Here is a 115,343-nt window from a genome sequence, read left to right on the forward strand (position 1 = left end):
TGACATCGTTGGTCATAAAGCGGATGAGTTTTCATCGATGAGGCAATCGATACCGGGCATGTCACAAACTGACAACGATAGCTTGGTTGATCAACTGATACAACGTGCTTTTGATGGTTTTTCGCAGCGCTTTGAATCGATCATAGAGAGAAACGGAGCTACCCTGTATACCGAAGTAACGCTCAGTCTGGTAGAGCTGAACGGCGAGCGGCTGTTGCTCTGCACCGAGCGGGATATCAGCGCCCAGAAATATTCAGAGCAATTGCTGGAAGCGCAGAATCACCTGCTGCAACTGATCGGAGCAAACGAGGATCCGCTGTTTATCCTGAGCTCGGTTTGTGATTTTGTCGAAAAATTGCGCCCGTTCTGGTGTGTAGGAATTCAATTACTGGCAGATGATCAGAGAACTTTTATTCAAAGTGTCGGACAGGGATTTCCGGATGTATTGTCCGATCAGATAGTCGATATGCCAGTTACTCATGGCAGTGGTATCTGGAGCGAAGCGGTACTCGTTGCCTGTCCTGTGCAGCTCAATAATTTTCAACAGGCACCGTCGATGCAGTTTGTCAATGGTCTGGAAACCCTGGGGAAACTGAACTCAGGCAGTGCCTGGCCACTGATGGATAAACATGGTCATATATTAGGCAGCTTCACAGTGTTGCTGTCGGATTCGCAAAAATTAAGCGATGACGACATGAGTCTGATTGGCATCATGATCGAGATCGCGACGATTGCCATTGAAGGCCGACGTTCCGAGAAAAAAATACTTCAGCTGGCACACTATGACGAGCTGACGGGCTTGCCCAACCGGTTTTTATACCATCAGCATCTGGCCAAGGCGCTGGCGCTGGCGGAGCGGAATAGTTGTCAGCTTGCGGTACTCTTTCTTGATCTGGACCGGTTTAAAAACATCAACGATACCTTTGGTCACGATGAAGGTGATCGTGTGTTGCGTAGTATCTCGCAGCGTTTCCGGCAGGCTTTGAGAGAGTCCGACATTATTGCCAGAGTTGGCGGTGATGAATTTATTCTGCTCGTCGATCAGTTCAGTGATCCGCGTGATCTGGGCGATATCGCAGACAAGCTGTTATTTGAGGCATCGCAACCATTTGAAATCCATGGTCAGGAATGTCAGCTGAGTGCAAGTATCGGCATTGCTACTTTCCCCGCCGACGGGCACGACGCTCAGACATTGCTAAAAAATGCGGATATCGCGATGTACAGGGCAAAAAACAAGGGTAAGGATAATTACCAGTTTTATGCGTCTGAAATGAATACACACACAATTGAGCAACTGGCATTTGAGGCTCGTTTGCGTAAGGCCCTGGAGAGACTGGAATTTGTTGTTTACTATCAACCGAAGATTTCACTGCAGACCGGGAAAATTGTTGGCGCTGAGGCATTGGTGCGCTGGGATCATCCGGAGCGCGGAATTCTGTATCCCGGTGACTTTATTGCGTTGGCAGAAGAAACCGGATTAATCAGTCGTCTGGGAATGCTGGTGCTCGATGTCGCCTGCCGTGATGTGTTGAGTTTCCGTCAGATTGATGCTGATTTTGGGCGGATTGCGATTAATTTATCAGGCTCTCAGTTTAACGATCCTCAACTGCTTGATGAAATCAAGGGGATCATCGATTTCTGGCGAGTACCCGCCGACGCTATTGAATTTGAGATCACTGAAAGCATGGTGATGCATAACCGCGAACAGGCAATAGTGCTGATGGATGGTTTCAGGTCAGCGGGCTTCAGCCTCTCGATTGATGACTTCGGTACCGGTTATTCTTCGCTTGCTTATCTGAAGCGCTTTCCAGTGGATAGTGTGAAGGTGGACCGATCGTTTATCAAAGATATTCCGGAAGATCCTAATGATACGGCGATCGTATTGGCGATCGTCGCGATGGCGCACACTCTAGGACTGAAAGTGATAGCAGAAGGAGTGGATGCTCACACTCAACTGGCAACGCTGCGTGACTTTAAGTGTGATGAGTACCAAGGCTTTTATTTCAGCAAGGCGGTTCCCGCAAAAGAATTTTTGCATCTGCTGCAAACGCAGACTGCTTAATTCCAGCTTTGCGTTTGTCGCAAACAGTGCCATTTTTCATTCCCGTCTATTTCTGTCGTAAGCAATGTCGTGAGATATCGGCAAACATGACGACAAGTTCCTCAAAATTAACTTAAAGCATGCACTTCTGCAGTTTTCTCTGGCCTTAATTCTGTCTCGTCTGACAAGCTACTTTCAATATCCTTCGTAACTCATTCATTTTATTCAGTTATTTGAATAAAACTACTTTTGCAATAGTTGCGCTAAGTCATTGACTTCATTAAAGAAAGTGCTGTTTTTATGAGTAATTTCACTTGACCACGTTGATAGCATCCTCTAAAGTGGGAAACAGTGTGAAAAAGTGTAATTTTGTGGGGTAAATTCCCATTTTTCATTTATCTTCACAAAATCAGTCATATCAATCCTTGTCCAGGTAAAGGTAAAAGCGTGTTCCAGGGTCCATCCGCACTCAATCTCGATGCGAAAGGCAGAATGTCAATTCCTGCCCGCTATCGTGATGCCCTGAGCGAGCAATTCGAGGGGCGTATCACGCTGACCCGCCATCCTGACGGATGTCTGTTGCTGTTTCCGCGCCCGACGTGGGAATCTCATCGTGAGCAGATTGCTGCCTGGCCGATACAGGCGCGTGACTGGAAACGTATCTTTCTGGGAAATGCTTCTGATGTCGATATGGATAGTGCCGGTCGTATTTTGCTGGCACCGGAACTGCGTAATGCGGTAGGTATTCAGCGCGACATCATGATGCTGGGTATGGGCAGCCATTTTGAAATATGGGATGCCGGTAAGCTCGCCGAAAATGAAGCTAACGCGAAAGCGGCTGGTGCGCCAGATGTCTTAAACAACTTTACATTCTGATCGCGGGCAATGACGACACAGCAGGCGACAGAATACACGCATACAACGGTACTCCTGAATGAGGCCGTGGATGCACTCGGCATATCCGGTGACCGCGCAAACGGAGTTTATGTTGATGGTACTTTCGGACGTGGCGGACACAGTCGTCTGATTCTGCAACAACTGGGCCCTCAGGGGCGTCTGATCGCTTTTGATAAAGATGTACAGGCGATTGCTTGTGCGGCACAGATCAATGATCCCCGCTTTCATATCGTGCATGACAGTTTTGCGGCAATGACAACTGCGCTAGAACAGCTAGGCGTCAGCAAAGTCGACGGTATTCTGATGGATCTGGGTATCTCTTCACCCCAAGTCGATGATGCTAGCCGGGGTTTTAGTTTCCGTTCAGATGGGCCGCTTGATATGCGTATGGATACCAGCCGCGGAATGTCCGCCGCTGAATGGCTGGCAATTGCAGAAGAAGAAAAAATCAGGGAGGTGATAAAAAATTATGGGGAAGAACGGTTTGCTTTTCAGATTGCAAAGGCGATTGTTGCTCGCAGGCAAACGGACTCCATTACTGGAACCCGACAACTTGCCGAACTTGTCGCGAACGCCGTCAAAACTCGCGAGAAGGGCAAGGACCCGGCAACTCGCACCTTTCAGGCTATACGGATTTTCGTCAATAAAGAGCTTGAAGATCTCGAGATAGGTCTTGATGCCGCTTACGTGGCTCTGGCGCCTTTCGGCCGTATGTCTGTCATCAGTTTTCATTCTCTGGAAGACCGGATAGTGAAGCAGTTTTTTGCCTCTAAAGTGAAGGTGGAGCAGCCGGATCGGCGCTTGCCTATCCGTCAGGTTGATTTGCCGCAGGCAAAAATGCGCTTGCTGGACCGGATCAAGCCTTCCGAAGCCGAGGTTGCCGTGAATCCCCGTGCACGTTCCGCGATCCTGCGTGTTGCCGAGCGTTTGCCGGAGGTGCTCAAATGATCACGCGTGTGAATGTTATTCTTGCGGTGGCGCTGATTACCTGTGCTTTGTCCCTGATCAATTCTCAGTATCAGGCACGGCGCCTGTTTATTGAGCTGGAGCGCGAGCAAAGCCTGAGCAAACAATATGAATTGCAATGGACGCAATTGAAACTGGATCAATCCACTTTCGGTAAACACTCGCGGATTGAGGAAACAGCGAGCAAGGAACTGAGCATGGTGCCGGTCACGCCGGCGCGCACCCAATATCTGAAAGCGGTGGAGCTGAAATGAGCCGCGCAGGGAACATGTCACGTACAGCTGCTTCGCGCGGCGTTTCATTTTCCTCCAATCCTGTGTTGGAAGTGAAATTGCCTATCTGGCGTTCCCGGCTGGTGTTGTTTTTATTATTCGGTGCTTTTTTTGCGCTGATCGCGAGGGCGTTGTGGTTGCAGGGAATGACGACGGATTTTCTGCAGAAGCAGGGAGCCAATCGTTATGCGCGCACTTTGGAATTACCTGCAACCCGCGGAAAAATTACTGACCGTAACGGTCAGGTTCTGGCATCGTCTGTGCCCGTGAAAGCGATATGGGCGATTCCCGATGATGTTCTGGAAGCACCTAAAGAAAAGATCCGGCAACTCGCAGCCTTACTCGATATGAGTGAGGCTGAGTTACGTAAGAAACTTGATTCCGATCGCCAGTTTGTGTATTTGAAGCGGCAGGTAGAACCACAGATATCCGACAAAATTCAGGCACTTGCTATTCCTGGTGTTGAAACCCGCAAAGAGTACAAGCGTTTTTATCCCGAAGGTGAAGTCATGGCGCACGTCGTCGGTTTTACCAATGTGGAAGATGTCGGGCAGGAAGGAATAGAGCTTGCCTCGGAAAAAAATCTCGCAGGTAAGACAGGTAGTCGTCGCGTTATCAAGGATCGACTTGGACGTATCGTCGAAGATATTCGCGCGGTTCGTGAGCCGCATGACGGTAAAGAGCTGACCTTGTCTCTCGATAGCAAAATTCAGTATATCGCTTATACCCACTTAAAAGATGCAGTGGAAAAACACAAGGCGAAAGCGGGAGGCGCCGTAGTACTGGACGTGCACACCGGAGAGGTCTTGGCTCTGGTGAACTTGCCCAGCTATAACCCGAATGACCGCTCGGTACTCACCGGCGCACAGTTGCGTAATCGTGTTATTACCGATACGTTCGAGCCGGGTTCGACCATGAAGCCCTTCACCGTTGCACTGGCGCTTGAGACCGGACGGGTTACTCCCGATACTGTATTTCAGACCGCCCCGGGATACATGACGATAGGCCCGGCTGTAATTCATGACGCCCATAAAGAATCGGTGCTGACCGTTGCTCAGATTATTCAAAAATCTTCGAATATCGGTGTCGCAAAAATGGCGTTGCAAATGCCACCGAAAGAAATGTGGGAATTGTTCACTACATTAGGGTTTGGTCAGCAGCCGAAAATTGGCTTTCCCGGCGCAGTTGCTGGTCGTTTGCGGAATTATAAAAATTGGCGGCCGATTGAGCAGGCGACGATGAGTTACGGCCATGGTCTCTCAGTGTCGCTATTACAGATGGCCCGTGCATACATGATCTTTGCTCGTAACGGTGACATGATACCGATCACCTTTCAAAAAACCAGCGAAGCGCCTGCAGGGCAGCGTGTTATTTCCGATAAAACGGCACAGCAATTACGCGCCATGATGGAATCGGTCACACAGCCGGGCGGTACCGCAACTCAGGCTCGCGTCCCTGGTTACCGCGTGGCCGGGAAAACTGGTACCGCACACAAGATAGAAGGCGGTCGCTACGTCAATAAATACGTCGGCGACTTCATCGGTTTTGCTCCTGTATCCAATCCACGCGTCATCGTTGCTGTGATGATTGATGAACCAAGCACTGGCGGTCATTTCGGCGGTATTGTCGCCGCTCCGGTTTTTGCTGCTATCACCGCGAATGTATTGCGCTCCATGAACGTACCGCCTGATTCATCTGTCACCAGCATCATTCCTGACAACAGCGTGCAGGAGAGCATGTAATGACCAATAAAAAAATATCCATTAACGAAATTGTTAACTGGCTGCGGCAAGTCGCACCAGATGCACAGTTGTGCTCAAATTCGGCAAAAATCATTACTGGCGATGTGTTTTTTGCTGCCCGTACGCATCATGGCGATGGCCGTCAATATATTGCAGATGCCGTTGCCCGCGGAGCCGTTGCGATCGTGTATGACGCAGCTGATGACGACACATTTGTGTGGGATGAGCAAATTTCAGTTCCTCATTTTTCCGTGCCGGATTTATCGCCGCAACTTGGTCTGATTGCGAACGAGTGGTATCACAATCCTGACCGGAGTATGTTCAGCGTGGCAGTTACCGGTACCAATGGCAAGACTTCTTGCAGTCAATGGCTGGCAAAAGCGCTCTCGATGGAAAAGTGTGACACCGCAGTAATAGGCACTCTGGGTACCGGTGTTTATCGCAATGGTGTATTGGGACAGTTATCGGAAACAGGCTTTACAACGCCGGATGCGATCAGTTTGCAGCGCACGCTTTCTGAGATGCAGAAAAATGGTGCGGAGGCGCTGGCGATAGAAGCGTCGTCCATCGGTCTCGATCAGGGACGGCTGAATGGCTTGCATATTGACATTGCTTTATTCACGAATCTGACCCGAGATCACCTTGATTACCACGGTGATATGGATGCCTATGCAGCAGCCAAACAAATTTTATTTGACTGGAATGGTCTGACGACCGCCGTCATCAATCTTGATGACGGTTTCGGGATGCATCTGTTAAGCCATTTACAGCAGACGCGGCCAGATATCAATCTGATGGCTTACAGCCTAGAAAAAACAGCTTACGAAGGTGCTTCTTTACTCAGTGCCAGTCATCTGAAGACCACGCATGCAGGAACCAGTTTTCATCTCGAGTCGCCGTTTGGCTCTGCTCTCGTGAAAACACAATTAATCGGGCGGTTTAATGTCAGCAATATTCTTGGTGTACTCGCCGTTCTTTTGAGTAAAGGAATTCCTTTACTCAAAGCGGTCGCACTGATAGAAAAATTGCCGCCGGTGCCCGGGCGCATGCAACTGGCCGGTACTGCCGGACATGTCATGGTCGTGATTGATTACGCCCACACACCGGATGCCCTTGAAAAGACTCTTGAAGCGTTGCGCCTCGTCGCGGATGAGCGCGGTGGACAGTTATGGTGTGTCTTTGGTTGTGGCGGTGATCGGGATCCGGGCAAGCGCCCACAGATGGGACGGATATCGGAGCAAGCGGATCACGTGATTGTCACCAGCGACAATCCGCGCAGCGAAGATCCTGCTCTCATCATCGGGCAGATTGTGGCTGGGATGAGCACAACTCCGCATGTCATTGAAGATCGTGCTAATGCAATCCTGTATGCGATCAAACACGCTGCCGACCAGGATGTGGTACTGCTGGCGGGTAAAGGGCATGAAGCCTATCAGGATATCAATGGTAAGAAATGGCCATTTTCAGATGAAGAGCATGCTGCGCTTGCGCTGGCAACCGTGGCAACCAGCGGCAACATGAAGAGAGGTAGCTGATGCATTTTACTCTTCAACAATTACAACCAGTGCTGACATCCGCGCTCATGACAGCGGACGCAGCGGTGACAGGTTTAACTACCGACAGCCGCAAAATTAAGGCGGGGGATTTGTTTGTTGCCTTGCGTGGTGAAAATTTTGATGCCCACGATTTTCTGGCGCAGGTTGCCAATTCAGGCGCAGTCGCCGTCGTGGCAGAACGGATCCCGGAACATTTTGCATTACCTGCACTCATCGTGCCGGATACCAAACTGGCATTAGCTGAGATCGGCCGATACTGGCGACAACAGTTTATGTTGCCGGTAATTGGTGTGACGGGTAGTAACGGTAAAACGACCGTTAAAGAAATGATTTCATCGATTCAGAGCGTGGCTTTTGGTGTCGAATGTCGTTTAGCGACCAGTGGCAATCTGAATAATGAAATCGGCGTACCGCTGACTATCCTTGGTCTCACCCCATCGCACCGGGCTGCAGTGATAGAAATGGGCATGAATCATCCCGGGGAAATTGCCTTGCTGGCCTCAGTTGCTTTACCGACAGTCGTCTTGGTTAATAACGCCCAGCGTGAACATCAGGAGTTTATGCAGACGGTCAAAGCTGTCGCTGAAGAAAATGGTGCAGCTATAAGAGCGCTGCCAGATGACGGTGTTGCTGTTGTTCCTGCAGAAGATGAATATTGTTCGTTGTGGCAGCAATATGCGGCAGAACGCGGACAACGTAAAGTTATTCGCTTTGGATTAAACAGCAATGCCGAAGTCCATGCCAGTTTTGTGGCGACCCCGTTCGGCAGTGAAGTCAACATGCATATAGCAGGCCGCCCATCTGAGGTTCATTTGCAGGCAGCCGGTCAGCACAATGTCTTGAATGCGCTCGCCGCCGCTGCGTGCTGCCACGCGATAGGAATTTCTGACGAATTCATCGTTGCTGGTCTGGAGAATTTCAGCCCGGTGAATGGTCGTTTGCAGCGTAAGCAAGCCAGTTGTGGCGCGATGGTGATTGACGATACCTACAATGCCAATCCGGATTCTGTCCGTGCCGCAATCGACGTGCTGACGCAGATCGGCGGCGCTACTGTTCTGGTACTGGGAGACATGGGTGAAGTGGGCGAAAACGGTGCTCAGTTTCATAAAGAGATCGGCGAATATGCCAAAGCTCAGGGTATTACAGAGCTTTATTTACTTGGTGATTTGGTCGCCCATACTGCAAAGGCTTATGCCGGGGCACACTATTTCACCGATATACAGGATTTATTCAAAGCCTTAGACAACAGTATTCATCAGGAAAAGACGGTATTGGTCAAAGGCTCACGTTTCATGAAAATGGAACGCGTTGTCAGCCATTTGTTGGCGGCGGATGACGGTACTTCAACACAACAAAAAATAACAGGAACTCATTAGCATGTTGCTCTGGTTGGCAGAAATTTTTAAACAGGATCTGGGGCTGCTACGCGTCTTCGGTTTTATCACGTTCCGCGCAGTATTTGCGACCATGACCGCACTGGCGATCGGCATTTTTGCCGGGCCGGCGGTGATTCGTATGCTGACTCGTATGAAAGTTGGTCAGGCTGTGCGCTCATATGGGATGGAAACCCATTTGGTGAAGTCCGGTACGCCAACGATGGGTGGTGTGCTCATTTTGATTTCGATCGCGGTTTCTACGCTGCTCTGGTCTGATCTCAGTAATCGCTTTATCTGGGTTGTGCTGATCGTGACGCTGGGCTACGGCGCCGTCGGCTGGGTTGATGATTATCGTAAGGTCGTCTACAAAGATCCGGAAGGCATGCGTTCGCGCGAAAAATATTTCTGGCAATCACTGATCGGTATTGCTGCTGCGTTTTATCTCGCGTTCTCGGTATCTGCACCAAGTAATTCCAAGATTCTTGAGCTGCTGTTTGCATGGGTGCAATCGGGGTTCAGTATGGATTTACCACCGAAGGCAGATTTGATTGTGCCATTTTTTAAATCGATCAGTTATCCACTCGGCGTCTGGGGTTTTATCGCACTCACGTATTGCGTGATCGTTGGCACCAGTAATGCAGTGAATTTCACGGATGGACTCGATGGCTTGGCCATTATGCCCGTGATTATGGTCGGTACAGCATTAGGTTTGTTTGCCTATCTGTCCGGTCATATCGGTTACTCGAAGTATTTGTTGATTCCGCATATCCCGGGAGCCGGCGAATTACTGATTTTCTGCGGCGCGATGACCGGTGCCGGTCTCGCATTCCTGTGGTTTAACGCTCACCCGGCTCAGGTGTTTATGGGCGACGTCGGTGCACTGGCTCTGGGGGGGGCGCTTGGCACGCTGGCGGTAATCGTCAGACAGGAAATCGTTCTGTTCATTATGGGCGGTATTTTTGTGGCGGAAACACTGTCGATTATTTTGCAAGTGTCTTACTTCAAATTTACAAAAAAGCGCTTTGGTGAAGGTCGCCGTTTATTTTTGATGGCACCGCTGCATCATCATTTCGAGAAAAAAGGCTGGAAGGAAACGCAGGTGGTTGTACGTTTCTGGATCATCACGATGTTGCTGGTACTGGTTGGCTTATCTTCACTGAAGTTACGCTGAAGTCTGATTTTTATTTTGTCTGGCAGAAGTAAGGGTTTATGAATTTTTCTGAAAAACACGTATTAGTCCTGGGACTGGGAGAATCCGGTCTCGCAATGGCTCGCTGGTTGTTGCGTGCCGGGGCTCGTTTGCGTGTAGCGGATACCCGCTCTGCACCGGAACGTTTAACGGCGTTACGCGCGCTGAACGATCAGATCGAATTCATTGCCGGTGAATTTTCAGCAGAGTTGCTGAACGATATCGATTTCGTCGCCGTCAGCCCAGGCCTCGCGCCCGCGCGTGAATTGCGGGACATCATTCCTGCGGCAAAGGCTAAGAATATCCCGTTGTGGGGAGAGATAGAGTTATTTGCTCAGGCCCTGTCCAGCCTGAAAGAAGAGCGGGCTTATCAGCCGAAAGTCATTGCGATTACGGGAACGAATGGCAAAACGACAGTGACCAGTCTGGTTGGCTTATTGTGTGAACGCGCTGGTTTTTCAACCCGTGTCGCAGGCAACATTAGCCCCGCTGTTCTCGACGTGTTGTGTGAGGTGATTGAGCAGGATGCATTACCTCAGGTATGGGTGCTGGAATTATCCAGTTTTCAGTTGCACACCACATTCAGTCTGAATGCGGATGTTGCTACCGTGCTCAATATCACTCAGGATCATCTCGACTGGCACGGCAGTATGCAAGCCTATTGTGCAGATAAAGCACGGATTTTCGGTGAGACGACGATACAGGTTCTGAATCGTGATGACGCTTTAGTGATGAGCATGCTGAAACCGCAATCAACAGCCATTAGTTTTGGTGTCGATGCGCCTGAGCATATCGGTGATCTTGGCCTCTTGAGTGAACATGGTATGGGGTGGCTGGCGGTATCGGTTCCGGCAGAAGATGTTCCTGTCGTTACCACTCGCCGCAAGAAAAAAGACGCAGAAGAAATCCCGGGCCTGATCACACGTCTGATGCCAACTGATGCATTGCAGATCCGCGGTCAGCACAATGCCGCGAACGCGCTTGCTGCACTGGCATTATGCCGTGGCATCGGCCTGTCATTTGCGCCTTTACTGCACGGCTTACGTGAGTATAAGGGTGAGCCTCATCGTGTCGAACTCATCAATACTGTTGGCGGTGTTGATTACATTGATGACAGTAAGGGAACGAATGTCGGCGCAACTGTCGCCGCCTTAAAAGGCTTGGGACAGCAGACAGACGGATTCGACAAACGCATCATTCTGATTGCCGGTGGTGAGGGAAAAGGACAAGACTTTTCTCCACTGGCAGATGTGGTCGGACGATATGCAAAGAGTCTGCTGCTGATTGGTAAAGCGAAGGACGAGATTCGTCAGGCAACTTCTACAGCGCAGGTAGCGACTCAGGAATTTAACAGCCTCGAACTTGCGGTGCAGGCAGCGGCAGATGTTGCAAAAGAGGGCGATATTGTTTTGCTGTCTCCAGCCTGTGCAAGTCTGGACATGTTCCGTAACTATGCGCACCGGTCCGAGGTTTTTGCTGCGGCGGTACGAGAAGTAGCATTATCTCGCGGGGAGATTTGCTGATGAAGCAATTGCTCCTGCCATTACAGAAGTGGCTTCCATTTTCGGCTCCGGGTCCGGAGACGCAACTGGTGAATCGCTCGAAAATGATGAACTATGATCAGCCATTGGTATGGGTGACCATGATACTGATGTTGTTCGGTATGGTTATGGTGTACTCGGCATCCATTTCTCTGCCGGATTCGCCTAAATATGCGAGCTATAAAAATTCGCACTTCCTTGTACGCCAGGCGATGTTTGTTCTGGTCTCGGTGATTGCGGCGGCACTGGTATTTCGTATGCCAGTGCTGACATGGCAAAAACTGGCACCGTATCTGTTTGTGTTTACCTTGATTCTGCTTGTTGCTGTTTTGATTCCCGGTCTCGGGAAGGGCGTGAACGGCGCGAAGCGCTGGCTGTCATTTAAGGTATTTAATTTGCAGCCGTCGGAATTCATGAAGTTATTTATGGTGCTGTATGCCGCTGACTATACGGTGCGCAAGCAGGAATACATGCACAAGCTGACCAAAGGCTTTGTTCCTATGCTGGCAGCAGTGGGCGTGGTCGGCTTGTTGTTACTGCTGGAGCCAGATCTTGGTGCCTTCGGTGTGATTGTCTGTATTGCGATGGGCATACTTTTTCTGGGCGGGATCAATGGTATCTGGTTCGGTGGTATCGCCGCTACGCTGGTCGGCATTTTTACGATGGTGATTCTGCTTTCGCCTTGGCGTCGCGAACGTATCTTTGCGTATCTAAGTCCGTTTGATGATGATCACGCGCTTGGCAAAGCTTATCAGCTGACGCATTCGCTGATTGCATTCGGGCGTGGTGAATTGTTTGGTGTCGGTTTGGGTGCGAGCGTTGAAAAATTACATTATCTTCCCGAGGCACATACGGATTTTCTGTTAGCTGTGATCGGTGAAGAACTGGGTTTTGTCGGCGTCACTGCAGTCGTTTTATTGTTTTATTGGATTATTAAACGCGCATTTGAAATTGGCCGGCAAGCGATTGCGCTGGATCAGACATTCGCCGGTCTGACCGCGAAGGGCATTGGCATCTGGATTGGCGTGCAGGCATTTATCAATATGGGTGTGAATCTTGGCTTATTGCCAACCAAAGGTCTGACGTTGCCGTTGATGAGCTACGGCGGTTCCGGAGTGTTAATTAATTGTGTGGGGCTGGCTATTTTGTTGCGGGTCGATTACGAAAATCGAGTTTTGATGCGTGGAGGCCGTTTATGACTTCAGCCTCTCCGAAAAAACTCATGATTATGGCCGCAGGTACTGGCGGTCATATTTTCCCAGGACTGGCGATTGCAGAATTGATGCAGCAACGCGGCTGGGAAGTCTCCTGGCTGGGAACCATGACTGGCATGGAGTGCCAGATTGTTCCTAAACATCATATTCCTATGGATAGTCTGGACTTCACCGGACTGCGAGGCAAAGGCTGGAAACACAGCGTAACAGGGGCTTTCAAACTGATCGCCAGCTTCTTTCATTGCGGACGTATTTTCAGTCAGCGTCGTCCTGATGTCGTGCTTGGCATGGGCGGCTATGTGACGGTACCCGGCGGTGTGGTCGCCGCCTTGCGCGGTACGCCGTTGGTACTGATGAATGCTGATGCTGCATTGTTATTGTCGAATAAAGCGCTGAAGCCCTTTGCCAGAAAACTGCTATTTGGTCTGCCGTCTGAGAATTTATCTGTCGATCAAAAAACTGCATTGACTGGTAATCCTGTGCGTCAGGAAATTACGGCATTACCTGCCCCCGTAACGCGTTATGTCCAGCGTACAGGTGCTTTACGTATTCTGGTTGTCGGCGGTAGCCTGGGTGCCAAAGTGTTGAATGATTGCCTGCCAAAAGCACTGGCATTGATGTCTGAAACGCAGCGCCCGATGGTTACTCATCAATCCGGTAAACAAAATATTGATGCTTTGCGTGAGAACTATGCAAAAGCCGGCGTGCAGGCCGAGATCCTCGATTTTATTGATGATATGCCGCGGCGTTATGCCGAGGCAGATCTGGTGATTTGCCGCGCCGGCGCGATTACCGTATCGGAGTTAACAGCCGCTGGTGTTGCCAGCATACTCGTGCCTTTTATGGCTTCCAGTACGTCGCATCAAAAAGAAAATGCTACCTGGATGGCACAGCAGCAGGCAGCAGTTTATCTGCCTCAGTCGGAGATGACGCCGGCGCTGTTGGCTGAAAAATTACAGGCGCTTGATCGCCATCAATGTTTGCAGATGGCAGAGAAGGCGTATGCACTCGGTCAGCGTGAGGCGAATGCCAACATTGCAAAAATTCTGGAAACATTAGCATGAAACATAAAGTTAAACATATTCACTTTGTCGGTATCGGCGGCTCGGGTATGAGCGGTATCGCTGAAGTATTGCTCAATCTCGGATACACCATTTCAGGTTCAGATCTGAGTAGTAACTCTGCATCACAGCGTCTCGCAAGTCTCGGTGCGGACGTGAAGATCGGGCATGCGGCGGAAAATATTGAAGGTGCTGATGCGGTTGTGACATCAACGGCAGTGAAAGCAGATAACCCGGAAGTGATCGCTGCAAGAGCAAAGCACATTCCTATCGTGCCACGTGCGCTGATGCTGGCTGAGCTGATGCGCCTGAAAAGTGGTATTGCGATCGCCGGCACACATGGAAAAACAACGACGACCAGCCTGGTGGCGAGCGTGCTGGCACAAGGTGGTTTCGATCCTACTTTTGTGATTGGCGGCAGACTCAACAGTGCTGGAGCAAACGCAAAATTAGGAAGTGGTGATTTTATTGTTGCTGAGGCGGACGAGTCAGATGCTTCGTTTCTGAATTTGTTACCGGTGATGGAAGTCATCACGAATATCGACGCAGATCATATGGAAACCTATGGACATGATTTTGCGCGACTGAAACAAGCCTTCATCGAATTCACACAGCGACTGCCATTTTACGGGGTTGCGGTGTTGTGTGTGGATGATTCGAATGTCCGTGAAATCATGCCGTTCATTTCCAAGCCGGTTGTTACCTACGGTTTCCGTGAAGACGCTGATGTCCGTGCGATAGACGCGATCGCTGCCGATGGCAAGATGCATTTCACGGTGGTGCAGGACGGTTATGCTGATATGCGAGTGAGTTTAAATCAGCCTGGTATGCATAACGTTCAGAACGCATGCGCTGCGATTGCGATCGCGCGTGAAGTCGGTGTTGCTGATGAAGCGACACAAAAAGCGTTGAGCGAATTTAATGGTGTGGGTCGTCGCTTTACCCGTTATGGCGAGATCGCGCTGACTGGTGGTGGCAGCTTCGCCCTGGTTGACGACTACGGACATCATCCCGTCGAAATGGCGGCTACTCTGGCGGCCGCACGCGGCGCTTATCCCGGACGCCGTTTAGTTCTGGCATTTCAACCGCACCGCTATACCCGGACGCGCGATTTGTTTGAAGATTTTGTCAAAGTCATTTCTACTGCCGACGTCGCCGTATTGGCGGAAGTGTATGCCGCTGGCGAAGCGCCGATACTCGCCGCTGACGGGCGCTCACTGGCACGCGCCTTACGGGTGATGGGAAAAATAGAACCGGTATTCGTTGAGGAAATTCAAGAGATGCCCGATAGCTTGTTGCACGTCCTGAAAGATGGAGACGTGTTGATTGTGATGGGTGCAGGATCGATCAGTGCAGTGCCGGCAAAACTGGCACAGGCAAAATAAATAAAGTGATACAAAATCATGAGCGAATTTGATTACAAATCTTTGGGTAAAGTCGGCGTGTTGTTTGGCGGGCGTTCTGCCGAACACGATGTCTCCATTATGTCCGGTAACGGAGTGCTGGCAGCGCTGAAAACTAAAGGCATTGATGCATACGCCTTCGATCCTTCGCAACGTAGTATTGCAGAATTAGCGGCCGAAAAATTTGACCGTGTGTTTATCGCTTTGCATGGCCGGTATGGCGAAGACGGCAGTATGCAGGGCGTACTGGAACAATTAAATATTCCTTATACCGGCAGTGGCGTAATGGCATCGGCGATTGCCATGGATAAAATTTTTACCAAACGTATCTGGCAAACGCACGGCATCAGTACGCCGGGCTATGCCGTGTTGAATAGTCAGTCTGACCTGACCAAGATTGCGCAAAACCTCGGACTGCCACTGATCATGAAGCCGCCACACGAGGGCTCGACGATAGGGATTACTAAAGTCAGTACTGCGACGGAAATGCAGCAGGCGTACACACTTGCCGCACAGTTTGATGAAGTGGTGCTGGCAGAGGAGTTTATTGAAGGACGTGAATTCACCGTTGCCGTGCTCGGAAGAGGAGAACAGGCCTATGCACTGCCCATCATTGAAATCGTTGCGCCGGACGGTAACTACGATTATCAGAATAAATATTTCACTGACGATACGCAATACTTGTGCCCGGCTCCGCTGGATGCTGCACTGACGGCATCGATCCAGCAAATGGCAGTTGAAGCATATCGTGCGCTGGATTGTGAAGGCTGGGCAAGGATAGACGTGCTGGTGCGCAATTCGGATCAGCGTCCGTTTTTGCTGGAGATTAATACCTCACCAGGCATGACAGGACATTCATTGGTACCGATGGCAGCCAAAGCGACCGGGATGAGTTACGAAGATCTGTGCGTTGAAATTTTAAAGACAGCGCGCTTGAAAATCCGTACTGAAACGAAGTAAAGAAGGAATAACTGATGTGGCACGACGTCAAACTGATGAACAACACGGCGAATGCCTTATTTGGCATGGTGCTGTTCATTCTGATGATGTCCGGTGTCTGGTGGGTGATACAGCGTCCCATGTTCACCCTGACGTCAATCCGGGTCGAAAGCATGAGTCCGCAAGCCTTGAAGCATGTGAACGCGCTGACGATCAGGAATTCGGCAGTACCACGCATCAGGGGAAATTTTTTTACGGCGAATCTGGACGCTGTACGCGGTGCTTTTGAAAGTGTTCCATGGGTAAGAAAAGCGAGTATCCAGAGAGAGTGGCCGAATAAGCTGATTGTCAGACTGGAAGAGCACGTCGTGTTAGGTACCTGGGGCAATGACGGACGTTTGATTTCGGTTAATGGTGATGTGTTCACCGCCAATCTGGCGGAAGCAGAAGAGGATGCGGATCTGATTAATCTGAGTGGTCCCGATGGCAGTGAGAAAGAAGTGCTGACGCAGTATCAGGAATTTAAAAAATGGTTCTCCAGAATTAATCTCGAACCGGATGAAGTGAAATATTCGAGTCGCTATGCGTGGAGCGTCAAATTAAATAACGGCATGCAGGTAGAGTTAGGCCGGGTGCAGGACAGTAAGACGTTGCAGAACAGGGTAGAAAAGTTGATGACGGTGTATCCGCAATTGATATCGAGTCTGGAAGACAGTATTCAAAGTGTAGACATGCGTTATCCGAATGGATTGGCACTGAAGTCCAGCCACAGTTCCATAGGATTGAAAAAGCAAACAAAAGCAAGTGGGAAGACATGACAAAAGACGCAAAAAATCTGATCGTTGGTCTCGATATCGGTACCTCCAAAGTGGTGGCGGTTGTCGCTGAAGTCATGCCTGATGGCAGACATGAAGTGATCGGTCTGGGACAGCACGAATCGAAAGGCCTGAAAAAAGGCGTAGTCGTGAATATTGAAGCGACGGTCGAATCGATACAGCGTGCACTGGAAGAAGCCGAGCTGATGGCGGATTGCAAGATCAGTCGTGTCTATACAGGTATTGCCGGCAGTCATATCCGTAGTTTTAATTCCAGCGGCATGGTGGCGATTAAAGATAAGGAAGTGACTGCAGCCGACGTGTCACGCGTCATCGAAACGGCGAAAGCGGTGAACATCCCGACTGATCAGCAGCTGCTGCACACCTTGCCACAGGAATTCATCGTTGACAGTCAGGATGATGTGCGTGAACCGATAGGCATGAGCGGCATCCGTCTCGAAGTCAAAGTACATATCGTCACCGGTGCAGTTTCTGCCGTGCAGAACATTGTGAAGTGTGTTCGCCGTTGCGGGCTGGAAGTATCCGATCTGATTTTACAACCGATGGCATCAGCAGAAGCGGTGCTGACGAAAGATGAAAAAGAACTCGGTGTTGTTCTGATTGATATCGGTGGTGGCACGACAGATGTCGCGGTTTTTAGTGAAGGTGCGATTCGTCATACGGCAGTGATTCCGATCGCTGGCGATCAGATCACGAATGATATTGCGATGGCTTTACGCACACCGACTTCGGAAGCAGAAGAAATCAAAGTGCGTTTCGGTGTCGCCAAGCAAGTGCTTGCAGATCCTGCGGATACGCTCGATGTACCGGGTCTTGGTGATCGCGGTCCGCGTTCGCTTTCACGCCAGGCACTGGCTGCGGTGATCGAACCGCGTGTTGAAGAATTATTCGCGCTGGTGCATCAGGTGGTACGCGAATCCGGTTACGAAGATGTGCTCTCATCAGGCATCGTACTGACAGGCGGATCGTCAGCGATGCCTGGCATGGTTGAGATGGCGGAAGATATATTTTTGAAGCCAACGAGATTAGGAATGCCAGCATATAGCGGACAGCTTGCTGACGTTGTCAGAAGCCCGCGTTATGCCACTGTTTTAGGTTTGTTGTTGGAAGCGAAGAAGCAGTATTTGCGCGGTCATCTTGTGACAAGGCAGGAAGGTTCAGCAAAAGCAGTCTGGCAGCGCATGAAAGAGTGGTTTTTGGGGAATTTTTAAGTAGCTTTTTGTATCGTAATTGGTGTACTCATTTTATAATGGTTTGATCTACAGTTATTAGTCGCTAGTTGTCACATCTCGTGATCATTAGCGACTGGTAACTGCCTATCCGGAGGAGTCATGATGGAGTTCGATATGGTTGATAACGCCACACAAGGTACTGTAATCAAAGTGGTTGGCGTGGGTGGTGCAGGCGGCAATGCTGTTCAGCACATGATCAATAAAGGTGTTTCCGGCGTTGAGTTCATCGCCGCAAATACGGATGCGCAAGCGTTACTGCAATCCAAAGCGCATAACGTCATTCAAATCGGTGAAACTGGTCTGGGTGCGGGTATGAAGCCGGATGTCGGTCGCAAACTGGCAGAAGATTCACGTGCCCGCATCGAAGATGCATTGCGTGGTGCACACATGGTCTTTATCGCTGCCGGTATGGGGGGCGGTACTGGTACCGGCGCTGCACCGGTCGTTGCACAGGTGGCGAAAGAGCTCGGGGCGTTGACCGTGGCGGTTGTTTCCAAGCCATTCTCTTACGAAGGTAAGAAATGCATGGACATCGCCGATGAAGGTCTGGACGCTCTGACCCAGCACGTTGATTCGCTGATTATCATTCTCAACGAAAAACTCGAAGAGATTTATGAAGACGACAGCATGATCGAATGGCTGCAACATGCGGATGATGTGCTGAACAATGCCGTTGCCGGTATTGCAGAAATCATCAATGTCCCGGGCCATATCAACGTTGACTTTAATGACGTGAAAACGATCATGGGTGAGCAAGGTAAAGCAATGATGGGTACGGCGACAGCTTCCGGTGTTGACCGTGCACGTATCGCTGCTGAACAAGCTGTTGCATCACCTTTACTGGATGGTATCGATCTGTCCGGTGCACGTGGTGTGTTGGTGAATGTAACTGCCAGCCGCAGCCTCAAAGGTAAAGAAATTAAAGAAGTCATGGCAGCTGTGCGCGCATTTGCAGCGCCGGATGCATCGATTGCTCAAGGCATCGCCTACGACGACACTATGGGCGACGATATCCGTGTGACGGTCGTTGCAACTGGTCTGGGACGCGGTAAGAAAAATATTCAGCTGGTACAAACACCGATGCTGCGTACCGGTACTAATAACGAACCGATGATGGCTGCAGCGATGGCTACCACCTCAGTGTCTAATGGTATGGCAACTGCGGCACCGGCATTTGACGGATTAAGCAAGCCTGCAGTATGGCGTCGTGAGTCTGCTTCTGATACGGTACGTGCGCTTGAAAAAAATGGCATGGAAACCTACGATATTCCGGCATTTTTGCGTAAGCAGGCAGACTGATTCATCTGTCGCTTTGATAAAAAAAGCCCGCTGATCATGCGGGCTTTTTTATTTTCTGCGAAAGAGGATTGGTCGTCCCGATTGGATACCGGGAGTGCTGGCCTAACTCCCGCTGGCTGTTTTGACTGCTGCGGCAGCATCGACAATGCCAGCACCGCAGCCGGGACAGTTTGCTGGCGCGGGACGTGCAGTTCTGATCAGTATGCTGCGTATCTGTGCTGACGTCAGTTTAGGATTGGCCGCCATCATCAGCGCGATCACTCCTGCTACGTGCGGTGTTGCTTGTGAAGTGCCTGCCATCAAACCATAGGTGGTATCGTCAGTAGAAACGGTTTTTCCGGTTGGTAGTGTTGACAGGATTCTGTCTGCACTTGTCGTAAATCCTCCACCCGGGGCAGTGACACTGACGGTCGCACCGTAATTGGAATAGCTCGCGCGTCCACCTGCAATCGAGTTGGATGCGACGGTGATAACACCCGGGCAATTTGCCGGGCTCGAGAGTTTGGCATCCACAGATTCATTGCCAGCTGCAACGACAATGACTGCGCCATTTGCAATCGCGCTCTGATAGGCCGCGGCGGTTGTTTTACTGCAGGGGTGCGTACCACCCAGCGAGAGATTAATCACATTCGCTTTGTTGACATTATCCGGTAGTCCATCGATATGTAAGCCGGCAGCCCAGGCAACGGCGTCGGCGATATCAGAACTTTCGCCGCCACACTTGCCCAATACCCGTAGCGGCAATATTTTCGCATTGGGAGCAACGCCGGTAATACCGGTACCGTTTGCCGCTGCAGCAATCGTGCCGGCAACGTGCGTACCATGCCAGCTGCTGCTCTGGACTTGCGTTGGACAGTCCGTATCGGAACTGTCAACCCAGTCCCCGGAGTCGATCGCATCCGGACCACGTGCGGTCGTCACGCCATCCGGCAAGCTCAGGCGTGCGGTGACGGGGTTGCTGATAAAGTTGTAGCCATACTGTTTTGTCGCACCGCCCTGTGCCGGGATCAGATTGGGCAGCAGGTCTGGATGGGGCCGGTAGCCGGTATCGACGACAGCCACGACAATCTTATCTCCTTTGCTGATATCCCATGCTGCTGGCAGATTCAGTCCGCCTGCTTGTGCAGTGCTGTCCTGCATATCCCATTGCGATGAGAACAGTGGGTCTGTTGGTGTATAGGCCGGACGCAGAATGTAATCAGGTTCTGCGTATTCCACCGTCGCATCGGCTGCCTTGAGTTTCGCAGCGAGTGCCAGCATTTGCGAAGGCTTCAGACGGGTGGACGACTTATAAACCCAGCCACCGGTGACGATCTGACGTTTGACAGAAAATGTTGCACCATAATTTTTTGCCGCAGATTGCAGTGCTGAAATCCGTTGTGCCTGCAATTGCATCAGTCCCGTTTTATTGCCGCTGATACTGGCTGTTTCGGCGGCATTACTGCGCTCGTTGCGATATTTGACTATGATCTGAGTCAGGTTCTGAGCTTCTTTGTTTGGTGTGGCACGGGCTTGGCTGGCGTCTTTGACAAATGCCAGCGCCGGTGCGCAGAGCATCGTGCTGATGATGGAAACGAATGCGGATTTTGCTGTGAAAGCGAACAATGTCATATTATTTTCTCCACTTCTTCAAGTGTATTGATTCTGCAGATTGCATGATGATCAGCTGGTGTAAGGAATTTTGCTTAGGGTTGCCGGGACTGTTCCGCCGCCGGCCCACTGATCGCCCCAGGTAACAAAGCTGCCATCTTTATTGATCGCGAGGAAGGCACCATAAGCCGTTGCATAAATCGCGCGGACATTATTTAATCTAGGGGCGGCTGCGCTGCTGTCCCCGCCCTTGCTTTTCATACCCCAGGTCACGACAGTGCCATCTGATTTTAAGGCTGCAAATGCATATTTATTCGACGTCAGCGCGACCACTTTTGTCAGCTGCGGACTGACAGCGCTGCTGTCGCCACCCAGTTCAGGGTCACCCCAGCTGACAACGGTGCCATCGTTCTTTAAGGCAGCAAACGCATATTCGGTGGCATGTACAGATTTGACATTGGTTAGCGAGGACTGCACGGCATTGAGGCTGCTTCCCATTCGCGGCAAGTCGCCCCAACTGATGACAGTGCCATCTGTGCGCAGGGCAGCAAATGCCGTCTGCGTCGCGTAAATTTTACTGACGTTGGTTAATGAAGCTGTTACCGAGCTGGAGTCAGCTGAGTCTATCAATGCCGTGTAGCCAAAGGCAGACGCAGCGCCCTTATTGTCTATCGCTGCACCTGCATAGCCGTTCATATAAATTTTTGCGATATCCGTCAGCGTGGTGTTGATTTCGGCATCACCGGAATTGGCAGCATAACCGTAGCCCCAGGTCACGACTTTGCCATCTTTGCGTAAAGCCACGAAGTCAAAGTTACTGCCGGCCAGTTGCGTCACATTGGTCAGTAATGATTGGACCGAGGATGAATTACCCCCGGCATCCTGATCTCCGAACGTCACCACGGTTCCGTCGCTTTTCAGTAGCGCATATGCGCCTTCTGTGGATGCCATAGCTTTGATATCCGAGAGTAAGGCCAGTGTAATCGGACTCAGACCGATTTTGCTGTCACCGATGTAGCCGTCTTCACCATTAGTAATCCCACGGAAACTTCCCCATGCGGCAATTGATCCATCTTTTTTCGTCGCGAAATAAGCCACTCTGCCTGGTATGACCGAAGCGATATTGGTTAGAGCACTGGACGCAATCGCTCCTGTTGCCGGGTAGACTAAATTCGGATCGGTGATGGCGACGTAGCTGCTGCCCCAGGCTTTGATACTGTTGTCACTGAGCAGGGCCGCAAAACCGCGTTCAGACGCAAACAGCTGGGATATGCCAGTGATCGCTGCCGCAGTGTCGGTTTGTCCGCCCCAGACCGGATTGCCCCAGGCGACTGCGCTACCATTTTTTAGTACTGCGAAAGCAGACAGTGCCGTATGCACGGTATTGGCTGCCAGAGTCTGCGTTGCGCTTGCAGTCGAACAGGTCGCCGTCGCAATCAGCGCGGCATTCGCTTGCGTATCCTGAATAGTTGTGCCGGCCCCCATGGCCACGCCGGCAGAACTTTGCCAGGTGACGGTTGGGGTGGCTGAACAACCCGTCGCGCTGACAATTGCCGTCAGGGTGCCACCGCGGGCACCAAATACGTCAATCGACACCGTTGGTGGTGCCACCGGTTCTGATGCTGCTCCTGAACCGCCGCCACCGCAACCCGACAGAAGTGAAATAAAACCCAAGCCCATCAGTGCGCAGGTCATCCGTGCTTTTTGTATTTTGCCTGATGCTTTGTATTGCTTCATTTACCTGCGTCCTCCTGGTGACAAAAATCAGAAATAGAATTTGTTGGTATTTAAGTAATTAAGTCTGTGAGCTATCCTAGCACTGACTTTCATCGTCAGGGGCTTACTGTGGGGAAATTGCATATAAAAATGTAAAAAACTTTGCAGCAGCGTTTTGTCAGTGTGGACTCTGAGCTGCTCTCAGCAGCTTTTCTTCAGCTCAGGCATACTGCGAGCCTGAGCGCCGGATAATACGGCGCGAGCGGGCTATCGCAAGATAGTGAATGAATTGATTTAAACGAAAGGAATGATGATGAGCATACAAATTGGTGAACATTTACCGGCAGGCAGTCTGGCAGAATTCGTAGAGGTTGCCGGCGAAGGTTGCAGTATTGGTCCGAACACTTTTCAGGTTGCTGACCTGGTCAAAGGAAAAACGATTGCGATTTTTGGTCTGCCAGGTGCTTACACGCCAACTTGTTCGGCACAACATCTTCCCGGCTATATCGCGCACGCTGCAGAGTTGAAAGCCAAAGGCGTTGATGAAATCTGGTGTATCTCCGTCAACGACGCATTTGTCATGGGGGCGTGGGGGCGTGATCAGAAAGCCACCGGCATCGTGCGTATGATGGCCGACGGTAATGCGGCGTTCACGAAAGCCCTGGGTCTGGATGCCGATTTCAGTAAATTTGGTATGGGTGTGCGTTCCCAGCGTTATTCTCTGCTGGCAGTCGATGGCGTCGTCAAGCAACTGAACGTGGAAGCTGGCGGCAAATTCGAAGTATCCAATGCTGAAACTCTGTTAGCGCAACTCGCTTAATTGCAGTTTCCCCGGAGAGCAGCGCCGCCATTCTCTGACCGGCGCTGTTTTTTTAGACCAATGTTTTTTAGTGTCAGTTTGCGGTCTATCTGTTTTTGCAACAGCTAATGACGGCGCCGGCACATCGTCTTAGCGTACTCGTTATAATACGCGGATGTTAAAGCAAATCACTATCAAACAAGAAGTCAGAACCATAGGCGTGGGCCTGCATTCGGGCACCAAGGTCGAACTGGTTTTGCGTCCGGCACCGGTGGATACAGGCATTGTTTTTACCCGTAAGGATCTGACCCCGCCATTAGTTTTCCCAGCCACCGCAACCGGTGTCGGCGACACCCGCATGGCGTCAACTTTGTCCAACGGTGAGGAACGCGTTTCCACGGTCGAGCATCTGTTGTCGGCCTGCGCAGGACTGGGTATCGATAATTTGTATATCGATGTCAGCGCGGAAGAAATTCCGATTATGGATGGCTCTGCGTCGTCGTTCGTTTACTTGTTGCAGGAAGCCGGGTTGCAACAGCAAGACGCGCCCAAGAAATTTATCCGCGTATTGAAACCCGTGGAAATCCGCGAGGGCAAAGGGGCCGCTGAAAAATGGGCGAGACTGGAGCCATATAACGGTTTCAAACTGCATTTCTTCATTGAATTCAATCACCCCGCTGTGGATGGCACGGTGCAGACCGCCGAGGTCGATTTTGAAAAAGTCTCGTTTGTCAAAGACGTCGCCAGAGCGCGCACTTTCGGTTTCATGCAGGATGTGGAAATGTTGCGCGGCATAGGTCTTGCCCGTGGCGGTTCCATGGAAAATGCGATCGTGATGGATGAATACCGGATACTGAATGCAGATGGTCTGCGTTTCGATGATGAATTCGTGCGTCATAAAATACTTGATGCGATCGGTGATCTGTATCTGATCGGACATCCTTTCCTGGCCAGCTACACCGCACACAAATCCGGCCATGGACTGAATAATCAGCTGTTGCGTGCTTTGTTGGCACAACCGGATGCGTACGAAATTGTGAGCTTTGATGATGTGCAGAATGCGCCCGTCAGCTACGCCGGACAAGCCACGCGCGAATGGGTTGCCGCCTGATTTCAGGGGAGTATGTCGTAAAAAACGCTTATTCTCAGCGTAAATAAAGGGGATTAATAGATACTGGGGGGGAGTATATTTAGGCTCTCAGCGGCTTCGATTTTCCGGTATTGATGTCTTTGGCGCTCATCCACCGATCTCGATCAGACAAAAAAATGGCTACCGAACGGTAGCCATTTTTCATTGATCGCGCCGTTGCTGCTAATCAGGCTGCTTGCGCCGGTGTTGATGTGGCGCTGATATCAAAGCGTTCGCGTATCGCCTGAACGATGCCCTTGCTGTCCAGACCGCACTGGCTCAGTAACAATGCCGGATCGCCATGATCGATAAATTTGTCCGGCAAACCAAGGATCAGCAAAGGTTTGCAGATGCCAGCGTCGGCCAGCGCTTCGGCAACGGCCGATCCGGCACCACCCATCTTGCAGCCTTCTTCCACGGTTACCAGAACGTCATGCGAGGCAGCGAGTGTTTTCAGCAGCTCGACATCCAGTGGCTTGATAAAACGCATATTTGCCACGGTCGCATCCAGAATATCCGCGGCCTGCAGCGATGGTTGCAGCATAGAGCCAAAGGCCAGAATCGCGATCTTGTTACCCTCGCGTCTGACTTCGCCTTTACCAATAATCAGACTGCTTAATTCGGTCTCAGGTTTGACGCCGATACCGGCACCGCGCGGGTAGCGGATGGCGACAGGCCCGGGGTAGTTGTAGCCCGTCGTCAGCATCTGACGGCATTCATTTTCATCGGAGGCCGCCATCACGACCATGTTGGGAATGCAGCGCAGATAGGCGATGTCGTAATTGCCCGCGTGAGTCGCACCATCGGCACCAACCAGCCCGGCACGGTCCAGTGCAAAGGTCACATCCAGATTTTGCAGCGCGACGTCGTGGATCAACTGATCGTAAGCGCGTTGCAGGAAGGTCGAGTATATCGCCACAACCGGTTTCAGACCTTCGCAGGCAAGACCGGCGGCAAATGTGACGGCATGCTGCTCAGCAATGCCGACATCGTAATAACGTTTCGGAAATTGCTTTTCAAATTCCACCATGCCTGAACCTTCACGCATCGCAGGCGTGATCCCGACCAGTTTCTCGTCGTTGGCGGCCATATCGCACAACCATTGCCCGAAAACCTGGGTGTAGGTTTGTTTCGCGGACGTGCTTGGTTTGATCCCTTCGGCTGGATTAAATTTGCCGGGGCCGTGATACAACACAGGATCAGCTTCTGCCAGTTTATATCCCTGACCTTTTTTGGTAACCACATGCAGAAACTGCGGCCCTTTGAGTTGCCGGATATTTTGCAGTGTCGGAATCAGTGATTCGAGATCGTGGCCGTCAATCGGGCCGATGTAATTGAAACCGAATTCTTCAAACATCGTGGCTGGTACCAGCATGCCTTTCGCATGCTCTTCAAAGCGCTTGGCGAGTTCCAGCACGGGTGAAGGCAGTACAGATTTGCCGACGTTGCGCGCTGCTGCGTAAAACTTACCGGACATCAACCTTGCCAGATAACGGTTCAGTGCACCGACCGGAGGCGAGATCGACATGTCGTTGTCATTCAGCACCACCAGCAGGTTGATGTCTTCATGCACCCCGGCATTGTTCAGTGCTTCGAATGCCATCCCTGCCGTCATGGAACCATCACCGATAATGGCGACCGCATGCCGGTCTTCACCTTTCGTGCGGGCGGCCAGTGCCATACCTAATGCCGCAGAAATTGAAGTCGATGAATGCGCAGTGCCAAAGGTATCGTATTCACTTTCATCTCTGCGCGGGAAGCCAGAGATGCCTTCCCACTGACGCAAAGTGTGCATGCGATCACGCCGGCCGGTCAGAATTTTGTGCGGATAAGTCTGATGGCCAACATCCCAGATCAAACGGTCTTCAGGTGTATTAAATACGTAATGTAGCGCCAGTGTCAGCTCTACCGTACCAAGATTGGACGACAGATGCCCGCCGGTTTTGGAAACGGAATCAATCACGTACTGGCGCAATTCATCCGCCAGCGGCGCTAACTGATGGCGCGACAACAGGCGCAGATCGGCAGGGGAGTTAATTTTTTGCAGTAAATTCGTCATAGTAGATGCTTGTTATGCTTGTCGCTGCACGATCAGATCGGCCAGATCCCGGAGCAGTTGTGCTTTTTCACTAAAGGAATCCAGTGCGCTGTGAGCCTCGCGGCAGAGTTGCTGAGCTAATTCCTGCGATGCTGTCAGACCCAGCAGGCTGACATATGTTGGTTTATTGTCCGCGGCGTCTTTACCGGCTGTTTTGCCGAGTGTTGCAGAGTCAGCCGTCGCATCAAGCACGTCATCGACGACCTGGAATGCGAGGCCGATTGCCGCAGCATAGGTGTTGAGCGCAGCAGTTTCTTCCGGATTTAATGTTTTGCCGCAGGATGCACCCAGCAGTACCGAAGCCCGCAGCAAAGCGCCGGTTTTTAAGCGATGCATTTGCTCCAGTTGTTCGCGTGTCAGCGCCAGACCAACGCTGGCGAGATCAATGGCCTGACCACCACACATGCCGACCGAGCCTGAAGCGTGGGCAAGCAGGCGCACCAGTCCGAGTCTGGTTTCTGCACTGGTATTTCCTTCGGACAGAACCAGAAACGCCTGTGCTTGCAGCGCATCGCCGACCAGCAGGGCGGTTGCCTCGTCATATTTCACATGGACGGTTGGTTTGCCACGGCGCAGCGCGTCGTCATCCATGCAGGGCATGTCATCATGTACCAGCGAATAGGCGTGAATCATTTCGACTGCGGCGGCAGCGCGATCCAGCGCTTCCTGCGGCGCATCGAATAATTGCCCCGCAGCATAGACCAGTAAAGGGCGAACGCGCTTACCACCATCCAGCGCGGCATAGCGCATGGCTTCGTGCAAATGAGCGGGAACCACGCTGGGCTGAGGAATGAAATCCGACAGGGCCCGCTCGCATTGATCCTGTTTTTGTTGCATCCAGGCACGGAATTGTTGGCTCATGTGAGATCCTCATCTCCATTGTCTGCATGGAAAGATTTCAACATTCCGGCTTCCAATACTTTGACTTGTTGCTCCACTTTATCCAGCTGTGAAGTACAAAATTGAATTAATTCAGCGCCACGTTGATAAGCAATCACTGAGGCTTCCAGAGGCAGATCTCCTGCTTCCATTTTTGCTACCAACCCGGTCAACTCTGCCATTGCCGCTTCGAAAGAGACTGGCGCATTGGCAGGTTCAGGCTGGTTTGCACCAGCGTTTTTTTTAGGCATATCGATATTTAATGACTAGCAGTGCGTGAAATTACGCAAAAAATGAAACTTAACGTTCTATTTTAGAGCAAACAAGTCAAGTTGTAGGTGTTTCTGCTTTTTTGATCCGTTTGTTTGCTTACATTTTGAAATACTTGTTTCAGTTGGGAAACCGGTGTGGATATGTACGGGGATTTATACTGGGCACAGGCAAAAATTGCATTCAAAACATTTCCATGTGGAAAATATGCGTATATAGTGTGCTCCATAGTCTCAATATTGACGGCATATTGCATCCTAAGTTATTGATCTTATTGAAATAATCGAATTTCAACCGTGATGCGTATCATTCTTCGCCGTCTGTTACTGAGCGCTGTAAGCAGGAACTTCATTTTTTACCTGTGTTGCATCCAATAGGATTTTCTTTTCAATCATGAGCGGTCTTCATCCACTACACACAAAAACAGCGACGGGCTCAGCCTCCGCTGAGGATGTGTTGCGTGGACTGATTCCTCTGGCAACCCATCTGGTTGTATCGCAGCTGGATGCTTTTTCGTCCAGGCTTTCCAATGCTTTTCTGGCCTTGTCTGAGCAAAGCATGGATTCGCGGGAAGCCAATCTTAGCTTCAATGCCGGTCAGTTGCTGAAAAAAAATGCCTACGCTTTTTATCATTTATCGTCCGCCGACATAGAGAAGGCGTTCCGCCAGGAAGTCAACGCGCTGATCTCTCCCAAACCGTCCGGAAACAGAGGTAGTGCGGCAACTGATGCAGATCTGAGTCTGATCAGTTACGAGGAAATGGATAAAAAACTGGCTCTCAGCAGAGTCAGTCGCACAATAGAGCTCGACAGTGCAGAGCAATACGCAGCGTTGAACATGCGCTTGTCTCATCTTCTGGGGCGCGAAACATTAAGCATTGCGCAGAATCCTTTCCGTCCGGATATCGTATTGAATGCGTTGTACTCCGCATGGTGCCAGTTTGATCCTGAAGTTGGAACGCATGATCTGGTATTGCCTTTGTTGCGTGCAGATATTCTGTTCGACCTGGAGCCGATTCTGTACGAAATTAATTCTTCGCTTGTGAAGAAAGGAATCCTGCCCGATTTGCATGATTCTTACAAAATCCGCCGGAATAAAAACAAGACGACCAACCCTGCGAACGAACAGGAAACTGAGGTCGCCCGTCAGGACAGCAGTCCACAGGAAATAGCTCAAAAGCTGAAACGCTATTTTTCCGGAACGCAACATCAGCAGCAAGCGCCCAGGAATAACGGGAATTACGCGGATTACGCTGGCTTTGCCCCTAATCCGGCTGAGTCCCGTCTGTTTCAGCATCTGGCAGAATTTCAGCAAAATCTGAAGCTGAATCAGATGATGTCCGGCGCAGGCGATTTCATGCGCCTGTCGCAAATGCGTGAGCATGTCGCTGAGATGGCTACTACCGGCGTCGAAAAACACACGCTCGATCTGTTGTCACAGGTGTTTGATAATGTGTTCCGTAATCAGGCCATACCTGCGCCGGTAAAAGAACTGATTTCCGTTCTGCAGGTACCGGTCTTAAAAGCGGCATTAATCGATAAAGAATTTTTCTTCAAAGATCAGCATCCGGCTCGTCGCCTGATTGATCTGTTGTCCCGTTACAGTTTGTCTCTCGATCAGAATAAAGGCGCAGAGGATCCTCTGTTCCAGACGATGAAACGTAACGTCGAACGAGTATCGCAAGAGTTTGATCAGGAAATTGCCTTGTTTGACGAGGTCGTTACCGATCTTGAATCATTCATCGAAAAAGAAGAGCAGGCGCAGGCGCAGGCACTGGAAGCACCGATCAAGAGCGCGATCCGTAAAGAAAAAATCAAGCAGGCGAGCATACATGCGAATCAGGAAGTTGCGATCCGTGTTGGTTCTGGCGAGGTTGTGGCTTTTGTCGAGACTTTTCTTGAAAACCGCTGGATTAAGGTATTGACCCTTGCTTACAGCGTCAGAGATGAAAAGCCGCATGCGGTGCAGGATGCAATCAAAACGATGGATGACCTGATCTGGAGTGTGAAACCAAAATTCACCTTGCAAGACAGGCAGGAATTATTAAATCGTCTGCCGGCGATTCTCGCTCGCCTGAATAAATGGCTGAGCCTGATTAAATGGGAAGATGCTGATCGCGTACAGTTTTTTGCCGAGCTCTCAGAATGCCACGCGTCTATCGTGCGCGCACCGTTAGAATTGTCGCCGGATCGGCAACTCGAGCTGGCCGTTGAAGCAGCGCAGCAGGCGACCGAACGTCGTTTGGAAAAACGAGCTGAAGCGGATAAAAACGCGGCGCAGGAAGAGTCTGTCCCTGACGATGAGTTTGTTGATCTCGTTCAGCAGCTGGAACGCGGCATCTGGATAGAGTTTGCCGAGGAAAATGCCCGGATGCTGCGGGTCAGGCTTGCATGGGTCAGTCCTATGCGCAGTCTGTATATTTTTACTGCGAGTGAAAAAGAAAAAAGTTTTTCTGTTTCAGCAAAAAAACTGGAGCAGGCTTTCCGTGAAAAACGTGCCCAGATTTTGCAGTTAGATAAAGTCGTTGATCGGGCATTGCAAGAGGCACTCGATACTTTGCCTGCATCGCCTGACGCGCAGATAGAAAGCCGCGAAACCGCAGCCTGATTGATTTTTGGCTCAGATTGCGGTCAGACCAGTTTGACCGGGTTCACCGGACATTTTTATTCATATGCCGCCAGGCGATTTTGTTCCTGAATGCTGAAGTAGCGATCACGTAACTGTTGTAATGCCGTGATTTTTTCAGCCATATTTTTACCTTCATCCCGGCTTAGCAATTGTCTTTTTTGTTCAAGATAGTTTGCTATCCGGGTTTTCCATTCTGCCTCTTCTCTGTCGAGATCAGCCAGCCTGTTGGCTGCTTCGGGACTGACAGCAGCGGCCCGCATCCTGTAAATATCGTCTTCACTTGCGCCGCTGGCGCGTAATTGCTGTGCCTGTTCTTCGAGCCGTATGATCTGATAGGGGGCATTTTTCGCTTCGCGTAACTCAGGCGACATTGCGGCATCGAGAGCCTGTAGTTTTTCCTGCTTTTGTTTGTCACTGTAAGCGGTGTTCTGACTAATCTCTAACCGCGCCAGTGCATCCATATCATAAGCATCGTCAAATCCGAACAGTGCCTGACTGTCTTGGGCACTAAAAAATTGTAAACGTAACTTCTGCATACTCTGCCAGCGCTTTTGCATGGCTGAAATCATATTGTTGCTGGTGTTGATCGCAGGAGTCGTCGCTGATGCTCCGCTATTTTTTTCCACCTCCAGTAACGCCTGCTTGTATCCAAGATACCGGGTCAGTAATTCCTTTGCCTGTGTTGCTGCCTGTGGCTTAAGTTTTTGGTCCAGCGCTTTTTCAATTTCACGTTTGATTTCCGGGATACTTTTTTCGCCTACCGCCGCCAGATAATAATCAAACATCAGTCGCAATTCAGCGTTGACGACCAGATTGCCATCGTCGGACTGCTTTGCCTGCCCATCGACGCTGGTGCCTTCCATCGAGCGTACGAATGAAAACATACGGTCCTGTGGCGTCAGCCTGACGGCCGGTTCTTCACGGCCGCCTTGTTTCTGCAGAAGGGAAAAAGAGACGACGATCAGGCTGATCGTCGCTGCCAGAAAAGTCAGATTTTTTGTTTTCATAAAATCCCGATCCGGTAAATTCAGAAAATCCTCGGTGCCGTTGTTTCTGCTTACAAGCCGCTATTTTTCAGACGATTTGCATGCTGCCGGTATATCGTCACCGGATTCGTTTCAAAAATATTGACCAGGCCTATGGTCTGATTCACTTCGTCAAGATGATTCATCGCGTAGTCATCGCGAATAACCTTACCGAGATGGGAGGAACAACTGCTGACCAGTCCGTCGTTTTTGCTGCCGCCAAAGGCCAGCGAGGTCAGTGAGAGGGCCGGATCAACGACATCAAGAACATTGGTATATGGTTTTGCTCCACTCCACGAGTAGTAAGCAACGTTGTTGACGTTATATGCACCTTCACCGCAAGCAGTGGTCGGTACTCCTTGCGGATGTTTGCTGTTGAATTTGAGTGAACCAGCGGTGCTGAGGGAGTTTGCCGCTGCCAGCGCATCTTGCGATAAATTTGGCTGGCCCGATAGGAAACTGATGATTGTTGCCAGTCCGTTAGTTACCGAGACAAGCACGCTGTTGGTGATGGAACCCGGCGGCGCGATGCCCAGAATGATATCTGCCACCGCGGAGCCCCGGTTCACACCTCCGACTGAGGTGACCGAGGCAACCAGATCTGGCCTGACCGAGGCCACATAGCGTATCGTTGGTCCGCCGTGGCTGTGACCGATCAGATTCACTTTGCTGGCACCGGTGACTGCAAGAATCTGCTTAACCTGCGTCAGCAATTGTTCACCACGGACTTCTGTGCTGTTGGCCGCTGCAACTTGCGTGACATACACGCGTGCGCCGTCTGAGCGTAGTGCCGATGGAATACCGTACCAGTAGTCAACCGGGCCGATGTTGTCAAACCCGAATAAACCGTGGACTAACACAATGGGATATTTTGTCTCCGTATACCCTGCTGCCCATGTCTGGGCTGGCAGGGTGCAGATGGCAAACAGAATAGCCATCAGCTTTGTTATCAGTATTTTTTTCATGTTGATTCTTTCGAATAAGTTAATTCAAACGAAACCGGATGGGGGCATGTTTGCGCTGAACTTCTCCGAGTTCTGGTCAAATCAGCCAGATTCAGGCTAAGTGCAGGTAAGCATGAAGACAAGCTGCTATGCAGCATAAAAGTTGGCCTGAGTTCATAGAAATGAGAATTTCCACCAGATATTTGCACTTGCAGCAAATTTTCTTCAGAGTGGAATAACCCTGGCCGCAGCTTTCTTAACGAAATAAAACGATAAAATTAGACTATCGCATCTAAAAAACAGCAGTGTTGTTTGTTTGCTTATGTGGCTGGTCTGCAATCGAACCTGGGCCGGATAATTTAATTATTTGATTTTTCTCAGGAAATGACTGCTCAGGGGGCGAATCTGCGGCGATTCAGGTATAATCCGCGGTTCTGTCCAAAATTTCCTCTTCAAGTCGTTTGATCGTTTGAACTTTCGCCTGGATTGAAAACCCATGCGAAAACAGGTTTTTGTGGATTCTTTCTCTCTTAGGTTGGTGCAAATTAATTTGGGGGGTGGGGATGTCCGATCTGGCTTCTTTGTCTAAACTCGCGCGTTCTGACGCGCAACTTCCGGTGCATGTCTATTTTGATGAAACGCTGTTGCAGCGTGAAATCAAGGACTTGTTCCAGTCTGGTCCTCGTTATGTCGGTCACGAGTTGATGGTGCCGAATATCGGTGACTTTGCAACTTTAGCGTCCGAGAATGAAGGACGTATGCTGGTCCGCAGCGCTCAGGGTATCGAGCTGATGTCTAACGTCTGTCGTCATCGTCAGGCGCTGATGTTTAATGGGCGCGGCAATGCTAATAACATCGTTTGTCCGCTGCATCGCTGGACCTACGATCTTAAAGGTGAACTGATAGGTGCACCGCATTTTTCAGATACGCCTTGCATGAATCTGAAACGCACCCCATTGCAGAACTGGAATGGTTTGCTGTTTGAGCAAAATGGTTACAACGTCATGGAGCGCATGGCGCAGCTCAGCGTTACCAAAGATCTCGACTTTACCGGCTATATGCTGGATCACGTTGAGGTTCACGAATGCGATTACAACTGGAAGACGTTCATCGAAGTCTATCTGGAAGATTATCACGTTGAACCTTTCCATCCTGGTCTTGGCAGTTTCGTTACTTGTGACGATCTGCGCTGGGAATTCGGCGAAGATTACAGTGTGCAGACTGTCGGTGTGAACAGTGGTTTGCTGAAATCCGGTTCCGAGAAATACAAAGTCTGGCAAGAGCAGGTGCTGAAGTACCGCAACGGCGAACCGCCGAAGTACGGCGCAATCTGGCTGACCTTGTATCCGAATATCATGGTCGAATGGTATCCGCATGTGCTGGTCGTTTCCACGCTGTGGCCGACTGCCACCGGTAAGACCAGAAATGTTGTCGAGTTTTACTATCCGGAAGAAATCGTTTTATTCGAGCGTGAATTCATCGAAGCTGAACGCGCGGCATACATGGAGACATGTATTGAAGACGATGAGATCGGCGTGCGCATGGATGCCGGTCGTAAAATTTTACTGGATCGCGGCGAGAATGAAGTCGGACCTTACCAGTCACCGATGGAAGACGGTATGCAGCACTTTCATGAGTGGTACCGGAAAAAAATAGCAATCTGAGACAGCTCAGGGGTATGAAGAGGGGAGGCGCTTGCCTCCCCTGTTTTTTGGAGTCAGGTTTTTATGCAGTCTTTGTGGATGTTAGTTGCCAGCTTTTTGTTTTCCATCATGGGTGTTTGTGTGAAGCTGGCATCAAGCGATTATTCGACATCCGAACTCGTCGCGTATCGCGGCCTGATCGGTATGCTGATGATCGTAATATTGGTCAGACTGCAGGGCGGAACTTTAAAGACTCGCATGCCGTATGAGCATCTGATACGTGGTACGGTGGGTGTGCTGGCGCTGTGGTTATGGTTTTACTCTATCGGTCAGCTGCCATTGGCGATGGCGGTTACCCTGAATTACATGTCTCCGATATGGATAGCGGCGCTGATGCTGATCGGCGCCTGGTGGTACAGGCGACGTGGTCTTGCATGGCAGCCCGTCGCAGCGATCTTGCTGGGATTTATCGGGGTTGTCTTGTTGTTGCGTCCCAGTATGCATGCGGATCAGGTGATCGGTATCGTCGTCGGTTTAGTGTCCGGTATGCTGGCCGCATGGGCGTACATGCAAGTCAGAAAAATGGGTATGATGGGGGAGCCTGAGTACCGCGTGGTATTTTATTTTTCGATGACCTGTGCGGTGGCCGGCTTGCTTGGCACGTTGATTATGAAATCCGGACAAGCCGCCGCGCAAGAAATCGTCTGGCATCCTCCGGATAGCCGTGGCATGCTGCTGATCATGGCAATCGGTATTACCGCTGCGTCTGCACAGATGGCGATGACCCGTGCTTACCGCCTCGGTAACACGCTGGTGACTGCAAATCTGCAATATGCCGGCATCGTGTTTTCCAGTCTGTGGGACGTGCTTTTTTGGGATGAAAGCCTGGCATGGTTAAGCTGGACAGGCATAGGCGTGATTTTGTGCAGCGGCATCATTGCCACTTTTTATAATGCCAGAGCAAACCAGTCATCTGTCCGCAATGAAGCGATTGGCCAGGAATAAAATACAGATGAATAAACAGAACTCATACAAAACCCATCCCTGTTGATGACATGAGTTCTGATGATCCGCGATATATTTTTAGGAGAAGAAGATGTACACCACCTTGATCAGCACAGCAGACCTTGCCAGTCGGCTCAGCGGTGACGCAAACCGCAACTGGATTGTGCTGGATTGCCGCCATGATCTGATGAATCCGGATGCCGGGCAGGCAGCATATGACGCGGGGCATTTACCCGGTGCACAGTTTGTCCATCTCGATCAGCGTTTATCCGCACCTAAATTATCTGCCGATGGTGTGTTCCGCGGTCGTCACCCGCTGCCGGAAAAAGAGGTGTTTATTCAGACCTTACGGGATCTGGGCATTAATCATGACAGTCAGGTCATCGCTTACGACGCACAGGGCGGGATGTTTGCGGCACGTTTATGGTGGATGTTGCGCTGGGTCGGACACGCGGCAGTGGCGGTGCTCGATGGTGGCTTTCCGTTGTGGACAGCACAGCAATTGCCGGTGACAACAGCGCTGCCTGCTGTACGTCAGGGCAATATCCTCATTCAGCCTTCTTTAGTCGGGCAAGTGAATGTTGAGCAAGTATTGGCAAATATCGACACCCGGGAATGCACACTGGTTGATGCCCGTGCAGCCGATCGTTTCCGCGGTGAAAATGAAACCATAGACCCGGTCGGCGGACATATTCCCGGCGCGCTGAATCGCTTTTTCAAAGACAACTTACAAGCGGATGGTCGTTTTAAAACAGCCTCAGAGTTACATGCAGAATGGCGGGCGATACTGCCTGACCCCGCCAAAGCAATTATGCAGTGCGGTTCCGGTGTCACGGCTTGCCATAATCTGCTGGCGCTGGAAGTGGCAGGTTTGCCGGGCGCTGCATTGTATCCGGGCTCCTGGAGTGAATGGTGCGCTGATACTGCACGTCCGGTCACCCGCTAATATTTGTGCTGTTTTGTTGAAGCGATAAAAAGAGGAGTCCTTATAAGCTCCTTATTTAAGCGCCTTTTTTAAATGGCTGTTCGCTCAGTGATGGCGCGTGACAAACAGCACCAGTAAGATTCCTGCGGTCACCAGAATCACCTGGATAATCGTTTCCCGCAGCGTTGCGCGGCGCTGCATTTGCGGCATCAGATCGCTGACGGCAATATAAATGAAGCCGGACGAAGCCATCACCAGGACATACGGAATCAGGTTGCTGGCACTTTCGAGCGTGAAGTAACCGATCACCCCGCCCAGCACTCCCATCATGCTGCAGGCGAGGTTATACATATAAGCACGCATGCGGCTGAATCCGGCATTCAGCAGCACGATGAAGTCGCCGATTTCCTGCGGAATTTCATGCGCAATAATGGCAAATGCCGTGACGAAACCCAATTCAGGATTGGCCAAAAATGCTGCTGCGATCAGGATACCGTCAGTGAAATTATGCATGCCGTCGCCGACCAGTATCATCCAGCCGGCTTTGCCTGCTTCGTGCGCATCATGTCCGTGTTCATGATGATGACCATCGCCTTCATGATGATGTGAGTGGCGTAACACCGCAAATTTTTCCAGCAGAAAAAATCCCAGTAAGCCCGCCAGCAAACAGGCGAATAAAGAACGCGTATCGGCTTGTGATTCAAAGGCTTCCGGTAGTGCGTGTAGCAAGGATGTCGATAACATAATGCCGACAGACAGACTGACCATGCGCTCGACCATTTTGGTCAGCAGTGAAAATGAAAATATGGCAGCGGCAGAAATGCTCAATACCCCGGCGATTGCGGTGGTAAAGAGGATGGATAACAGCGTGGAGTGAATTTTGAGCCTCGGGGATAATTTGCAACCAGGTTGCAAATTAAAGCACAGGCGGACAATTTACGCAAATGGACGCTGGCTTTTACGGGTTGCATCCATGGCGATCAACACCATTGCAACCCGTCGTTTTTGCGGGAAATCAGGCGACGCCGTTCGCTTTCATCCAGGCGACGCAACGGTTCCAGCCGTCTTTCGCATCGGCTTCTACATAGCTGGCACGATAATCGGCATGGAAAGCGTGACCGGAATTTTCATAGATGTTGAATGCCGAGTGACTGTGACCTTGCGCCAGCGCCGCCTCCATTTTCCTGACTGATTCGACGCTGATGCCCGTGTCTTTCGCCCCGTACAAACCGAGTACCGGTGTTTTCAGGCTGGCAGCGATATCCATCGGGTGCTTGGGCGTGAGTGCGCTGGCGTCACCGCTCAGGCGACCATACCAGGCGACGCCCGCTTTGACGGCAGGGTTATGCGCCGCATACATCCAGGTGATGCGCCCGCCCCAGCAAAAACCGGTAATACCCAGGCGTTGCAAATCGCCGCCATTCTTGCCCGCCCACGCAACGACTGCATCCAGATCGCTCATGACTTGTGCATCCGGTACTTTGGAAATGACTTCCTTCATCAGTTCTGCAATCGATGCATATTTACTGGCATCACCCTGGCGGATAAAGAGTTCCGGTGCCAGTGCCAGATAACCCAGTTTCGCAAAGCGGCGCGCTACATCTGCAATATGCTCATGCACGCCGAATATTTCCGAGATCACCAGTATCACAGGCAGATTAGTTTTACCTTCCGGCTGTGCATAGTAGAGCGGTACTTTTTGCCCTTGTATATCGAGCGACATCACGCCTGCGTTCAAGCCTTTGGTATCGGTTTTAATCACGCTCTGCGCAAAGACGGGCAGTGTTGCCGCGGCGAAGCCGACGCCGACTGCTGTCTGAATAAAATTTCTGCGATTGATGCCTTTATCAATATCCGTATGCCCGATCATGCTGCGGCAATCTTTTTCAAGTTGCATAGTCTTCTCCGTAAGGTTAGGGGCGTGGCTGCCGCAAACGGGATGGCAGCACCCGAAAACATATTAACCTGAAAAGAAAAATTATTCTGACACTGCCCTGGCTGCACGCACATGGCCACATCTCAGGAAAAAAGAGACCTCTTTGCGGCAAAGAATGCAGTATGAATTGATCAGACTTTTAACTAAAGAGAAATTCTGTTTTAAGGAAAGCATCGAATTATTCAACAATAGTTGAAAATCATTTCATCTGTGCAATGCGAAAACTGCATGGCTTCCTGTCGTACTATCGCCGCTATAGCGGCAATTGTCCGCAAGCGCTTTTAAAACAATGGAGATAGAAATGGTCTGGAGTCAGGTTTATGACCCGCTAGGCAATATATGGTTATCCGCCCTCATGGCGGCGATACCTGTGGTTGTGATGCTGGGATGTATTGCATTTGGTCATATGAAGGCGCATTACGCTGCGGGTCTTGGTTTAGCGAGCGCGTTAGCAGTGTCGATTTTGGGTTTCGGCATGCCTGCCGGGCTGGCATGGAATGCGGCAGGTTTTGGTGCCGCATTTGGTCTGCTGCCCATTGGCTGGATCGTGTTGAATATTATTTTCCTGCACCAGCTGACCATAGAAAACGGTTCATTCTCTGTATTGCAGGACAGCCTGACCGGCATCACCGATGATCGCCGTATACAGTTATTGCTGATCGCCTTCTGTTTCGGCGCTTTCTTTGAAGGTGCTGCCGGCTTTGGTACACCAGTTGCTGTGACAGCAGCGATCATGATCGGTCTGGGATTTTCTCCTTTGGCGGCATCAGGTCTGTGTCTGATCGCGAATACTGCGCCAGTGGCGTATGGTGCGCTCGGCACGCCTGTGATTGCACTGGCGGCGGTGACTGGTATCGATCTGATGCAGTTGTCCGGCATGATCGGTCGCCAGTTACCCTTATTCTCTTTGTTGGTGCCGTTCTGGCTGATCTGGGCGTTTGCCGGTTTCCGCGGCATGCTGCAAATCTGGCCAGCGATACTGGTTGCCGGTCTGAGTTTCGCGATCCCGCAATATCTGGTGTCGAACTACCACGGTCCGTGGCTGGTCGATGTGGTCGCCGCGATTGTGTCTATGGTCAGCCTGATTCTGTTCCTGAAAGTCTGGAAACCGAAAAAAATCTGGACTTCCACCTCACTCAAAGGTCATGAAACCGATTCCGGCGAACCTGATCTGGAAAGTGAAAAACCGCATGGCCATGAAGCCGATGCCGCGGCAGCGATTTTCAAAAAGCACGATACCCGTGCACTGGTGCTGGCATGGATGCCGTGGGTGATCTTAACCACGCTGGTGTTTGTCTGGGGCGTTCCGGAATTCAAAAAATGGGTCGATGGCATTTCTGTATTCAAGATTCCATTTACCGGTTTGCATAACATGGTCGAGAAGGTCGCCCCTGTCGTCGCCAAGCCGCATAAAGAAGCCGCGGTATATACGCTGAACTGGCTGTCGGCCACGGGTTCAGGGATTTTCCTAGCCTCCATCATTAGCGGCTTGCTGATGAAATACAAACCGATTGATCTGGTCAAAATTTATTTTCGCACGATCTGGCTGGTACGTTATTCGCTGCTGACCATTGTGCTGATGCTGGCGCTGGGTTATCTGACACGCTATTCCGGCACCGATGCCACGCTGGGTCTGGTGTTTGCGCATACCGGTGCTTTCTATCCTATCTTCGGCACCTTGCTCGGCTGGCTGGGTGTGGCGCTGACAGGTTCGGATACGGCCGCCAATGTGCTGTTTGGCGGTTTGCAAAAAACCACCGCAGAGCAATTGGGTTTAAGCCCTGTGCTGATGGCTGCTGCCAATAGTTCGGGGGGGGGTGATGGGCAAGATGGTCGATGCGCAGAGTATCGTGGTCGCCAGTACTGCCACACGCTGGTATGGACATGAAGGCACGATTCTGCGCTTCGTGTTTTTCCATAGTCTGGCGCTGGCGGTGCTGGTCGGCTTCTTCGTGTTTATGCAAGCCTACGTTGCACCTTTCACCTCACTGGTACATTGATAGGACTCACGCAAAACCGCCCCAGCGGCGTTATGGCTCCTAGCCGTACTATTCGTACTGTCTTCGTCGCCATGGTGTAGCCAGGGTTTCAGGCAACATGTTGCCTGCTGGCGAAACGGACATCGCTTACCAGCGATGTTTCCCAAAGCAGAAAAAAGCCTTTTAGCCTTGCTGGGGCAACTTTGCGTAACTCCTGAGACGCAACAAAAAACACAGGGGCAACTTCCCCTGTCGTATCAAAAATCCCTGCCACAGCACGCTGTGTCGGGGATTTTTTTTCAGTGCTTCGCTGTTTTCTGCGGATGGCAATACGGCGTCAGATCAATGCTGTCGGCGGTTTCCGGCAGGCTGACCTGAGCGGTTGGCAGCAAGCGTGCAAAACTGCGCATGACTCCCTCTTCACCATGTACCAGAAACGTATGCTTGGCATGCGTATGTTGATGCCAGGCCAGTAATTCATCACGGTCGGCGTGCGCTGAAAAACCATTGATCGTATGGATACCTGCCCTGACCGCAATCTGCTCACCGAGCACACGCACTTCACGCGCGCCGTCGATGATTTCCCTTGCCAGCGTTCCCTGTGCGGCGAAACCGACGAACACGATACTCGCATTTTGTCGCCACAGATGATGCTTCAGATGATGACGGATACGTCCACCGGTACACATCCCCGCACCGGCCATGATGACCGCGCCGCCGGAAAAACGGTTGATCGCCATACTGTCTGTCACATCCCGTGTGAAATGCAGGCCCGGTAAATCAAACGGATCATGCTCATTGCTGAACATCGCTGCCGTTTCAGCGTCGTAACAACCGGTATGCTGACGGAAAATCTCGGTTGCCGAGATCGCCATCGGTGAATCCAGAAACACCTGCATGGAACGCGGTAAGATGTGCTGCTCCACGCCTTCACGCAGGTAATACAGCAGCTCTTGCGCTCGTTCCAGCGCGAAGGTCGGAATCACAACATTGCCGCCATGCCGGAAGGTTTCTGTAATCACCTGATACAGTTCTTCGATCGACAGATCCAGCGGCTTGTGCAGACGATCGCCATACGTGGTTTCCATCACCACCACATCGGCTTTCGGTGGTGTCGCCGGATTGCGCAGCAGCTTTCTGCCGTTGCTGCCGATATCGCCGGAAAAGACGACGCGGCATTGCTTTCCGTCTTCCGCCAGATTCAGCACGATAGAGGAGGACCCCAGAATATGGCCGGCGTCGATAAACGTCGCGGTGATGCCGGGTGCGATCAGCAGCTCCTGATCGTAATGCACCATCTGGTTAAAGTGATCCAGCGTATGCAACACATCATGCGTGTTGTACAGCGCTTCCATGTGCTTGTCGTTACCGCGCCGCGCATTTTTTTTGTTCTGATATTCGGCTTCCGCTTCCTGCAGATGCGCAGAATCGAGCAGCACGATGCGCGCCAGATCGCGGGTCGCCGCGGTGGCGATGATGTTGCCACGGAATCCGCGCCGCACCAGCAAGGGCAAACGGCCGCAATGATCCAGATGCGCATGCGTCAGCAACACGTAGTCGATGGAGGCAGCATCGAAGCCGAATGGACCGGCATTTTCTTCATTCAGATTATGACTGCCCTGATACATGCCGCAGTCAATCAGTATACGTACACCATTACATTCGAGCAGATGGCAGGAACCGGTCACACCAAGATCGGCGCCATGAAATGACAGTTTCAATTAAATTTCCTCACTGAATAATCTGGGCGCGGCGCTGATCGCCACTTTGCCCGAAGGATCAAGTATAGCCAGAGTGATGCCATACAGATAGCATTCGCCGCATCTTCCCCTGCGAATGCCGCAATGAATGCACGCATGCTGAGGCAGCGCAAACTTCACGCATTAGTTGCTCAGCTTTGGCGATGATGTTGCCTATTGAAGTAGCAGTCATCAGCCTTTTAAGAGAGTTGATGCAGTATTGTTTATTTTGCAAATGCATGTTAATTTTTGTTTTTAACTTTAAAGCAAATAAGGCATCTCTATGGCCTCAAATTCTTCGAAAGTAGCAACGCAACATCGCACGGACTACTCTAGATGCATTGTGCATTTGACTCGTGACGACCGTAAGTCGTTTACTAATGGTGCTACCGGAAGAGATAATCTTTTACAAATTTTGAGAAGTAAAGAAATTTGGGCGGTTAAGCCACATTGCATCTATAACGACAAAATTTCGAAGCTCCCCAAGGAGCAACAAGAAGGCTACCGGGTTGCTTGTTTTACTGAGGTCCCACTTAGTCAGCTCCATCTTCTTGTCCAAGAAATTCCAGGCAGACAAATAAAACTAGAAGCGTACGGTGTAGTCTTCACCAAAGATTTCATTGCCAAAAAAGGTGGACAGCCCGCCATTTATATCAATAGTTACGACGGAAACCTCCATATTCGAGAATCTGTCGATTATCTTTTTTCTGTAGCAACCCAGTCTGATGATCACAAGGTTTTACGACGCATCGTTCCGTTTATGAATGCTATGCACGAACAGTACGACTTCACTTGGGAACGCGAATGGCGAACACCAAAGTCTCTAAAGTTCAAACTAAGTGACCTTGTTTGCATCATTCTTCCAGAAAATGGCGAAGATGATATAAAGGAGAAAGCGCTATCCGCTGGTATCGCAGTAATTTCCCCAGGTTGGACATATGAGCAAATCATTACGGAACTGGCAGAGCAACAAAGAAAGACAAAAGATACTTTTGGTTCTACAAAATCCAACAACAATAAAGAAGAAAAATAAATGATTTACCTGCCTCAGTTCGACAACGTGATACCTTCAAAATTCATCTTGAGATAGCAACAGCGCAATACATCCCGCAAATAAAAATCCCCGACAAATCAAACGATGTGTCGGGGATTTTTTTATTAGGTTGAAATTTATTCCGGTTGCAGATAAAACGCGTCCGGTAATTGTGCGCCGGCGGTGGTGGTTTTGATGTCGCCTTTGGTGTTGGTCAGCACGACTTCGAGTTCGGGGCCGCCGAGTTCAATGATGACCTGGCGGCAGGCGCCGCAAGGAGCGATCGGGCCATCGGTGTCGCCGGTGACGGCGATTTGTTGAAAATCACCGGGGCGATAGCCAGCGGCGACGGCGCTGAATAAGGCGGTGCGCTCGGCGCAGTTGCACAGGCCGTACGACGCATTTTCCACATTGCAGCCGTGGAAAACCTTGCCGTCTTTGGTCAGCACGGCCGCGCCGACTTTGAATTTGGAATACGGTGCATACGCACGTTCGCGTGCCAGTTTGGCTTCAACGATCAGTTCTTGGGTGTTCATTCTTGTTCTCCATTTAAAAAGGCATGCCGGTCAGCATGCCTCTTTGTTGTTCACGTTTATCCCTTATATCTGCCGTGCCTTTCAGCGCATTTTTGTCCTGAAAGGCGCAGCAGTATTGGGCGATTATTTTTTCACGCCCAGTTCGCGCAAACGTTCTTGCAGATAGCTGCCGGACGTGTGACGTTCAGACAGCACGACGTCTGGACGCGGATGCAGGAACAGTGGCAGCGAAATGCGGGATTTTTTCGCTTCTTCGCCGGTCGGATTCAGCACGCGGTGAATGGTCGAAGGGTAATATCCTTGCGAGGCTTCATCGAGCATGTCACCGATGTTGACGATCAGCATGCCAAAGTCGCATGGCACATCGTGCCAGGCATTGTCTTTGCCCAATACCTGCAAACCGGCCTGGGTGGCGGCTGGCAACACGGTCAGCAGATTGATGTCGCCATGAGCCGCTGCCCGCACTGCATCTGGTTCTTCATCGCCCGTCAGCGGCGGATAGTGCAGCACGCGCAGCAGGGTCAGATCGCTGTCAGTGATCATGTCAGACAAGGGCATGGAATACTTGGCCTTGATCTCTGCCGGGGTATGGTCTTCGACCCATTGCAGCAATTCAGTCGCGAGTTTGTTGCCGTGTTCGTAGTATTCCAGCGCAGCCTTGGAGACTTCGGATGGATATTGTCCCCACGGGTAAACGTGGTAAAACTCTTTCAGATCGCGCTTGGCATAGCCTTTGGCGGTTTCGGAAATTTTCGGCGAAAAATAGCCGTCCATTTTTTCCGTAAACGCGTATTTGTTTTTCGCATCGGTCTGGAAAAACTCGTACCATTCCTGATAAATGGTGTTGAGCAGATTTTGCGATAAAGGATGATTGGTCAAAACGCCAAAGCCGGTGTTGTGCAGGCTTTCGGTGAATTTTCTTGCCGCATCCGGATCACGGTAATCAACTGGTTGTATCAGCATGATGGTTCCCCTTATTTTGCCAGAGCTGGTTTCAGCCAGTCGCTGGATAAGGTCTGGTCGATCAGCTTAGCGCAGGCTTCAGCATCCACTTTCATGCAGACGCGGGTTTCTGGTTTGCTGGCTTCCCAACCTGCTTGCGGGTAAGGAATCGCCAGTTTCGCCATCATGGTCTGACCATTGCCTATGCCTTCTTTGGCAACGCGCACGCGGCCGTTTTGTGTTTCAAAGATTTCCGGTGCGACCAGCCAGACAAACGCCAGTACATCGTGACCGTAGCAAGCATGGCCGAGGTCAGGGCGTATGCTTTGGTAGAAGTTCGCGTAGAAATTCACTGCGTGCGACAGCGTATCCATCGCGACGTGTTTGTGTTGTTCTGCCAGACGTGCAAAGAAGCTCGATGGCAAGACCACGCGATGCGTCACATCCAGACCAACCATGGTCAGATCCCAGCCTGCTGTAAAGACCAGATCGGCGGCATCCGGATCATTCCAGACATTCGCTTCTGCAACTGGCGAGACATTGCCCGGCTCGTCAACCGCACCGGCCATCAGCACGACTTTTTTCAGCAGCTTAGGCAGTTGTGGTTCCATTTTCAGTGCCAGACCCAGATTGCCCAGCGGGCCAACTGCAACCAGTGTGATTTCACCCGGATGCTGACGCGCCATCTTGACGATGAATTCCGCTGCGCTTTCCACTTCAGCCTGACCGCCGACTTCGATACGGGAAGGCAGATTGCCGAGGCCGTCTGCACCGTGGATAAAATCAGGCGGAGTACCGGCGGCTTTCGCGAATGGCACATTCACACCTTGCGCCACCGGAATAGTGCGGCCTGCGATGCGGGTCAGGTAGAGCGCATTGATAGTCGCCTGTTCGACATACACGTTGCCGAAAGTAGTGGTGATACCGACGACATCAATATCAGGATGGGCCAGCGCGAAATACAGCGCCATTGCGTCATCAACGCCAGGGTCCGTATCGAAAATGACTTTATGTTTTGCTTGCATGGAAATACTCCAGGAATTAACTTCAACTGGCCATTGAACAGAACCCAGTGTGAAGCAATTTGTTGTGTTTGACCTGGTTCAAGGAGGCCGTAACGTTGTCGATTTAAAAAATAAATCACCGGCAGCCAGTAAGGGGCAAGCCCATACGGACGACCGGCAGGTTTTATAGTCTTTTATCGTGACTTTACAAACGGCACGCCTATCGCCTTCGGCGCGACGGATTTCGCCATCAGGCCCGCAAGAACGACGACGGTGACTACATACGGAATCATCTGTATCAATGATCCCGGTACTTTTCCCAAGCCAGGGAAGACCACGCCTTCGATCTGGACTTGCAGAGCAGTGAAAAAACCGAACATCAGGCAACCGAGCGCCGTTTGCAGTGGCCGCCAGTTACCGAACACCAGCGCGGTGAGCGCCAGATAACCATTACCAGCGGACATATCGCGCAGGAAAAAACCACTTTGTACGATGGACAGATAAGCGCCGGAGAATGAACACAGCACACCGGCGCACAGCATCGCCATAAAACGGGTGCGCTCGACATTGATGCCAGCGGCATCGGCAGCATGCGGATTTTCACCGACAGCGCGCAGACGCAGACCGAAACGGCTGTGATACAAGACCCAGTGCACCAGCGGTATCAGGGCAAATGCCAGATACACCAGCGCGCTGTGACCACCGATCAGTTTGGTGTAAAACCAGCCCAGAAACGGAATGCCGCTGATTGCTTCCGAGCCCGGTAAAACAATATCAAACAGACGGGCAGAACCAAGATCAGGCGTACGCCCGCCTTGCATAAAGAAAAACTGAGCAAGCACAAAGGTCAGGCCGCTCAGGGCGATATTGAGGGCAATACCGGCCACCAGTTGATTACCTTTTTGCGTGATGCTGACAAAGCCCTGCAATAAAGCGATGACAGCAGAAATCCCGACACCGGCGAGTATGCCGAACCACGGGTTTTGCGTCGCAAAGGCGACTGCTGCTGACACAAACGCGGCTGCCAGCATTTTCCCTTCAAGTGCCAGATCGACCACGCCGCTGCGTTCAGCGAACAGACCTGCCATCGCTGCAAACATTAATACCGGTGCATTGCGGATGGTAGAAACCAGAATGCTGGAAAATTGAAAATCATCAAACATCATTTTTCCTTACGTTTGAGCAGGGCAGAAATGGCCGGGGCATACAGATTTTCCATCGCGCCGCAAAACAGAATGATCAGGCCCTGAATGAAAATAAAAGTTTCGGTCGGAATATTCGGTTTTTCCAGCGACAGATCAAAGCCACCCTGGATCAGCGCACCGAATAGTATCGACGACAGCAAAATACCGATCGGATGCTGACGTCCCATCAGTGCGACGGCGATACCGATAAAGCCTGCGCCTGCGGGGAAATTCAGGCCAAGATAATGCGTGGAGCCCATGACGGAATTGACGGACGCCAGGCCAGCCAGCGCGCCGGAAATCATCATCGCAACCATGATGGTTTTACTGATGGAAATGCCCGCATAGTGCGCTGCATGCTGGTTCAGACCCGTCGCGCGTAACTGATAACCCCAGGTTGTGCGCCACACTGCAACACCGTAAATGACTAAGGCCAGTAAGGCCATGATAAAGCTGATGTTCAGCGGGGTTTCACCAAGAACCGGCAGGATGCCATTCAGCTTAGGCAGCCATGCGCTATCGGCAAAGACGCGGCTGGCGGTGTTTTGTTCACCGGCAGGAATCAGAAAGCTGACGATGATGTAGTTCATCAGGCTGGCCGCAATGAAGTTGAACATGATGGTCGTCACGACCACATGACTGCCGCGTTTTGCCTGCAAATAACCGGGTAAAAAAGCCCATGCCGCGCCGAAGATCGCGCTACCGACAATCGCCAGCGGAATCAGCAGCCATGCCGGTAAGCTCGCATCAAAAGCCAGCAGCACCAGAGTCAGCCCGAGACCACCCAGATACATCTGACCTTCGCTGCCGATATTGAATAAACCCGCCTGCATCGCAATCGATACGGATAATCCGGTGAAGATAAATGTGGCGGCGTAGAACAGGGTGTAGCCCAGTCCTTCAGGATTGAAAACGGCAGCATTCAGCAGTATGCCCAGCGACTCCAGCGGGCTTTCACCCAGCAGATAAATCACACCCGCTGCCACCAGCAGGGCGGACAGCAAGTTCAGTAAAGGCAGGGCAAAGGCGGTGGCCCAGCGGGGAAGATCGGCTTGATTCATACGTGGTTCGTCGCTTGTTTGTTCGCTTATGTTTGCTTTGTATTCCGGCTGCTGTTTAGTGTTTGTGTAATCCACCCATCAGCAGGCCGATGCGGGTCGCATCAAATTCTTCTACTTTCAGCTCGCCAGTGATACAGCCGCCGGACATGACCAGAATGCGGTCAGCCAGGGCACGGACTTCTTCCAGTTCCACTGACACTAACAGGATGGCGACGCCAGCATCGCGCATCGCCAGCAGGCGTGCGTGCAGACTTTCTATCGTGCCGATATCGACACCGCGTGTTGGCTGACCTACCAGCATCAGTTTGGGTTCTGACGCCATCTCCCGCGCCATCACCACTTTTTGCTGATTACCGCCGGACAGCAGCGCAATGCGCAAATGTGGATCAGCCGGGCGTACATCAAACTTACTCAGCAGTTCGTTGCAGGTTTTCAGTATGGTTTTGTAGTCGAGCAGACCAAAAGCTTTGCCCAGCTTTTTCTGATAACCGAGAAAGCTGTTCATCATGACCGAGAAATTTTTTACAACGGCGTCACGCAGACGGTCTTCCGGTACGTGTGCGATGCCGAGTTCGCGGAACGTCGCAGGCAAACCATCCGCATCTTTGCGCCCAGCGAATGGTAGTGCCTTTCCTTGCATCGTCACTGCGCCGCTACTCGGTAAACGCATACCGCTCAGCACTTCCAGCAGCTCGCTTTGTCCATTGCCGGAGACGCCAGCGATGGCGACGATTTCTCCGGCGCGGATATTGAAATTCAGATCTTTGAGCAAGCTGACTTGCTGGGCGTTGATCAGATTGAGTCCCTGCACATCGAGCACTGTTTCACCCGGCGCATACGGCGCACGCGGCAGATGTGTTTCGATAGGGCGACCCACCATCAGTTCCGCCAGTTGTTCTTTATTGGTGTTCGCGGTTTGCACAGAACCGACAACAGTACCCGCGCGCATCACAGTTACTTCGTCGGTGATGTCGAGAATTTCCTGCAGCTTATGCGTAATCAGAATAATCGTTTTGCCCTGCTCTTTGAATAATCGCAAAACGGCAAACAGCGAAGCGGTTTCCTGTACCGTCAGCACTGCCGTTGGCTCATCCAGAATCAGAATGTTCGCGCTGCGGTATATCTGTTTCAGAATCTCAACGCGTTGCTGTATGCCGACCGATAAATCCTGAATTTTGGCAAGCGGATCAACGTCGAGCGAGTAACGCTGACAAATCTCACGCAGGTTCGCTTCAACCTGTTTGCGATGAGCAGCAAGGCGGAAGCCGCCTTCAGAGCCGAGCATGACGTTATCCAGCACCGTCATGTTTTCAACCAGCATGAAATGCTGGTGCACCATGCCGATGCCGAGATCGATAGCTTCCTGACTGTTACGGATTTGTTGTGGCGCGCCATTGATCAGCAACTGACCGCCGTCAGCACGGTAGTAGCCGTACAGGATGCTCATCAGGGTGGATTTACCTGCGCCATTTTCGCCGATGATGCCATGGATGGAACCGGGTGCAATGGAAAAACTCACATCGCGATTCGCCTGCACTGCGCCAAAGCGTTTGGATATGTGTTGAAATTCGACGGCAGCTTGCATACGTTCGGGATTCTCGGTGTGATTGAGTCAAGAATAGGGGTAAAAATTTCGGGGCGCCGATGTTGGCGCCCCGATCATGGTGAGTTTTATCTTAAACCGGGCATTTATTGGCGTCACGGAAATCGACGACTTTGATTTTTCCGTTAATGATGTCTTGTTTCGCCGCGTTGACACGCTTTTCAACTTCGGCACTGACAACGCTGCGATTGTCTTTGTCCAGCGCCCAGTCCACGCCGCCTTCTTTCAGGCCTTTGTAGATGGTACCACCTTGCCATTTGCCATTTTTCATTTGCATAAAGCTGTCATAAATCGCCTGATCAACGCGCTTGACCATCGATGTCAACATATTGCCCGGATGCATATAGTTCTGATTCGAGTCAACGCCGATACCGAGTTTGCCTTTTTCTTTGACTGCCTGCAGTGTGCCCATGCCGCTGCCACCTGCTGCTGCAAAGATCACATCGACGCCACGCTCAAACTGCGCGCGCGCGAGTTCGCCGCCTTTGGCAGGATCGTTCCATGCCGCAGTGGTGGTGCCAACCATATTCTGGATCACTTCGACTTTACTATCGGTGGCTTTTGCACCTTGTGTGTAGCCGCAGGAGAAATTACGGATCAGCGGAATATCCATGCCGCCGATGAAACCAATCTTTTTGGATTTGCTCGCGAGCGCTGCCGCCACGCCGACCAGATAAGAACCTTCCTGTTCTTTAAATAATACCGAGCTGACATTGTTGCCCGCAGCAACACCGTCAATCAACACGAATTTTGTTTTCGGAAATTCTTTAGCGATATTTTGTACTGCCTGCGCTTGTCCAAAGCCGATTGCGGCAATCAGATCAACGTTTTTACGAGCCAGATTACGCAGCACTTGCTCTGTTTGCGTGTCGCTGGCGACCTGTACTTCCATGAAGCCGATTTTGGTTTCTTTTTTGAAGCGTTCTGCACCTTCGGAAGCGGACTGATTGAAAGACTTATCAAACTTACCGCCCGCATCGTAGATAACGGCAAATTTCGGGTCTGCAGCATAAGCGCCGCCTGCAACGAGCAAGCCAGCCAGAGTCAGGCAGAGTTGTTTGAGTTTCATGAGAGCTTCCTTATTCGTATATCTTGTGTGATTGCGTTCGTGATCGCTATTCGCTGACGGCAAGTCGCAAGTGGCATCACTCATTATTTATCGGCACTTACTGACATCAGACTACCACGCGTCACCAGCGAGTCTGGCTGTAAGGTCAAAATTCTATCAAATCCTGCCATCTTGTATTCGTATTCAATCGCAATCAGGCGACTTTCCGCGCTTTCACGAAATCCAGAACTTCATGTCGATGGGGAATCGAAGTCTGTGCTCCCAATTTCGTCACGGTCAGCGCTGCAGTATATTGTGCTTCGCGACTGGCATCAGAAACGCTGAGCCCATTAGCGATACCGACTGCAAACGCGCCGACAAAAGTATCACCAGCTGCGGTGGTATCCACCACATCGACCTTAATCGCCGGAATAAATTCACTGCTGCCTGCTTGTGTGATCAATGCACCGTCGCCACCCATAGTCAGCAAAACGGTTCCGACGCCCAGTTCCAGCAAACGTTCCGATGCCTGTTGTGCACTCGCCTGGTTGCTTACACTGATGCCGCTGAGTTGTGATGCTTCTGTTTCGTTCACGATCAGGTAATCAACTTGCTTTAATAATGCAGAATCCAGTTGCTGTGCCGGAGCCGGATTTAACACCACTTTGACACCCTGAGCATGCGCGATGGCGATTGCACGGGTGACGGTATCGACCGGTGTCTCCAACTGGCACAGCAATAACTGTGCCGCACCGATGACACTGGTCGCTGCTTCGATTTGATCGACGCTCAGTGTTGCATTGGCACCTGCTGCCAGCACGATGCTATTGCTGCCATTGTCTTCCACCAATATACCGGCCACACCAGTGGCAACACCGGCAACACGCGCCAGATGCTGAATGTTGATGCCTTCTTTCGCCAGACACTGCTGCGAGAAATCACCAAAGCCGTCATCGCCGACTGCACCGATAAAGCTGACATCCGCACCCTGACGGGCAGCAGCCACCGCCTGATTGGCGCCTTTGCCGCCGGGAATCTGACGGAACTCATGCCCCAACAGGGTTTCTCCCACTGCGGGCATGCGCGGTGTGCGGAACACTAAATCCATATTGACGCTGCCGACTACGGTGATGCGTGGCTTCATGATACTTTTTTCTCAGTAAAAGGGTGCTGCGCAATCGTTTGCGCAATCGATTTCGTATTTAACTATGGCCTACTTCTGCCAGTCAAGCGCATTCTCAGGATTTGATGAAATTTTATGCAATATCCAGACGGGCAAAATGCAGCAGGCGGTGTTACAGCGTGTCTTATTATTTCGACCGGCAACTCAAGCGATATCACTTCAGTCGCGTCACTGCGCCATGTTGTATCAGGCATGTACTTTTGCTGTCGCGTCTTAGCGGAACAATCTTGCCGTGCCACTGTGATACCGATTCATGCAGGGCGAGATTGTGCTGCGGATAATAACTGCTGTCAAATCGGAATTGCAGACACGATATGACGATTTATCCGGTTGGTGCCGGCGGATGCTGGTATCCGGATGTGTTATTATTCACCTTAATAAACAAATGTTTTTACTTTAAACATTTGTCTTTTTTTGGGGCGAGTGCCGCCGCGGTAAAGTTTATTCGGGTTGGCGGCAGTGTGATCCCTGTTTATCTGATGCGGTATCTTGATTCTCGTCAGAAAGTTCCGTCAGGAAAAAATACTATGAGCGGCTCAGTATCAAAAAAAGAGCAATTATTTGCACTTGTCAGTGCGAATCCGTATGTGACCCAGCAAGAACTGGCAGATGCATTGCATTTATCCCGATCGGCGGTGGCAGGCCATATCGCCGGGCTGATTAGGGAAGGGCGTATTCTCGGCCGGGCATATATGTTTCCTGAAACGCGCGCCATCCTCTGTATCGGTGGTGCGAATATCGACCGTAAGTTGAGGACGGCAGCGCCTTTGCGTATGGGCACTTCCAACCCTGTCAGTCAGCATGAGTCTTACGGCGGCGTCGCCCGCAACATCGCTGAAAATCTTGCTCGGCTGGGTGTCTCCGCAGCGTTAATGTGTGCAATTGGTGACGATGCCAGCGGTAAAGGACTGATGAATCACGCGAAAAGTAGCGGAATCGATACCAGCGGCTCTTTACATGTTTCCGGCGCATGCAGCGGGACTTATACTGCAATCCTGGATCACTCTGGCGAACTGGTGCTGGCACTGGCGCACATGGAGTTATGTGAGTTACTTAACCGCGACTTTCTGATCAGTCGCCGGTCGCAACTGAACGCTGCTGCGATGATTGTCGCTGATATGAATCTGCCTCCCGACAGCATTCAGTTGCTGATGAATGAGGCGCTTGTGAATAATAAGCCGTTGATCATCGTGGCTGTTTCTCAGCCGAAAATGGCGCGTCTTCCTGCTGTATTAAACGGAGTGCGCCTGCTGATTCTGAATCAGGCGGAACTGGAACAGAGACTTGTTACCCGCTTCAGCAGCCATGAGGGAATTATCGGTGGCTGCTTGCAACTGCAGGCGCAGGGAGTCACCGATGTGATCGTCACACTTGGAGCGGAGGGCGTCATTTTTACTGATGCAAAACGAGGTTTGCCGGCGCAACACCTGGCAGCGCATCAGGCTGAGGTCGTGGACGTCACTGGTGCCGGAGATGCCTTTGCTGCTGCCGTGTGCTGGTCTTTGCATCAGACGCCGGATGATATGCAGCTTGCCTGTCAGCGCGGTTTGCAGCTGGCAGCACTGACGATAAAAACAGAGACCAGCGTGCTGCAAACGCTGGATGCAACCATTTTCAATGAGGGGTGATGATGCAATCCTATTTAGTTTTTTCTGAAGAAGTACGCGCCGCGAGAGTTGCCGGTAAACCTGTGGTGGCGCTGGAATCCACCATCATTTCGCATGGCATGCCTTATCCGCAAAACGTACAGACTGCGCGCGAGGTTGAGGCAATAATCCGCGAGCATGGTGCGGTTCCTGCTACGATTGCAATTATGAATGGCAAGATACACATAGGCTTGTCAGATGCAGAACTGGAATTGCTGGGACAATCTGCAGATGCACTGAAAGTCAGTCGGCGCGATTTGCCATATGTGATTTCGAGTAAAAAATTAGGTGCGACAACCGTGGCGGCGACCATGATTTGCGCCGAGCTGGCGGGCATTCCGGTTTTTGTGACCGGCGGGATTGGCGGCGTGCATCGTGGTGCAGAGACCAGTTTTGATATCTCTGCTGATTTGCAGGAGCTGGCGCGCACCTCGGTTGCGGTCGTTTGTGCCGGCGCGAAATCGATACTGGATCTGGGTCTGACGCTGGAATATCTGGAAACCCACGGCGTTCCTGTTATCAGCGTAGGTCAGGCTGAATTTCCGGCATTCTTCACTCGCGATAGCGGTTTCCGTGCTGATTTCCAGCTCGACAGTGCCACCGAACAGGCTGATTTTATAGCGACAAAGTGGACGCTGGGTTTGCGTGGCGGTGTCGTGATTGCCAATCCGATTCCGGAAGCAGATGCGATGCCGCGGGCAGAAATAGAAGGCATTACCCAGCAGGCTTTGCAGGAAGCGGCGCAGCAAGGCGTCAGCGGCAAAGCTGTAACGCCGTTTTTACTGGCGAGAATTAAGGAACTGACCGCTGGCCGTAGTCTGGTCAGTAATATCGCTTTAGTGAAAAATAATGCAAAGGCGGGGGCGCAACTCGCGCATGCGCTGGCGGCTCATAAGAAATCCTGATACGAAGCAGATGTCGCTGGCTGTCGTGATTACAATACGGTGATTGCGATCACGACACATCAGGGATAAAAAACGCTGACGTGATAGCCGGATGCTTTCAGTTTGGGCAGGTCAAAATACAACTTGATATTCTTTTCAGTACCGGGTGCGAAACCCTTTGCAATATCAGCCGGCTCGCTCAGATAGTCTTTAGGAGTAAAGGCTTTTTGTAAGACCGGCTTGTCTTTTGCGTCATTCAGCACCAGTTCAACAGCGGGCCAGGATTGCACCGTGTTGCTGCGGTTTTGTAATTGCATTACCAGCGAATATGTATTTTTTCCCGGTGACAGCGCCTGTAGCTCATTTGACTCTATGGTGATGTAGTCGATCTGGGCTGGCAGAGAAATCTGACAGTGAATAATGCGGCACACTTGTTCCAGTCCTGAACGTGTTTCCGGATAAGCAGCAGCAATCTGATTTCTGAAAATATATCCGGTCTGCGCGATCAGCGCAGGCAGCAAAATCAGGCTCAGCAGGATCATCAGGATACTGTACAGGCGACCACGCTTTTCTGCTTTTTCAGCCTGCAAGACAAATTCAGGTTTTTCTTCTTCATCCGCGCCAGTATCGCTGACGGAGTCTTCAGTCTCGGTTGCCAGGCGCTCCAGTGCAGCACCGGTCTGAGCGAGTGTTACTGCGTCCATCGTTTCCGGCAGATAGGGTTCCTGAGGCTCCTGAAGCTCGTCAGTGGCGATGGCGGTCATCGTCGCAGGCAATACTTCGCTGTCATCCGACGCCGTTATCCGCTGATCATCTTCTGCATTGACGTTGTCGGCAACCGACCAGTCTATGCTGGGTTCTTCCAGCATAGCGGCTTTGGTTTCCAGCTCTACCTGAGCTAATAGTGTTTCCGGAGGTGTGGCTGAAATTTCTGCAAAAGGATCTTCTTCACCAAGGAAAAAATCCAGTGAGGCAGCTGATTCCGGTACCGGTGTAGCGGGTACTTCCGGCGCTTCTGGTTCAGGTTTCGTCTTGGCAGCCAGAACCTGCTCAAGATCTTCCGGCAAGTCATTCGTTTTTTCGCGGATTTCTGCGTCGCCAATGACTGCCGCTGGTGTTGCTTCTGCTTTCGCTGCAGAAGGAAATATCGCTTTTTCTGTCGCTGTTTCGTCAATGACGATGGCTACCTGATCTGCAGCGGGTGGTGCAGTTTCAGATAGCGGGGTTGACTGAACGGCAACTTCGGGTTCCGTTGTTTCCGCTGGTGTTAATGCTGACCTTGCTACTGGCGAGGCCAGCGCTTGCGCTGTCGTTATATTGGACACCACGTCAGGCTTAGACTGATGCGACTTGTTCAATTCATGCGGCGGAACCAGATGTTCAACGCCATTAAACGTCTGCTGGCAGGAGCCGCAACGTACCAGCCCCGCGTGCAGCTTCAGCTGGTCATTCGCCACGCGGAAGATGGTCTGGCAGTGAGGGCAGCGTGTGGCGAGAGCCATGACAGATTAACCCGGCAATTGTCCTGAGAGCGCGACCCAGCCTTCGTGCTCTGCCCAGACGCTGAGTTGGATGAACGGAGCATAAGCTGCTGCCACTTCTTCTGCCTGACGTGCGAGTACGCCAGACAATACCAGCGAGCCGCCTGGCGCCACGCGTCCTGCCAGCATCGGTGCCATCAGTTTCAATGGGCTGGAGAGAATATTCGCGACGACGACATTGAATTTTTCAGAGGACGGATGGTCGGTGCCGAATTTTTCAGGCAGAGCAAATTCAATGTTGCAATGATTACGTTCAGCATTGAAATTCGCAGATTCTATCGCTTGCGGATCAATGTCCACACCGATCACTTTACCAGCGCCGAGTTTGCTCGCGACCATCGCCAGAATACCCGAGCCGCAGCCGTAATCAAGCACCGTCAGGTTTTGTGGTGCGTGTGCTTCCAGCCATTCCATGCACAGTCTCGTGGTCGGATGGCTGCCAGTACCGAATGCCAGTCCCGGATCGAGTTCCAGTATCAGCGCATCCGCATCCGGCGCATCATGCCAGCTTGGTACGACCCAGATATTTTTGCCGATGTGTATCGGTGCAAACTGGGACTGCGTCAGTCTTACCCAGTCTTGTTCTTCCACTGAGCGGGTGGTATAAGAAGGAGTTGACGGCAGTCCGATGGATTGTGCTGCCGCTGCGACTATCGCTGCATAATCGCTGTCGATATCGGTGAGTGCGACCACACGGCTGCGATCCCATGCTGTTTCCTCGGGTTCCATGCCCGGTTCGCCAAACAATGGTTTTTCGTCTGCAGTGCCTTCGTCCGCATCTTCGACAGAAACTGACAATGCGCCAGTATCCATCAATGCGTCTGATAATGCTTCCGCATGTTCACGTGCCACTTCGATAACGACTTCTATCCAACCCATAGTGCTCTTTCTAAAAGATCTTGCGCCATTCACATGACGCAAGATCCGTAGTGATGATTATTGATTTTTCTTTGCCAGATCCGGCATATCTGCCAGTTTATGTTCGAGGTAATGAATATTGGTGCCACCCTCGATAAAGCGTGCATCAATCATCAGTTCACGATGCAGGGCGATATTAGTCTGTATGCCTTCCACTACCATTTCTGACAGCGCAATCTGCATACGGCGGATCGCTTGTTCGCGTGTTTCGCCGTAAGAAATGACTTTGCCTATCATAGAATCATAATGCGGTGGGACGAAGTAGCCTGCGTAAGCGTGAGAATCAACACGGATGCCAGGACCACCCGGAGCGTGCCACGATGTGATGCGACCTGGCGACGGTGTGAACTTGAATGGATCTTCTGCATTGATACGGCATTCGATCGCGTGACCTTTGAGAGAAATATCGCTTTGTTTGAAGCGCAGTTTCTCATTGAAAGCAATGCGGATCTGTTCCTGCACGATATCAACACCGGTAATCATTTCGGTCACCGGATGTTCGACCTGAACGCGGGTATTCATTTCGATGAAATAAAACTCGCCGTTTTCGTACAGGAATTCAAATGTACCTGCGCCACGGTAGCCTATTTTGCGGCAGGCTGCAGCACAGCGGTCACCGATTTTCTCAATAATCTTACGTGGAATGCCGGGCGCCGGTGCTTCTTCTATCACTTTCTGATGGCGGCGCTGCATAGAGCAATCGCGCTCGCCGAGCCAGATCGCGTTACCATGCTGATCGGCCAGAACCTGAATTTCCACGTGGCGCGGATTTTCCAGGAATTTCTCCATATACACTTCAGGATTGCCGAAGGCTGCACCAGCTTCGGCTTTGGTCATTGCTACAGCATTGATCAGGGCCGCTTCTGTGTGCACGACACGCATACCGCGTCCACCACCACCGCCTGCCGCTTTAATAATGACCGGATAACCCACTTTACGGGCTGTCTGCACAACCGCTTTCGGATCATCCGGCAATGCGCCCTCGGAACCGGGAACGCAGGGAACGCCCGCTTCTATCATCGCGTGCTTGGCCGATACTTTATCGCCCATCAGACGGATGGATTCGGCACGTGGGCCGATGAAAACAAAACCGGATTGCTCGACGCGTTCCGCGAAATCGGCGTTTTCAGACAAAAAGCCATAACCCGGATGGATCGCCTGCGCATCAGTCACTTCGGCGGCACTGATGATCGCGGGCATACTGAGGTAACTTAAACTCGAGGCAGCAGGGCCGATGCAGACAGATTCATCGGCGAGCTTGACGTATTTAGCTTCGCGGTCGGCTTCTGAGTGCACGACTACGGTTTTAATGCCCATCTCGCGGCAGGCGCGCTGAATACGGAGCGCGATTTCACCACGGTTGGCGATAAGGATTTTTTCAAACATGATTTAACTTTACTGTGGCAATGGTTGCTGCGATGAGTGCAGTGACATCTGGCACGTTGCCGGCATTAGCCAATGACGAACAGAGGCTGGCCGAATTCAACTGGCTGACCGTTTTCCACCAGTATTTGTTTGATTGTGCCTTCGAAATCGCTCTCGATTTCGTTCAGCAATTTCATTGCTTCAATAATGCACAGCGTGTCTCCTTTGGAGACGCTTTTGCCGATGTCGACAAAAGGAGCAGCACCAGGAGCGGAGGAGCGGTAGAAAGTGCCGACCATTGGCGATTTGACGATATTGCCTTCCGGTGCAAGCGGTGCCGCTGCAACGACTGGCGCTGTAGCGACGGGTGCGGCGGCCGGCGCCATCTGCTGCTGTTGTGGCTGCTGCATCATGACCACTTGATTCTGAGGTAATGCCGAAGATTTAACGATACGGACTTTGCCTTCACCTTCTGTGACTTCGAGTTCGGCGATATCCGATTCTGCGACGAGGTCAATCAGGGTTTTGAGTTTTCTTAAATCCATGTGGAATCCCCTAGAAAAAAGTAGTTCTGGATTAATGAGAGCGCGCAATATAGAACGTTTCTGACGTTCCTGCAATGCCGGAAAAAATGAGATTGTACATTAAATTAAACGAAAATACTCGTTAAATGCACGAAGAAGAGCGAAATTAGATATTTTTTAGAGAAAAATCAATCGCCAGCCGGTAACCGTCAGTGCCAAGGCCGCAGATCACCCCTTTAGCGATGGCGGACAGAAAAGAATGGTGACGGAAGCTCTCGCGCTGATGAATATTGGAGATATGAATTTCGACAAAAGGGATGGCGACGCCTGCCAGTGCATCTCTCAACGCGACGCTGGTATGGGTCAGGCCGCCGGGATTAATCACGATCGCATCGACATTTTCAGCACGTGCCGCGTGAATTCTGTCGATCAGTGCACCCTCGTGATTGCTTTGAAAGCTGATCAGTTCTGCACCGGCAGCGGCGGCTTGCGCCTGTGCTGCGGCCTCAATGTCGGCAAGCGTGGTTGAGCCATAAACGGCTGGCTCACGGGTGCCGAGTAAATTCAGATTGGGGCCATTCAGCAGCAATAGTTTGCGCGCCATAGTCACATTCAATTTGACGAAGATGGCCGCATTTTGCCGCTAATGCACGGAAATTGGCAAGGAAAAATCAACTTACTTGGCCTTTTCCGCAGAAAATTTGGCGATATCAGCGCGCAGCTCATTCATCTTCAGACGGCCCAGATAGCTTTTTAACACCTTGCCGTCGGCAGAAATCAGTACTGTAAATGGCAGCCCGCCTGCCTTATTTCCGAGCTGGCGCGATAATTCGCTGCCATCGAGTCCTGCGACATATAACGGGTAGCTGACATTCAGTTTTTTTGCAAATTCGCTGATATTGGTGGGACTGTCTATACCCAGTCCGAGGATTTGTACTGGTTTACCTTTCAATTCCTGCTGCAACTCGGACAATTCCGGCATTTCCTGTACGCAGGGCGCGCACCAGGTCGCCCAGAAATTCACGACCAACAGCTTTTGATTCCATTGTGTTAAGGCTTGTTGCTTGCCATTGCTGTCTGGCAAAGTCTTTGCCATTAATTGTTTGACGGCATCGTTTTGCGGTGTTTCGGGCGCTGTCTTCAGATTTCCGGCGTAAATACCGAGTGCGCCGAATAAAGTGCCGCACAGCAGGGCGATGGAGATAAATCGTTTATTCATATCAGGTCTTTCGTTCCGGTATGTTGTTCTGCAGCTTCCTGCATGAGTGCTTTTAATGTCTGTAAATTAGCGCGCTCCAGACTTTTACCGCCACCGTTACGGATCGCGTCGTGGTCATGCAAGACGAGATGAACGCCCTCATTTTCGTGGATAAAACTCAGGGTTTCCACGCTTTCATTGCGATTATTGAAATGCTCTGAGACTTCAAACTGAATATCTCTGTTCAGCAGGTAAATGGCGACGTCTTTGGTATTGTCTGTAAACAAATGCAGATAGATATCGGTATGGTTGCCCGCCGTTCCATTCAGTACTGCGCCCACCAGATACGGATGAAAGCGCGCCAGCTCTTCCATCAGTCCGGCAGCCAGTTGTCTTAAATGGTGCAGCCTTTGCGGCTGCGTATCGCCGAAGAAGAGTTCATTGTATTCACGCACTTCCTGTTCTATTTGCGCATTGTCCGGCAGAACATCGCCCTTGATCTTGCGGTTACCCAACAATTGTTTGGCCGCCTTGCGCTTGGCGGTCGCATAGTCAGCGCCGTCTTCAGCGATCATGCGTGCCGCCAGCATAGCGATTTCAGCCCGCAGGGCCTCGGCTTCGTTGGGAGTGTGAATCATCATGGCGGCATCATAACCCAACATCTGCACCTTTGTGCATAGGGAAACACGGGCGCAGTCAGGTAGAATTGCGGGATTCTGAAATTTAGTTAAATTATGCACATTCATATCTTAGGTATTTGCGGCACGTTTATGGGCGGACTGGCTGTGCTGGCAAAGGAAGCCGGACATACCGTGACAGGCTGCGATGCCAACGTTTATCCTCCGATGAGCACACAGTTAGAAGCGCAGGGTATTACGCTCACGCAGGGCTTCGGCGCTGAGCAAATCGCGCTGGAGCCGGATCTGTACGTGGTCGGTAACGTCGTGTCGCGCGGCAATCCTTTGATGGAAGAAATCCTGAATCGCGGCTTGCCTTATGTTTCCGGCCCGCAATGGATGGGTGACCACATCCTGCGCCATAAGTGGGTACTCGCGGTCGCTGGCACGCACGGCAAAACCACCACCTCGGCGATGCTGACCTGGATACTCGAATATGCCGGTTACGCTCCGGGTTTCCTGATCGGTGGTGTGCCTTTGAATTTCGGCATTTCTGCGCGACTGCAAGGCAATCATGCCTCGGATTTTTTTGTAATTGAGGCTGATGAGTACGATACCGCGTTCTTCGATAAGCGCAGCAAGTTCGTGCATTACCACGCCAAGACGGCAATTCTGAATAATCTTGAATACGACCACGCCGATATTTTCCCTGATGTCGGTGCGATAGAAACGCAATTTCACCATCTGGTGCGCACGGTGCCGGGCGTTGGTCGTCTGATCGTTAATGGCCAGAACGAACCCCTGCAACGCGTGCTGCAACGCGGTTGCTGGAGCGAAAGAGAGTTTTTCGGCAATGAACAGGAATGGCGCATTGTCTTAAAAGACGGTGAAGATTTCGACGTCTTTTTCAACGATGAATGTCAGGGCACAGTGCAATGGCAGCTGAATGGCGAACATAATCGTCAGAACGCTCTGGCCGCGATTGCTGCCGCGCGCCATGTCGGCGTCAAACCTGAGATTGCGATTGAAGCGCTGGCGCAGTTTGTGAATGTGAAACGACGCATGGAAGTGCGCGGCATTGAAAACGGCATCACCGTGATTGATGATTTTGCCCATCACCCGACTGCAGTGGCGACGACGGTCGCCGGATTGCGCCGCAAAGTCGGCAACGCCCGTATTCTCGCTGTGCTGGAACCGCGTTCCAACACCATGAAACTCGGCACCATGAAACAAGCCTTGCCCGGCAGTCTGGCGGAAGCGGATCTGGTATTTGGTTTCGGAGCACATGAAGGCAAAGATGCGCTCGGCTGGGATCTGGCTGAAACGCTGGCGCCGCTGGGCGACAAGCTGGCGACTTTTTCGGTGATTCCCGAGCTGGTGGAGTCTATTGTCCGTCAGGCGCGGCCCGGTGATTATGTGCTGATCATGAGTAATGGCGGCTTCGGCGGCGTCCATCAGAAATTACTCGATGCGCTGAAAGCGCGTGCACAGGCTGAGGTTGTGGCAGCATGATTGTTTACCTGCATGGTTTTCGTTCCTCCCCGCAGTCTTATAAAGCGCGGGTGATGCAGCAGCATATGCAGGAGCTGAGACGTATGGATGAATTTTTTTGTCCTGCATTATCGCCATCACCGGCAGAAGCAATCGCACAGGCCGAAGCCATCATTGCGACAGCGGATCCGTCACAACGCGCAACATTGACGGTGATAGGTTCCTCGTTAGGTGGCTTCTATGCGACCTGGCTGGCGGAAAAATACGCTTGCAAAGCCGTGCTGCTCAATCCTGCCGTTAAACCACCGCGCGATCTGGAAAGTTATGTCGGTGTGACGACGTATTATCACAGCGACGAAGTATTTGAATTCAAAGCGGAATATGTCGCCCAATTGCGGGCCTTGGCAGTCGAAAAAATCACCCGGCCTGAGCGTTATTTTTTGCTGGTTGCGACTGGTGATGAAGTGCTCGACTGGCGAGAAATGGTTGCGCATTATCTGGGGGCAAAACAGAAAATTATCGAGGGCAGCGATCACGGCATTGCCGAGTTTGCGGATTACCTCGGTCTGGTCATGGCTTTTTGTGATGACGAGGTCTGAAGGTGCGTGATTCTGGCAAAGCCGCTCTGCGTTCCGCATTTCGTCATGCATCGGTGGCGCACTGGGTTGAGCATGTCAACACCATAGACCGGCGGCCGGCGATGCAGGACTGGCTGACCAACCGCGATTCACTGACGGCCAGACTGACTGCACGTTGTACGCAATTTCGCGTGCAGCGTTTGTCGCAGCACAAGGCAGTGTGTCTGCCGGATGAGTACGCTGTGATCGGATTACCGGAACGGCGTCAGGTGCATGAGCGCGAAGTGATACTGCGTTGCGATGGCGAAGCAATGATATATGGCCATACCGTGGTGCCGCTGAGTGCAACGGCAACGCAATGGCCTTTGTTTCAGGGGTTGGGAGAGCGCTCTTTAGGCAGTACCTTGTTTAATGATCCGCAGGTGGTGCGCGGCACATTATCGTATGCCCGCTTGCATCAGACGCACCCGCTGATGCGTCGCATCGTGCGGGTATTGCCGGAGCTGTCGGCAGAACGCAGTCTGACGGCGCGACGTTCCCTATTCTGGCGCAAAGGTGCCTGCCTGCTGGTCACTGAGGTGTTTTTGCCCGCCGTGCTGACATTGCCGCACAAGCTGCCGGAAACAGTGCGCAAGCTACGCTGACGCTGAAAACGGGGAAAAACCGGAAAAATATACTGGGGGGAGTATTTTTAAAAGCCTTTTAAATACAAAGACATTAGGCTGAAAATACAAGATACTCCCCCCGATTGATAAAAATACAGACGTAAAAATGAAGAAAAGAAGTCTTGCATGAATTTATTTTTTGAAGAATCTGGCGATTTTAAAGCGGGCAGCATGATGTCGCAGGCAGGGGAAGCCTATCAGGTCGAACTGGCGAGCGGTAAGCGCAGCAAAGTCAAAGCCAAGGATGTGCTGTTGCAATTCGCAGCGCCTGATCCGGTTACGCTGATCGAGCAGGCACGCGCTGCTGCTGCAGATATTGACCTCGAATTTTTATGGGAAGTCGCGGGTCAGGAAGAGTTTGGTTTTGCTGAACTCGGTGCTGAATATTTCGGTCACGCACCACAACCAGTCGAAGCCGCCAGCCTGATTTTTGCCTTGCATACTGCGCCAGTGTATTTCTACAAAAAAGGCCGGGGCCGCTACAAGGCAGCGCCGGAAGCGTCCCTGAAAGCCGCACTCGCCGGTATCGAAAAGAAGAAACAGCAATTGCTGATCCAGGCCAGTTATGTCGAAGAGCTGAAGCAGCATCGTTTGCCTGAAGCAATGAAACCACTGGCTTTGCAACTCCTGTTCAAGCCCGATAAAAACACGATCGAATACAAAGCGCTGGCAGAGGCTTGCGACGCGTTGCAAATGTCGGCCTCACGCCTGATGCTTGCGACCGGCGGCATCCGCAGTCCGAAAGAATTACATCTGGCGAAATTTTATTTCGAACATTTCCCCAAAGGTCTGGGTTTCCCGACTATCACCATACCGGCATTACCATCAGATTTGCCGGTTGCCGATGTGCAGGCATTTTCGATTGATGATGTGACGACGACTGAAATTGACGATGCGATTTCTGTGGTTGAACTGGGTGATGGCAAACTGCGCGTCGGTATTCACATTGCTGCACCGGCTTTAAGCATCGCGCGCGGTGATGCGATTGATCAGCTGGCGCGTGCGCGTATGTCCACCGTATATATGCCAGGCGACAAAATCACCATGTTGCCGGACGATCTGGTCGATACATATACCCTCGGTGCCGGACAAGCGCGTCCTGCCGTGTCGCTGTATGCGACGCTCGATACCGCTGACTGGTCGGTACTGAACACCGAAACCAAGATCGAGGCGGTCCCGATTGCGTCGAATCTGCGGCATAACGATCTGGATGCGCTGGTGACCGAAGAAAATCTGGCGAACGATGCTGGTGATTATCCGCATAAAACCGAGATCGCGCAGATCTGGAAATGGGCGCTGGTGCTGGAAAAGGGACGTATGGCGAAGCGTGAAAGTTTCGGCATGAAGCCGGAACAAACCAATCGCGTTGATTTCAATTTTTATGTCGAAGACGATGTCGTCAGTATTGTCCGTCGCAAACGCGGTGCACCGCTCGATAAGATGGTAGCGGAGTTGATGATTTTCGCTAACAGCACCTGGGGTAAATTGATGGCGGATCATGGCATCCCCGGCATTTACCGCGCACAGGGCGTGGCCGGTGGCCGCGGTCAGGGCGGCTGGGCTGGTCGCATGCAAGTCCGTATGCTGACGCATGCCGCGCCGCATCAGGGCTTGGGTGTGGATCAGTATGCGTGGAGCACGTCACCTTTACGCCGCTATACCGATCTGGTGAATCAGTGGCAGATTATCGCTTGCGTACAACATGGTGTGACCGCACCGCTGGTGGCGCCGTTCAAACCGAAAGATGCCGATTTGTTCGCGATTGTTTCAGCTTTTGACGCAGCTTATTCTGCCTACAACGATTTCCAGACCAATATGGAACGTTACTGGTGCCTGCGTTGGCTGGAGCAGGAACAGGCACGTCAGGTCGATGCGGTGGTGTTGAAAGATGAGATTCTGCGTCTGGTTGAGATTCCGCTGGTGATCCGCTTGCCGGGCATGCCGCAGACTGCCCGTGGCGCGCAAGTCCGACTCGACATTTTGCGTTGGGATGAAGTTGATCTCAGCGTTGAGGCACGCATACTCGAAGTGCTGGGAACCGTGACGGATATCGGTGAAGAAGAAGTGCTGGAAGCTGAAATGGATGCGGAGCTTGAAAACGCGCTGGAACTTGCGGTCGATGCCTTACCGGATGAAGCTGTTGCAGCAAGCGACGATCAGGAAGCGGTCGCCGGTGACAGTGTTGACAGCAGCGATAGCGATAAGATTCAGCCACAAGCAGAGTAATGAACAGCGCGACAGAAAAGACAGACAGCATGCCCATGAAATCCGTGTTTGATAATTTGATACTCACGATTGCACTTACCGTTTCCGTGGTCGTTCATGCGGCATTGCTGCTGGTTCATTTCGTCGCACCCAAGCCTGCAGAAACGCAGGCCGCAGACCCCGGGCTGGAAGTGATACTGGTCAATTCCAAACATGACCGCAAGCCTTTGAAAGCAGATGCGCTGGCACAAGCCGATTTGGATGGCGGCGGTGCGCATGACAGCGGTCGCAGTAAATCGCCGTTGCCGGATATGAACAGAAGCGAAGACGGTGACAGTATCCGTAATGCGACCAAACGCATAGAAGAGCTGGAACAGCAGCAACGGCAATTGCTCGATCAGGCCAGACGTCAGGAAAAATTCCGCTTGCCGCAGCAAGAGAAACGCCGACTCGATGACAGCCGCACGCCTGATAAAGGCAGCGACGATCTCGATACCAGTAAAGCTCTGGCGCGGATGGCTGCAGAAATTTCACAGACGATAGAAGACCAGAACAAGCGTCCGCGCAAAACCTTCATTACGCCGAGTACACAAAAAGTCGGTTATGCGATGTATTACAAAGAATTGCAAAAGCGCATAGAAGATTTCGGCACCCTGAATTTCCCGCAAAAGGAAGGGAAAAAACTATACGGTGAACTGATCGTGTATATCCCGATTTTCCAGGACGGTACCATTTATGAAAAAGAAGGCGGCCCGCGCATAGAAAAATCTTCCGGTAATAAAGCACTTGATAAAGCCGCCTTGCGTATCGTTCGCAGTGCTGCACCGTTCGGCAAATTTCCACAGAACATGCGTTCGGATGATAAAGACGATTTATGGGTAGTCATTACCCGCTTCAAATTCACGCGCGATCAGCAACTGGAAACTGAGCTGCGCGGAGGTAAAAAATGAATCACACCGTAACACCGGATCACTATGTCGTGATTGGCAATCCCGTCGCGCACAGTAAGTCGCCGTATATTCATGCCGCATTTGCCGCGCAGACGGGGCAAATGCTGGAGTATCAGCGATTGCTGGCACCACTCGATGGTTTTGCCGCCAGTGTGCAGACATTCCGGCAGCAGGGAGGCAAAGGCGCGAATGTGACCGTGCCGTTCAAGCTGGAAGCCTGTGCACTGGCAACGGAATTAACTACCCGCGCTGCAGTTGCCGGTGCAGTCAATACCTTACGCTTTGATGGCGAAAAAATTTTGGGTGACAACACGGACGGCATCGGACTGGTGACTGACATCGTGCGTAATGCGGACGTACCTCTGCAGGGCAAACGCATTCTCTTGCTCGGGGCAGGTGGCGCAGCACGCGGCAGCTTATTACCTTTGCTGGAGCAATTGCCGGCAGAACTGGTGATTGCCAACCGCAGCTTGTCGAAAGCGCAGGAGCTGCAGCAACTGGCTGAGCAATATTTCCCTCAGTGTCCGGTTTACGCCAGCACTTTTAGCGATGTTGATGGTCGTTTTGATGTGATCATCAACGCGACTTCTGCCAGTTTGTATGACGATGTGCCGCCTGTGGCGGGTAGCTTGTTTGATACCGGAACGCTGGCTTACGATCTGATGTATGGTGCCCAGCCAACGGCATTTTTGCGTTTTGCAGCGACACACGGCGCGCAATGTCGTGATGGTTTGGGCATGCTGGTGGAACAGGCCGCCGAAGCGTTCTTTCTGTGGCGCGGAGTGCGCCCCCAAACTTCCGCGGTGCTGGCGGAGTTGCGACAGGCATTGAATGCCAGCGCGGAGGCGAAATGAAGCTGTTCCGCAGATTATTATTCTGGCTGGTCGGGGTGCCGCTGTTGCTGGTGATTTTGCTGCAAGCGTATTTTCTGTTGCAAATCTGCTGGTGGATTAATTTCAATCCTTCTTCCACCAGTTTCATGCGCCAGCAACTCAGCGTGCTGCAAGAGAAAAATCCAGATGCACGGTTGCAGCATAAATGGGTGCCGTATAACCGCATTTCCACACATCTGAAACGTGCTGTGATTGCTTCAGAAGACGATACCTTCGTCGATCATGAAGGTGTTGATTGGGAGGCGATGCAAAAGGCTTATGAAAAGAACCAGAAGAAAGGCAAGGTTGTTTCCGGCGGCTCGACAATCACACAGCAACTTGCCAAGAATTTGTTTTTGTCCGGTCAGCGTAGTTATCTGCGTAAAGGTCAGGAACTGATCATTACGTACATGCTCGAAGCTTGCATGAGCAAGCGCCGCATACTGGAAATTTATTTGAATTCGGTTGAGTGGGGCGTTGGTGTATTCGGCGCCGAAGCGGCGGCACAGCATTATTACGGCATCAGTGCAGCCAATCTGGGGGCTGCGCAATCGGCGCGCTTAGCGGTGATGCTGCCTAAGCCTCGTTACTTTGATAAAAACCAGGGATCAGGATATCTGCAAAGACGGACTGAGTTAATTTTAAAACGCATGACTTACGCGGAGGTACCATGAATTTACAACGACAACGTGGGCTGAGCCTGATCTGGATTTCTGCTTTGTTTATGTTGCTGGGGCTGGTATCGATGGGTTTTTTATATACGATACGTTATGGCCATTTGCCGATGCAGGAAGTCTGGACGAAATGGGGAAAGTCGGCGAACGTGATCGGCAATGAATTAAAAAATGTCACGGGCGTACAGGAACTTACTCTGCCTGGACAAAACAGCGGTGGCGTGCGTCAGGCCGCCACGGTTGAATCCGGTGTGCGTCGTTGTACGATTGATGGAAAAACGGTGTACTCTGACACCGCCTGTCTTGACAGTAATCCGACCAGCAGGAAGGTCAAGCTGAACGATACTCAGGGATTCGTTAAACCTCCGGTACCAGCCGAGGATGCCGGTGCCAGCCATGCTGATCAGGATTTACGACTGCAGGCACTGGAAAAGGCGTTGCAAAAGGCGCAGCGGTAAAAGTAACAGCGCAAATGCCGGACGTTTGTCGGGTAAGGTATCAGCTGTTGTACTGATACATAGTGAATGAAGAAATTTAAGTCAGGTCTGGTCTTGCAATGATGCCGGGTGGTGTGCAGCAATTTGTTTCACTCTCCGTATCGCGTGTTCAGCCTCACTCCTAGCAGGTTTTTAGCGGAATTGCCCATGATTAATGTTTTCGTATTACACAACGGACGGCTGAGCCAGATCAATATCGAAAATCGTGCCGATCTTGAAAATACCTTGCCGGTGTGGGTCGATCTGACTGATCCGAATGAAGAAGAGCGCGAATGGGTCAAGAGTATCTACGGCGTGACGTTACCGGGCGAAGACGAAGTCAAGGATATTGAAGCCTCTGCGCGGTATTACGAAGCGGACAGCGGCGATCTGCATTTGCGCACCGATTTTCTGATCGACGAAGACGAAGATGATGAACCTGCGCGCACGGTGACAGTTGCATTCATTCTGGCGCGCGATATTCTCTTTTCTGTACACAATACTGATTTGCCTGTGTTCCGCCTCGTGCGCATGCGTGCCCGTTCACGTCCCGGTTCTATCAACGATTACAAAGATGTGCTGCTGGACTTATATGCGACCGATGCCGAGTATTCCGCGGATGCACTGGAAGGTATATATCAGAATCTGGAAGACGTCAGCCGCGCTGTGTTGCAAAAAGAATTCAGCGATCAGGACGCAGCCGCAGCTCTGAACTCAATCGCCCAGGAGGAAGATCTGAACGGGCGCATTCGCCGCAATATGATGGATACGCGGCGTGCCGTCAGTTTTCTGATGCGCGGTCGTTTGCTGAATGCGGATCAGTTTGAGGAAGCGCGCCAGATTCTGCGCGATATCGAATCGCTGGACGGTCACACCTCATTTTTGTTCGATAAGATTAACTTCCTGATGGACGCCACCGTCGGTTTCATCAATATTAATCAGAACAAGATCATCAAGATATTCTCTGTCGCCAGTGTGGCTTTCCTGCCGCCGACCCTGATCGCCAGTATCTACGGCATGAACTTTAAAGGCTGGTTTCCGGAACTCGACTGGGAACTTGGCTATCCATTTGCTCTGCTGCTGATGCTGGCATCGGCGATTACGCCGTTCTGGTATTTCCGTCGTCGCGGCTGGTTAAAATAAACGCAGTGGCATCAGGACCGGGGCAGTCTGATGTGCAGCCCTCAGATGTGTGCGTCAGCGACCGCGTCAGGATTGTCAGTTCGCTGGCGCCATCTTCACAAGTGTGAAGTATCGGGGTGCGGTATCAGGGTGGAGGTGTCTGCCAGCGTTGCTCTATCCGCGCATAGGTTCCGTTGGCTCTGATGGTCAGCAAACCGCTGTCGAGCAACTGTGCGTAGCGCGCGGCACCCGGCCAGGTTTTTGAAAAGCTGACAAACAACTTGTCTTCGAGCACGACACCGACCTGCTTGATCTTACCCTTAAACTCTTGCGGATGCGTGACACTGAGGTGATCGGCAACTCTGGTATAGACCAGCGAATAATCGGACCTGCCTCGTAATAATTTACGCAAATTCGACAGATCTGATGGCGCTGTTTCACGCACAATGCCGGCGTTGTTTTCAATCTCGCTGCCATAGGTATAACCATGTGTGAAGCCGATCTTATGTCCGCGCAGCTCCTGTCGGCTGACTGTTGTCGAAGGATCGTCTGCCCGTGCATAAATGCCGATAACGGCTTTGAATATCGGTTCTTTGTGGAAGATAAACAGCGACGCGAGTTTGGCGTCCTGCAAGCTGTCGAAGCATCCCAGTGCTTGTCCTGTCTGCGCCAGCATCAGACAGCGTGAATACGGGGCAGGAGTAAACCGGACCTGAATGCCGGAGGCCGCATAAGCTGCCTCAATAATATCGGCGGCAAAACCGCGTATCCTGCCGTTTTTGGCTCCTGAGTAGGGATACCAGTCATCCTCACCAATCAAAGTGATTGTTTCAGCTCGCGCTGCCACTATAGCGTTGCCGCTCAGGAGAATGAGCAACAGCAGCAGACGCGTCAGGTATGCTGTGAAGTTGTTTGCACTACGGATAGTCATGCAAATGTAGTCGGAGATCAGTCTTACTTATCATATTGACGCATATTGGCTGATTTCGCTAAGACTTTGCCTGTATTTTCTGTACTTTGTACGTATTTTTACAACCTTCGCAAAACCAGGTGTTTATTTTGTTAACGGATGCCGGTAAAGCGTGTTACTGCGGCAGCTTTCTGACGGCAGGAAAATTATTAATTCCGGGTAATGTAAGAGGCACTCCGCGACGGTGATGCGGAGTGTGTTCCGGGAAGGCGATGATACTCAGCTCAACTGTGGTAGTTTTCTGTGAGAATCTGAAGTCGTGGCAGATGAAAATCTCGGTGCCGCCTTTGTTCTGGATCTGATCGCATCCGACGAACGCTTGGACGATTGCTCGGTCCTGTGGTCGAGTTTAAATACAGATAATGCATTAACCAGAGTGGTGGTCTGGACTTCCAGGCTGGAGGCCGCTGCAGCTGCTTCTTCGACCAGCGCGGCATTCTGTTGCGTGACTTCATCCATCAGTGTGACCGCATCATTGACTTGTAAGATGCCGGAACGCTGCTCTTGAGATGCGGAAGCGATTTCACCGATCACGCTGGTGACTTTTTCAGAGGTGACGATGATTTCCCGCATAGCGTTGCCGACCGTGCCGGTCAGCGCAGCACCAGTCTGAATTTTACGCATCGATTCATCGATCAATTGCTTGATTTCTTTTGATGCAGAAGCACTGCGCTGAGCAAGATTGCGGACTTCCGATGCAACGACTGCGAAGCCGCGCCCTTGCTCGCCAGCGCGCGCTGCTTCTACTGCGGCATTCAGTGCCAGAATATTGGTTTGAAATGCGATGCCCTCAATGATGCCGGTGATTTCTATCATGCGCTTCGATGAGTGGCTGATGTCCTCCATCGTCGCAACCATCTGCTCTGAAATTCTGCCGCCATCGCTCGCCACGCGCAAGGCATCGCTCGCCATATTGCTGGCCTGACTGGCGTTTTCCGAGTTTTGCGATACGGTTGAGGCAAACTCTTCCATACTGGCAGCCGTTTCCTCCAGAGACGAGGCCTGCGATTCCGTACGGCTTGATAAATCCATATTGCCAGCAGCAATTTCTTTGGTCGCAATACTGATTTTTTGTGAATTTTTACGTACGTCACCGACAATCGAATGCAGATTTACACGTAACTGACGCAGCATCCGTAATATTTGTCCGAGATCATCGGTGCGCGTGGTGTTGATTTCCCCTGTCAGGTCACCACCTGCCATGATTTTGCAGGCCTCAAGCGCTCGCTTGCTGGGAACCGTGACTGCTCTGTGAAAGTTATACCAGGCAGAGAATGCGCTGAATGTCGCGAGCAACAGAAACGCACTCAACCAGCGGATTTCACTTTCCTGATCAAACTTCACGAAGTTGCAGATCAGTGCGAACAACGAAGAAAGTAGCATCAGCGCGGCTGTCAGCGCGAGATGATGACTGACGGAAAATCTGAAACTGGAACGTAATCTGGCGCTGAGACTGTTACTGACGGCTCCACCCTGATGCAGACGAATATTGTTAGGATTACCGTTCTTCAGCTCGGCGTATAGTTTACTGGCGTCGCTTATCTGCTTGGGAGATGCTTTGGTGCGCACAGACATATAGCCGACAGCTTTGCCATCCTCTATCACTGGTGTGATGTTGGCGCAGACCCAGTAATAGTCGCCATTTTTGCAGCGGTTCTTGACGATACCGGTCCATGGTAAGCCCGATTTTACCGTGGTCCATAAATCAGCAAAGGCTTCGACAGGCATGTCCGGATGACGCACGATATTTTGCGGTGCGCCCAGCAGTTCATCCATCGTGAAACCACTGACTTCAATGAAATACGGATTAGCGTAGGTGATGTTTCCTTGTAAGTCGGTCGTGGAGACGATCGATTCTGTCTCACTGATCAGATACTCGTTCTGAGTGACTGGCATATTTAAACGCATACTATTCCTCTATTATCTGAGCGGCTTGAATACTCACATCTTGTTTGATTCAACATAAATTCGCAGCAGCTTCATTAGCTGCGAATGAGATGCGGGTGAAATGTTCAACATCAGTCTGCTTGGCCGGTAAAAAACAGGTACAACAGCTGGCATCAAAGCCGGAATAGCTAAGCAGGCAATATGCATCAAAAACGTCACTCAACTTACGCGAGTGAACAAAGCATGATCAACGATAGAAAATGTTTGTTTTTTGACTTTACGCCAAGAAAATATACCAGACAATAAGTAAATTTTCTGGATGTAAAAATGAAGTTGCTCGACGGATATATTACAGCGCATGGCTCGTCTTTTCTGTCATTCTCAACCATCAGTATGGCAAATGAAATGCAGGTTTTTGTTATATCAGGGCACCCTGAAATAAGCTGAAGCCAGGCAGAAAAAATCCTCTGCTAACCTTGTTCCGGCGGGAAAACTGTAATACACACATCGCTATGCGTAAAGTTAAATACTGTTGCAGAAAGGACGGGGCTGGTCAGTAAAAGTAATGCTTTTTCATAGAGAAAAACGTTGTTATTTTGCGGGGTACAAGTATTGCCAGAGTTAACTTTAATTAACTATTCAGCACGGAAAATGGACTCGATGAAGGGGAAACAACAATATCCTCTGACTGCGATACAAGCTGACTTAGCTGCTGAACTTTGTACCGGAATCATTTCACAAAACGGGAACCTTCATACATGCGCCTGCCAGCACGAAATGCTGCCAGCAGGCGCATGTAGCAAGGGAGACTTTAATGTGCTTCTTCCCAGTTTTTTCCTATACCGACTTCCGCCAGCAAGGGTACGTTCAGCTGTGCCACATTTGCCATCAGTTCCGGCAGTTTATTGCGTATCAGATCCAGTTCGGATTCCGGAACTTCCAGCACTAGTTCGTCATGCACCTGCATGATCATTTTTGATTGCAGGCGTTCTTTTTCGAGCCAATTCTGGACTGCGATCATGGCGAGTTTAATCAGATCGGCAGCCGTGCCTTGCATAGGTGCATTGATCGCCGCGCGTTCAGCAGCCTGACGGCGCGGGCCGTTAGGACTGTTGATTTCTGCCAGCCACAGGCGGCGTCCGAACACGGTTTCAACATAGCCGTGTGCCTTTGCTTTGGTGCGGGTGTCGGCCATGTACTGCGCAACGCCTGGATAGCGCTGAAAATATTTGTCGATATAGCTTTGTGCCGCTGCACGTTCTATGCCGAGATTACCGGCGAGTCCAAATGCGCTCATACCGTAAATCAGACCGAAATTAATCACTTTCGCGTAGCGCCGTTGCTCACTCGTGACATCATCAAGTGCGACACCAAAAATCTCAGCGGCTGTTGCTTTATGTACGTCTTCGCCATCGGCAAAGGCTTTCAGAAGACTGGCATCACCGGAAATATGCGCCATGATGCGCAATTCAATCTGCGAATAATCGGCGGAAATAATGACATGGTCGGGAGCCGCGATAAAGGCTTCGCGGATACGGCGTCCTTCGGCGGTACGTACAGGAATGTTCTGCAGATTAGGATCGTTCGATGCCAGGCGGCCAGTGACCGCAACGGCCTGCGCATAGTTGGTGTGCACGCGGCCTGTTTGCGCATTGACCATTTTCGGCAGCTTGTCGGTATAGGTCGATTTGAGTTTTGCGAGCCCGCGGTATTCCAGCAATACTTTGGGCAGCGGATAATCTTCGGCCAGTTTTTGCAAAACTTCTTCATCCGTTGAGGGGGCACCGGACGGTGTTTTTTTGATGACGGGTAAGCCCAGTTTGCCAAAGAAAATTTCACCGAGCTGTTTTGGCGAATTCAGATTAAACGGTTGTTCTGCGAGTGCGTAGGCGTTTTGTTCCAGCTCCAGCAAACGCTTACCGATTTCATTCGACTGAGCGTTGAGTAAGTCTTGATTGATCAGGACGCCGTTGCGTTCTATTTTTTGTAATACGACCGAAGTGGGTAATTCTATGTCGTGATAAACGCGTTGCAAGCTGGCGTCTGCTTCGATTTCTGGCCACATCGCCAGATGCAATTGCAGTGTGATGTCAGCATCTTCTGCGGCATAGTCTGTTGCACGCTGCAGATCCACCTGATCAAAACAGATTTGCGCCGCACCTTTGCCGCAGACGTCTTCAAAACTGATGGTTTTTTTGCCGAGATGGCGCAGCGCAAGGCTGTCCATGTTATGCGATTTATGCGACTCAAAAACATAAGACTCAAGCAAGGTGTCGTGGACGATGCCGCGCAGCGCGACGCCATGATTTGCAAAAATATGCGTATCGTATTTCAGGTTTTGTCCGACCTTGGCTTTGCTTTCATCTTCCAGCCATGGCCTGAGTTTTTCCAGTACCAATTCGCGTGGCAATTGTGCCGGGGCATCAGCATATTGATGTGCTACCGGGATGTAACAGGCATGACCAGCTTCGCAACACAGAGAAATTCCGACCAACTGCGCTGTCATCGGTTCTAGCGAGGTGGTTTCAGTATCGACTGCAGTCAGGCTGGCGTTATTGATACGGGTGATCCAGGCGTCAAGCTGGGTTTCGGTTAATACAGTTTCGTAATTGCTGATAACAGCCGCAGGCATTGCGCTGTCATCATTGAATAAGCCCGCCTGTGCAGGCGTATTACCTGAACCAGCAGCGGCTTTTGGCGTTGCGCTTAACGGTGTCGCGCCCGCCGTTGCATCGCCGGATAATTCACGTAACCAGGTCTTAAAACCGTAGCGTTTGTAGAACGCCAGCATCGCTTCTTTGTTTTCTTCCTGTGCGACCAGCGATTCATCGATAGAAATATGGTGTGCTGATAAATCGCAGTCTGTTTTGACCGTGATCAGTACACGGCCCTGTGGTAACCAGTCTAATGCCGCACGCAGGTTATCGCCGACCACGCCTTTGATTTTATCTGCATTGGCGATCACTCCGTCGAGAGTATCGTATTCAGTTAACCATTTGACCGCTGTTTTGGGGCCGCATTTGGTCACACCGGGAACGTTATCGACGGTATCGCCTATCAGTGTCAGGTAATCAATGATGCGACCGGGTGGCACACCGAATTTTGCGAGTACACCTGCTTCGTCAAGCTTCTCGTTGCTCATAGTGTTGATCAGGGTGACGTGGGGATTGACCAACTGAGCGAGATCCTTGTCTCCGGTTGACACGATGGTATTCAGACCGCGTGCGGTGGCCTCGACAGCGAGTGTACCGATCACGTCGTCGGCTTCGACGCCTTCGACCATCAGGATAGGCCAGCCCATGGCTTTGACGGCCTCGTGTATCGGTTCTATCTGCAGGCGCAAATCATCAGGCATGGCCGCACGTTGTGCCTTATATTCGGGATACAGGTCATCACGGAAAGTTTTGCCTTTTGCATCAAATACGCAAGTCATGTATGCTGCCGGATAATCACTGCGCAAACGGCGTAGCATGTTGATCATGCCGTAGATGGCGCCGGTTGGCTCTCCTTGCGGATTACGCAGATCGGGCATGGCGTGAAAGGCTCGGTACAGATAACTTGAGCCATCGACTAATAACAGGGTATTTTGCATATGAACGGAAACGGAAACAGAAAAGATGTGACGAGGTTGCGCCAGATTATCGACCGCGATAAGGCAACCGCCTTAAAAGCACGTGAATCGTGGCATATGTTCACGATTATGGCAGAGTTTATCGAGTCCACCGAGCGCCTTTCGACGATACGCCCGGCCGTGACTATTTTTGGTTCAGCCAGAACCAAACCGGACGACAAATACTATCAGCTCTGTGTGGACCTTTCCCGACGATTGTCGGATCAGGGTTTTGCGGTCATTTCTGGCGGAGGCCCCGGCATTATGGAAGCCGCGAATAAAGGTGCCTATGAAGGGGCTTCTCCATCGGTGGGACTGAATATCGAATTACCGCACGAGCAGCGCACGAATCCGTGGCAAAACATCAGCCTCAGCTTCCGTCATTTTTTTGCACGCAAAGTCGCGTTTGTGAAATACGCCGATGCGTATGTTGTGTTTCCTGGCGGCTTTGGCACGATGGATGAAGTCAGCGAAGTGTTGACTCTGATTCAAACCGGCAAGACGCGGCATATTCCCGTGATTCTGGTGGGAACGAGTTTCTGGAGTGGTCTGCTGGAATGGATCCGGGTGCAGATGGTCGGCAATGGCATGATTGCCCCGGAAGATATGAATCTCGTGCATCTGATCGATGAACCGGCAAACATTGTCGATGCGATTTTTGCCTTCTATGAAGCACGTGATATCGAGCCTTCCGAAGATGAGCGGCAACGTATGTTGTACCTGTAATAATCGGCCATGAAATTTCTTGCGGAAATAAGTCAGACAGAACAATGCAATGAAACAGAAAATAACGGATATATCAAATAAGCCGCAGCGGAGGATATGGCCGATGAGCGCACTATTACTGGCGATGTACAGTATGAGCGCCGCGGCGCAGACGCACTGCGTACAATTGGACAACGATGCACAGCGACTCGCCTGTTACGATCAGTTGCATAACAGGAACAAGAATGCCACGGATGCAAATGCCGTGAATTCTGTGCCTGCAATGACGGCGGAAACAGTTGTTTCACCTGTTGCACCGCTTCCCGTTGTGGCCGAAAGTGAGGCGTCGCGCTCGTTTCTGAGTGAGCGGGTGGATGGCTTAACTGAGCGCTGGGATCTTGATCCGTCGAATAAAAATCCAAGGTTTTTACCGCGTTTGTATAAGCCCGTGTACATTCTGCCGGTGGCTTACAGTAGCCGGATCAACAAAGCGCCTTACTCGCCGACACCTGGTCATCAGTCCGATGCCATTGGCCTGAGTCCTGCTGAAGCGAAATTCCAGTTGAGCTTTAAATCCAAAATCTTTGATGGTTTGCTGGGTGACAGAGCGACGATCTGGGGCGGTTATACGCAATCATCGCGCTGGCAGGTTTACAACGACGATTTGTCACGGCCATTTCGTGAAACAAATTATGAGCCTGAACTGATGGCTGTATTTTCCACGCCGTTTGAAGTGATGGGCTGGCATGGGCGCATGGCGTCGGTTAGCTTAAATCATCAGTCGAATGGCCGTTCCCTGCCTCTGTCGCGTAGCTGGAACCGCGTGATCGGCGAAGTTGCCGCCGAGCGTGGAGACTGGAGTATCAGCCTGCGCCCCTGGTGGCGTATTAAGGAAGCCGTCGGTAATGATGATAATCCGGGCATTGAAAACTATATTGGCCGTGGAGAAGTATTACTGACACGTAAGACAGGTGAACATATTTTCACTTTTCAGGGGCGACACAGCCTGCGCAGTGGAAAAGAATCGCGCGGCTCTGTGCAACTGGAATGGGCATTTCCGCTGGTTGCTGGTTTGCATGGATATGCACAGATATTCAGCGGTTATGGCGAAAGTCTGATTGACTACAATTTTCGCCAGAACAGGTTTGGTCTCGGTATTTCCCTGGTCGAGTGGCGTTGATAAAAAAGCCCGTCAGCCAACAGCCACGGGCACTTTTTATTGCTGAGTAAGAAAACTGCGGATTCAGGCGACATTCACCAATATCAGGCCGAGCAAGGCAGGCAGCGCCTGAATATAGAGTATCTTTTTGCTGGCGGTCGCCGCACCATACACACCGGCGAGCAGAACACAGCCGAGGAAAAATACTTTTACATCATGCCCGGCAGTTCCGAGGCTGAGTCCCCAGAACAGGCCCGCGGCAAGAAAGCCGTTATACAAGCCCTGATTCGCCGCCAGCACTTTTGTCACTGCTGCGGATTCTTTGGTTTGCCTGAAGGCTTTCATCCCCGCAGGTTTGTCCCATAAAAACATTTCCAGTATCAGGATATAGACGTGTAACAAGGCGACCAGACCGACGATGATGTTTCCTAATAAAGCCATGCGTATGCTCCTTTTTTCTTATAAATGATGACGACAATGAAGACTCAGATTGTTCTGATGTCAGTCCAGCCAGTTTACCCGGCTGAATTTGTTTTTAAACTCTTCCGGCATAGGAACGACTTTTCCGAGTTGGTAATTGAAAAATACAAAACCTGATTTTGCCATTGCTACCAGCGCCTGATCGGCAGGGCGACTGATACGGAAAGTGATGTCCCCGCCATATTTATTAAAGTCCATCACGCCGACTTCAAACAGCAACTGGTCACGCGCATGTCCCTCGGCTTTGTAAGTGGTCGCCAGATCCGTGACGATGATACCGACACCATCCTGCGCTGTTTCCCGGATACCGAATTCAAAAAGAAAACGCGCACGCGCTTCGGAAATCATCGAAATCATGGAATCGTTACCGAGATGATTGGCGCCGTTGATATCGGTCACGCGAACGGTGAGTTGTGTGGAGTAATAGTACTGGTCTTCTGGGAAATGCAGTTGCAGGCGAGCCATGGGAATTTGAAAAAGAGATAAGAGATAAAGTCTGATTGTGGCCGTTCTCAGGCTGTATTGGACGGCTTGATACCTTATCTGGCTTTGTCTGCCAGCCTGCCCAGAAAAAGAAAACGGCTGTCTGCCACGGTACTTGCACTCATGCTTTGGCAGGCACCGTCAGCGGTTTTTCGATAACAGTACGGGGCGCAGATGTTTGCCAAGGATAGTCAAACCCGCTTAAAATGGCGGTTTTGCGGGCGTAGTTCAATGGTAGAACGGCAGCTTCCCACGCTTCATACGAGGGTTCGATTCCCTTCACCCGCTCCAATAAAATCAATAGCTTAGCTGGTTTTGTTCGGTGCCCGAGTTCCGCAATTCTATAAAAGTTCCGCAAAACTATCTTCTCAGGCTTTCTTATAGTCATGTATCACATGGCAGATTTAGGCCGCCTCTCCTCTCGTATTATTTCCGAGCGAGCCCTTTTTGGTAGGCAATATTTCCGTCTCGTTTTCCAACAGATAAAACGAGTACAACAATCTCTTTATCCTTAACTTGATACACAAGCCGATAGCCAATAGTTCTGAGTTTGATTTTGTATAAGTTTTGACCACCGCTGACGCTTGCACTCGGCACATGAGGTTGCTCTAAGCGTTCGGCCAATTTCTTTTTAAATTGTGTTTTTACGGCACCATCCAATTTATCCCACTCTTTTTTTGCATCAGGGTGAAATTCAAGTTCATAGGTCATCTAACTTAACCTTTATTGATTTCTTCCCATCTGATAAGCGAGCTTCAGCAACACGACGTAATTCTGCATCTTCCAAAATGCTATGAATTTTTTCCCAAGCACCAGCAGTGAGCATGTATCCAACAGGCTTATTTCTATTCAAAATAGCAACTGGCTTATTGCCGGATGCTTCCAGCACAGCGGTAGGGTTTGCCTTTAATTCGCTAATTCCAACGGATGACGGAGCGAGTATAGCTTCCATGATTAACACCTTTAAATGATCTTTTAAATGACCTAATAGTAGCACTTTTAAGTGCACAAGTGCACCTCCCTTTATTTGCAGTCATTTTGTTGGGGAGACGATCTTCCCACGACGCAGATAATGTCGTTTGGTCGTTTTTACGCTGTCATGCCCTAATAGATCACTCGCCGCTTGATCGCCTCTGGCTTCAGATGTATCGTCAGCGGCTTTTGCTCTTAAATCATAGAACCAGAAATTTTTGATCGCTTGCTCAAGGTCAGGATTTGCGGCGGTTGCCAGTTGCCTTGCTTCCGTAAAATGATTTCGAAGAACTGCCGGAGTCATTCTCTTTCCGTGTTCGTTGACGAGTAGGGCATTAGTAACAATGTTGAATTCATTCTTCCGTAATTGAATTCGCTTTATCGTTTGCTTTAATTTTCCGGAAATCACGATGCGCAAAGGTTGTTTCGTCTTCTCCTGCTCAATGATCAAATATCCGTCAACTATGTCATCTTCAGTCATAGACAGAGTGTCGCCCGGACGCTGCCCAGTCAGGTAAGCTAAATCCATTGCATCGCGCAGAGATTGGCTTCCTTGCATATAAACTGCGTTGAACAAATCATCTGATACATAGACCGTGCGCTTATCAAGTGAATGGCCGCGAATACCTTCACAAGGATTTTGTGCATCGGTATAACCCCAACCACGTGCATGATTGAAGATGTTGGAAAATAAGCGCTTACAGCGATTGGCAGTTGTAGGTTTATCTCGATGTTTGTCTAAAAATTTCCGGATATGCACTGGTCGAATTTGATCTAAAGGAGCTGTTCGAAAATATGCCTCAACATGTTGTATGTCATACCTGAAAATTTTCTGAGTATTTTTTGCTAGTTTTGGTAGCTCGTCTTTTTTATAGCGATCAATTGCATCACCGAACGTTGGTGCTTGTACTTTTTCTGTAATATTCAGTTCTGCATATTTTGCGAGTGCAGATATGTAGTCACTCCCCAACGAGATTTCTCTACGAGGTTTATCCCCTGTATCAAAAAAGTAGTAAATACGTTCTCCACGAACTCGTTTACGCATGTGGGGCGGCAAATTCAAATTGGTCGTCGGCTTTCTACCCATGGCTTACTCCGTTGGATTCCATTGATGTTTCAATTTTTTCTCTTCACGCCGCCCATCTATGGCTGAGAGCGGTACGACTGGCTTTCCACAGGCATTGATGAAGAACTGGATTCCCATTTTTCGAAGTGTTGCGACTTGTTTTGATTTAGTTTTTCGGCCAGTTAAAAGAACTAAATCATTCGCATCGAGAAATGTATTCATGATTGTTCAAATTTATTTTGAGAAATTGGATCGACGAAATCAGATTGCTTCTCAACGAAAGGATGTTGCAGCCTGCGCGGAACCCCGTCTCGTTTGAGCTTTTTAAGAACAGCGTCTGCTGACCCTTCAACGTCTAACATCACGTTGATAAGTGCCCCATAGGCAATTGAAGCAACCTCTGCAAGGTGTTCATAACTGATTTGCGCTTGCCGCTTAATGGTTTTAATACGCATCATTGGCTCTTGAACCCAGCTAAGGGCTTTGGGATAGCAACCAACAAAATACTGCCCTGACTCGGTAAGAACCTCCCACGGAATTATTCGGTCGGTGTTGTGTAGTTCCACTTCCCAGCGCACCCATGGATGCCACAACTCACCAAGCTGCATTCCCTTTTCATAAACACGTAGCATTTTTCCGTTCTTGCGCTTTCCGACATAGAACGTCCTCCCTTTTCCATCGGGCTCTATCCAATTACCGTTCTGATTGCAGGAGGGCTTATTACCACCAGCGTTAAATGCTCCCGACTGATAGAGGCTTACAGCCATATCTACCGTATGCAATCCGTCGAAATCGTCAACCGCACCATCCCAACGTGTAATTGATGCTTGCCATGTATTACGTAAATATTGAGTTACAAGGTTCCAATCGGCGACCAATGAGCATGCTTCACCTGGCAAAGAGAGAAATGCCGTTCCAGATTGACCGCCGTACGCAAACAAGGCACTACTTTCACCAAGCTGAAATGAATTTTTATAGCCGTGTAAGCCACGCTCACGGTTAATCGCTGGAGCAAACTTAGCTCCAAAGATGATGAATAGATTTTGAAATAATTCCGACAGTGAATCTGCGGAATCGAAGCGGAAAGTGCAGTTGAAATAATCAGTGATTGCAGCGTAGGGAACTACGCCATCGACTGGTTGCGGGATGAAATAGACAATTGGTCTTCCATTGCCGTTAGTACAGATAATAAAACTTTCACCTGTATTCGGATCGATCTCTGTATGAAACTTTCCCCCCGTATTACCAGACGGGGGGCAGTGCGCGGCATCTGCAGGCGCCCGCGTGGCGAACGCGCCAGCAGATGCCGCTTCTATGCCTGAATCATTAACGTAAGAAAGTTTAGGGGTATCCATACCCCTTAAGATAGAGGGTATCTATTACCCTGTCAAGGGTTTTGAAAACCCTTTTTGTTATTTTTTTAGTTCTCCGGCCGGATCGGTCATATCGCGCCGATTTTCGACTGAGACATCACCGCTGACGACCTTCCAGAAACTTCCTAATTTAAGAGCGATCTCATATCCAAGAACACGCTTTGCGATCAGTCCCTCTTCTGGAAAAAACTCTCGGACGTTAATGCCTAAGATTTCTTCATATTTTCGAAGTGTTCTTTTATTGTGGATGATTACGAGCACCTTCCAGCCAAGGTAATCACCGAGCATCATCATGCCAACGGCTTTTTCTAACTCATCGGCACTCCCGGAAAAACGATTGAGCGCGTCATTCACGATCTGCACTAATTGCTCAGCACGTTCAGGTGAATGAACATCTTTTGTTGGTGGGGTTGGGTATTTGTCTTTTCTTGCCATGGCGACCTCCTTAATCAAAACAGCATAATTGATTAAGGGGTATTCGGCAACCGTTGAAGAGATTGAGATACGGTTTGCGGCAGTCTATCCGTGGATGCGCTTTAGGCGCACCATGAAACGGCAAGGTTGCGTCCTTCGGCGCAATCTGCCCATTCGGTTCTCTCTACGGGCTATGCCCTCGGAGAATCGGCGCTATGTGCGCCGAGCAGACTCAAATCGCCTTGCTTTAGATTTTTAATCCTCTTACATCATTGCTTGCAATACGTGTTGTGAGTTTTAAGTGCTTTTAAGCAATTAAACAATTGTTTTTGATGAATAAACAAAGAATTAGAATTAGTTGAATCAATTACTACCGCGATAGTTCATTTTCAACTTATTTGCTAACTTTATGGATAGCAACGCGCACATTTTCCCTTGGGAAATGTTTTTTCAATTCCATAGTTAGCTGTTTCATGATTTCCGATAGATTTCCGTTTGGAGGTAATTCCTCTCTGAAATACACCAATGCAAACGCCCTAAAAATAGGATCAGAAAATGAATACAATCCAGAATTTGAGTCGAACCTTAAAATTTCACCATATTCTTGTGTCAGCAATTTTGGTAGGCAATTAGAAGTATTTTTTTCAGGAAAACTTGGCGTCGTTTCTTGAATTTTCTTATAAATCTCAATTCGGCTAGCACCGCGCTCTTTAAATGTAGATAAAGCCCGTAGAATAATTTCTTGATTATTGAATGCAGACTTTCTCCGAACTTTTAATGCCTTATCAAAGGTACTCCGAATACTGTCGGATGCCTCTTCAGCATACATTTTGAGTGCTGTTTCAAAAGATACTTTAGTCATCGTAAAGGGAGTCTTACATGTCTCGTGAATTCCTTCAGCATGACACATGTATAAGCAAAGATGATGGCAAACAGAAGCCAATCCATTTGAATAACGCGCTATTAAATTCTTGATTTTAAGAGGTATTATTAAATTAAGAACTTGCTCACCTTTAGCAATTATGTCCATAATTTCGGACTCGGACATTAAATCAACACGAACTTCTGCAACTCTATTTCGCATTTCAGGGTCGTAGTCAACTACTTGCCGTGCAGTATCAACAGCACCCAGAGCAATAATTTTCAAATCATTATATTCATCAGCTAAATCCATGAAGATTTTCATGAGCTGCGATAACTTGGACTTTTCAGATTCCTCGATCTTATGAAAATCTTCGAGCACCCAGCAAGATTTAGACGCACCTATGAAACGACCCAATGCTTGTCCCGTTAATTGAGGCGGCACCATTCGAAGCTCTTTAGTGCCGGCTTCTGTAACTTCATTAGCTTGAACCTTACTTTGGAGCGCTAAATAGGATGCGGAAATTTCAGCGCTTATAGTTTTTTTCTGCGCACCAGTTCTTTCACTGGTGAAGAATGTAGCAAGCTGGTCAAATGCATCCAAAATTATCTGCTCGAATTTCATACCCTTCATACATCGAGTAGTTATATGAGATTCGTAAACTTGATTTAGTTTATTAACAAGTAAAGTCGTTTTACCAGACCCAGAATGTCCATAAACAACAATTTGCTTGCCTAAAGTTGTTAATGCATTCACCAATTTATCATTAATTGATTTCCTCTCAACAAAGGCGATGCGTGCGGGCGTGCTTGGAGTGAACACCGTATTTACTTGATAAATATTCATAAATATTATTAGGTTAAATATAGATAGTATTGCATTTTGATCTATTCTAACTGCAAATAAATAGACCAAGCATCTTTATACAAAATATTCACCAAGCACACCACTCAACACTCTAAAGTCGCAATAAAATTTGAATTTGTAGATGTAATATGGCTTTAACTATTTGGATTAATTAGCAAATTTAAATGCTTGAAAAGCCTTATAGTTTAGTTCTGCTAAGGTAGGTAACAATAAGAAACGCTCGATTAGGAAATGTGAATTTGGTTTAACTGTAGCGTTCCGCAAAAATGAAAACGGAGTTATTTTAAAGGGCTAGACACTCTGTTAAAATGACGCTTTTGCGGAACTGAAACGCCGTCGAAACCCGCGTAGATATTAGAAATCTAATAGAGCTTCCCAAGCTTCATACGAGGGTTCGATTCCCTTCACCCGCTCCAGTAAATTCTTCCTTTCATTTCCCGTATGCCTGATTCCAAGCCTGCTGACAGCAGCAAACCGCTGTTTTATGATCCTACTGAGCGCCGCATTCGCAGCTTTGTGACCCGCGCCGGACGTTTGTCTGATGCGCAGGCGCGTGCGATTGAAACTCTGGGGCCGCGTTTTTGTATTCCGTATAAAAAAGAGCTACTCGATATTGACGCGGCTTTTGGCCGTCATGCGCCGACGGTATTTGAAATTGGTTTTGGCATGGGCGAAACCAGTGCCAAAATTTCTGCCGGCATGCCTGAGACAAATTTTATCGGTGTTGAAGTACACACGCCGGGAGTGGGCAGTCTGCTGAAACTGACGGATGAGATGGGTTTGCAAAACCAGCGCATTATTCAGCATGACGCAGTCGAAGTTCTGAACAATATGATTGCGCCAGCGTCTTTGCATGGTGTACATGTATTCTTTCCTGATCCTTGGCACAAAGCGCGTCACAATAAGCGCCGTCTGATACAGGGCCCAATGGTGCAATTACTGGCGTCCCGACTGGCGCCTGGCGGTTATCTGCATTGCGCGACAGATTGGGAAGATTATGCTGTACAGATGCTCGATGTATTGAGTGCTGAGCCAGCGCTGGAAAATACGGCTGACAGTTATGCGCCTCGTCCCGATTATCGTCCCGTGACTAAATTTGAAAACCGTGGCCTGCGTTTAGGGCACGGTGTCTGGGACCTGGTATTCCGTAAAAAATAATATTTGCAGTAGCTAAAATAATGGCAGCCAGTGAGTCTGAGCTGCCTTTTTTTATGCCGGTGATTTACTGATAAAACGCACCTGGAGTTTACCGAGCTGTCCGAAACGGACGCTCACATCTTCATGTAAAGGAACATCGGGGCTGCCAGCATAAGAGCCGGTAATAATGGCCTGACCTGCCTGCAAACCCTGACCACGATTACGCAGAAATTCAATCAGCCAATACAGCGGCGCACGTGCGTTAACTGCAGGATGCACGCCAGAAAATTCTTGAAATGTTCGCCCGGCAAGGCAGATTGTGATCGGCATTGTTTGCAGGTTTGCCGCATTGTCAGCGTGGATCACCGGGCCAAGATATAAGCCCTGATTAAACAGGCCATCAGCAAGATGTTCGGCAAAACTGGCCGCGTCGGGATTGCTGTAACGCGTGCCTATCAATTCCAGCGCCAATCGTGTTTCCTTTATCGCAGCATCGATTTCGGCAACCGTATAAGACGCTGCACGAGCTGGTAAATCATGCCCGAGAATAAAGGCCAGTTCCGGTTCTATGCGTGCGGATTGTTGGTCGCTCCAGACTTCGCAGGTCTCCGTTTCCTGAAAAATAGTGCTGGCATAAATCGGCGCGAGTACGACCTTGTCTGTGCCCGGCATTCCGCATTTCCATGCCGCTATTCTGTCCGCTGATTGCTGACTGACTTTCGCTTGTATTGCCAGTGCCTGATCCAGATTTTGCGGGCGACAGGATTCTGGTAATCGTTCGCCTTTGCTGCCGTTACGCCGGCGTTCGAGCAGGATAGCAGCTGCCTCAGAAATGTACTGTTGATCAGTGTGAAACGAAGGCATATGCAGATTACTCCGGTGTCATGTCAGGCGGCGTGCAGTTCGGCAATCAGTTGCAAAATTTCAGTGCCGTAGCTGTCAAGTTTTTTATCACCGACGCCGGAAATCGCGCGCAACGCAGTCAGTGTTTGCGGGGCGTTGCGGGCGATCTCGCGCAATGTCGCATCCGGAAAAATCACATATGCCGGAACATTGTGCGTGCGCGCTGTTTCGACGCGCCACCAGCGCAGTTTGTCAAACAATGCCTGTTCCTCTGCACCGAGCTCGGTTTCCGCATAGTCTTTCGCAGACTGGCGTTTATGTTTCAGCGCTTTTTCCGCTTTTTTGTACTGACGCAACTGCACTTTGGTTTCGCCGCGCAAGACCGTGCGCGAGGCTTCGGTCAGTTTCAGGGAGCTATAATTTTCATAGTCAACCGCAATCAGGCCGAGCGCAATCAGTTGGCGCAGAATCGCGCGCCATTCGGCTTCGCTTTTGTCTGATCCTATGCCAAAAGTAGATAACTGTTCGTGACGCCACTGTTGCACGCGTTCGGTATCGATACCGCGCAAGATATCGACAATGTGACCAGCAGCAAAACGCTGATCGACGCGGTAAATGGTGGACAGAATTTTTTGCGCCGCGATCGTGCCATCGAATGAGGTCGGTGGGCTGAGGCAGGTGTCACAGTTACCGCAGGGTTCGGATCGCTGGCCGAAATAATCAAGGAGTTGCACGCGGCGGCAATTCAGGGTTTCACACAGCGATAACATCGCATCAAGCTTGGCGCCCTGCACGCGTTTATACGTATCGTTGGCTTCCGATTCATCAATCATGCGGCGCTGCTGATCCACGTCTTGTAAACCGTATGCCATCCAGGCATTGGCACTGGCGCCATCGCGCCCGGCACGACCGGTTTCCTGATAATAACCCTCGACGCTTTTTGGCAGATCCAGATGAGCAACGAAACGCACATCCGGCTTATCTATCCCCATACCAAACGCAATCGTGGCACACATGACGATGCCGTCTTCCCGCAGGAAACGCGCCTGATTGCGGCTGCGCTCCGTCATGTCCATACCGGCGTGATAGGGCAGGGAGGTGATGCCGTTTTCATTCAGAAATTCGGCAGTTTCCTCCACTTTTTTGCGCGACAGGCAATACACGATACCGGCGTCACCTGCATGCTGCGCCTGTATGAAATCCAGCAATTGTTTGCGCCCGTTCGCTTTTTCGACGATCTGATAACGTATGTTCGGGCGGTCAAATGAAGACACAAACTGCAGCGCATTTTCCAGTTGCAGGCGATGGATGATTTCATCGCGGGTCTGCTGATCGGCGGTCGCCGTCAGCGCAATCCGTGGCACCTGCGGAAAGCGTTCGTGCAGTATCGACAGGCGGATATATTCAGGGCGGAAATCATGCCCCCATTGCGATACGCAATGCGCTTCGTCAATCGCAAACAAAGCGATATCGACGATTTCCAGCAATTCCAGGCAGCGTTGCGTCAGCAAACGTTCGGGCGCGATGTAGACCAGATCAAGCTCGCCGTCGCGCATTTGTTTTTCGACCGCAAGGATCTCGTCGAAACTCTGGGTGGAATTCAGAAAGGCTGCGCGCACACCGACTTCGGCCAGCGCATCGACCTGATCCTGCATCAGCGCGATCAGCGGAGACACCACGATACCTACGCCGTGACGGATCAGTGCCGGAATCTGATAGCACAGCGATTTACCGCCGCCGGTGGGCATCAGTACCAGTGCATCGCCACCGTGGACGACATGTTCTACGATATGGCCTTGTTGCGAACGGAAAGCGGGATAGCCAAAGACGGTTTGCAGCAGGTGCAGTGCCTGATCAACCGTATTGGCTGGATAACTTGCTGATGACACTGCTTAATCAACCCATTGAATCATGCCGGTATATGCGGTGATCAGAATCATGATGCCAAATGCGATGCGGTACCAGGCGAACACATTGAAATTGTGTGAGCTGATGTAGCGCAGCAGCCAGCGTACGCAAAAGAAAGCGGAAATGAATGCTGCCACAGTACCCAGACTGAACATCGGCAAATCTGCCATCGACAATTCGTTTCTGGCTTTATAGAGCGAATACACCGTGGCACCCAGCAGCGTTGGTATCGCCAGGAAAAAGGAGAATTCGGTTGCTGCTTTGCGCGACAGGCCGAACAGCATACCGCCGATGATGGTTGCGCCGGAACGGCTGGTGCCGGGGATCAGCGCAAACGCCTGCGCGATGCCGATCTTGAGCGCATCGAGTGGTGTCATGTCATCAACGGTCTGTATCCGTGCATGGCTGTCATCGTGCGTGTCTGCACCCTTCTGATTGCGTTCTACCCACAGAATAATCAGACCACCGACGATGAAGGCGAGCGCGACTGGCACCGGGGCAAATAACACCGCTTTGATGTGTTTGGAAAACAGCAGGCCAAGAATTGCGGCCGGGAAAAATGCGATCATCAAATTGAGGGTGAATTTGCGCGCTTTGGGATCACTTCCCAGACCGGACAATACCGAGGCGATTTTGGCGCGGTATTCCCAGCACACCGCGAAAATAGCACCGGCCTGAATCACGATTTCAAAGACTTTTTGCGTCTCACCGGTGAAATTCAACAGGCTGCCGGTCAGGATCAGATGACCGGTGGAAGAAATAGGCAAAAACTCCGTCAGACCTTCGACGATGCCCATGATGATAATTTTAACGGCGAGCAGTAAATCCATAGCGTTTGTCACTTGTTTAATCGATGTTGAAGCGGACGATGCTGAACCGGGCGGAAGCCGCAGTTTTAGCAGGCACGAAGCTTAACATGCCGGACGAGACTCAATTCCGGTTTTTGCCGTCCACCTGCGGGGAAACCGGAGTGAAAATGCATACTCCCCCCCTATTTTTGAATAATACGCTTAACCTCAGCGTATTTGCTGGGCTGTTTTAGATACTGGGGGGAGTATTTTTTTACTGATGTAGAGCCAGCTTCAGATACGGAAATCAATGCCGTGCAGATATTGCTACGCATGGTATCGAAATTTAATACTTAATTAAAAATTATTGTCGTTTTTGTGTGGTTTAAAGATACTTTGCGCATCTGTCGTGATTGCCTTGCTGAGTGATGCGATGGAAAAGGAATGCAGATGTCTGCAGATCATTGCCAGCAGAGGAGAGATCACCGTGCAAAAATCCGGCATACAAACCAGCGCTTCTCTGAAGCAGCAAGCAAATTCAGAGACCTATTTTCAGGATTTTCCGGAAACCGCAGAAATTGCGGCGAAGGTGCCAACGAATATGGGGCCGTATCAATTCGTCGTGAAACCATCCCGTCCGACAAAAGGTGCGGTGATGGAAGTTGATCATCAGGGTGCGCGGATTATCTCAGCGCATCTGCCTACGCCATTTGCGCGCGGACAGATACTGAGTGCCAGCATGAACGTGCGCGGTAGTGAATATTTATGCCTTGCAGCCCGGTCTGTGTCTAAGATGATTTCGAACAGCAAATGCTGGTTCGGGATTTTCCGGGCGGATGGTAAAAAAGTTTATGCAACAGTGCTCGAGCAGCAGCTTGATCTGGTCAAAGCGCACGAAGATGGTGTCTCACTTTTTTTTCTGAATGGCGACACCATGCGCATGCGCCTGATGTAATCCTTTGGGCTTGGTGTACGCCTGAGCCGACGCAGATTCCCCATGTATCCCGTTATCGGGATTCTTTACATCGTCACTCGCTGACGATGTTTTTTTATAGTCATCAGATTTGTTATCCCGAGTATTTTTTTTGCAATGCAAAGGATGCATCAGAATGTCAATCTTTTTGTCACTGGTTTGATGTAGCCGTAGTTTTCATAAGAATAGAGTTTTCGCCCTGTTTTGTTTTATCTGCAGATCGCTTATTCTGGTTCCGGATAAGCACGCTGAGCTCAGCGCGCATGGAATAGCAGATTGCCGAAGTAAAAACGGCAGTTGAAAGCATGGCGAAAATGATAACCGGCAGAACGTTCTCTCACTATCGTAATTTCTTACGCCCGCTCAGTACGTTTGCATTGGCGGTATTGTTGTGTGCGCTGTATTGGGCACAGTTACTGCGTTATCAGGCATCTGAGTTAGAGGACAATAAATATCAGACACGTTTGCGGGCGGTGCAGATGTCGGCGGCGATGGTGACGCAGGTCAGCTCATCGATCTCTGCCCTGGAATACCTGGCGCGTACGCTGGCGACGAAATTCGTGACAGACCCAGCGCCGGATTTTTCCCGTTCAGTGGAAACTGCACTCAAGACTTTTCCGCCTGACAGTATTCTGCAGATTGCTGTTGCCAACGCCAGCGGTCAGGTTGTGCACTCCAGTCTGGCAGAGCAGCCGGATAAGGAAGTCAAAGTATCGATTGCAGACCGTGAACATTTTCAGGCGCACGCACATGGCGGTGCAGCGAAATTATTTATCAGCCGGCCGGTGATGGGGCGTGTTTCCGGCAAGTGGTCAGTGCAGTTTTCCTATCCGGTTCAGCGTGCCGGTCAGTTTGCCGGTGTGTTGGTGTTATCGATATCGCCCGATTACATTTCGAATTATTTCCGTGAGGTGTTTTCCGGTGGCAGTGACGTCGCGTTTGTTGTGCGCAATGATGCCAGCTATGTGGCGCGCTCGGTGATGCAGGATAAAGCGATGACACAGATGGTTTTGCCAGAACGTGAATTTATTCGGAATCCGCAGAAAACTCAGGGTGAATATCATGTCAAGGCGAGGGTGGATGGTGTTGACCGGTATTACGCCTGGAACCGCCTGAAAGATTATCCGCTGGTGGTCAGCGTCGGGCTCGATAGTGATCGCGCGCTGACCAATCTGAACGAGGCAATCTCAGACAGCCGCTGGAGAAATGCACTCGGTACTTTCGTTATTCTGTCGGCCGTACTGTGGATTATTTACTTGTTCGAGCGTGTGCACCGCAAACAGATTTTGCTACAGGAGAATATGCAGCGTTTCGACATGGCGCGGCAAGGCGGTGAGTTTGGCGTCTGGGACTGGGATCTGAATACCGACAATATGCACATAGATAGTCGCATCACGTCGATTTTAGGAATTACAAATACAAATCTGGAACATAGTACGGCCGGTCTGCGGCGCATGATTCATCCCGATGATTGGCCAGGAGTGCGTAGCGAGCTGGAACGGGTTCGTACTGGGGAACGTGACAGTATTGAGAATGAGCACAGGATGCGGAGCGGTGATGGCACATGGCGCTGGATCAGTGTCCGTGGCAGGGTTGTTCTGCGTGATGATAACGGGCGCGCTCACAAATTGTCCGGCATTTTTATTGATATTTCTGCCCGCCGGGAAATCGAGGCTGCACGCATGGAACTGGAACAACGCCTGACTAAACTGGAGGCGCAAGTCCCAGGTGTTGTTTATCAATATCGTCAGCGTCCTGATGGCAGCGGTTATTTTCCTTATGCCAGCCCGCATATTGCAGAGATTTACGATACGACTCCCGAAGAAGCGGCAAAAGGTATTGAGTTTCTTCTGGCACGGGTACACCCGGATGATCTGCAGCAATTGCGTACCACCATTGATGAATCTGCGATTAAGCTGACGCCGTGGTTTAACGAATACCGTTTTATCCGAGATAACGGTCAGATACGCTGGCTGTCCGGAAGTTCGAATCCCGAACGCGAGCCTGATGGCTGCACCTTGTGGCACGGCTATATCCAGGATGTGACTAAGCAGCACGAAAAACATGAGGCGCTGCAAAGAAGCGAGGAACGTCTGCGCCTGACGGTGATGGCGGTACAGGACGGCTTATGGAACTGGGATCTCTGCAGCGGTCGAGATTCATCTCGATGCACGTTGTCATGAAATGCTGGAGTATCCGGCGCAAGACGGCAGCATACAGTTTGATGACTGGTGCCGGTGGCTGCATCCGCAGGATAGTCAGAATGTGATTCAGCTATTGCACCGCCATATCGAGCGCAGCGAGCCATTCCATGTTGAAACCCGCATGCGTACATCCCGTGGAAACTGGCGCTGGGTTGAGATCCGCGGTCAGGTAACACAGGAATTAAATGGGAAAGGGCAGCAGGTCATCGGTACTCAGACCGATATCAGCCTGCGCATGGCAGACACTAAGCTGCGTAGCGCTTTGCTCGACAATGCCGCCGCCGCTTTGTTTGTGACGACGCCGGAGCGTGTGATCCGTCTTGCCAATCAGCGTGCAGTCGATACATTTGCCGAGAATGGAACGCCATTATCCGGCATGAGCATACGCTTGCTTTATCCGGATGATGTCTCGTTTAACGCCTTTGCCCGGCATTACAACGCGGTACGGCAGGATGGCGGGATCAATATTGATTATCAACAGTTTGTCGTTCATGGCGAGCTACGCTGGTTTGCCGTGCGTGGCAGCCTGCTGGATCCGGAGAACCCTGACGGCGATCTGATATGGACGATGGTCGATACGACGGAACGCAGACGGATAGAGGAAGCACTGCGCAGTACCCGTGCGCATTTGTTCGAAGTGATACAGCATTTTCCGGGTGGTATTCTGGCGCAAAATCAGAAGGGCGATATCGTCGTGGCGAATCAGATGATCTGCGATTTTCTTGCGGTGCAGACGTCTCCTGCCGCGCTGACCGGACTGGATAAGGAGCGCTTTCGCAAAATGGTTGCGGAAGACGTTCTGGATGCATTTAAAGATCCGATTGTCGATGGTGAATACAATTTACCGGATGGCCGCACGATCAGACTCAATTTGATTCCTTTAAAAAATGGTGCGGATGATATCGGTCGTTTGCTGATTGTCAGCGATATCACTGAGCGGCGTCGCCACGAACGGAATCTGGAATACTTAGCGACCACCGATGCACTGACAGGATTAGCGAACCGGCGAGCGTTCATGGCGCGTCTGCAGGCTGAACTGGCCTTGATTGCAGCTGGCGGCAAAGGTGGGATGCTGATTATGCTCGACCTTGATCACTTCAAACATGTGAATGACAGTTACGGACACGCTGCCGGTGATGCGGTATTGGTTCATCTCGCTGATCTCCTGCATGGCAACAGCATGCGTAAAGGGGATCTGGCTGGGCGTCTGGGAGGGGAGGAGTTCGCGGTATTGTTGCCGAACACGACTGCCGAAGACGGCCTGATGGTTGCCGAACGCTTACGTACAGCACTCGAGGACAGCAACATCAATTCGGGCGAAGGTCATGTCATCCGGATCACGCTGAGTGGTGGCATTGCGCCGCTGCGCGGCAGTCCTGAGAGCATATTGGCGGAAGCCGACGCCGCGTTGTATCAGGCGAAGAATAGCGGACGTAACCGCATCGTGCAGGCACAGAATGCTGTCTAGCGCCGGACCAGTCTGATCCTGCAGACGCGCATGCGAACGAAGAGGGAGCACGAACGGTTCATGCCGGTGCGGTCGCTTTTTCCAGCTCATGTAGCCATACCATTGCGTGTTCGCGCTGTGTTCCGCACATCTCTTGCGTTGCCTGCAATCCTGAGCAGCATGCCGGACGTTCAGGCTGCCCAAAAATCAGGCATCGCAGATCATCCGCCAGCTGAATACATCTGACGCCGGCTGGTTTGCCTTTTGGCATGCCGGGAATAGGACTCGAAATCGACGGTGCGATACAGCACGCACCGCAAGCTTCACGACATTGCATAGTCTGCTTTCACTATTGAGGAGAAGATCAGGCCATCTGCTTGCTGCATGAGATGCCAGGCATGTGCTGTGGTGCCTGAACCTGTGCAGGCCGGAATGCGGAAAGAATAATTTTTCATGTCTGTTTTGCTGCAGGATGATTAAAACGAATCTGTTGCGGGTATGCGGAGTCAGATTAGGACATACCGGTGACACCGTGAATTCATCATTTTAAGTGTAGATTTTTGCATTTTGTCGCATTGACGTGGTTTTGCTGCAGCCTTTCTTGCATGATGTGTGTCTAAACGCTGCTTGACGCTATCCTGACTGCGGATTACATTGATGACTCACGGGTAAGTTATTTGCACTTACAGAAGCTGCATGTGCCAATTTACGGTCATAAGTGACCGGAGTGCACATGCACTGTCAGGATTCAGTTAGAAGTGATCGTTATGATGTCATGTCCGTTTAAGCCTAAGTGGGAGCGCCGCAAGGAAGCTCGCCCTAAGGAGCTGCTTGCTGCTGCTTTACATCTGTTTGTTGAGCGTGGTTTTGCGGCGACCCGTCTGGATGATGTTGCCAAGGCCGCTGGTGTCTCCAAGGGAACCTTGTATTTATATTTTTCAAGCAAGGAAGATTTATTTAAAGCGGTGGTGCGTGAAAGTATCGTTCCTCTGCTCGGCGAAGCCGAGGGAATGATCGATGAATTTGAAGGAAATACTGAAAGCCTGTTTCGTCAGCTGACGCTCAGCTGGTGGCAGAGCATAGGCGAAACCAAGCTATCAGGTTTACCAAAACTGATGATGGGAGAAGCCGGTAATTTTCCCGAGCTTGCACGCTTTTATCAGGAAGAAGTGATCGCTCGCGGTGAAAGGCTGCTGGTCCGTGTGCTGGAGCGAGGCATGGAGCGCGGTGAAATACGGAAAGTGGATCTCGAAATAGATACGCGCTTGCTGATTGCACCCGTGATCATGATGATGATGATGTGGAAACACTCATCATGTGTGTGCCAGATTGAGCCGGAAAAGCTCAGCGTATATCTGGAGCATTACATCCGGATGGCTTGGAATAGTTTGCTGATCCGGCAGGAATAAGGCTGTTCTGCTGCTTTGCAGAGAATCATAAATAAAAAAGGATGAACCCGTTATCAGCGGGCACACAGGGACGCGTCTATGTTGAAGCAACGTAAAGTCTTGCTATTGGTTTTATTCATTGCAGTCGCAGTTGCGCTGTTTATTGCAAAAAAACACTCTGCCGGCAGCGCGGTGACTGCGCCAGCAATTCCGCTTACTCCCACCGCTGCCGTTTTAGAATTTTTACCCACAGATGTTGTTACTGTTGCACCCGGAGAGATCCGTCAGTTACTGAATCTGACAGGCGCATTACGGGCATACAATCAGGCGCCGGTCAAAGCCCGCGTTGCCGGGGATGTGCGTGATGTACTGGTGCGGGAGGGCGAGTCTGTCAGTGCCGGACAGGTATTAATTCGTATGGAGACCAGCGATTACGAAGCGCGTGTGACACAAGCCGAAGGTGCACTCGCGGCCGCCCAGGGACAACTCGAAATTGCCCGCCAGACCCGAGATAATAATCAGGCTTTGCTGGCAAAAAATTTCATTTCAAAAAATGCCTACGACAATGCGATGAATCAGTACGCGATTGCTGTCGCCAATGTCGATAGTGCCAGAGGTGCGCTTGCCGTGACCCGTAAGGCGCTCGCAGATACGTTGATCCGCGCACCCATCGCCGGCCTCATCAGCAGTCGCAATGTACAACCGGGAGAGAAAGTCTCGCCTGACAACCGATTGCTGGATGTCGTTGATTTAAGCATCATGGAGCTCGAAGCAGCGGTACCAACGTCCGACATAGCCAAAATCCGCACCGGTCAGAACGTGCAGGTAAAAATTGAAGGAATACCGGCACAGATCGAAGCTAAGGTATTCCGTATCAACCCGGCGACCAGTAGTGGCACTCGCTCAGTGATGGCGTATGTGCAGATCGCTAATACTGACTTACAACTGCGAGCAGGCATGTTTGCGCAGGCGCAGCTGGAGGTCAGTAAAAAAGAGTCGGCGCTGATGATCCCCGCGGCTGCAGTGCAGTATGACGCGGGTAAAGCTTACGTCTATGCGATAGAAAATAATGTCGTCCAGCAAAAAATGATTACACCCGGTTTGCAGGGAGATAACCACGGAATCCCCGTAGTGGAAGTGCTGTCGGGCCTGACTGCCGGTAGCCAGATTGTTAAAACCAACCTGGGCAGTATGCGTTCGGGTATACCGGTGAAGTTTGCCGTGACGAAGGGGTAATCCATGTGGTTTACCCGTATCAGTATTGGTAATCCTGTGCTGGCAACCATGATGATGCTGGCATTTGTGGTGCTGGGCCTGTTTTCGTACAAACGTCTGCGTGTTGATCAGTTTCCGGACATTACTTTTCCGGTAGTAGTGATCCAGACCGACTATCCGGGGGCATCACCGGAAACCATAGAATCAGACGTAACGCGTAAAGTCGAAGAGGCGGTGAATACCATTAATGGCATCAGCGCCCTGACTTCACGCTCATACGAGGGTTCGTCGGTTGTGATCATGGAATTTGATTTAAATATCGATCCGGCGCAGGCGGCACAGGATGTACGTGAAAAAGTCGCGTTGGTGAAATCGAATTTCCGTAAGGAAGTCAAAGAGCCTCGGGTAACCCGCTATGATCCATCGGATAAACCTATTTTTTCAGTGTCAGTTACAGGTGATGATACCGTCAAAAAAAGGGACTTCCGTGAATTAACGACGATCGCTGATCAGTTAGTAAAGAAACGTCTGGAGAATGTGCGCGGTGTTGGCTCTGTCACGCTGGTTGGCGGTGTCAAACGTGAGATCAAAATTTATATCAAACCGGCAGAACTGGAAGCGTTGAACATTGGTGTCGAGCAGGTGATCAGCGCGGTCAGAAATGAAAATCAGGAGTTACCGACCGGAGCGATACGCTCGACCGACAATGAAAAAGTAGTACAGATACAGGGACGCATAAAAAATCCTCAGGATTTTGCGCGCATCATCGTCACACGACGCGGTGGTCAGGCCGTATTGTTGTCGCAGGTCGCAACCATCGTTGATGGTCAGGAAGAGCAGGAGAGTCTCGCGTTGTATAACGGTCAGCGTACTGTCGCACTCGATATCCTGAAAGCCCAGGGGCAAAATACGATAGAAGTCGCTGACGGACTGACTGACGCATTAAAAGCTCTGGAACCACAGTTAAAAACCTTATATCCGGGCGTAAAAGTGCAAGTGATTAAAGATGGCTCACGGCAGATACGCGTCGGTGTTGAAAATGTCCGTCGCACCCTGATCGAAGGCGCGCTGTTAACCGTTCTGATCGTCTTTCTGTTTCTGAATTCCTGGCGTTCCACAGTGATCACCGGATTAACTTTACCGGTTGCGCTGATCGGTACGTTTCTGTTCATGGATATGTTCGGATTCACGATCAACATGATTACCCTGATGGCGCTGTCGTTGTGCGTGGGCTTACTGATTGACGATGCCATCGTTGTACGGGAAAACATCGTTCGCCATGCCGGTATGCGGGTCAATGGGCGGTTCAAAGACCATCATACTGCTGCGCTCGAAGGTACGGCTGAGATCGGTCTGGCGGTCTTGGCGACGACGTTTTCGATCGTTGCGGTATTTTTGCCGGTTGGTTTTATGGGTGGCATTATCGGTCGTTTTTTCCATCAGTTCGGTATTACCGTCACGGCTGCTGTGCTGATCTCTATGTTTGTATCCTTCACACTCGATCCTATGTTGTCATCGGTCTGGCCGGATCCCGATGCACACGGCGATCATGGTGATAAAAAGGGACTGTATGCAAAAACAATAGGTCGTGTGCTGGCGCAGTTTGAACGGGGTGTGCAGTGGTTTTCAGCGCAGTATCAGGATTTATTGCGCTGGTCCCTGAAACACAGAATCAAGACCCTGCTGATTGCATCACTGACCTTCTTTGCCGGTCTCGCTATTCCGGCGACAGGACTGATCGGTACCGAGTTTGTACCACAGGCAGATTATTCAGAAACCGGTGTGACGTTTTACACGCCAGTCGGCTCATCGATTGAGCTGACCGAGAGTAAAGTTCATCAGGTCGAACGTGTGCTGAAGGAGTTTCCCGAAGTTGTTGATACTTACAGCACAGTGAATACCGGCGCTGCGTTAGGGAAAAATTACGTGACTGTTTTTATGCGTTTATTACCGCGTAAAGATCGCGTCCGCAGCGCGTCGCAGATAGCGATTCCTCTGCGTCAGCGCTTGTCGCAGGTGGCCGGTATTACTGTAACGCATATCGGTGCTTTAGATGGTGTGGGTGGCGACAACAAACAGCTGCGTTTCAGTCTGCAAGGCTCGGATCTGAAAGAGTTGGCGACGTTATCAGAAAAGGTGCAGGCTAAATTACGCGATATTCCCGGCATCGTCGATATTGACTCCAGTCTGAAAGCCGAAAAACCGACGATTTCCGTCACGCCCAAGCGTGATGCCGGTGCGGACCTCGGCGTTGGTGTGGCGCAGATTGGTGCTGCGTTGCGACCCTTGCTGGCTGGTGAGGCGGCATCGACCTGGCGCGGCCCGGACGATGAAAATTATGATGTCTCGGTGCGCTTGTCTCCGGAAAACAGAAATAAGCCTGATGACTTGTCACGTCTGATGCTGGCGAGTTCACAACTGAATCCTGATACCTCGCCGAAAATGGTGCCGCTACGTCAGGTGGCCGATATCACGGCATCGACTGGTGCAAACCAGATCAACCGGCGCGACCTGAACCGTGAAGTTGAATTGTCGGCGAACGTCGTGGGCCGTTCCGCCGGAGCAGTCGGAAACGATGTAAAAGCAGCTTTAGACAGTATGACCTGGCAGCCGGGTTATCGCTACAAAATGGGTGGCGCCAGCAAAAACATGGCGGAATCATTTGGCTACGCGCTGTCCGCGCTGGCGCTGGCAGTGATTTTTATTTACATGATTCTGGCTTCGCAGTTCGCCAGCTTTTTGCAACCGCTCGCGATTATGTCGGCGTTGCCGATGACTCTGATCGGTGTATTTCTTGCGCTGATGTTTTTCCGTTCAACGCTGAATATGTTTTCGATCATCGGCTTCATTATGCTGATGGGGCTGGTGACAAAAAATGCAATTTTGCTGGTTGATTTTGCGAACCAGGCGCGCAACGACGGCATGGAACGGATGGAAGCACTGCTGGAAGCCGCCCACGTACGTTTGCGCCCCATCCTGATGACGACGCTGGCGATGGTGTTTGGCATGGTGCCGCTGGCGTTTGCACTGTCTGAAGGTTCTGAGCAGCGTGCCCCCATGGGGCAGGCAGTGATAGGCGGCATTATCACTTCTTCTTTACTGACGCTGGTGGTGGTCCCGGTGATTTATACCTATCTGGATGATTTCGGCGTCTGGTTAAAGAGAAAATGGCGTAAAGAAAAGACATTAAATAGCGCTTAATACCCGAATCAGACCCGCATTCAGGCAGTGCTTTGATAAAATGCTGGTTCCTTTAATTAATGCAATCGAGTGAACAAATGAATATCGAAAAAGCCCGTTTCAACATGATTGAACAACAAATACGTCCCTGGAACGTGTTGGATAAGGATATTTTAGATATGTTGATTGTGGTGAAGCGGGAAAATTATTTTCCGCAAGATCAGAAAACGCTGGCTTTCTTTGATACGGAATTGCCATTACCGGATGGCTCTAAAGCGATGAGCCCCAAGCTGGAGGCGCGCATTGTTCAGGAAGTGAATCCGAAGAAGCAGGAATCGGTACTTTTGATCGGTGCTGCATCAGGATATCTGGCAGCTTTGCTTGCTTCTGTGTCCAGCCATGTCACAGTGCTGGAAACTTCGCTGGTGCTGAAAGAACTTGCTGAAAAAAATCTGGCAGCCGATGGCGTGCGTAATGTCAGTGTTTTGCTGGCAGACGGATTGTCTGGCCAGCATACAGGTTCCTATGATGTGATCGTGGTTGCCGGTGCGGTGGAATCGATTCCTGAAACACTGAAAAAACAATTGAATGTTGGCGGCCGTTTGCTGGCGATTGTTGGTCGCTTGCCAGTCATGCACGCAGAGCTGATCACCCGTTCTGCGGATGCTGTGTTCAATACACGAAGCGTGTTTGATACCGTCGTGAATGCCGCTCCCGGCGCTGTACCTTCTTCGCAATTCAAATTCTGATACCGGTAGTGAAATAGAAAACGTATGCAACACATCACCGCTCAAGAATTAGCTCAATGGCTGACAGACAGCAATAAAAAACCTCCGGTTTTGCTCGATGTACGGGAACCCGGAGAGTATGAAATTTGTCATATCGAGGGCACACAGTTGATGCCCATGCAGACTGTTCCGCAACGGTTCAATGAACTGGATGAAGATGCGACGATAGTCTGTATTTGTCATCACGGTGGTCGCAGTATGCAAGTCGCTCACTTTCTCGAACACCGGGGATTCAGCAAAGTGATTAACCTGACTGGTGGTGTGCATGCGTGGGCACAGCAAGTCGATCCGGCCATGCCGACCTATTAACTAACTTTTATTCGGAGTGTTTCATGCGTAATCCAGTTGTTGCCGCACTGCTAGCAAGTGCATTTCTGTCGCTGAGTGCAAATGCGACTGATTTGCTGCAAATTTATCAGGATGCATTGGCGAACGATCCACAATATGCGAGTGCTCGTTCATCGTTAACTGCTGGTCAGGAAAAGTCAGTTCAGGGGCGCGCAGGTTTGTTGCCAACGATAGGTCTGAGCGGCAGCGATACGCGTTCACGTGTCGAATCACAGCCCGATATTGCCAATGCAGACCGTAATTTCACGACACTGACAAACACCTGGTCACTGGCGCTGTCACAGCCTTTGTTTCGCTGGGCGAACTGGCAGCAATACGAGCAAGGTAAATTGTCTGTGATGATCAGTGAAGCGCAGTTTGCGCAGGCAAAACAAGATCTGATCGTACGTGTCGGTCAGGCTTATTTCGATGTGCTGGCAGCACAAGATACGCTGGCGACATTACAGGCGCAAAAAGTAGCGATTTCAGAACAACTGGCATCAGCAAAACGCAACTTCGAAGTCGGTACTTCAACTATTACCGATACGCACGAAGCACAGGCTCGTTACGATCTGGCAACGGCGCAAGAGTTTGCCGCGCAAAGTGATTTGCAGGTGAAGCGTTCGGCCTTACAGCAAATCATCGGCAAGGAAACAGGCGAGCTCGCGACACTGAAAGCGGGCGTGAAACTGAATTCGCCACAGCCAGCGGCCGTCAATGAGTGGGTCAGTTCCGCTGAAAAACAAAACTTCAATGTGGTGGCATCCGAAGTTGCCGTCGAAGTCGCCAAACGTGAAATCGAGAGAAACCGTGCCGGACATTATCCGACGCTGGATCTGGTAGCAAGCACTGGTCGCACTGCGACAGGCGGCGCGTCTTCTACCGGCACCGGTGTCGTGAAACCGACAACCATAGGCGTGCAATGGAGCATTCCATTGTTTGCCGGGTTTGCAGTTGACAGTAAAGTGAAAGAGGCAGTTGCATTGCAGGAAAAAGCCCGCAACGATCTGGAAACCAATCGTCGCAGCGCAGCGCAAGGCGCGCGTCAGGCTTACACTGGTGTGACCAGCGGTCTGGCACAGGTTAAAGCGTATGAAGCGGCAGAAATTTCCAGTCAGTCTGCATTGGATTCAAATAAGCTCGGTTATCAGGTGGGTGTCCGTATCAACATCGATGTGCTGAATGCGCAGCAACAGCTGTACACCACACGTCAGAATCTGGCGAAAGCACGTTACGACACGATCATGAATGGTCTGCGTCTGAAGTCAGCAGCGGGTACATTGAAAGAAGAAGATTTATCTGAAGTCAACGCCTTGTTACAGCACTGAAAAAACAACGCAAGACGATACCGGGACCACTACCCGGGAATAAAACGGCCCGCTGATTGCGGGCTTTTTTGATTTTGATCAGGTCAGTTTGTTGCATATCAATTTGTACTTCAGCGCAGGACGAACACTGGCGTATCATAATCAATGATTACTGGTACAACGACGCTGTTGTCCAGTCTGGCACATACTCTCACTCATGAAAGTCATTTATGGCCTTGCCCGGGTTTCTGAATAAGCGTTGGCTGATACCGGTTTTTGTTCTGGCAGGATTGTTGTTACTGACCGGACTGATATTTTCCTCTTCCCTGTTTGGCCCTCGTCTGACGGTTTTTTCATTACAACGCGGTGAGTTGGTACAAACCGTGGTCGCCAGTGGTCGCGTCGCAACTCCGGCCCGGGTGGATATCGGTGCGCAGATTACCGGGCGTGTTGCCAGCGTTCCGGTCAAAGAGGGGCAGACAGTCAAAGCGGGAGATGTATTGATAGAGCTGGCTGCTGCTGACGAAAAAGCAGCCTTGGAACTGGCGCAGGCTTCGGTGCGGCAAGCGGAAGCCAGACTGCGGCAATTGCAGCAACTGTCACAGCCAACGGCAGAGCAGGCCGTGATACAGGCGCAGGCGAATCTGGCGAACGTCGGCAAGCAATACCAGCGCACGCGTGAGCTGGTGGCACAAGGCTTCGTCGGCAAGGCGCAGCTTGATGAGGCGCAGCGCGCACTGGATGTTGCGCAAAGTCAGTTAAAAAGTGCGCAGCTTCAGCTGCAATCGAGCAAACCTGAGGGCAGTGATTATCAGCTCGCCGTCGCTGGATTACAGCAGGCGAAAGCGAATCTGGCGGCAGCACAGGCGAAACTGGAACACACCAGAATCACCGCGGTGGTGGATGGCGTCCTGATTGCCAGAGATGTAGAACGTGGTGATATCGTGCAACCGGGCAAAATCCTGATGGTGTTATCACCCGCAGGAAGCAGCCAGCTGGTGGTGCAGATAGACGAAAAGAATCTGCGTTACATCCGCATGGGGCAGTCTGCCTTTGCTGTGACGGACGCTTATCCGGGACAGAAATTCCCGGTGCAGGTGGCTTATATCAATCCAGGAGTTGATGCTCAGCGAGGTACAGTGAGCGTGAAATTGAATGTCTTGAATGCTCCAGCGTTTCTGACGCAGGATATGACGGTGTCGGTAGAGATAGAAGTTGCCAGAAGCCGCGATGCTTTATCGCTGAGCGTGGAAGCGATCCGCGACGCCAGCACGCTGCATCCCTGGGTAATGGCTGTCGTCGATGGCCGCGCTGTCAGGCGTCCGGTGACGATAGGTATACGCGGTGATAAAAGTGTGGAAATTACTTCCGGCCTGAATCAGCATGACTTGGTATTACCCGCGACAAATATGGCGATAGAGGCCGGTCAGAGGGTTCGCCCCGTCATCATGAAAAATACGCAGCTATGAATACCTGGTTGCCTTTTGAATGGATCGTCGCCACCCGCTTTTTGCGCGAGGGGCGTATGCAATCGCTGTTCATTATCCTCGGAGTGGCCATTGGCGTCGGCGTGATTGTGTTTATGTCGGCCTTACTGGCTGGCTTGCAGGCGAATTTATTTCGTCGCGTGCTGAGCTCGCAGCCGCATATCACGCTGGAAAGACAGAAGCAGCAGGCGACGCCGGTATTGCTGGCTACACCGGGACAGCAGATAGTGACGACGATACAAAAACCATCGCAGCGTGTGAATACCATCGATCAATGGCAGAAAATCCGCGATCAGGTGCAGGCGCGCAGTGACGTTGTGACCGTCTCACCAACTACGACCGGACCGGCACTGGTGGTGCGAGGCAGTGCCACGCAATCAGTGTCAGTGATCGGCATTTTGCCCGAGCAATACAATAAGATCGTGCCGCTCTCAGAAAAAATAACCGCTGGCGTTTTTCGTCTGACGAATACCGACGTCATGATAGGCACGCAACTCGCTGAAGACATGGGCGTCGGGCTCGGTGATAAATTACGCCTCAATTCAGCAGCAGGCACCAGTCTGATCTTAAATATCGTTGGCATTTTTGATCTGGGCAGCCGCGCAGCCAATCAGCGTAATGTGTATGTGCTGTTATCGACAGCACAGAATTTATTGAACATGGTCGGTGGCGTGTCGAGCATAGAATTAACGGTGCATGATCCCTACAGCGCGGAGGACATTGCGCAATCTATTGCCAACAGTACGGGGCTGAACGCGCTGAGCTGGATTACGACCAACAGTCAGTTTTTTCTGGCAATGCGGGCGCAGACTTATTCCAGTTTACTGATTCGTTTTTTCGTCGCTTTGTCAGTGGCTGCGGGCATCGCCAGCGTACTGGTCGTCTCAGTCGTACAGCGGCAAAAAGATATAGGCATCTTGCGTGCGATGGGTGGCAGCCGGGGACAGGTGCGGCGCATATTCCTGATCCAGGGTGCACTGGTTGGTCTGGCCGGTTCGTTAATCGGTTCACTGCTGGCCGTTGGTTTGCTGGCGATGTGGAAAATCGTGGCCAAAAATCCGGACGGCACGCCGATGTTTGTGATTACTGTTGACTGGCAGTTTTTTGTGTGGAGTGCAATGTTGGCGATGCTGGCTGGTCTGCTCGCTGCAGCAACGCCGGCGATACGGGCTGCGCGCCTTGATCCTGTGGTGGCTATCCGTGGCTGATAATGTCCTGCTTCTGAAACAAGTCTGTAAATCATATGCCGTGGGCACACCGGCAGAAACCCAGGTGTTGTTTGATATTGATCTGCATCTGCAACAAGGTGAGTTTGCCGCATTGATCGGACCTTCCGGCTCGGGTAAAAGCACTTTGCTCAATATCATAGGATTACTGGATCGTCCCAGTGGCGGGCAACTGATCATGACCGGGCAGGATACCGGCAATCTTGATGAGGCGCGCCTGACCCAGTTACGCGGGCAGGCTATCGGCTTTGTGTTTCAGTCGCATTATCTGCTCACTGCGTTCAGCGCGACCGAAAACGTGATGATGCCTATGCTGATGCAAAATGGTCGCCCGGATGATCGTATGCGTGAGCGGGCGCAGCATTTGCTGGCTGAGGTCGGGCTGTCTCAATGGCAGGATAGTCTGGTCGGAAATATGTCAGGCGGTCAGCAGCAAAGGGTAGCGATTGCGCGTGCGCTGGCGCTGAATCCGCCACTGATTCTGGCTGATGAACCGACCGGTAATCTTGACACCAAATCCACCGATGCGATTTTTGAGCTGATGCGGAAAGTGAATGCCACACAGCACACCACGTTTCTGATGGTGACACACAATATGGAGCTGGCAGAACGTTGTGATCGTACGATAGAGCTGATTGATGGCAGGATTGCACCATCACGTGCAGCAGGCTCCTGAACACAAGACCGGGTCAGATGCCTCGGCTGCTGCAGAGATCATTCAGCTGAACCAGTTTCTGACGTTAAGACCGATAAAGTGTCCGAACACCACGATCAGCGTGAATGGCAGCAGCGCGACAAAGGCCAGCGCGATGATTTTCCAGAGCAACCATAACTGACGGGAAATCAGCGGGATGACAGCCCATATGCAAGTCAGGTAGACCAGCACCAGTGAGAACATGAACAGCATCAGCAGCAAGCCCTCGGGACGATATGGGGCTGCAATCGCAATGATGGCGCTCCATGCGACCCAGGCAGAGAGTGCTGACCACATAATCCTGTGAGCAAATTCCATGACAGGTAAAGACCTCATCGGATGATTCCTTTCAGGGTAAGTGTGCCGGAAATCTGCACTTCCCGGCATCATGTCTGCGGTCAGGAAAGTGCCTTATCGGTGTTGCTGCAAATGATTGATCAATTGATGCAAGCCCGCGGTCATCGCTTGTACTGAACCGAGCATATCCCATTGATCATCGCCGATTTTAACGTAATTCGATACTGACCGGAGTTCCAGAAATTTTTGCTTTTCCAGTTGGCAGATATGGAAAAAAGCAGCACCTTCCATGTTTTCGATATCACATTGGCTGTTATCGATAAACGGTGCCATGGCTGCATTCACGGAAATGCCGTGCGCCAGAGGAAAGGGTTGTCCGGCGGGGATGTGTTCGCAGTGCAAGGTGTGACGGCGTTCAAATTCCATCTCTATGGGCAGATGTGCCATGTGTACAAAGCCTGTGGGTGTGAAAAAGCCAAGATCGGCCTCGACTTCACTCTCTACCAGCACAACATCACCGATCTTGAAACGTGAATGAGGGAATACGCCGGCAATGCCGGACAGAATCAGCATGTCAGGGCGGTGCTCATGTATCGCTTTGACGGTCGCATACGTGGTTGCCGTCAGGCCGACGCCGGAAACAATACTGATCACGTCATCACGCTGAAACAGGCTGGCTTCGGTTTGAGTAGGAAACAGAACAATGATCTTCATAGGAGGAGAGTCGGATTCATGGGGAAAGGGTGTAAGGTATTGCGTATCCTGATCGGCTGCCATGTCGCACATCAACAAAATGCTGTAAACCTTTTTTCCTGACGGAACGTTATAGCGGATACAGATACCTGCGGCCAGTCAGATCAGAACAGGATTGCGACGCTCAACTCGTTGCCATGCACATTATTGTCAGCAGCAGAGACAAATGAAAGGGCTTATATGAAAAAATTGATTTTACTCGCGGCGCTTACCTCCTCATTGCTGAGTGCCGGGGCTGCATCAGCACAAAACGTCAATTTATCGGTGCAATTCGGTCAACCCGGTTTTTATGGGCAACTGGATATCGGTAACTTCCCGCAGCCGCAATTAATTTATCGCGAACCCCGTATCGTGTATCGCAGTCCGGCACCGCAGCCGCCGCTGTATCTGATCGTACCTCCGGGCCATCGTAAGCACTGGGACAAACATTGTTCCCGTTATGACGCCTGTGGCCGTCCGGTGTATTTTGTGACCGAGACCTGGTACAACACCCAGGTGGTGCCGCGCTACCGTGACGGTCAATATCGTGAGCCGCATCGTGACTATAACAACGGACCAAACCGTGGTTACGATGGTCGTGATGACAGAGATAATCGCGAACACGGTCGCGGCAGAGATAATGACCATGGACCCGGCAATGGTCGTGGTCGCGACAATGGGCACGGCAGGGGGCAGCACAACGATTAATTGTCCGGTGGCTGGCGAACGATGTCTGTGGCGGTTTTAGCGCAGGTATTGTGCCCGGGCATTCCGGAATGGCTTCAGGCGGTCGGAATATACTCCAGGGGGTATATTCCGACCACCTTTGTTTATAAGGACATTCCACGTATTTCAGCGGATACTCCCCTTTTTTGATGATTTCCACGAAAAATCACGTGCTTCTACAGCCTGATTTTACCGGCCAGCTTTGCTGATGCCGCCTAGGCGGTTCGCAGCAATAATCCCTCGCCAGCAGCATTTTTACTGACAGCAGACTTCTTATGGAAAACTGCGTAAATACGCCAGAATATCAGCGATTTTCTGCTCATCGCTCATGCCATAAAAGCGCATTTTTGTGCCCGGCACGACGCTATCCGGCGCTTGCAGAAAGGCGCGCAGATTTTTTTCTGTCCACACCAGCTTTGCATTTTTCATTGCGGGCGAATATTTAAAGTCCGTTGTTGATCCCGCTGCTCTGCCGATCACGCCGTTCAGTTGCGGCGCAAAGCCGCCGTGTGCGGATGCGCCGATCTGGTGGCAGGAGGCGCAGCGCGAGGCAAAGACTGTTTTTCCGGCCAACGTATTCCCCGCCGCAGACGCATGCTGTGCCGTCAGCAGCATCGTCAGCATGAGCAGCCATGCCAAAAAACTGTTTTGCTGACATTCGGTCATATTCCCGGTTCGTCCTCTGGCGGTGCACAGGCGGTTAACAATCCACATTTCTGGCATAGGGTTTACGGTGTCATCGTATCTGTCAGAAAATCTGTGGTGAGGCTCCGTTGTCATTTCAGTTGAAGGCATTAATAAGAACCGAAGCAGATCCAAGTGATACTTGGTCTTGGCAAATCTGTGGCGCATTCAAAAATCAATTTCATTTTTAGTGAGACACAGTATATACCGCTGCTGGATGGCTGTCGGATACTACCTTACTGGCAAGCGGAACTCAGGTTGGTACACCCAGTATCACGCTGGAGGCTTTGAATATGCCAGTGGCAGCTGTACCGATCTGCAAGCCCAGTGCGGTGCAGCTGTCATTGGTGATGATGGCAGCCAGTGTACTGCCGCCGTCCATCGTAATAATAATTTCGGTATTCACCGCGCCGGGTTGTATGCGTGAGACGATACCGCTTAACTGATTGCGCGCCGATAAGCGAGTATTCTGATGTTCTGTCATGACGATGATGGATGAAGATTTGATCAGCGCAAATGCTTCCGCACCCGGCTGTAAACCCAGCTCTTCCGTACTTTCATGGGTAATGACAGCGACAATTTTTTGTCCGCCGGCAATCGTCAGTTCTATTTCGTCGTTCACCGCGCCCAGTTTGATGTGCGTGACTTTGCCCAGATAATGATTGCGGGCGCTGGTTTTCATATTCATTTTTTTGATGAGTAAAAAATCGTCGGCGATGCCATCCGCTTGCTGACTGAGTTGCCGGATAAAATCGCGATGTTCCTGTTCAATAATGTGAAAGTTATCGACCAGTTGCTGACCGCGTTGCGTGAGCCTGGTTCCGCCACCGCCTTTGCCGCCGGTCAGTCGTTCAACCAGCGGTTCGCCTGCCAGATTATTCATGCTGTCGATCGCATCCCAGGCAGCTTTGTAGCTCATCTTCATGGCTTTGGCTGCTTGTGTGATCGAGCCGCAACCGGCGATTTGCGCCAGCAGGGCAATCCTGCCTTTGCCGCCGAAATTCTCGCCGTCCACCGTCATCCAGACTGAGCCGTGTAAGGCGATCGTTTTCCCTTTGCTCGTCATACAAACACCTGTCTTAAAAATATTTGCCGGAAGCGGGTGGCATAGGCAGTATCAGTAGCAATGCTGAAGTTACATTGCCTTTTTCTTCGTCAGTTCTGATAAAGCAATTCCTCATGCGCATTGGCTGAGCGTTACCGGTGCATCGAGCTGGCGAATTTTCCCATCACGTAAATGCACAACGTGATCGCCAAAGACATGGGCGTCTTCCGGGTCGTGCGTGATCAATATCATCGGTACTTGCAATGACCGTTGCAAAGTATCGAGTTCTTTGCGCATCAGAATACGCAAAGACGGATCCAGCGCGGCGAATGGCTCATCCAGTAACAAAGCTCGGGGTTCTGCGACCAATGCCCGTGCCAGTGCCGTACGCTGTTTTTGGCCGCCCGAAAGTTCATGCGGAAGCTGATCGGCGACTGTTTGTAAATCCAGCGCAGCTAACCAATGATTGACCTTTTCATTGCTGCGTTGCCGGTCCGGATTACGCCAGCCCTGCGTCAGTCCGAAACCGATATTCTGGCGCACGTTCAGGTGTGGGAATAAAGCGTATTCCTGAAACAGATAGGCAATATTCCGCTTTTGCGGCGCCAGATGTATGCGCTGCTGATGGTCGAACAAGGTCGTTTCGCCGAGACGGATATGTCCGCGATCCGGCGTCAGTAATCCGGCAATCGCTTTCAGTGTCAGGCTCTTACCCGCACCGGAATCTCCGAGGATGACGACGCGCTGCTGATCGCTGGCGAACTGAATATCGAGTTCAAACCGGCGTGTGCCTGAGATCAGTGTTTTCTGAATGTGGAGATCAAACTGCATAGACCATTCCGTTATGAAGAGCGATGGGCGATGCGCCCCGGCGCCAGTTTTCCTGCCAGCAGTAATACGCTGATGCAGACGACGGAGGTCAGTAACACCAGCGTGTTGGCAACATCATCCTGCCCTGCCTGCACGGCTTCGTACACGGCGATGGACAGGGTCTGTGTTTTACCTGGGATGCTGCCGGCGATCATCAAGGTCGCACCGAATTCACCTAATGCCCGTGCGAATGCCAGCAAGACCCCGGCCAGAATCCCGCGCCATGCGAGTGGTAAGGTCACGCGAAAGAAAATGCCAATTTCTGAAATACCCAGCACGCGCGCTGCTTGTTCGAGCTGGCCATCAATTGCCTCAAATGCAGCGCGTGCCGGTTTAAAGACTAAAGGAAAAGCGACGACAGCAGCGGCAATGACGGCGCCTTGCCAGGTAAAGATCAGGCTGATACCAAGATGATCCTGCAGCCATGCGCCAAGCCAGCTGCGGCGTCCCAGCAAGACCAGCAGGTAATATCCGAGCACTGTTGGCGGCATCACCATCGGTAAGGTCAGCAAGGTGTCGAGCAGATCGCGCCCGGGAAAGCGAACGCGCGCCAGCAGATAGCCAACGGCGATACCCGTAATCAGATTCAGCGCGGTCGCCCAACCGGCAACTTTCAGCGACAACAGCAGCGCGTTCCATGCGACATCCATACCAGACGATCAGCCTTTCTTAAATCCGTATTTTGTCAACACCGTCTGCCCCGGTGCGGACAGCAGATAGTTGATGAAGCGCTTCGCTTCTTCAGCATTAGCACTATTTTTGATGCGGGCAACCGGATAACTGATCACCGTGGCAGTCGGTATTTCCAGCACGACTTTGACTTTGTCTTTCATGATCGCGGCATCGGTGGCATAAACGAAGCCCGCATCGACCTCGCTGCGGGCAACATAATCGAGTGATTGCCGCACGTTTTGCGTGCTGATAGTTTTACTTTCGAGTGCTGGCCACAGTTTCGCCGCTTCCAGTGCCTGCATGGTATAGCGCCCCACAGGTACGCTGGCCGGATTGCCAATCGCGATGCGTTTAATATTGGCCTGATTCAGATCGTCGAGTCGTTTGATGGCGATTTTACTGTCGGCCGGTTCAATCAGAACGAGGGCATTGCGCACGAAATCATGACGCTCATTCGCCATTACTAAGCCCTGTTTTTCTGCGGCATCCATGGTTTCCTGATCTGCCGAGGCGAACACATCGACCGGTGCGCCTTTGGCGATTTGCTGCAACAAGGCACCTGACGCTGCAAAGTTCAGGGAGACTTTAGCTTCCGGATATTGCGCCTGATAATTCTGAGCAATTTCTTTGAACGCATTGGTCAGACTGGCGGCGGCCGAAACAGTAATTTCTGCCGCGCAGGTGAGATTTGATGCGCCGGCCAGCAACGTCGCCAACAGCAGGCGTTTCAAGGTTTTCGTTTGCACGTGACAGCTCCGGTGAGTTGAACAGAAGTCGTAATATACACTTATATATAACGCCATCAAAGAACGGGTCCGGATAATCTTGATTCAGGTCAGTAATATTTTCTAAGCGGCAAGATATGACGATGCTGAACATCAGGATGCAAATAAAAAGCCCACCAAACGGTGGGCTAAATTTAAGCTAAGGCGTTGATGGTCAGCCGCAAGCGCCGACGTAGCCGCACGACACACAACGGCTGCACCCATCTACTTTTTGCAAGGCATACGCGCCGCAATCCGGGCATTTTTTACCGCTGGGGATATACGATACCGGTGCGGATTCTGCGGTATAAGTCAGATCATTGGCGCTGTACTGGTGCAGGCGGGATTTGAATTTTTCCGCCAGCACATGCACTGGAATCTGATTGCCGGAGGCGTCCAGAAAGCCGCGCTTCATCAGCATGCGTTGCAATGAGTAGCCGATGGCAGCCACTTCGGATTCGTGGAACAGCGGCGCTTGCGAGCCGTCGTCTTTAGTCAGCATGCCGCAGCGTACGGTTCCCTTATCCCACACCACTTCACGCATATCAGCCAATGCTTTAGCGATGGAACTACCCGAGCGCGCCGCCATTGACAGCAGACGCATGCTGGCGGAAATCCATTGCTGACCGTCGTTTTTCTGACCGGCAGGCATGAAGAATTCAAACGGACGTTCTATCGTGATCTGTTCGCCACCAACCATACCTTGCACGTGTATAAAGCTGACGGTCAGGTAAACGGTTTTTTTGCCTTCGTAGGTGGTGTACTGCACTTTCGACGTGATCGATTCCAGATCGCCGAACGGACGACCTTCAAATTGCTTACGCAGCAAATCTTCGTCCTGCTGCTGACGCGTCAGCGCGGTAGCAGTTTCCGTTTCCGGTGTGGTGCTGGCGACTGATAAAACGCTGCCGAGTATGCTGTTTGGCCGGTAGGTTGCCAGACCTTTGAGTCCGGCACGCCATGCGTCCATGTACAGATTCTGGAAGTCTTCGTAAGGATAATCGGCCGGGACGTTAACTGTTTTTGAAATTGCCGAATCGATATAAGGCTGTACGACCTGCAGCATTTTCATGTGGTCGCTGGCCGACATATTCAGCGCAGTGACGAACTGATGCGGCAATTTGCTGTCGTCGGACACATCGTGCCCCATCGCGCGGTATAAACGCCAGGCGTGATCCGCGACTTCATAGATACGTGCGTCGCCAGCGGCCATGCGCTTTTTACGGTTATAAACCCATGAAAATGCGGGTTCGATACCGTTCGACGCATTGTCTGCAAAAGCCAGTGTGATGGTCCCGGTTGGTGCAATCGACAGCAGGTGAGAATTGCGCAGACCATTTTTTTCTATGGCTTTACGAACTGCTTTCGGCAAACGTTGTGCAAATTGGCCTGCCAGATATTTCTGGCTGTCGAACAAGGGGAAAGCGCCTTTTTCTTTTGCCAGTTCGGCGGAGGCGAGATACGCCGTATCGCGCAGAACTTCAGATACCTGACGGGCGAATTCGCGGCCTTCATCAGAATCGTAGCGTATGCCCAGCATCACCAGTGTGCTGCCTATGCCGAGAAAGCCAAGGCCGACGCGGCGTTTCGACATCGCTTCGGCTTTTTGCAGATCCAGTGGCCACGCGGTGGCATCGAGCACATTGTCGAGCATACGGGTCGCCACTGTGATGACGGATTTAAATGCATCAAAATCAAAGCTGGTGCCGAGCGAAAATGGATTTTTGACGAAGCGTGTCAGATTGATAGAACCGAGGCAGCAGCAGCCGTAATCCGGCAAAGGCTGTTCGGCGCAAGGATTGGTCGCTTCGATTTTTTCACAGTAATACAGATTGTTTTCTGTATTCATGCGAGACAGGAACAGAATGCCTGGCTCAGCATGGTCGTAAGTCGATTTCATGACGACTTCCCACAGGTCGCGGGCGCGCAGTGTTTCATAGACCCACAGTCCATCCTCACGCTGATACGCGCCTGCCGCTTTGCGGTCTTCGCTTGGTTCTGCTTTGTGCACGAGACAGAAATCCGTGTCGTCCGCCACGGCTTGCATGAACTCATCGGTGACACCGATGGAGATATTAAAGTTGGTCAGGCCGCCTTCGTCTTTGGAGCGGATAAATTCCAGAATATCGGGATGATCGCCGCGCAGTACGCCCATTTGCGCACCACGCCGCGCACCGGCAGATTCAACCGTCGAGCATGAGGCATTAAATACCTGCATGAAAGATACCGGGCCAGAGGCGCGCGAACGTGTACCGCGCACCAGCGCATCTTTAGGGCGGATACTGGAAAAATCGTAGCCGACACCGCCGCCGCGCCGCATGGTTTCAGCCGCGTCTGCCAGTGCTGCGTAAATACCGGGCTTGCCATCGGTCGGACTGGACACCGAATCACCGACCGGTTGCACGAAACAGTTAATCAGCGTCGCATGTAAATCCATACCGGCTGCGGAATTAATACGGCCCGCAGGAACAAAACCGTTTTTTTGTGCCCATAGGAATTTTTCTTCGTAATAGGCCTGCACGTCTGCTTGTTCTACGCTGGCGAGTGCCTTGGCGACGCGTGCCTGCACATCATGAATAGTGGCTTCTTCGCCCTTCGCGTATTTTTCTAATAAAACATCGAGAGAGATTTCCTGTGGCGCCATGTCAGTGATTCCCGGGAGTTGTACGTTCGCATTCATTATCAGCTTAATTTCTCAGTGAAGATTACAAATAATTGACTAAAGCCAGCACCCTAACGATGGGCAGCGCTTCAGTATATGGGGCGGGGCCTGATTTGCCTTGACGGGTATCAAGGCAGACAAAATCCCCGCCGGTTCATCATTTTTGGCATCGCTTCTTACTTGCTTCGCAATTTTTGCGGGTAAGTAGTTGCTATGCCGGAAAGACCATGAAATTCTCAGGTTCAGATCAGGAAGGGAGCAAGAATCGCCATGGTGCGGGCGGTTGCGCCCTGATGCTGTAAAAAAAACGCATGTGCATGTTGTCCCATAGTTTGGCGTTTTTTATCGTCGCCAAGTAAGGCAAGCGCTTCGCGTAGCATACTCCGCGCGCCATCCACCCGCAAAGCAGCACCGGCTGCAATAGCCTGATCGGTGATTTCAGAAAAATTAAAGGTATGCAGACCTGTCAATACGGCTTTGCCCATGGCGCAGGCTTCGATCAGATTATGTCCGCCCAGCGGCACCAGACTTCCGCCGACGAAGGCGACATCAGCAGCGGCATAGTACATATACATTTCGCCCATAGTGTCGCCCAGCAATACCTGTACATCTCCAGAAATCGGTGCAATTGTCGCGTGATCGAGCGCGGAGCGGCGAACATACGAGATGCCGCGCGCTTCCAGCATCGCAGCCACCTGATCGAAACGTTGCGGATGGCGCGGTGTGATGATCAGCAAGGGTTTCTCATGCAGCAAGGGAAATTGTTCCTGAAAGGCAGCGAGGATCAGTTCTTCTTCACCGTCGCGGGTACTGGCGCACAGGATGACCTGACGCTCGCCAAAACTGCGGCGTAAAGCGATGCCGCGTTCTGCCATCAGTGCCGGCGGCGAGACATCAAATTTCATATTCCCTGTGACTTGGGGTTCGCTGATGCCCAGTTCAGCTAGGCGTTCCGCATCCGGATTCGACTGCGCTGCAACCGCGCTGATCGCGTGTGCCGCTGGCAACATCAGGGCGGACAAACGGCGTGCTTTGTTCAGCGATTTTGCGGATAAGCGTGCATTCACCAGCGTGACCGGCACCTGCAATTCTTTGCATTGCGCGATCAGATTCGGCCACACTTCTGTTTCTATCAGGATGCACAGGCGCGGAGAATAATGCCGCAGAAAACGGCGCATCATCCAGTTAATGTCATACGGCAAAAATGCCTGCGTCAGCCGCGACGATACATCGGCAAACAGCTTGCCACCGGTTTCACGCCCAGTCGCGGTCATGTGCGTCAGTAACAGATGATGCTGCGGATAGGCTTCCAGCAATGCCCGTATCAAAGGTTCTGCAGCGCGTGTTTCACCTGCCGACACGGCATGTACCCAGATCGTCGGTTGTTGTTGGGCGGCGTAAGCAGGAAAAAATCCCAGGCGTTCGGCGATGTGCTGGCGGTAACCCGGCTCGCGACGACCACGCCACCAGAGACGGAAGACAGCAAAGGGCAGCGATAAACCCCAGATGAAAGAATAAAGAAGGCGCATGGATTAGTTTTTTCTGAAATTCACCAGCACGATACCACTGAGTACCATCACGGCGCCAATCGCAAAGCGCGGGCTGACGACATCATTCATCAGCACGACGCCCGCCGCGACACCGAACAGCGGTGTCAGAAACGAAAACGCAGACAGGCGCGATGCCAGATAGCGACGCATCAGCCAGAACCATGCCAGATAACTGGCAAAAGCCACCACCACACTTTGAAACAACATGCTGATCCAGGCGGCTTGGTCCCACGCTGAAAACACATCATCGCCCTGCGCATAGGCAATGGCGGTTAAGGCAATCGCTGCCCCGGCGAGCTGATAAAACAGCGTGGTCGTCGGCTCAGCTTCAGATAAGCTCGATTTACGTATCACTACCGTCGTTGATGCCCACAACAATGCCGCCAGAATAC

102 protein-coding genes, 1 tRNA gene and 1 pseudogene (2 of these 104 cut by a window edge) are annotated in these 115,343 nt (G+C 51.1%); 52 read left to right on the forward strand and 52 right to left on the reverse strand.

Annotation, left to right across the window (positions count from 1 at the left end; genetic code table 11):
* The 16 genes from ACOTSW_RS02365 to ftsZ form a co-directional block, all read left to right on the forward strand.
* On the forward strand, positions 1 to 2,062 hold the 3' portion of the coding sequence (locus ACOTSW_RS02365; protein ID WP_423680791.1) for an EAL domain-containing protein. The gene continues 1,133 nt to the left of window position 1, outside the view; only the last 2,062 of its 3,195 coding nucleotides appear in the window; its start codon lies beyond the left edge, outside the window; its stop codon occupies positions 2,060 to 2,062.
* 426 nt (positions 2,063 to 2,488) lie between these two features.
* Complete coding sequence (gene mraZ / locus ACOTSW_RS02370) at positions 2,489 to 2,917, forward strand: division/cell wall cluster transcriptional repressor MraZ (RefSeq protein ID WP_423680793.1); 429 nt, start codon at positions 2,489 to 2,491, stop codon at positions 2,915 to 2,917.
* A 9-nt stretch (positions 2,918 to 2,926) separates the two neighbouring features.
* A complete protein-coding gene (gene rsmH, locus ACOTSW_RS02375) occupies positions 2,927 to 3,886 on the forward strand; it encodes a 16S rRNA (cytosine(1402)-N(4))-methyltransferase RsmH (RefSeq protein WP_423680794.1) in 960 nt (319 codons plus the stop codon).
* Positions 3,883 to 4,158 (forward strand): cell division protein FtsL, encoded by a 276-nt coding sequence (gene ftsL, locus ACOTSW_RS02380; RefSeq protein WP_423680795.1) that lies wholly within the window; start codon positions 3,883 to 3,885, stop codon positions 4,156 to 4,158. Before rsmH ends, ftsL begins: the two co-directional genes overlap by 4 nt.
* Entirely contained in the window at positions 4,155 to 5,918 is a 1,764-nt protein-coding gene (locus tag ACOTSW_RS02385) for a peptidoglycan D,D-transpeptidase FtsI family protein (RefSeq protein ID WP_423680797.1), read from the forward strand. Before ftsL ends, ACOTSW_RS02385 begins: the two co-directional genes overlap by 4 nt.
* Positions 5,918 to 7,453: a UDP-N-acetylmuramoyl-L-alanyl-D-glutamate--2,6-diaminopimelate ligase gene (locus ACOTSW_RS02390; RefSeq protein ID WP_423680798.1), complete on the forward strand. Its 1,536-nt coding sequence runs from the start codon at positions 5,918 to 5,920 to the stop codon at positions 7,451 to 7,453. Before ACOTSW_RS02385 ends, ACOTSW_RS02390 begins: the two co-directional genes overlap by 1 nt.
* Positions 7,453 to 8,850 carry a UDP-N-acetylmuramoyl-tripeptide--D-alanyl-D-alanine ligase gene (locus tag ACOTSW_RS02395; protein ID WP_423680799.1) on the forward strand — a complete coding sequence of 466 codons (1,398 nt, stop codon included), beginning with the start codon at positions 7,453 to 7,455 and terminating at the stop codon, positions 8,848 to 8,850. The genes ACOTSW_RS02390 and ACOTSW_RS02395 overlap by 1 nt, the downstream gene beginning before the upstream one ends.
* Before the next feature lies 1 nt (position 8,851).
* Entirely contained in the window at positions 8,852 to 10,021 is a 1,170-nt protein-coding gene (gene mraY, locus ACOTSW_RS02400) for a phospho-N-acetylmuramoyl-pentapeptide-transferase (RefSeq protein ID WP_423680801.1), read from the forward strand.
* A 38-nt stretch (positions 10,022 to 10,059) separates the two neighbouring features.
* Positions 10,060 to 11,562: a UDP-N-acetylmuramoyl-L-alanine--D-glutamate ligase gene (murD, locus tag ACOTSW_RS02405; RefSeq protein WP_423680802.1), complete on the forward strand. Its 1,503-nt coding sequence runs from the start codon at positions 10,060 to 10,062 to the stop codon at positions 11,560 to 11,562.
* An 83-nt stretch (positions 11,563 to 11,645) separates the two neighbouring features.
* Positions 11,646 to 12,779, forward strand: coding sequence for a putative lipid II flippase FtsW (ftsW, locus tag ACOTSW_RS02410; protein WP_423682237.1), 1,134 nt, complete (start codon positions 11,646 to 11,648; stop codon positions 12,777 to 12,779).
* Complete coding sequence (murG, locus tag ACOTSW_RS02415; protein ID WP_423680803.1) at positions 12,776 to 13,858, forward strand: undecaprenyldiphospho-muramoylpentapeptide beta-N-acetylglucosaminyltransferase; 1,083 nt, start codon at positions 12,776 to 12,778, stop codon at positions 13,856 to 13,858. Before ftsW ends, murG begins: the two co-directional genes overlap by 4 nt.
* A complete protein-coding gene (murC, locus tag ACOTSW_RS02420; RefSeq protein WP_423680805.1) occupies positions 13,855 to 15,240 on the forward strand; it encodes a UDP-N-acetylmuramate--L-alanine ligase in 1,386 nt (461 codons plus the stop codon). The genes murG and murC overlap by 4 nt, the downstream gene beginning before the upstream one ends.
* 18 nt (positions 15,241 to 15,258) lie before the next feature.
* Positions 15,259 to 16,218 carry a D-alanine--D-alanine ligase gene (locus ACOTSW_RS02425; protein ID WP_423680806.1) on the forward strand — a complete coding sequence of 320 codons (960 nt, stop codon included), beginning with the start codon at positions 15,259 to 15,261 and terminating at the stop codon, positions 16,216 to 16,218.
* A 14-nt stretch (positions 16,219 to 16,232) separates the two neighbouring features.
* Positions 16,233 to 17,015 (forward strand): cell division protein FtsQ/DivIB, encoded by a 783-nt coding sequence (locus tag ACOTSW_RS02430; RefSeq protein ID WP_423680807.1) that lies wholly within the window; start codon positions 16,233 to 16,235, stop codon positions 17,013 to 17,015.
* Entirely contained in the window at positions 17,012 to 18,244 is a 1,233-nt protein-coding gene (gene ftsA / locus ACOTSW_RS02435) for a cell division protein FtsA (RefSeq protein WP_186884784.1), read from the forward strand. The genes ACOTSW_RS02430 and ftsA overlap by 4 nt, the downstream gene beginning before the upstream one ends.
* 123 nt (positions 18,245 to 18,367) lie before the next feature.
* Positions 18,368 to 19,564 carry a cell division protein FtsZ gene (ftsZ, locus tag ACOTSW_RS02440; protein ID WP_423680809.1) on the forward strand — a complete coding sequence of 399 codons (1,197 nt, stop codon included), beginning with the start codon at positions 18,368 to 18,370 and terminating at the stop codon, positions 19,562 to 19,564.
* 102 nt (positions 19,565 to 19,666) lie between these two features.
* Here the strand turns inward: ftsZ and ACOTSW_RS02445 are convergent, their stop codons facing one another.
* Complete coding sequence (locus ACOTSW_RS02445) at positions 19,667 to 21,175, reverse strand: S8 family peptidase (RefSeq protein WP_423680810.1); 1,509 nt, start codon at positions 21,173 to 21,175, stop codon at positions 19,667 to 19,669.
* A 51-nt stretch (positions 21,176 to 21,226) separates the two neighbouring features.
* Positions 21,227 to 22,891 (reverse strand): hypothetical protein, encoded by a 1,665-nt coding sequence (locus ACOTSW_RS02450; RefSeq protein WP_423680811.1) that lies wholly within the window; start codon positions 22,889 to 22,891, stop codon positions 21,227 to 21,229.
* 292 nt (positions 22,892 to 23,183) lie between these two features.
* Between ACOTSW_RS02450 and ACOTSW_RS02455 the strand changes: the two genes are divergently transcribed.
* The gene (locus ACOTSW_RS02455) at positions 23,184 to 23,690 is read left to right on the forward strand and encodes a peroxiredoxin (protein ID WP_423680812.1); all 507 of its coding nucleotides are present in this window, start codon (positions 23,184 to 23,186) and stop codon (positions 23,688 to 23,690) included.
* A gap of 154 nt (positions 23,691 to 23,844) precedes the next feature.
* Positions 23,845 to 24,780, forward strand: coding sequence for a UDP-3-O-acyl-N-acetylglucosamine deacetylase (gene lpxC / locus ACOTSW_RS02460; RefSeq protein WP_423680813.1), 936 nt, complete (start codon positions 23,845 to 23,847; stop codon positions 24,778 to 24,780).
* A 205-nt stretch (positions 24,781 to 24,985) separates the two neighbouring features.
* Here lpxC and dxs read toward each other — a convergent pair whose 3' ends face one another.
* From dxs to ACOTSW_RS02475, 3 genes are read right to left on the reverse strand one after another with little or no spacing between them, the layout of a single operon-like run.
* A complete protein-coding gene (gene dxs / locus ACOTSW_RS02465) occupies positions 24,986 to 26,857 on the reverse strand; it encodes a 1-deoxy-D-xylulose-5-phosphate synthase (RefSeq protein WP_423680814.1) in 1,872 nt (623 codons plus the stop codon).
* 12 nt (positions 26,858 to 26,869) lie between these two features.
* The gene (locus ACOTSW_RS02470) at positions 26,870 to 27,757 is read right to left on the reverse strand and encodes a polyprenyl synthetase family protein (protein WP_423680816.1); all 888 of its coding nucleotides are present in this window, start codon (positions 27,755 to 27,757) and stop codon (positions 26,870 to 26,872) included.
* Positions 27,754 to 28,026, reverse strand: a complete 273-nt coding sequence (locus ACOTSW_RS02475; RefSeq protein ID WP_423680817.1) for an exodeoxyribonuclease VII small subunit — start codon at positions 28,024 to 28,026, stop codon at positions 27,754 to 27,756. Before ACOTSW_RS02475 ends, ACOTSW_RS02470 begins: the two co-directional genes overlap by 4 nt.
* A 412-nt stretch (positions 28,027 to 28,438) precedes the next feature.
* On the opposite strand from ACOTSW_RS02475, the gene ACOTSW_RS02480 reads away from it, so the two are divergent.
* Positions 28,439 to 30,652 carry a DUF1631 family protein gene (locus tag ACOTSW_RS02480; RefSeq protein WP_423680818.1) on the forward strand — a complete coding sequence of 738 codons (2,214 nt, stop codon included), beginning with the start codon at positions 28,439 to 28,441 and terminating at the stop codon, positions 30,650 to 30,652.
* A 56-nt stretch (positions 30,653 to 30,708) separates the two neighbouring features.
* On the opposite strand, the gene ACOTSW_RS02485 is transcribed toward ACOTSW_RS02480, so the two are convergent.
* Together ACOTSW_RS02485 and ACOTSW_RS02490 are read right to left on the reverse strand one after the other, a co-directional pair.
* Positions 30,709 to 31,680: a lipase secretion chaperone gene (locus tag ACOTSW_RS02485; protein WP_423680819.1), complete on the reverse strand. Its 972-nt coding sequence runs from the start codon at positions 31,678 to 31,680 to the stop codon at positions 30,709 to 30,711.
* A gap of 50 nt (positions 31,681 to 31,730) precedes the next feature.
* Complete coding sequence (locus ACOTSW_RS02490) at positions 31,731 to 32,663, reverse strand: lipase family alpha/beta hydrolase (protein ID WP_423680820.1); 933 nt, start codon at positions 32,661 to 32,663, stop codon at positions 31,731 to 31,733.
* Between the two features lie 542 nt (positions 32,664 to 33,205).
* Between ACOTSW_RS02490 and ACOTSW_RS02495 the strand changes: the two genes are divergently transcribed.
* The 3 genes from ACOTSW_RS02495 to ACOTSW_RS02505 all read left to right on the forward strand — a co-directional run bounded on the left by ACOTSW_RS02495 (position 33,206) and on the right by ACOTSW_RS02505 (position 36,236).
* Complete coding sequence (locus ACOTSW_RS02495; RefSeq protein ID WP_423680821.1) at positions 33,206 to 34,306, forward strand: aromatic ring-hydroxylating oxygenase subunit alpha; 1,101 nt, start codon at positions 33,206 to 33,208, stop codon at positions 34,304 to 34,306.
* Between the two features lie 63 nt (positions 34,307 to 34,369).
* The gene (locus tag ACOTSW_RS02500; protein ID WP_423680823.1) at positions 34,370 to 35,290 is read left to right on the forward strand and encodes a DMT family transporter; all 921 of its coding nucleotides are present in this window, start codon (positions 34,370 to 34,372) and stop codon (positions 35,288 to 35,290) included.
* 91 nt (positions 35,291 to 35,381) lie between these two features.
* Complete coding sequence (locus ACOTSW_RS02505) at positions 35,382 to 36,236, forward strand: sulfurtransferase (RefSeq protein WP_423680824.1); 855 nt, start codon at positions 35,382 to 35,384, stop codon at positions 36,234 to 36,236.
* An 84-nt stretch (positions 36,237 to 36,320) separates the two neighbouring features.
* Here the strand turns inward: ACOTSW_RS02505 and ACOTSW_RS02510 are convergent, their stop codons facing one another.
* Both ACOTSW_RS02510 and ACOTSW_RS02515 read right to left on the reverse strand, forming a co-directional pair.
* Positions 36,321 to 37,022, reverse strand: a complete 702-nt coding sequence (locus ACOTSW_RS02510; protein WP_423682238.1) for a ZIP family metal transporter — start codon at positions 37,020 to 37,022, stop codon at positions 36,321 to 36,323.
* Positions 37,023 to 37,230: 208 nt separating this feature from the next.
* Positions 37,231 to 38,112, reverse strand: a complete 882-nt coding sequence (locus tag ACOTSW_RS02515; protein WP_423680825.1) for a dienelactone hydrolase family protein — start codon at positions 38,110 to 38,112, stop codon at positions 37,231 to 37,233.
* Between the two features lie 340 nt (positions 38,113 to 38,452).
* Between ACOTSW_RS02515 and ACOTSW_RS02520 the strand changes: the two are divergent.
* A pseudogene (locus ACOTSW_RS02520) lies at positions 38,453 to 40,151 on the forward strand (L-lactate permease).
* A 278-nt stretch (positions 40,152 to 40,429) separates the two neighbouring features.
* On the opposite strand, the gene ACOTSW_RS02525 reads toward ACOTSW_RS02520, so the two are convergent.
* Entirely contained in the window at positions 40,430 to 41,851 is a 1,422-nt protein-coding gene (locus ACOTSW_RS02525; RefSeq protein ID WP_423680826.1) for an MBL fold metallo-hydrolase RNA specificity domain-containing protein, read from the reverse strand.
* A gap of 301 nt (positions 41,852 to 42,152) precedes the next feature.
* Between ACOTSW_RS02525 and ACOTSW_RS02530 the strand changes: the two genes are divergently transcribed.
* Entirely contained in the window at positions 42,153 to 42,902 is a 750-nt protein-coding gene (locus ACOTSW_RS02530; protein ID WP_423680827.1) for a hypothetical protein, read from the forward strand.
* 137 nt (positions 42,903 to 43,039) lie between these two features.
* Here the strand turns inward: ACOTSW_RS02530 and ACOTSW_RS02535 are convergent, their stop codons facing one another.
* The 8 genes from ACOTSW_RS02535 to rbsK all read right to left on the reverse strand — a co-directional run bounded on the left by ACOTSW_RS02535 (position 43,040) and on the right by rbsK (position 51,424).
* Positions 43,040 to 43,438 (reverse strand): cytidine deaminase, encoded by a 399-nt coding sequence (locus ACOTSW_RS02535; RefSeq protein ID WP_423680828.1) that lies wholly within the window; start codon positions 43,436 to 43,438, stop codon positions 43,040 to 43,042.
* 123 nt (positions 43,439 to 43,561) lie between these two features.
* Positions 43,562 to 44,401: an isopenicillin N synthase family dioxygenase gene (locus ACOTSW_RS02540; protein WP_190477367.1), complete on the reverse strand. Its 840-nt coding sequence runs from the start codon at positions 44,399 to 44,401 to the stop codon at positions 43,562 to 43,564.
* Positions 44,402 to 44,412: 11 nt separating this feature from the next.
* On the reverse strand, positions 44,413 to 45,405 hold the full coding sequence (locus ACOTSW_RS02545; protein ID WP_423680829.1) for a nucleoside hydrolase: 993 nt from the start codon (positions 45,403 to 45,405) through the stop codon (positions 44,413 to 44,415).
* A gap of 173 nt (positions 45,406 to 45,578) precedes the next feature.
* Complete coding sequence (locus ACOTSW_RS02550) at positions 45,579 to 46,550, reverse strand: ABC transporter permease (protein ID WP_423680830.1); 972 nt, start codon at positions 46,548 to 46,550, stop codon at positions 45,579 to 45,581.
* Positions 46,547 to 47,629 (reverse strand): ABC transporter permease, encoded by a 1,083-nt coding sequence (locus tag ACOTSW_RS02555; RefSeq protein ID WP_423680831.1) that lies wholly within the window; start codon positions 47,627 to 47,629, stop codon positions 46,547 to 46,549. The genes ACOTSW_RS02550 and ACOTSW_RS02555 overlap by 4 nt, the downstream gene beginning before the upstream one ends.
* A 55-nt stretch (positions 47,630 to 47,684) precedes the next feature.
* Positions 47,685 to 49,214, reverse strand: coding sequence for an ABC transporter ATP-binding protein (locus tag ACOTSW_RS02560; RefSeq protein ID WP_423680832.1), 1,530 nt, complete (start codon positions 49,212 to 49,214; stop codon positions 47,685 to 47,687).
* A gap of 91 nt (positions 49,215 to 49,305) precedes the next feature.
* Positions 49,306 to 50,301 (reverse strand): BMP family lipoprotein, encoded by a 996-nt coding sequence (locus ACOTSW_RS02565; protein WP_423680833.1) that lies wholly within the window; start codon positions 50,299 to 50,301, stop codon positions 49,306 to 49,308.
* A gap of 193 nt (positions 50,302 to 50,494) precedes the next feature.
* Entirely contained in the window at positions 50,495 to 51,424 is a 930-nt protein-coding gene (gene rbsK, locus ACOTSW_RS02570) for a ribokinase (RefSeq protein ID WP_423680834.1), read from the reverse strand.
* A gap of 566 nt (positions 51,425 to 51,990) precedes the next feature.
* Here rbsK and ACOTSW_RS02575 point away from each other — a divergent pair.
* The gene (locus ACOTSW_RS02575; protein ID WP_423680835.1) at positions 51,991 to 53,091 is read left to right on the forward strand and encodes a carbohydrate kinase; all 1,101 of its coding nucleotides are present in this window, start codon (positions 51,991 to 51,993) and stop codon (positions 53,089 to 53,091) included.
* A 2-nt stretch (positions 53,092 to 53,093) separates the two neighbouring features.
* A complete protein-coding gene (locus ACOTSW_RS02580; protein WP_423680836.1) occupies positions 53,094 to 54,014 on the forward strand; it encodes a pseudouridine-5'-phosphate glycosidase in 921 nt (306 codons plus the stop codon).
* 59 nt (positions 54,015 to 54,073) lie between these two features.
* Here the strand turns inward: ACOTSW_RS02580 and ACOTSW_RS02585 are convergent, their stop codons facing one another.
* The 7 genes from ACOTSW_RS02585 to ACOTSW_RS02615 all read right to left on the reverse strand — a co-directional run bounded on the left by ACOTSW_RS02585 (position 54,074) and on the right by ACOTSW_RS02615 (position 60,180).
* Positions 54,074 to 55,495 carry a DUF3426 domain-containing protein gene (locus tag ACOTSW_RS02585; RefSeq protein ID WP_423680837.1) on the reverse strand — a complete coding sequence of 474 codons (1,422 nt, stop codon included), beginning with the start codon at positions 55,493 to 55,495 and terminating at the stop codon, positions 54,074 to 54,076.
* Positions 55,496 to 55,501: 6 nt separating this feature from the next.
* Positions 55,502 to 56,413 carry a 50S ribosomal protein L11 methyltransferase gene (gene prmA, locus ACOTSW_RS02590; RefSeq protein ID WP_423680838.1) on the reverse strand — a complete coding sequence of 304 codons (912 nt, stop codon included), beginning with the start codon at positions 56,411 to 56,413 and terminating at the stop codon, positions 55,502 to 55,504.
* A gap of 57 nt (positions 56,414 to 56,470) precedes the next feature.
* Complete coding sequence (gene accC / locus ACOTSW_RS02595; RefSeq protein ID WP_423680839.1) at positions 56,471 to 57,838, reverse strand: acetyl-CoA carboxylase biotin carboxylase subunit; 1,368 nt, start codon at positions 57,836 to 57,838, stop codon at positions 56,471 to 56,473.
* Between the two features lie 65 nt (positions 57,839 to 57,903).
* Positions 57,904 to 58,362 (reverse strand): acetyl-CoA carboxylase biotin carboxyl carrier protein, encoded by a 459-nt coding sequence (gene accB, locus ACOTSW_RS02600; protein WP_423680840.1) that lies wholly within the window; start codon positions 58,360 to 58,362, stop codon positions 57,904 to 57,906.
* A 145-nt stretch (positions 58,363 to 58,507) separates the two neighbouring features.
* Entirely contained in the window at positions 58,508 to 58,945 is a 438-nt protein-coding gene (gene aroQ / locus ACOTSW_RS02605) for a type II 3-dehydroquinate dehydratase (RefSeq protein WP_423680842.1), read from the reverse strand.
* 72 nt (positions 58,946 to 59,017) lie between these two features.
* Positions 59,018 to 59,560, reverse strand: a complete 543-nt coding sequence (locus tag ACOTSW_RS02610) for a TlpA family protein disulfide reductase (RefSeq protein ID WP_423680843.1) — start codon at positions 59,558 to 59,560, stop codon at positions 59,018 to 59,020.
* On the reverse strand, positions 59,557 to 60,180 hold the full coding sequence (locus tag ACOTSW_RS02615) for a hypothetical protein (RefSeq protein WP_423680844.1): 624 nt from the start codon (positions 60,178 to 60,180) through the stop codon (positions 59,557 to 59,559). Before ACOTSW_RS02615 ends, ACOTSW_RS02610 begins: the two co-directional genes overlap by 4 nt.
* 93 nt (positions 60,181 to 60,273) lie before the next feature.
* On the opposite strand from ACOTSW_RS02615, the gene mpl reads away from it, so the two are divergent.
* The 9 genes from mpl to corA all read left to right on the forward strand — a co-directional run bounded on the left by mpl (position 60,274) and on the right by corA (position 69,210).
* The gene (gene mpl / locus ACOTSW_RS02620) at positions 60,274 to 61,668 is read left to right on the forward strand and encodes a UDP-N-acetylmuramate:L-alanyl-gamma-D-glutamyl-meso-diaminopimelate ligase (RefSeq protein ID WP_423680845.1); all 1,395 of its coding nucleotides are present in this window, start codon (positions 60,274 to 60,276) and stop codon (positions 61,666 to 61,668) included.
* A complete protein-coding gene (locus ACOTSW_RS02625; RefSeq protein WP_423680846.1) occupies positions 61,665 to 62,246 on the forward strand; it encodes a YqiA/YcfP family alpha/beta fold hydrolase in 582 nt (193 codons plus the stop codon). Before mpl ends, ACOTSW_RS02625 begins: the two co-directional genes overlap by 4 nt.
* A gap of 2 nt (positions 62,247 to 62,248) precedes the next feature.
* Positions 62,249 to 62,869: a chorismate--pyruvate lyase family protein gene (locus ACOTSW_RS02630; RefSeq protein ID WP_423680847.1), complete on the forward strand. Its 621-nt coding sequence runs from the start codon at positions 62,249 to 62,251 to the stop codon at positions 62,867 to 62,869.
* 147 nt (positions 62,870 to 63,016) lie between these two features.
* The gene (locus ACOTSW_RS02635; protein WP_423680848.1) at positions 63,017 to 65,116 is read left to right on the forward strand and encodes a ribonuclease catalytic domain-containing protein; all 2,100 of its coding nucleotides are present in this window, start codon (positions 63,017 to 63,019) and stop codon (positions 65,114 to 65,116) included.
* Positions 65,117 to 65,151: 35 nt separating this feature from the next.
* Entirely contained in the window at positions 65,152 to 66,045 is an 894-nt protein-coding gene (locus ACOTSW_RS02640) for a TonB family protein (RefSeq protein WP_423682240.1), read from the forward strand.
* On the forward strand, positions 66,042 to 66,899 hold the full coding sequence (gene aroE, locus ACOTSW_RS02645; protein WP_423680849.1) for a shikimate dehydrogenase: 858 nt from the start codon (positions 66,042 to 66,044) through the stop codon (positions 66,897 to 66,899). The genes ACOTSW_RS02640 and aroE overlap by 4 nt, the downstream gene beginning before the upstream one ends.
* Entirely contained in the window at positions 66,896 to 67,591 is a 696-nt protein-coding gene (mtgA, locus tag ACOTSW_RS02650; RefSeq protein WP_423680850.1) for a monofunctional biosynthetic peptidoglycan transglycosylase, read from the forward strand. The genes aroE and mtgA overlap by 4 nt, the downstream gene beginning before the upstream one ends.
* Positions 67,588 to 68,049 (forward strand): hypothetical protein, encoded by a 462-nt coding sequence (locus tag ACOTSW_RS02655; protein ID WP_423680851.1) that lies wholly within the window; start codon positions 67,588 to 67,590, stop codon positions 68,047 to 68,049. The genes mtgA and ACOTSW_RS02655 overlap by 4 nt, the downstream gene beginning before the upstream one ends.
* 186 nt (positions 68,050 to 68,235) lie before the next feature.
* Positions 68,236 to 69,210, forward strand: a complete 975-nt coding sequence (gene corA / locus ACOTSW_RS02660) for a magnesium/cobalt transporter CorA (RefSeq protein ID WP_423680852.1) — start codon at positions 68,236 to 68,238, stop codon at positions 69,208 to 69,210.
* A gap of 124 nt (positions 69,211 to 69,334) precedes the next feature.
* Here corA and ACOTSW_RS02665 read toward each other — a convergent pair whose 3' ends face one another.
* From ACOTSW_RS02665 to polA, 3 genes are all read right to left on the reverse strand, one after another.
* Positions 69,335 to 70,120, reverse strand: coding sequence for a substrate-binding periplasmic protein (locus tag ACOTSW_RS02665; protein WP_423680853.1), 786 nt, complete (start codon positions 70,118 to 70,120; stop codon positions 69,335 to 69,337).
* A gap of 258 nt (positions 70,121 to 70,378) precedes the next feature.
* Positions 70,379 to 72,067, reverse strand: a complete 1,689-nt coding sequence (locus tag ACOTSW_RS02670; RefSeq protein ID WP_423680854.1) for a methyl-accepting chemotaxis protein — start codon at positions 72,065 to 72,067, stop codon at positions 70,379 to 70,381.
* 790 nt (positions 72,068 to 72,857) lie between these two features.
* Positions 72,858 to 75,638, reverse strand: coding sequence for a DNA polymerase I (gene polA / locus ACOTSW_RS02675; RefSeq protein ID WP_423680855.1), 2,781 nt, complete (start codon positions 75,636 to 75,638; stop codon positions 72,858 to 72,860).
* Between polA and ACOTSW_RS02680 the strand changes: the two genes are divergently transcribed.
* On the forward strand, positions 75,639 to 76,382 hold the full coding sequence (locus tag ACOTSW_RS02680) for a TIGR00730 family Rossman fold protein (RefSeq protein ID WP_423680856.1): 744 nt from the start codon (positions 75,639 to 75,641) through the stop codon (positions 76,380 to 76,382).
* A 103-nt stretch (positions 76,383 to 76,485) separates the two neighbouring features.
* On the forward strand, positions 76,486 to 77,541 hold the full coding sequence (locus ACOTSW_RS02685; protein ID WP_423680857.1) for a phospholipase A: 1,056 nt from the start codon (positions 76,486 to 76,488) through the stop codon (positions 77,539 to 77,541).
* Positions 77,542 to 77,604: 63 nt separating this feature from the next.
* On the opposite strand, the gene ACOTSW_RS02690 is transcribed toward ACOTSW_RS02685, so the two are convergent.
* Positions 77,605 to 77,961 carry a DUF1304 domain-containing protein gene (locus ACOTSW_RS02690; protein WP_423680858.1) on the reverse strand — a complete coding sequence of 119 codons (357 nt, stop codon included), beginning with the start codon at positions 77,959 to 77,961 and terminating at the stop codon, positions 77,605 to 77,607.
* Positions 77,962 to 78,021: 60 nt separating this feature from the next.
* Positions 78,022 to 78,465 (reverse strand): thioesterase family protein, encoded by a 444-nt coding sequence (locus ACOTSW_RS02695; RefSeq protein ID WP_423680859.1) that lies wholly within the window; start codon positions 78,463 to 78,465, stop codon positions 78,022 to 78,024.
* 235 nt (positions 78,466 to 78,700) lie between these two features.
* Here ACOTSW_RS02695 and ACOTSW_RS02700 point away from each other — a divergent pair.
* A tRNA-Gly gene (locus ACOTSW_RS02700) sits at positions 78,701 to 78,774 on the forward strand.
* A gap of 135 nt (positions 78,775 to 78,909) precedes the next feature.
* Here ACOTSW_RS02700 and ACOTSW_RS02705 read toward each other — a convergent pair.
* From ACOTSW_RS02705 to ACOTSW_RS02735, 7 genes are all read right to left on the reverse strand, one after another.
* Complete coding sequence (locus ACOTSW_RS02705; protein WP_423680861.1) at positions 78,910 to 79,194, reverse strand: type II toxin-antitoxin system RelE family toxin; 285 nt, start codon at positions 79,192 to 79,194, stop codon at positions 78,910 to 78,912.
* Complete coding sequence (locus ACOTSW_RS02710; protein WP_186896427.1) at positions 79,184 to 79,435, reverse strand: type II toxin-antitoxin system Phd/YefM family antitoxin; 252 nt, start codon at positions 79,433 to 79,435, stop codon at positions 79,184 to 79,186. The genes ACOTSW_RS02705 and ACOTSW_RS02710 overlap by 11 nt, the downstream gene beginning before the upstream one ends.
* An 81-nt stretch (positions 79,436 to 79,516) precedes the next feature.
* Positions 79,517 to 80,542, reverse strand: a complete 1,026-nt coding sequence (locus tag ACOTSW_RS02715) for a tyrosine-type recombinase/integrase (protein ID WP_423680862.1) — start codon at positions 80,540 to 80,542, stop codon at positions 79,517 to 79,519.
* A 3-nt stretch (positions 80,543 to 80,545) separates the two neighbouring features.
* Entirely contained in the window at positions 80,546 to 80,743 is a 198-nt protein-coding gene (locus ACOTSW_RS02720; RefSeq protein WP_423680863.1) for a DUF4224 domain-containing protein, read from the reverse strand.
* Positions 80,740 to 81,876, reverse strand: a complete 1,137-nt coding sequence (locus ACOTSW_RS02725; RefSeq protein WP_423680864.1) for a replication initiation factor domain-containing protein — start codon at positions 81,874 to 81,876, stop codon at positions 80,740 to 80,742. The genes ACOTSW_RS02720 and ACOTSW_RS02725 overlap by 4 nt, the downstream gene beginning before the upstream one ends.
* A gap of 57 nt (positions 81,877 to 81,933) precedes the next feature.
* On the reverse strand, positions 81,934 to 82,329 hold the full coding sequence (locus ACOTSW_RS02730) for a hypothetical protein (protein ID WP_423680865.1): 396 nt from the start codon (positions 82,327 to 82,329) through the stop codon (positions 81,934 to 81,936).
* A 373-nt stretch (positions 82,330 to 82,702) separates the two neighbouring features.
* Entirely contained in the window at positions 82,703 to 84,016 is a 1,314-nt protein-coding gene (locus ACOTSW_RS02735) for a hypothetical protein (RefSeq protein WP_423680866.1), read from the reverse strand.
* A gap of 462 nt (positions 84,017 to 84,478) precedes the next feature.
* Here ACOTSW_RS02735 and trmB point away from each other — a divergent pair, with 462 nt between their 5' ends.
* Entirely contained in the window at positions 84,479 to 85,195 is a 717-nt protein-coding gene (trmB, locus tag ACOTSW_RS02740) for a tRNA (guanosine(46)-N7)-methyltransferase TrmB (RefSeq protein ID WP_423680867.1), read from the forward strand.
* Positions 85,196 to 85,246: 51 nt separating this feature from the next.
* Here trmB and ACOTSW_RS02745 read toward each other — a convergent pair whose 3' ends face one another.
* Genes ACOTSW_RS02745 through ACOTSW_RS02755 form a run of 3 tightly spaced genes read right to left on the reverse strand, consistent with a single transcriptional unit; the run spans position 85,247 to position 88,755 of the window.
* On the reverse strand, positions 85,247 to 86,038 hold the full coding sequence (locus ACOTSW_RS02745; protein ID WP_423680868.1) for a fumarylacetoacetate hydrolase family protein: 792 nt from the start codon (positions 86,036 to 86,038) through the stop codon (positions 85,247 to 85,249).
* 23 nt (positions 86,039 to 86,061) lie between these two features.
* The gene (gene recQ, locus ACOTSW_RS02750; protein ID WP_423680869.1) at positions 86,062 to 87,906 is read right to left on the reverse strand and encodes a DNA helicase RecQ; all 1,845 of its coding nucleotides are present in this window, start codon (positions 87,904 to 87,906) and stop codon (positions 86,062 to 86,064) included.
* A 3-nt stretch (positions 87,907 to 87,909) separates the two neighbouring features.
* Positions 87,910 to 88,755: an undecaprenyl-diphosphate phosphatase gene (locus ACOTSW_RS02755; protein WP_423680870.1), complete on the reverse strand. Its 846-nt coding sequence runs from the start codon at positions 88,753 to 88,755 to the stop codon at positions 87,910 to 87,912.
* Positions 88,756 to 89,200: 445 nt separating this feature from the next.
* Between ACOTSW_RS02755 and ACOTSW_RS02760 the strand changes: the two genes are divergently transcribed.
* The 3 genes from ACOTSW_RS02760 (at position 89,201) to ACOTSW_RS02770 (ending at position 93,358) form a co-directional block, all read left to right on the forward strand.
* Entirely contained in the window at positions 89,201 to 89,668 is a 468-nt protein-coding gene (locus tag ACOTSW_RS02760; protein WP_423680871.1) for a hypothetical protein, read from the forward strand.
* Between the two features lie 323 nt (positions 89,669 to 89,991).
* On the forward strand, positions 89,992 to 91,869 hold the full coding sequence (locus tag ACOTSW_RS02765; RefSeq protein ID WP_423680872.1) for a PAS domain-containing protein: 1,878 nt from the start codon (positions 89,992 to 89,994) through the stop codon (positions 91,867 to 91,869).
* Between the two features lies 1 nt (position 91,870).
* Positions 91,871 to 93,358, forward strand: coding sequence for a sensor domain-containing diguanylate cyclase (locus tag ACOTSW_RS02770; protein WP_423680874.1), 1,488 nt, complete (start codon positions 91,871 to 91,873; stop codon positions 93,356 to 93,358).
* A 58-nt stretch (positions 93,359 to 93,416) separates the two neighbouring features.
* Here ACOTSW_RS02770 and ACOTSW_RS02775 read toward each other — a convergent pair whose 3' ends face one another.
* Both ACOTSW_RS02775 and ACOTSW_RS02780 read right to left on the reverse strand, forming a co-directional pair.
* Positions 93,417 to 93,674 carry a YkgJ family cysteine cluster protein gene (locus tag ACOTSW_RS02775; protein ID WP_423680875.1) on the reverse strand — a complete coding sequence of 86 codons (258 nt, stop codon included), beginning with the start codon at positions 93,672 to 93,674 and terminating at the stop codon, positions 93,417 to 93,419.
* Positions 93,661 to 93,792 carry a hypothetical protein gene (locus ACOTSW_RS02780; RefSeq protein WP_423680876.1) on the reverse strand — a complete coding sequence of 44 codons (132 nt, stop codon included), beginning with the start codon at positions 93,790 to 93,792 and terminating at the stop codon, positions 93,661 to 93,663. The genes ACOTSW_RS02775 and ACOTSW_RS02780 overlap by 14 nt, the downstream gene beginning before the upstream one ends.
* Before the next feature lie 315 nt (positions 93,793 to 94,107).
* On the opposite strand from ACOTSW_RS02780, the gene ACOTSW_RS02785 reads away from it, so the two are divergent.
* The 9 genes from ACOTSW_RS02785 (at position 94,108) to ACOTSW_RS02825 (ending at position 104,931) form a co-directional block, all read left to right on the forward strand.
* Positions 94,108 to 94,746: a TetR/AcrR family transcriptional regulator gene (locus tag ACOTSW_RS02785; RefSeq protein WP_423680877.1), complete on the forward strand. Its 639-nt coding sequence runs from the start codon at positions 94,108 to 94,110 to the stop codon at positions 94,744 to 94,746.
* 78 nt (positions 94,747 to 94,824) lie between these two features.
* Positions 94,825 to 95,961: an efflux RND transporter periplasmic adaptor subunit gene (locus ACOTSW_RS02790; RefSeq protein ID WP_423680878.1), complete on the forward strand. Its 1,137-nt coding sequence runs from the start codon at positions 94,825 to 94,827 to the stop codon at positions 95,959 to 95,961.
* A gap of 3 nt (positions 95,962 to 95,964) precedes the next feature.
* Complete coding sequence (locus ACOTSW_RS02795; RefSeq protein WP_423680879.1) at positions 95,965 to 99,141, forward strand: efflux RND transporter permease subunit; 3,177 nt, start codon at positions 95,965 to 95,967, stop codon at positions 99,139 to 99,141.
* 77 nt (positions 99,142 to 99,218) lie between these two features.
* A complete protein-coding gene (locus tag ACOTSW_RS02800) occupies positions 99,219 to 99,869 on the forward strand; it encodes a protein-L-isoaspartate O-methyltransferase family protein (RefSeq protein ID WP_423680880.1) in 651 nt (216 codons plus the stop codon).
* A gap of 24 nt (positions 99,870 to 99,893) precedes the next feature.
* Complete coding sequence (locus ACOTSW_RS02805; RefSeq protein ID WP_423680882.1) at positions 99,894 to 100,217, forward strand: rhodanese-like domain-containing protein; 324 nt, start codon at positions 99,894 to 99,896, stop codon at positions 100,215 to 100,217.
* A gap of 23 nt (positions 100,218 to 100,240) precedes the next feature.
* The gene (locus ACOTSW_RS02810; RefSeq protein WP_423680883.1) at positions 100,241 to 101,563 is read left to right on the forward strand and encodes a TolC family outer membrane protein; all 1,323 of its coding nucleotides are present in this window, start codon (positions 100,241 to 100,243) and stop codon (positions 101,561 to 101,563) included.
* Between the two features lie 209 nt (positions 101,564 to 101,772).
* The gene (locus tag ACOTSW_RS02815; RefSeq protein ID WP_423680884.1) at positions 101,773 to 103,011 is read left to right on the forward strand and encodes an efflux RND transporter periplasmic adaptor subunit; all 1,239 of its coding nucleotides are present in this window, start codon (positions 101,773 to 101,775) and stop codon (positions 103,009 to 103,011) included.
* Positions 103,008 to 104,237 carry an FtsX-like permease family protein gene (locus ACOTSW_RS02820; RefSeq protein WP_423680885.1) on the forward strand — a complete coding sequence of 410 codons (1,230 nt, stop codon included), beginning with the start codon at positions 103,008 to 103,010 and terminating at the stop codon, positions 104,235 to 104,237. Before ACOTSW_RS02815 ends, ACOTSW_RS02820 begins: the two co-directional genes overlap by 4 nt.
* On the forward strand, positions 104,230 to 104,931 hold the full coding sequence (locus ACOTSW_RS02825; RefSeq protein ID WP_423680886.1) for an ABC transporter ATP-binding protein: 702 nt from the start codon (positions 104,230 to 104,232) through the stop codon (positions 104,929 to 104,931). The genes ACOTSW_RS02820 and ACOTSW_RS02825 overlap by 8 nt, the downstream gene beginning before the upstream one ends.
* A 42-nt stretch (positions 104,932 to 104,973) precedes the next feature.
* Here the strand turns inward: ACOTSW_RS02825 and ACOTSW_RS02830 are convergent, their stop codons facing one another.
* Both ACOTSW_RS02830 and ACOTSW_RS02835 read right to left on the reverse strand, forming a co-directional pair.
* The gene (locus ACOTSW_RS02830; protein ID WP_423680887.1) at positions 104,974 to 105,285 is read right to left on the reverse strand and encodes a hypothetical protein; all 312 of its coding nucleotides are present in this window, start codon (positions 105,283 to 105,285) and stop codon (positions 104,974 to 104,976) included.
* A gap of 75 nt (positions 105,286 to 105,360) precedes the next feature.
* Positions 105,361 to 105,960 carry a hypothetical protein gene (locus ACOTSW_RS02835; RefSeq protein ID WP_423680888.1) on the reverse strand — a complete coding sequence of 200 codons (600 nt, stop codon included), beginning with the start codon at positions 105,958 to 105,960 and terminating at the stop codon, positions 105,361 to 105,363.
* A gap of 219 nt (positions 105,961 to 106,179) precedes the next feature.
* Here ACOTSW_RS02835 and ACOTSW_RS02840 point away from each other — a divergent pair, with 219 nt between their 5' ends.
* Positions 106,180 to 106,686, forward strand: a complete 507-nt coding sequence (locus ACOTSW_RS02840) for a hypothetical protein (RefSeq protein WP_423680889.1) — start codon at positions 106,180 to 106,182, stop codon at positions 106,684 to 106,686.
* Positions 106,687 to 106,977: 291 nt separating this feature from the next.
* On the opposite strand, the gene ACOTSW_RS02845 is transcribed toward ACOTSW_RS02840, so the two are convergent.
* The 8 genes from ACOTSW_RS02845 to ACOTSW_RS02880 all read right to left on the reverse strand — a co-directional run.
* Positions 106,978 to 107,427 (reverse strand): c-type cytochrome, encoded by a 450-nt coding sequence (locus ACOTSW_RS02845; protein WP_423680890.1) that lies wholly within the window; start codon positions 107,425 to 107,427, stop codon positions 106,978 to 106,980.
* A 214-nt stretch (positions 107,428 to 107,641) separates the two neighbouring features.
* On the reverse strand, positions 107,642 to 108,454 hold the full coding sequence (locus ACOTSW_RS02850) for a TOBE domain-containing protein (protein ID WP_423680891.1): 813 nt from the start codon (positions 108,452 to 108,454) through the stop codon (positions 107,642 to 107,644).
* Positions 108,455 to 108,565: 111 nt separating this feature from the next.
* Positions 108,566 to 109,264: an ABC transporter ATP-binding protein gene (locus ACOTSW_RS02855; protein WP_423680892.1), complete on the reverse strand. Its 699-nt coding sequence runs from the start codon at positions 109,262 to 109,264 to the stop codon at positions 108,566 to 108,568.
* Between the two features lie 11 nt (positions 109,265 to 109,275).
* On the reverse strand, positions 109,276 to 109,953 hold the full coding sequence (gene modB, locus ACOTSW_RS02860) for a molybdate ABC transporter permease subunit (protein WP_423680893.1): 678 nt from the start codon (positions 109,951 to 109,953) through the stop codon (positions 109,276 to 109,278).
* 9 nt (positions 109,954 to 109,962) lie between these two features.
* Complete coding sequence (gene modA / locus ACOTSW_RS02865; protein WP_423680894.1) at positions 109,963 to 110,721, reverse strand: molybdate ABC transporter substrate-binding protein; 759 nt, start codon at positions 110,719 to 110,721, stop codon at positions 109,963 to 109,965.
* Between the two features lie 193 nt (positions 110,722 to 110,914).
* Positions 110,915 to 113,419 (reverse strand): adenosylcobalamin-dependent ribonucleoside-diphosphate reductase, encoded by a 2,505-nt coding sequence (locus ACOTSW_RS02870; protein ID WP_423680895.1) that lies wholly within the window; start codon positions 113,417 to 113,419, stop codon positions 110,915 to 110,917.
* 224 nt (positions 113,420 to 113,643) lie between these two features.
* Positions 113,644 to 114,930, reverse strand: coding sequence for a lipid IV(A) 3-deoxy-D-manno-octulosonic acid transferase (gene waaA, locus ACOTSW_RS02875; protein ID WP_423680896.1), 1,287 nt, complete (start codon positions 114,928 to 114,930; stop codon positions 113,644 to 113,646).
* A 3-nt stretch (positions 114,931 to 114,933) separates the two neighbouring features.
* Positions 114,934 to 115,343, reverse strand: partial view of a DMT family transporter gene (locus tag ACOTSW_RS02880; RefSeq protein WP_423680897.1) — the 3' portion only. Its footprint extends 490 nt past the window's final position; 410 of the gene's 900 nt are visible here — the last part of the coding sequence; its start codon lies off the right edge, out of view; it ends in the stop codon at positions 114,934 to 114,936.

Source organism: Undibacterium sp. WLHG33 (genome assembly GCF_049544815.1).
Classification (GTDB): domain Bacteria; phylum Pseudomonadota; class Gammaproteobacteria; order Burkholderiales; family Burkholderiaceae_D; genus Undibacterium.

Excerpts from the sequence above, each read along its gene's own strand:
- rsmH (WP_423680794.1), top strand. The coding sequence starts at position 2,927 with ATGACGACACAGCAGGCGACAGAATACACGCATACAACGGTACTCCTG.
- ftsL (WP_423680795.1), top strand. The coding sequence starts at position 3,883 with ATGATCACGCGTGTGAATGTTATTCTTGCGGTGGCGCTGATTACCTGT.
- ACOTSW_RS02385 (WP_423680797.1), top strand. The coding sequence starts at position 4,155 with ATGAGCCGCGCAGGGAACATGTCACGTACAGCTGCTTCGCGCGGCGTT.
- ACOTSW_RS02390 (WP_423680798.1), top strand. The coding sequence starts at position 5,918 with ATGACCAATAAAAAAATATCCATTAACGAAATTGTTAACTGGCTGCGG.
- ACOTSW_RS02395 (WP_423680799.1), top strand. The coding sequence starts at position 7,453 with ATGCATTTTACTCTTCAACAATTACAACCAGTGCTGACATCCGCGCTC.
- mraY (WP_423680801.1), top strand. The coding sequence starts at position 8,852 with ATGTTGCTCTGGTTGGCAGAAATTTTTAAACAGGATCTGGGGCTGCTA.
- murD (WP_423680802.1), top strand. The coding sequence starts at position 10,060 with ATGAATTTTTCTGAAAAACACGTATTAGTCCTGGGACTGGGAGAATCC.
- ftsW (WP_423682237.1), top strand. The coding sequence starts at position 11,646 with ATGATGAACTATGATCAGCCATTGGTATGGGTGACCATGATACTGATG.
- murG (WP_423680803.1), top strand. The coding sequence starts at position 12,776 with ATGACTTCAGCCTCTCCGAAAAAACTCATGATTATGGCCGCAGGTACT.
- murC (WP_423680805.1), top strand. The coding sequence starts at position 13,855 with ATGAAACATAAAGTTAAACATATTCACTTTGTCGGTATCGGCGGCTCG.
- ACOTSW_RS02425 (WP_423680806.1), top strand. The coding sequence starts at position 15,259 with ATGAGCGAATTTGATTACAAATCTTTGGGTAAAGTCGGCGTGTTGTTT.
- ACOTSW_RS02430 (WP_423680807.1), top strand. The coding sequence starts at position 16,233 with ATGTGGCACGACGTCAAACTGATGAACAACACGGCGAATGCCTTATTT.
- ftsA (WP_186884784.1), top strand. The coding sequence starts at position 17,012 with ATGACAAAAGACGCAAAAAATCTGATCGTTGGTCTCGATATCGGTACC.
- ftsZ (WP_423680809.1), top strand. The coding sequence starts at position 18,368 with ATGGAGTTCGATATGGTTGATAACGCCACACAAGGTACTGTAATCAAA.
- ACOTSW_RS02445 (WP_423680810.1), bottom strand. The coding sequence starts at position 21,175 with ATGACATTGTTCGCTTTCACAGCAAAATCCGCATTCGTTTCCATCATC.
- ACOTSW_RS02450 (WP_423680811.1), bottom strand. The coding sequence starts at position 22,891 with ATGAAGCAATACAAAGCATCAGGCAAAATACAAAAAGCACGGATGACC.
- ACOTSW_RS02455 (WP_423680812.1), top strand. The coding sequence starts at position 23,184 with ATGAGCATACAAATTGGTGAACATTTACCGGCAGGCAGTCTGGCAGAA.
- lpxC (WP_423680813.1), top strand. The coding sequence starts at position 23,845 with ATGTTAAAGCAAATCACTATCAAACAAGAAGTCAGAACCATAGGCGTG.
- dxs (WP_423680814.1), bottom strand. The coding sequence starts at position 26,857 with ATGACGAATTTACTGCAAAAAATTAACTCCCCTGCCGATCTGCGCCTG.
- ACOTSW_RS02470 (WP_423680816.1), bottom strand. The coding sequence starts at position 27,757 with ATGAGCCAACAATTCCGTGCCTGGATGCAACAAAAACAGGATCAATGC.
- ACOTSW_RS02475 (WP_423680817.1), bottom strand. The coding sequence starts at position 28,026 with ATGCCTAAAAAAAACGCTGGTGCAAACCAGCCTGAACCTGCCAATGCG.
- ACOTSW_RS02480 (WP_423680818.1), top strand. The coding sequence starts at position 28,439 with ATGAGCGGTCTTCATCCACTACACACAAAAACAGCGACGGGCTCAGCC.
- ACOTSW_RS02485 (WP_423680819.1), bottom strand. The coding sequence starts at position 31,680 with ATGAAAACAAAAAATCTGACTTTTCTGGCAGCGACGATCAGCCTGATC.
- ACOTSW_RS02490 (WP_423680820.1), bottom strand. The coding sequence starts at position 32,663 with ATGAAAAAAATACTGATAACAAAGCTGATGGCTATTCTGTTTGCCATC.
- ACOTSW_RS02495 (WP_423680821.1), top strand. The coding sequence starts at position 33,206 with ATGTCCGATCTGGCTTCTTTGTCTAAACTCGCGCGTTCTGACGCGCAA.
- ACOTSW_RS02500 (WP_423680823.1), top strand. The coding sequence starts at position 34,370 with ATGCAGTCTTTGTGGATGTTAGTTGCCAGCTTTTTGTTTTCCATCATG.
- ACOTSW_RS02505 (WP_423680824.1), top strand. The coding sequence starts at position 35,382 with ATGTACACCACCTTGATCAGCACAGCAGACCTTGCCAGTCGGCTCAGC.
- ACOTSW_RS02515 (WP_423680825.1), bottom strand. The coding sequence starts at position 38,112 with ATGCAACTTGAAAAAGATTGCCGCAGCATGATCGGGCATACGGATATT.
- ACOTSW_RS02530 (WP_423680827.1), top strand. The coding sequence starts at position 42,153 with ATGGCCTCAAATTCTTCGAAAGTAGCAACGCAACATCGCACGGACTAC.
- ACOTSW_RS02535 (WP_423680828.1), bottom strand. The coding sequence starts at position 43,438 with ATGAACACCCAAGAACTGATCGTTGAAGCCAAACTGGCACGCGAACGT.
- ACOTSW_RS02540 (WP_190477367.1), bottom strand. The coding sequence starts at position 44,401 with ATGCTGATACAACCAGTTGATTACCGTGATCCGGATGCGGCAAGAAAA.
- ACOTSW_RS02545 (WP_423680829.1), bottom strand. The coding sequence starts at position 45,405 with ATGCAAGCAAAACATAAAGTCATTTTCGATACGGACCCTGGCGTTGAT.
- ACOTSW_RS02550 (WP_423680830.1), bottom strand. The coding sequence starts at position 46,550 with ATGATGTTTGATGATTTTCAATTTTCCAGCATTCTGGTTTCTACCATC.
- ACOTSW_RS02555 (WP_423680831.1), bottom strand. The coding sequence starts at position 47,629 with ATGAATCAAGCCGATCTTCCCCGCTGGGCCACCGCCTTTGCCCTGCCT.
- ACOTSW_RS02560 (WP_423680832.1), bottom strand. The coding sequence starts at position 49,214 with ATGCAAGCTGCCGTCGAATTTCAACACATATCCAAACGCTTTGGCGCA.
- ACOTSW_RS02565 (WP_423680833.1), bottom strand. The coding sequence starts at position 50,301 with ATGAAACTCAAACAACTCTGCCTGACTCTGGCTGGCTTGCTCGTTGCA.
- rbsK (WP_423680834.1), bottom strand. The coding sequence starts at position 51,424 with ATGAAGCCACGCATCACCGTAGTCGGCAGCGTCAATATGGATTTAGTG.
- ACOTSW_RS02575 (WP_423680835.1), top strand. The coding sequence starts at position 51,991 with ATGAGCGGCTCAGTATCAAAAAAAGAGCAATTATTTGCACTTGTCAGT.
- ACOTSW_RS02580 (WP_423680836.1), top strand. The coding sequence starts at position 53,094 with ATGCAATCCTATTTAGTTTTTTCTGAAGAAGTACGCGCCGCGAGAGTT.
- ACOTSW_RS02585 (WP_423680837.1), bottom strand. The coding sequence starts at position 55,495 with ATGGCTCTCGCCACACGCTGCCCTCACTGCCAGACCATCTTCCGCGTG.
- prmA (WP_423680838.1), bottom strand. The coding sequence starts at position 56,413 with ATGGGTTGGATAGAAGTCGTTATCGAAGTGGCACGTGAACATGCGGAA.
- accC (WP_423680839.1), bottom strand. The coding sequence starts at position 57,838 with ATGTTTGAAAAAATCCTTATCGCCAACCGTGGTGAAATCGCGCTCCGT.
- accB (WP_423680840.1), bottom strand. The coding sequence starts at position 58,362 with ATGGATTTAAGAAAACTCAAAACCCTGATTGACCTCGTCGCAGAATCG.
- aroQ (WP_423680842.1), bottom strand. The coding sequence starts at position 58,945 with ATGGCGCGCAAACTATTGCTGCTGAATGGCCCCAATCTGAATTTACTC.
- ACOTSW_RS02610 (WP_423680843.1), bottom strand. The coding sequence starts at position 59,560 with ATGAATAAACGATTTATCTCCATCGCCCTGCTGTGCGGCACTTTATTC.
- ACOTSW_RS02615 (WP_423680844.1), bottom strand. The coding sequence starts at position 60,180 with ATGATGATTCACACTCCCAACGAAGCCGAGGCCCTGCGGGCTGAAATC.
- mpl (WP_423680845.1), top strand. The coding sequence starts at position 60,274 with ATGCACATTCATATCTTAGGTATTTGCGGCACGTTTATGGGCGGACTG.
- ACOTSW_RS02625 (WP_423680846.1), top strand. The coding sequence starts at position 61,665 with ATGATTGTTTACCTGCATGGTTTTCGTTCCTCCCCGCAGTCTTATAAA.
- ACOTSW_RS02635 (WP_423680848.1), top strand. The coding sequence starts at position 63,017 with ATGAATTTATTTTTTGAAGAATCTGGCGATTTTAAAGCGGGCAGCATG.
- ACOTSW_RS02640 (WP_423682240.1), top strand. The coding sequence starts at position 65,152 with ATGAAATCCGTGTTTGATAATTTGATACTCACGATTGCACTTACCGTT.
- aroE (WP_423680849.1), top strand. The coding sequence starts at position 66,042 with ATGAATCACACCGTAACACCGGATCACTATGTCGTGATTGGCAATCCC.
- mtgA (WP_423680850.1), top strand. The coding sequence starts at position 66,896 with ATGAAGCTGTTCCGCAGATTATTATTCTGGCTGGTCGGGGTGCCGCTG.
- ACOTSW_RS02655 (WP_423680851.1), top strand. The coding sequence starts at position 67,588 with ATGAATTTACAACGACAACGTGGGCTGAGCCTGATCTGGATTTCTGCT.
- corA (WP_423680852.1), top strand. The coding sequence starts at position 68,236 with ATGATTAATGTTTTCGTATTACACAACGGACGGCTGAGCCAGATCAAT.
- ACOTSW_RS02665 (WP_423680853.1), bottom strand. The coding sequence starts at position 70,120 with ATGACTATCCGTAGTGCAAACAACTTCACAGCATACCTGACGCGTCTG.
- ACOTSW_RS02670 (WP_423680854.1), bottom strand. The coding sequence starts at position 72,067 with ATGCGTTTAAATATGCCAGTCACTCAGAACGAGTATCTGATCAGTGAG.
- polA (WP_423680855.1), bottom strand. The coding sequence starts at position 75,638 with ATGCAAAATACCCTGTTATTAGTCGATGGCTCAAGTTATCTGTACCGA.
- ACOTSW_RS02680 (WP_423680856.1), top strand. The coding sequence starts at position 75,639 with ATGAACGGAAACGGAAACAGAAAAGATGTGACGAGGTTGCGCCAGATT.
- ACOTSW_RS02685 (WP_423680857.1), top strand. The coding sequence starts at position 76,486 with ATGAGCGCACTATTACTGGCGATGTACAGTATGAGCGCCGCGGCGCAG.
- ACOTSW_RS02690 (WP_423680858.1), bottom strand. The coding sequence starts at position 77,961 with ATGGCTTTATTAGGAAACATCATCGTCGGTCTGGTCGCCTTGTTACAC.
- ACOTSW_RS02695 (WP_423680859.1), bottom strand. The coding sequence starts at position 78,465 with ATGGCTCGCCTGCAACTGCATTTCCCAGAAGACCAGTACTATTACTCC.
- ACOTSW_RS02705 (WP_423680861.1), bottom strand. The coding sequence starts at position 79,194 with ATGACCTATGAACTTGAATTTCACCCTGATGCAAAAAAAGAGTGGGAT.
- ACOTSW_RS02710 (WP_186896427.1), bottom strand. The coding sequence starts at position 79,435 with ATGGAAGCTATACTCGCTCCGTCATCCGTTGGAATTAGCGAATTAAAG.
- ACOTSW_RS02715 (WP_423680862.1), bottom strand. The coding sequence starts at position 80,542 with ATGGGTAGAAAGCCGACGACCAATTTGAATTTGCCGCCCCACATGCGT.
- ACOTSW_RS02720 (WP_423680863.1), bottom strand. The coding sequence starts at position 80,743 with ATGAATACATTTCTCGATGCGAATGATTTAGTTCTTTTAACTGGCCGA.
- ACOTSW_RS02725 (WP_423680864.1), bottom strand. The coding sequence starts at position 81,876 with ATGGATACCCCTAAACTTTCTTACGTTAATGATTCAGGCATAGAAGCG.
- ACOTSW_RS02730 (WP_423680865.1), bottom strand. The coding sequence starts at position 82,329 with ATGGCAAGAAAAGACAAATACCCAACCCCACCAACAAAAGATGTTCAT.
- ACOTSW_RS02735 (WP_423680866.1), bottom strand. The coding sequence starts at position 84,016 with ATGAATATTTATCAAGTAAATACGGTGTTCACTCCAAGCACGCCCGCA.
- trmB (WP_423680867.1), top strand. The coding sequence starts at position 84,479 with ATGCCTGATTCCAAGCCTGCTGACAGCAGCAAACCGCTGTTTTATGAT.
- ACOTSW_RS02745 (WP_423680868.1), bottom strand. The coding sequence starts at position 86,038 with ATGCCTTCGTTTCACACTGATCAACAGTACATTTCTGAGGCAGCTGCT.
- ACOTSW_RS02755 (WP_423680870.1), bottom strand. The coding sequence starts at position 88,755 with ATGGATTTACTGCTCGCCGTTAAAATTATCATCATGGGCATCGTCGAA.
- ACOTSW_RS02765 (WP_423680872.1), top strand. The coding sequence starts at position 89,992 with ATGGCGAAAATGATAACCGGCAGAACGTTCTCTCACTATCGTAATTTC.
- ACOTSW_RS02770 (WP_423680874.1), top strand. The coding sequence starts at position 91,871 with ATGCTGGAGTATCCGGCGCAAGACGGCAGCATACAGTTTGATGACTGG.
- ACOTSW_RS02775 (WP_423680875.1), bottom strand. The coding sequence starts at position 93,674 with ATGCAATGTCGTGAAGCTTGCGGTGCGTGCTGTATCGCACCGTCGATT.
- ACOTSW_RS02780 (WP_423680876.1), bottom strand. The coding sequence starts at position 93,792 with ATGAAAAATTATTCTTTCCGCATTCCGGCCTGCACAGGTTCAGGCACC.
- ACOTSW_RS02785 (WP_423680877.1), top strand. The coding sequence starts at position 94,108 with ATGTCATGTCCGTTTAAGCCTAAGTGGGAGCGCCGCAAGGAAGCTCGC.
- ACOTSW_RS02790 (WP_423680878.1), top strand. The coding sequence starts at position 94,825 with ATGTTGAAGCAACGTAAAGTCTTGCTATTGGTTTTATTCATTGCAGTC.
- ACOTSW_RS02795 (WP_423680879.1), top strand. The coding sequence starts at position 95,965 with ATGTGGTTTACCCGTATCAGTATTGGTAATCCTGTGCTGGCAACCATG.
- ACOTSW_RS02800 (WP_423680880.1), top strand. The coding sequence starts at position 99,219 with ATGAATATCGAAAAAGCCCGTTTCAACATGATTGAACAACAAATACGT.
- ACOTSW_RS02805 (WP_423680882.1), top strand. The coding sequence starts at position 99,894 with ATGCAACACATCACCGCTCAAGAATTAGCTCAATGGCTGACAGACAGC.
- ACOTSW_RS02810 (WP_423680883.1), top strand. The coding sequence starts at position 100,241 with ATGCGTAATCCAGTTGTTGCCGCACTGCTAGCAAGTGCATTTCTGTCG.
- ACOTSW_RS02815 (WP_423680884.1), top strand. The coding sequence starts at position 101,773 with ATGGCCTTGCCCGGGTTTCTGAATAAGCGTTGGCTGATACCGGTTTTT.
- ACOTSW_RS02820 (WP_423680885.1), top strand. The coding sequence starts at position 103,008 with ATGAATACCTGGTTGCCTTTTGAATGGATCGTCGCCACCCGCTTTTTG.
- ACOTSW_RS02830 (WP_423680887.1), bottom strand. The coding sequence starts at position 105,285 with ATGAGGTCTTTACCTGTCATGGAATTTGCTCACAGGATTATGTGGTCA.
- ACOTSW_RS02835 (WP_423680888.1), bottom strand. The coding sequence starts at position 105,960 with ATGAAGATCATTGTTCTGTTTCCTACTCAAACCGAAGCCAGCCTGTTT.
- ACOTSW_RS02840 (WP_423680889.1), top strand. The coding sequence starts at position 106,180 with ATGAAAAAATTGATTTTACTCGCGGCGCTTACCTCCTCATTGCTGAGT.
- ACOTSW_RS02845 (WP_423680890.1), bottom strand. The coding sequence starts at position 107,427 with ATGCCAGAAATGTGGATTGTTAACCGCCTGTGCACCGCCAGAGGACGA.
- ACOTSW_RS02850 (WP_423680891.1), bottom strand. The coding sequence starts at position 108,454 with ATGACGAGCAAAGGGAAAACGATCGCCTTACACGGCTCAGTCTGGATG.
- ACOTSW_RS02855 (WP_423680892.1), bottom strand. The coding sequence starts at position 109,264 with ATGCAGTTTGATCTCCACATTCAGAAAACACTGATCTCAGGCACACGC.
- modB (WP_423680893.1), bottom strand. The coding sequence starts at position 109,953 with ATGGATGTCGCATGGAACGCGCTGCTGTTGTCGCTGAAAGTTGCCGGT.
- ACOTSW_RS02870 (WP_423680895.1), bottom strand. The coding sequence starts at position 113,419 with ATGAATGCGAACGTACAACTCCCGGGAATCACTGACATGGCGCCACAG.
- waaA (WP_423680896.1), bottom strand. The coding sequence starts at position 114,930 with ATGCGCCTTCTTTATTCTTTCATCTGGGGTTTATCGCTGCCCTTTGCT.